This is a genomic window from Streptomyces sp. NPDC008125 (assembly GCF_042957125.1).
Classification (GTDB): domain Bacteria; phylum Actinomycetota; class Actinomycetes; order Streptomycetales; family Streptomycetaceae; genus Streptomyces.
In genome coordinates this window covers 57,672-173,014 of sequence record NZ_JBIBHR010000009.1, presented here as the reverse complement: position 1 = coordinate 173,014, position 115,343 = coordinate 57,672, and the positions used below count along the sequence as shown (strand labels likewise).

The 115,343-nt window shown below is 71.7% G+C and carries 100 protein-coding genes, 5 tRNA genes, 2 pseudogenes and 1 riboswitch (2 of these 108 cut by a window edge); of the genes and pseudogenes, 80 read left to right on the top strand and 27 right to left on the bottom strand.

The genetic code is table 11. The features are described 5' to 3' along the window. Window positions 1-59: the final stretch of an acyl-CoA carboxylase epsilon subunit gene (locus ACFZAX_RS17550; protein ID WP_390962453.1), read on the top strand. 145 nt of this gene lie to the left of the window's left edge; only the last 59 of its 204 coding nucleotides appear in the window; the start codon falls outside the window, past its left edge; its stop codon occupies window positions 57-59. Window positions 60-380: 321 nt separating this feature from the next. Here ACFZAX_RS17550 and ACFZAX_RS17545 read toward each other — a convergent pair whose 3' ends face one another. The 8 genes from ACFZAX_RS17545 to ACFZAX_RS17510 all read right to left on the bottom strand — a co-directional run bounded on the left by ACFZAX_RS17545 (window position 381) and on the right by ACFZAX_RS17510 (window position 11,204). Further along, entirely contained in the window at window positions 381-962 is a 582-nt protein-coding gene (locus tag ACFZAX_RS17545; RefSeq protein ID WP_148021028.1) for an ATP/GTP-binding protein, read from the bottom strand. Further along, entirely contained in the window at window positions 943-1,614 is a 672-nt protein-coding gene (locus tag ACFZAX_RS17540) for a DUF742 domain-containing protein (protein ID WP_390962452.1), read from the bottom strand. The genes ACFZAX_RS17545 and ACFZAX_RS17540 overlap by 20 nt, the downstream gene beginning before the upstream one ends. A 91-nt stretch (window positions 1,615-1,705) precedes the next feature. Beyond that, complete coding sequence (locus tag ACFZAX_RS17535) at window positions 1,706-2,119, bottom strand: roadblock/LC7 domain-containing protein (RefSeq protein WP_266709517.1); 414 nt, start codon at window positions 2,117-2,119, stop codon at window positions 1,706-1,708. A gap of 10 nt (window positions 2,120-2,129) precedes the next feature. Beyond that, the gene (locus ACFZAX_RS17530) at window positions 2,130-5,438 is read right to left on the bottom strand and encodes a nitrate- and nitrite sensing domain-containing protein (protein WP_390962451.1); all 3,309 of its coding nucleotides are present in this window, start codon (window positions 5,436-5,438) and stop codon (window positions 2,130-2,132) included. 351 nt (window positions 5,439-5,789) lie between these two features. Then, window positions 5,790-6,371, bottom strand: coding sequence for an ATP/GTP-binding protein (locus ACFZAX_RS17525; protein ID WP_266709547.1), 582 nt, complete (start codon window positions 6,369-6,371; stop codon window positions 5,790-5,792). Continuing rightward, a complete protein-coding gene (locus ACFZAX_RS17520; RefSeq protein ID WP_266709549.1) occupies window positions 6,352-6,759 on the bottom strand; it encodes a DUF742 domain-containing protein in 408 nt (135 codons plus the stop codon). Before ACFZAX_RS17520 ends, ACFZAX_RS17525 begins: the two co-directional genes overlap by 20 nt. A 134-nt stretch (window positions 6,760-6,893) precedes the next feature. After that, window positions 6,894-7,307, bottom strand: coding sequence for a roadblock/LC7 domain-containing protein (locus tag ACFZAX_RS17515; RefSeq protein WP_323180487.1), 414 nt, complete (start codon window positions 7,305-7,307; stop codon window positions 6,894-6,896). A gap of 9 nt (window positions 7,308-7,316) precedes the next feature. Further along, window positions 7,317-11,204: a nitrate- and nitrite sensing domain-containing protein gene (locus ACFZAX_RS17510; RefSeq protein WP_390962450.1), complete on the bottom strand. Its 3,888-nt coding sequence runs from the start codon at window positions 11,202-11,204 to the stop codon at window positions 7,317-7,319. A gap of 581 nt (window positions 11,205-11,785) precedes the next feature. Here ACFZAX_RS17510 and ACFZAX_RS17505 point away from each other — a divergent pair. From ACFZAX_RS17505 to ACFZAX_RS17465, 9 genes are all read left to right on the top strand, one after another. Beyond that, window positions 11,786-11,950: a hypothetical protein gene (locus ACFZAX_RS17505; protein ID WP_390962448.1), complete on the top strand. Its 165-nt coding sequence runs from the start codon at window positions 11,786-11,788 to the stop codon at window positions 11,948-11,950. A 161-nt stretch (window positions 11,951-12,111) separates the two neighbouring features. Continuing rightward, window positions 12,112-12,897 (top strand): fumarylacetoacetate hydrolase family protein, encoded by a 786-nt coding sequence (locus ACFZAX_RS17500; RefSeq protein WP_390962447.1) that lies wholly within the window; start codon window positions 12,112-12,114, stop codon window positions 12,895-12,897. After that, window positions 12,890-14,365, top strand: a complete 1,476-nt coding sequence (gene gltX, locus ACFZAX_RS17495; protein WP_390962446.1) for a glutamate--tRNA ligase — start codon at window positions 12,890-12,892, stop codon at window positions 14,363-14,365. Before ACFZAX_RS17500 ends, gltX begins: the two co-directional genes overlap by 8 nt. Window positions 14,366-14,529: 164 nt before the next feature. Further along, window positions 14,530-15,246, top strand: coding sequence for an HAD-IA family hydrolase (locus tag ACFZAX_RS17490; protein WP_390962445.1), 717 nt, complete (start codon window positions 14,530-14,532; stop codon window positions 15,244-15,246). An 85-nt stretch (window positions 15,247-15,331) separates the two neighbouring features. After that, a tRNA-Gln gene (locus ACFZAX_RS17485) sits at window positions 15,332-15,403 on the top strand. A gap of 35 nt (window positions 15,404-15,438) precedes the next feature. Further along, a tRNA-Glu gene (locus ACFZAX_RS17480) sits at window positions 15,439-15,511 on the top strand. Window positions 15,512-15,573: 62 nt separating this feature from the next. Further along, a tRNA-Glu gene (locus ACFZAX_RS17475) sits at window positions 15,574-15,646 on the top strand. 12 nt (window positions 15,647-15,658) lie between these two features. Then, a tRNA-Gln gene (locus tag ACFZAX_RS17470) sits at window positions 15,659-15,730 on the top strand. 35 nt (window positions 15,731-15,765) lie between these two features. After that, window positions 15,766-15,838: transfer RNA gene (locus ACFZAX_RS17465), tRNA-Glu, on the top strand. Between the two features lie 248 nt (window positions 15,839-16,086). On the opposite strand, the gene ndgR is transcribed toward ACFZAX_RS17465, so the two are convergent. Continuing rightward, a complete protein-coding gene (ndgR, locus tag ACFZAX_RS17460) occupies window positions 16,087-16,800 on the bottom strand; it encodes an IclR family transcriptional regulator NdgR (RefSeq protein WP_275491887.1) in 714 nt (237 codons plus the stop codon). A 191-nt stretch (window positions 16,801-16,991) separates the two neighbouring features. On the opposite strand from ndgR, the gene leuC reads away from it, so the two are divergent. The 4 genes from leuC (at window position 16,992) to ACFZAX_RS17440 (ending at window position 20,140) form a co-directional block, all read left to right on the top strand. Further along, window positions 16,992-18,416 (top strand): 3-isopropylmalate dehydratase large subunit, encoded by a 1,425-nt coding sequence (gene leuC / locus ACFZAX_RS17455; protein ID WP_390962443.1) that lies wholly within the window; start codon window positions 16,992-16,994, stop codon window positions 18,414-18,416. A gap of 5 nt (window positions 18,417-18,421) precedes the next feature. Further along, the gene (gene leuD / locus ACFZAX_RS17450; protein ID WP_390962442.1) at window positions 18,422-19,015 is read left to right on the top strand and encodes a 3-isopropylmalate dehydratase small subunit; all 594 of its coding nucleotides are present in this window, start codon (window positions 18,422-18,424) and stop codon (window positions 19,013-19,015) included. Between the two features lie 103 nt (window positions 19,016-19,118). Next, entirely contained in the window at window positions 19,119-19,346 is a 228-nt protein-coding gene (locus ACFZAX_RS17445) for a hypothetical protein (protein WP_327178200.1), read from the top strand. 143 nt (window positions 19,347-19,489) lie between these two features. Beyond that, entirely contained in the window at window positions 19,490-20,140 is a 651-nt protein-coding gene (locus ACFZAX_RS17440) for an HU family DNA-binding protein (protein WP_390962441.1), read from the top strand. A gap of 130 nt (window positions 20,141-20,270) precedes the next feature. Here the strand turns inward: ACFZAX_RS17440 and ACFZAX_RS17435 are convergent, their stop codons facing one another. Next, window positions 20,271-20,474: a hypothetical protein gene (locus ACFZAX_RS17435; RefSeq protein ID WP_327178202.1), complete on the bottom strand. Its 204-nt coding sequence runs from the start codon at window positions 20,472-20,474 to the stop codon at window positions 20,271-20,273. A gap of 10 nt (window positions 20,475-20,484) precedes the next feature. Next, the gene (cofC, locus tag ACFZAX_RS17430; protein ID WP_390962602.1) at window positions 20,485-21,192 is read right to left on the bottom strand and encodes a 2-phospho-L-lactate guanylyltransferase; all 708 of its coding nucleotides are present in this window, start codon (window positions 21,190-21,192) and stop codon (window positions 20,485-20,487) included. Window positions 21,193-21,370: 178 nt separating this feature from the next. Here cofC and ACFZAX_RS17425 point away from each other — a divergent pair, with 178 nt between their 5' ends. From ACFZAX_RS17425 to ACFZAX_RS17415, 3 genes are read left to right on the top strand one after another with little or no spacing between them, the layout of a single operon-like run. After that, on the top strand, window positions 21,371-22,123 hold the full coding sequence (locus ACFZAX_RS17425; protein WP_390962439.1) for a 1-acyl-sn-glycerol-3-phosphate acyltransferase: 753 nt from the start codon (window positions 21,371-21,373) through the stop codon (window positions 22,121-22,123). After that, a complete protein-coding gene (locus ACFZAX_RS17420; protein WP_390962438.1) occupies window positions 22,120-23,130 on the top strand; it encodes an NAD(P)H-dependent glycerol-3-phosphate dehydrogenase in 1,011 nt (336 codons plus the stop codon). The genes ACFZAX_RS17425 and ACFZAX_RS17420 overlap by 4 nt, the downstream gene beginning before the upstream one ends. A gap of 35 nt (window positions 23,131-23,165) precedes the next feature. Then, window positions 23,166-24,341: a D-alanine--D-alanine ligase gene (locus ACFZAX_RS17415; RefSeq protein WP_390962436.1), complete on the top strand. Its 1,176-nt coding sequence runs from the start codon at window positions 23,166-23,168 to the stop codon at window positions 24,339-24,341. A 52-nt stretch (window positions 24,342-24,393) separates the two neighbouring features. On the opposite strand, the gene ACFZAX_RS17410 is transcribed toward ACFZAX_RS17415, so the two are convergent. Continuing rightward, window positions 24,394-24,876 carry a DUF3515 family protein gene (locus ACFZAX_RS17410; protein WP_390962435.1) on the bottom strand — a complete coding sequence of 161 codons (483 nt, stop codon included), beginning with the start codon at window positions 24,874-24,876 and terminating at the stop codon, window positions 24,394-24,396. A gap of 20 nt (window positions 24,877-24,896) precedes the next feature. After that, a complete protein-coding gene (locus ACFZAX_RS17405; RefSeq protein WP_327178207.1) occupies window positions 24,897-25,130 on the bottom strand; it encodes an Lrp/AsnC ligand binding domain-containing protein in 234 nt (77 codons plus the stop codon). Between the two features lie 272 nt (window positions 25,131-25,402). Here ACFZAX_RS17405 and ACFZAX_RS17400 point away from each other — a divergent pair, with 272 nt between their 5' ends. Beyond that, window positions 25,403-26,374, top strand: a complete 972-nt coding sequence (locus tag ACFZAX_RS17400) for a thiamine-phosphate kinase (RefSeq protein ID WP_390962434.1) — start codon at window positions 25,403-25,405, stop codon at window positions 26,372-26,374. A 117-nt stretch (window positions 26,375-26,491) separates the two neighbouring features. Further along, on the top strand, window positions 26,492-27,298 hold the full coding sequence (gene thiD / locus ACFZAX_RS17395; protein WP_390962433.1) for a bifunctional hydroxymethylpyrimidine kinase/phosphomethylpyrimidine kinase: 807 nt from the start codon (window positions 26,492-26,494) through the stop codon (window positions 27,296-27,298). 179 nt (window positions 27,299-27,477) lie between these two features. Here the strand turns inward: thiD and rpmB are convergent, their stop codons facing one another. Then, window positions 27,478-27,663 carry a 50S ribosomal protein L28 gene (gene rpmB / locus ACFZAX_RS17390; protein WP_030928661.1) on the bottom strand — a complete coding sequence of 62 codons (186 nt, stop codon included), beginning with the start codon at window positions 27,661-27,663 and terminating at the stop codon, window positions 27,478-27,480. A 259-nt stretch (window positions 27,664-27,922) separates the two neighbouring features. Between rpmB and ACFZAX_RS17385 the strand changes: the two genes are divergently transcribed. The 9 genes from ACFZAX_RS17385 to mutM all read left to right on the top strand — a co-directional run bounded on the left by ACFZAX_RS17385 (window position 27,923) and on the right by mutM (window position 37,311). After that, entirely contained in the window at window positions 27,923-29,641 is a 1,719-nt protein-coding gene (locus ACFZAX_RS17385) for a DAK2 domain-containing protein (RefSeq protein WP_390962431.1), read from the top strand. Window positions 29,642-29,721: 80 nt separating this feature from the next. Further along, entirely contained in the window at window positions 29,722-32,013 is a 2,292-nt protein-coding gene (gene recG, locus ACFZAX_RS17380) for an ATP-dependent DNA helicase RecG (protein ID WP_390962430.1), read from the top strand. A gap of 153 nt (window positions 32,014-32,166) precedes the next feature. Then, complete coding sequence (rsmD, locus tag ACFZAX_RS17375; RefSeq protein WP_390962429.1) at window positions 32,167-32,751, top strand: 16S rRNA (guanine(966)-N(2))-methyltransferase RsmD; 585 nt, start codon at window positions 32,167-32,169, stop codon at window positions 32,749-32,751. A gap of 26 nt (window positions 32,752-32,777) precedes the next feature. Beyond that, window positions 32,778-33,257 (top strand): pantetheine-phosphate adenylyltransferase, encoded by a 480-nt coding sequence (coaD, locus tag ACFZAX_RS17370; protein WP_390962601.1) that lies wholly within the window; start codon window positions 32,778-32,780, stop codon window positions 33,255-33,257. 97 nt (window positions 33,258-33,354) lie between these two features. Further along, the gene (locus ACFZAX_RS17365) at window positions 33,355-34,467 is read left to right on the top strand and encodes a cell division initiation protein (RefSeq protein WP_390962428.1); all 1,113 of its coding nucleotides are present in this window, start codon (window positions 33,355-33,357) and stop codon (window positions 34,465-34,467) included. Between the two features lie 227 nt (window positions 34,468-34,694). After that, complete coding sequence (locus ACFZAX_RS17360; RefSeq protein WP_390962427.1) at window positions 34,695-35,303, top strand: YceD family protein; 609 nt, start codon at window positions 34,695-34,697, stop codon at window positions 35,301-35,303. A 2-nt stretch (window positions 35,304-35,305) separates the two neighbouring features. Then, window positions 35,306-35,479 (top strand): 50S ribosomal protein L32, encoded by a 174-nt coding sequence (rpmF, locus tag ACFZAX_RS17355; RefSeq protein WP_003965982.1) that lies wholly within the window; start codon window positions 35,306-35,308, stop codon window positions 35,477-35,479. 19 nt (window positions 35,480-35,498) lie between these two features. After that, complete coding sequence (gene rnc / locus ACFZAX_RS17350) at window positions 35,499-36,323, top strand: ribonuclease III (RefSeq protein ID WP_390962426.1); 825 nt, start codon at window positions 35,499-35,501, stop codon at window positions 36,321-36,323. A gap of 130 nt (window positions 36,324-36,453) precedes the next feature. Next, window positions 36,454-37,311, top strand: coding sequence for a bifunctional DNA-formamidopyrimidine glycosylase/DNA-(apurinic or apyrimidinic site) lyase (gene mutM, locus ACFZAX_RS17345; RefSeq protein WP_390962425.1), 858 nt, complete (start codon window positions 36,454-36,456; stop codon window positions 37,309-37,311). A gap of 75 nt (window positions 37,312-37,386) precedes the next feature. On the opposite strand, the gene ACFZAX_RS17340 is transcribed toward mutM, so the two are convergent. Together ACFZAX_RS17340 and ACFZAX_RS17335 are read right to left on the bottom strand one after the other, a co-directional pair. Beyond that, window positions 37,387-39,384, bottom strand: coding sequence for a lamin tail domain-containing protein (locus ACFZAX_RS17340; RefSeq protein ID WP_390962424.1), 1,998 nt, complete (start codon window positions 39,382-39,384; stop codon window positions 37,387-37,389). A 162-nt stretch (window positions 39,385-39,546) separates the two neighbouring features. Further along, window positions 39,547-40,464 carry a CAP domain-containing protein gene (locus tag ACFZAX_RS17335; protein WP_390962423.1) on the bottom strand — a complete coding sequence of 306 codons (918 nt, stop codon included), beginning with the start codon at window positions 40,462-40,464 and terminating at the stop codon, window positions 39,547-39,549. Between the two features lie 166 nt (window positions 40,465-40,630). Between ACFZAX_RS17335 and ACFZAX_RS17330 the strand changes: the two genes are divergently transcribed. The 5 genes from ACFZAX_RS17330 (at window position 40,631) to ftsY (ending at window position 48,759) form a co-directional block, all read left to right on the top strand. Continuing rightward, complete coding sequence (locus ACFZAX_RS17330) at window positions 40,631-40,912, top strand: acylphosphatase (RefSeq protein WP_390962422.1); 282 nt, start codon at window positions 40,631-40,633, stop codon at window positions 40,910-40,912. Window positions 40,913-41,349: 437 nt separating this feature from the next. Next, window positions 41,350-41,559, top strand: coding sequence for a hypothetical protein (locus ACFZAX_RS17325; RefSeq protein WP_275491857.1), 210 nt, complete (start codon window positions 41,350-41,352; stop codon window positions 41,557-41,559). Between the two features lie 423 nt (window positions 41,560-41,982). After that, complete coding sequence (locus ACFZAX_RS17320; RefSeq protein ID WP_390962421.1) at window positions 41,983-45,717, top strand: AAA family ATPase; 3,735 nt, start codon at window positions 41,983-41,985, stop codon at window positions 45,715-45,717. A gap of 208 nt (window positions 45,718-45,925) precedes the next feature. Then, window positions 45,926-47,344 carry a sugar porter family MFS transporter gene (locus ACFZAX_RS17315; RefSeq protein WP_390962420.1) on the top strand — a complete coding sequence of 473 codons (1,419 nt, stop codon included), beginning with the start codon at window positions 45,926-45,928 and terminating at the stop codon, window positions 47,342-47,344. A 212-nt stretch (window positions 47,345-47,556) separates the two neighbouring features. Continuing rightward, window positions 47,557-48,759, top strand: coding sequence for a signal recognition particle-docking protein FtsY (gene ftsY, locus ACFZAX_RS17310; RefSeq protein WP_390962419.1), 1,203 nt, complete (start codon window positions 47,557-47,559; stop codon window positions 48,757-48,759). Window positions 48,760-48,841: 82 nt separating this feature from the next. Here ftsY and ACFZAX_RS17305 read toward each other — a convergent pair whose 3' ends face one another. Next, window positions 48,842-49,489, bottom strand: coding sequence for a bifunctional DNA primase/polymerase (locus tag ACFZAX_RS17305; protein ID WP_390962417.1), 648 nt, complete (start codon window positions 49,487-49,489; stop codon window positions 48,842-48,844). 451 nt (window positions 49,490-49,940) lie between these two features. Here ACFZAX_RS17305 and ACFZAX_RS17300 point away from each other — a divergent pair, with 451 nt between their 5' ends. The 6 genes from ACFZAX_RS17300 (at window position 49,941) to ftsH (ending at window position 59,889) form a co-directional block, all read left to right on the top strand. Beyond that, window positions 49,941-51,416 (top strand): hypothetical protein, encoded by a 1,476-nt coding sequence (locus tag ACFZAX_RS17300; RefSeq protein WP_390962415.1) that lies wholly within the window; start codon window positions 49,941-49,943, stop codon window positions 51,414-51,416. A gap of 407 nt (window positions 51,417-51,823) precedes the next feature. Then, entirely contained in the window at window positions 51,824-53,173 is a 1,350-nt protein-coding gene (locus ACFZAX_RS17295; protein ID WP_390962414.1) for an ammonium transporter, read from the top strand. Beyond that, window positions 53,170-53,508: a P-II family nitrogen regulator gene (locus ACFZAX_RS17290; protein ID WP_299533529.1), complete on the top strand. Its 339-nt coding sequence runs from the start codon at window positions 53,170-53,172 to the stop codon at window positions 53,506-53,508. Before ACFZAX_RS17295 ends, ACFZAX_RS17290 begins: the two co-directional genes overlap by 4 nt. A 31-nt stretch (window positions 53,509-53,539) precedes the next feature. After that, window positions 53,540-55,990, top strand: a complete 2,451-nt coding sequence (locus ACFZAX_RS17285) for a [protein-PII] uridylyltransferase (protein ID WP_390962412.1) — start codon at window positions 53,540-53,542, stop codon at window positions 55,988-55,990. 162 nt (window positions 55,991-56,152) lie between these two features. Beyond that, a complete protein-coding gene (ffh, locus tag ACFZAX_RS17280) occupies window positions 56,153-57,709 on the top strand; it encodes a signal recognition particle protein (RefSeq protein ID WP_390962410.1) in 1,557 nt (518 codons plus the stop codon). Between the two features lie 254 nt (window positions 57,710-57,963). Beyond that, window positions 57,964-59,889 (top strand): ATP-dependent zinc metalloprotease FtsH, encoded by a 1,926-nt coding sequence (gene ftsH, locus ACFZAX_RS17275; protein ID WP_390962409.1) that lies wholly within the window; start codon window positions 57,964-57,966, stop codon window positions 59,887-59,889. Window positions 59,890-60,111: 222 nt separating this feature from the next. On the opposite strand, the gene ACFZAX_RS17270 is transcribed toward ftsH, so the two are convergent. Beyond that, window positions 60,112-60,993, bottom strand: coding sequence for a methyltransferase domain-containing protein (locus ACFZAX_RS17270; RefSeq protein WP_390962408.1), 882 nt, complete (start codon window positions 60,991-60,993; stop codon window positions 60,112-60,114). 783 nt (window positions 60,994-61,776) lie between these two features. Here ACFZAX_RS17270 and ACFZAX_RS17265 point away from each other — a divergent pair. The 17 genes from ACFZAX_RS17265 to ACFZAX_RS17185 all read left to right on the top strand — a co-directional run bounded on the left by ACFZAX_RS17265 (window position 61,777) and on the right by ACFZAX_RS17185 (window position 75,414). Then, entirely contained in the window at window positions 61,777-62,370 is a 594-nt protein-coding gene (locus ACFZAX_RS17265; protein ID WP_390962407.1) for a hypothetical protein, read from the top strand. A gap of 156 nt (window positions 62,371-62,526) precedes the next feature. Further along, entirely contained in the window at window positions 62,527-62,958 is a 432-nt protein-coding gene (gene rpsP, locus ACFZAX_RS17260) for a 30S ribosomal protein S16 (RefSeq protein ID WP_390962406.1), read from the top strand. Between the two features lie 2 nt (window positions 62,959-62,960). Continuing rightward, window positions 62,961-63,200, top strand: coding sequence for an RNA-binding protein (locus tag ACFZAX_RS17255; RefSeq protein WP_014153811.1), 240 nt, complete (start codon window positions 62,961-62,963; stop codon window positions 63,198-63,200). A gap of 165 nt (window positions 63,201-63,365) precedes the next feature. Beyond that, entirely contained in the window at window positions 63,366-63,965 is a 600-nt protein-coding gene (gene rimM, locus ACFZAX_RS17250; protein WP_390962405.1) for a ribosome maturation factor RimM, read from the top strand. After that, on the top strand, window positions 63,965-64,786 hold the full coding sequence (trmD, locus tag ACFZAX_RS17245) for a tRNA (guanosine(37)-N1)-methyltransferase TrmD (RefSeq protein WP_390962403.1): 822 nt from the start codon (window positions 63,965-63,967) through the stop codon (window positions 64,784-64,786). The genes rimM and trmD overlap by 1 nt, the downstream gene beginning before the upstream one ends. 130 nt (window positions 64,787-64,916) lie before the next feature. Continuing rightward, a complete protein-coding gene (gene rplS / locus ACFZAX_RS17240) occupies window positions 64,917-65,267 on the top strand; it encodes a 50S ribosomal protein L19 (protein ID WP_266709644.1) in 351 nt (116 codons plus the stop codon). A gap of 45 nt (window positions 65,268-65,312) precedes the next feature. Then, the gene (gene lepB / locus ACFZAX_RS17235) at window positions 65,313-66,152 is read left to right on the top strand and encodes a signal peptidase I (protein WP_390962402.1); all 840 of its coding nucleotides are present in this window, start codon (window positions 65,313-65,315) and stop codon (window positions 66,150-66,152) included. A gap of 28 nt (window positions 66,153-66,180) precedes the next feature. After that, window positions 66,181-67,302: a signal peptidase I gene (lepB, locus tag ACFZAX_RS17230; RefSeq protein ID WP_390962401.1), complete on the top strand. Its 1,122-nt coding sequence runs from the start codon at window positions 66,181-66,183 to the stop codon at window positions 67,300-67,302. Continuing rightward, window positions 67,208-68,092, top strand: a complete 885-nt coding sequence (gene lepB, locus ACFZAX_RS17225) for a signal peptidase I (RefSeq protein ID WP_390962600.1) — start codon at window positions 67,208-67,210, stop codon at window positions 68,090-68,092. Before lepB (ACFZAX_RS17230) ends, lepB (ACFZAX_RS17225) begins: the two co-directional genes overlap by 95 nt. 49 nt (window positions 68,093-68,141) lie before the next feature. After that, entirely contained in the window at window positions 68,142-68,999 is an 858-nt protein-coding gene (lepB, locus tag ACFZAX_RS17220) for a signal peptidase I (RefSeq protein ID WP_390962399.1), read from the top strand. Continuing rightward, complete coding sequence (locus ACFZAX_RS17215) at window positions 68,989-69,477, top strand: NUDIX domain-containing protein (protein WP_390962397.1); 489 nt, start codon at window positions 68,989-68,991, stop codon at window positions 69,475-69,477. Before lepB (ACFZAX_RS17220) ends, ACFZAX_RS17215 begins: the two co-directional genes overlap by 11 nt. A 64-nt stretch (window positions 69,478-69,541) precedes the next feature. Continuing rightward, complete coding sequence (locus ACFZAX_RS17210) at window positions 69,542-69,850, top strand: DUF2469 domain-containing protein (protein ID WP_043444228.1); 309 nt, start codon at window positions 69,542-69,544, stop codon at window positions 69,848-69,850. A 266-nt stretch (window positions 69,851-70,116) separates the two neighbouring features. After that, window positions 70,117-70,479, top strand: coding sequence for a YraN family protein (locus ACFZAX_RS17205; protein ID WP_390962395.1), 363 nt, complete (start codon window positions 70,117-70,119; stop codon window positions 70,477-70,479). A gap of 1 nt (window position 70,480) precedes the next feature. After that, window positions 70,481-72,103 (top strand): ATP-binding protein, encoded by a 1,623-nt coding sequence (locus ACFZAX_RS17200; protein WP_390962393.1) that lies wholly within the window; start codon window positions 70,481-70,483, stop codon window positions 72,101-72,103. 446 nt (window positions 72,104-72,549) lie between these two features. Continuing rightward, entirely contained in the window at window positions 72,550-73,662 is a 1,113-nt protein-coding gene (gene dprA, locus ACFZAX_RS17195) for a DNA-processing protein DprA (RefSeq protein WP_390962598.1), read from the top strand. A gap of 250 nt (window positions 73,663-73,912) precedes the next feature. Next, window positions 73,913-74,749, top strand: coding sequence for an RNA polymerase sigma factor WhiG (gene whiG, locus ACFZAX_RS17190; protein ID WP_327178240.1), 837 nt, complete (start codon window positions 73,913-73,915; stop codon window positions 74,747-74,749). A 107-nt stretch (window positions 74,750-74,856) separates the two neighbouring features. Beyond that, window positions 74,857-75,414 (top strand): helix-turn-helix domain-containing protein, encoded by a 558-nt coding sequence (locus ACFZAX_RS17185; RefSeq protein WP_327180181.1) that lies wholly within the window; start codon window positions 74,857-74,859, stop codon window positions 75,412-75,414. 185 nt (window positions 75,415-75,599) lie between these two features. On the opposite strand, the gene ACFZAX_RS17180 is transcribed toward ACFZAX_RS17185, so the two are convergent. Further along, the gene (locus ACFZAX_RS17180) at window positions 75,600-76,229 is read right to left on the bottom strand and encodes a peptidoglycan DD-metalloendopeptidase family protein (protein ID WP_390962391.1); all 630 of its coding nucleotides are present in this window, start codon (window positions 76,227-76,229) and stop codon (window positions 75,600-75,602) included. Between the two features lie 509 nt (window positions 76,230-76,738). Here ACFZAX_RS17180 and rpsB point away from each other — a divergent pair. The 11 genes from rpsB to ACFZAX_RS17125 all read left to right on the top strand — a co-directional run bounded on the left by rpsB (window position 76,739) and on the right by ACFZAX_RS17125 (window position 88,264). Further along, the gene (gene rpsB / locus ACFZAX_RS17175; RefSeq protein WP_390962389.1) at window positions 76,739-77,659 is read left to right on the top strand and encodes a 30S ribosomal protein S2; all 921 of its coding nucleotides are present in this window, start codon (window positions 76,739-76,741) and stop codon (window positions 77,657-77,659) included. 102 nt (window positions 77,660-77,761) lie between these two features. Continuing rightward, window positions 77,762-78,598, top strand: a complete 837-nt coding sequence (tsf, locus tag ACFZAX_RS17170) for a translation elongation factor Ts (RefSeq protein ID WP_386894062.1) — start codon at window positions 77,762-77,764, stop codon at window positions 78,596-78,598. A gap of 160 nt (window positions 78,599-78,758) precedes the next feature. Beyond that, on the top strand, window positions 78,759-79,532 hold the full coding sequence (pyrH, locus tag ACFZAX_RS17165) for a UMP kinase (protein WP_327178243.1): 774 nt from the start codon (window positions 78,759-78,761) through the stop codon (window positions 79,530-79,532). Between the two features lie 120 nt (window positions 79,533-79,652). Further along, window positions 79,653-80,210 carry a ribosome recycling factor gene (gene frr, locus ACFZAX_RS17160; RefSeq protein ID WP_390962387.1) on the top strand — a complete coding sequence of 186 codons (558 nt, stop codon included), beginning with the start codon at window positions 79,653-79,655 and terminating at the stop codon, window positions 80,208-80,210. After that, window positions 80,210-81,316: a phosphatidate cytidylyltransferase gene (locus tag ACFZAX_RS17155; protein ID WP_390962385.1), complete on the top strand. Its 1,107-nt coding sequence runs from the start codon at window positions 80,210-80,212 to the stop codon at window positions 81,314-81,316. Before frr ends, ACFZAX_RS17155 begins: the two co-directional genes overlap by 1 nt. 158 nt (window positions 81,317-81,474) lie before the next feature. After that, window positions 81,475-82,581, top strand: a complete 1,107-nt coding sequence (rlmN, locus tag ACFZAX_RS17150; protein WP_327178246.1) for a 23S rRNA (adenine(2503)-C(2))-methyltransferase RlmN — start codon at window positions 81,475-81,477, stop codon at window positions 82,579-82,581. Between the two features lie 102 nt (window positions 82,582-82,683). Beyond that, window positions 82,684-82,800: riboswitch (TPP riboswitch) on the top strand. A gap of 81 nt (window positions 82,801-82,881) precedes the next feature. Continuing rightward, on the top strand, window positions 82,882-83,976 hold the full coding sequence (locus ACFZAX_RS17145) for a thiamine ABC transporter substrate-binding protein (RefSeq protein WP_390962383.1): 1,095 nt from the start codon (window positions 82,882-82,884) through the stop codon (window positions 83,974-83,976). Between the two features lie 95 nt (window positions 83,977-84,071). After that, window positions 84,072-85,685: an ABC transporter permease subunit gene (locus tag ACFZAX_RS17140; RefSeq protein WP_390962596.1), complete on the top strand. Its 1,614-nt coding sequence runs from the start codon at window positions 84,072-84,074 to the stop codon at window positions 85,683-85,685. Between the two features lie 2 nt (window positions 85,686-85,687). Further along, window positions 85,688-86,719: an ATP-binding cassette domain-containing protein gene (locus ACFZAX_RS17135; protein WP_390962380.1), complete on the top strand. Its 1,032-nt coding sequence runs from the start codon at window positions 85,688-85,690 to the stop codon at window positions 86,717-86,719. An 83-nt stretch (window positions 86,720-86,802) separates the two neighbouring features. Further along, window positions 86,803-87,714 (top strand): serine aminopeptidase domain-containing protein, encoded by a 912-nt coding sequence (locus tag ACFZAX_RS17130; RefSeq protein ID WP_390962379.1) that lies wholly within the window; start codon window positions 86,803-86,805, stop codon window positions 87,712-87,714. 97 nt (window positions 87,715-87,811) lie between these two features. Then, window positions 87,812-88,264 carry an SRPBCC domain-containing protein gene (locus ACFZAX_RS17125; RefSeq protein WP_390962377.1) on the top strand — a complete coding sequence of 151 codons (453 nt, stop codon included), beginning with the start codon at window positions 87,812-87,814 and terminating at the stop codon, window positions 88,262-88,264. 92 nt (window positions 88,265-88,356) lie between these two features. Here ACFZAX_RS17125 and ACFZAX_RS17120 read toward each other — a convergent pair whose 3' ends face one another. Continuing rightward, entirely contained in the window at window positions 88,357-89,526 is a 1,170-nt protein-coding gene (locus ACFZAX_RS17120) for a hypothetical protein (RefSeq protein WP_390962376.1), read from the bottom strand. Continuing rightward, window positions 89,508-90,245: an ATP-binding cassette domain-containing protein gene (locus ACFZAX_RS17115; RefSeq protein WP_390962375.1), complete on the bottom strand. Its 738-nt coding sequence runs from the start codon at window positions 90,243-90,245 to the stop codon at window positions 89,508-89,510. The genes ACFZAX_RS17120 and ACFZAX_RS17115 overlap by 19 nt, the downstream gene beginning before the upstream one ends. 311 nt (window positions 90,246-90,556) lie before the next feature. Between ACFZAX_RS17115 and ACFZAX_RS17110 the strand changes: the two genes are divergently transcribed. Together ACFZAX_RS17110 and ACFZAX_RS17105 are read left to right on the top strand one after the other, a co-directional pair. Further along, on the top strand, window positions 90,557-91,996 hold the full coding sequence (locus tag ACFZAX_RS17110) for an aminobutyraldehyde dehydrogenase (RefSeq protein WP_390962374.1): 1,440 nt from the start codon (window positions 90,557-90,559) through the stop codon (window positions 91,994-91,996). Between the two features lie 161 nt (window positions 91,997-92,157). Beyond that, window positions 92,158-92,703, top strand: coding sequence for a hypothetical protein (locus ACFZAX_RS17105; protein ID WP_390962373.1), 546 nt, complete (start codon window positions 92,158-92,160; stop codon window positions 92,701-92,703). A 72-nt stretch (window positions 92,704-92,775) separates the two neighbouring features. Here the strand turns inward: ACFZAX_RS17105 and ACFZAX_RS17100 are convergent. From ACFZAX_RS17100 to ACFZAX_RS17090, 3 genes and pseudogenes are all read right to left on the bottom strand, one after another. Beyond that, window positions 92,776-93,001 (bottom strand): annotated as a pseudogene (locus ACFZAX_RS17100) (histidine kinase); the annotation flags it as partial. Continuing rightward, window positions 92,983-93,675, bottom strand: coding sequence for a glycerophosphodiester phosphodiesterase family protein (locus ACFZAX_RS17095; RefSeq protein WP_390962372.1), 693 nt, complete (start codon window positions 93,673-93,675; stop codon window positions 92,983-92,985). The pseudogene ACFZAX_RS17100 and the gene ACFZAX_RS17095, both read right to left, overlap by 19 nt. Before the next feature lie 21 nt (window positions 93,676-93,696). Beyond that, window positions 93,697-94,731, bottom strand: coding sequence for an adenosine deaminase (locus ACFZAX_RS17090; RefSeq protein ID WP_390962371.1), 1,035 nt, complete (start codon window positions 94,729-94,731; stop codon window positions 93,697-93,699). Window positions 94,732-94,886: 155 nt separating this feature from the next. Between ACFZAX_RS17090 and ACFZAX_RS17085 the strand changes: the two genes are divergently transcribed. Then, window positions 94,887-95,597: a DUF4190 domain-containing protein gene (locus ACFZAX_RS17085; RefSeq protein ID WP_390962369.1), complete on the top strand. Its 711-nt coding sequence runs from the start codon at window positions 94,887-94,889 to the stop codon at window positions 95,595-95,597. Window positions 95,598-95,748: 151 nt separating this feature from the next. Here the strand turns inward: ACFZAX_RS17085 and ACFZAX_RS17080 are convergent, their stop codons facing one another. After that, on the bottom strand, window positions 95,749-96,294 hold the full coding sequence (locus ACFZAX_RS17080; protein WP_390962368.1) for an NADAR domain-containing protein: 546 nt from the start codon (window positions 96,292-96,294) through the stop codon (window positions 95,749-95,751). 171 nt (window positions 96,295-96,465) lie between these two features. Here ACFZAX_RS17080 and ACFZAX_RS17075 point away from each other — a divergent pair, with 171 nt between their 5' ends. From ACFZAX_RS17075 to ACFZAX_RS17065, 3 genes are all read left to right on the top strand, one after another. Further along, window positions 96,466-98,754, top strand: coding sequence for a hypothetical protein (locus ACFZAX_RS17075; protein WP_390962367.1), 2,289 nt, complete (start codon window positions 96,466-96,468; stop codon window positions 98,752-98,754). Window positions 98,755-98,930: 176 nt separating this feature from the next. Continuing rightward, the gene (locus tag ACFZAX_RS17070) at window positions 98,931-99,413 is read left to right on the top strand and encodes a hypothetical protein (protein ID WP_390962366.1); all 483 of its coding nucleotides are present in this window, start codon (window positions 98,931-98,933) and stop codon (window positions 99,411-99,413) included. 134 nt (window positions 99,414-99,547) lie between these two features. Next, window positions 99,548-101,377 carry a carbohydrate binding domain-containing protein gene (locus tag ACFZAX_RS17065; protein ID WP_390962364.1) on the top strand — a complete coding sequence of 610 codons (1,830 nt, stop codon included), beginning with the start codon at window positions 99,548-99,550 and terminating at the stop codon, window positions 101,375-101,377. Between the two features lie 140 nt (window positions 101,378-101,517). Here ACFZAX_RS17065 and ACFZAX_RS17060 read toward each other — a convergent pair. Both ACFZAX_RS17060 and gabT read right to left on the bottom strand, forming a co-directional pair. Further along, window positions 101,518-102,294 (bottom strand): annotated as a pseudogene (locus tag ACFZAX_RS17060) (phosphatase PAP2 family protein); the annotation flags it as partial. Window positions 102,295-102,442: 148 nt separating this feature from the next. Then, the gene (gene gabT / locus ACFZAX_RS17055) at window positions 102,443-103,783 is read right to left on the bottom strand and encodes a 4-aminobutyrate--2-oxoglutarate transaminase (RefSeq protein WP_390962362.1); all 1,341 of its coding nucleotides are present in this window, start codon (window positions 103,781-103,783) and stop codon (window positions 102,443-102,445) included. 373 nt (window positions 103,784-104,156) lie between these two features. Between gabT and ACFZAX_RS17050 the strand changes: the two genes are divergently transcribed. From ACFZAX_RS17050 to ACFZAX_RS17020, 7 genes are all read left to right on the top strand, one after another. Next, window positions 104,157-106,526, top strand: a complete 2,370-nt coding sequence (locus ACFZAX_RS17050) for an ATP/GTP-binding protein (protein WP_390962361.1) — start codon at window positions 104,157-104,159, stop codon at window positions 106,524-106,526. 221 nt (window positions 106,527-106,747) lie between these two features. Further along, the gene (locus ACFZAX_RS17045) at window positions 106,748-108,337 is read left to right on the top strand and encodes a PucR family transcriptional regulator ligand-binding domain-containing protein (RefSeq protein WP_390962360.1); all 1,590 of its coding nucleotides are present in this window, start codon (window positions 106,748-106,750) and stop codon (window positions 108,335-108,337) included. A 241-nt stretch (window positions 108,338-108,578) separates the two neighbouring features. Then, window positions 108,579-110,024 (top strand): aldehyde dehydrogenase family protein, encoded by a 1,446-nt coding sequence (locus ACFZAX_RS17040; RefSeq protein WP_390962359.1) that lies wholly within the window; start codon window positions 108,579-108,581, stop codon window positions 110,022-110,024. A gap of 307 nt (window positions 110,025-110,331) precedes the next feature. Beyond that, entirely contained in the window at window positions 110,332-112,344 is a 2,013-nt protein-coding gene (locus tag ACFZAX_RS17035; protein WP_390962358.1) for an acyl-CoA dehydrogenase family protein, read from the top strand. Between the two features lie 111 nt (window positions 112,345-112,455). Next, a complete protein-coding gene (aroA, locus tag ACFZAX_RS17030) occupies window positions 112,456-113,703 on the top strand; it encodes a 3-phosphoshikimate 1-carboxyvinyltransferase (RefSeq protein ID WP_390962357.1) in 1,248 nt (415 codons plus the stop codon). A gap of 98 nt (window positions 113,704-113,801) precedes the next feature. Further along, window positions 113,802-115,055, top strand: a complete 1,254-nt coding sequence (gene dxr, locus ACFZAX_RS17025; RefSeq protein WP_390962356.1) for a 1-deoxy-D-xylulose-5-phosphate reductoisomerase — start codon at window positions 113,802-113,804, stop codon at window positions 115,053-115,055. Continuing rightward, a protein-coding gene (locus tag ACFZAX_RS17020; protein ID WP_390962355.1) for a site-2 protease family protein crosses the window boundary here: on the top strand, window positions 115,052-115,343 show its 5' portion. Its footprint extends 1,019 nt past the window's final position; 292 of the gene's 1,311 nt are visible here — the first part of the coding sequence; it begins with the start codon at window positions 115,052-115,054; its stop codon lies off the right edge, out of view. The genes dxr and ACFZAX_RS17020 overlap by 4 nt, the downstream gene beginning before the upstream one ends.

Here is a 115,343-nt window from a genome sequence, read left to right as displayed (position 1 = left end):
GATGGCGTCGCCTGGAGCGCACCCCCGGTTTCCGCGCCCCGCACAGCTGGCAGGGCTGACACCTCTCCGGGGTCTCCCGCCCCGGGACGGTCGGACATTCCCGCTCACACCACCCCGGAAGGCCCTGGAGGGTCTTCCGGGGGCCGCACGAGGCCCCGGCCCGGAAGTTCTCCGGCCGGGGCCATTGCATGGCCGGAAACCGCCGTCACGGCCTCCCCGGGTGAGCGGGTGCCGAAGGCCTCTCCGCGCGCGCGGAGGGACGCGCAGAGCCGTACGGCGACGAGAGCGGCCCCGAGCCCCGCAGGGAAGAACGGAAAAGCCCCGCCGTCCGGTGGACAACCGGGGGCGGGGCTTCTCTTCGTACGGGGCGTACCCGGTCGTCAGCGCAGCCGGGCCATGAGGGCGTGCTCGACGAGGGTGATGAGGGCGCTCTTGGCGTCCGAGCGGTGGCGGGCGTCGGTGGTGAGGATCGGGGTGTCGGGTCCGATCTGGAGTGCTTCTCGTACTTCGTCGGGGGTGTAGGGCTGGTGTCCGTCGAAGCCGTTGAGGGCGATGACGAAGGGGAGGCCGCTGTTCTCGAAGTAGTCGACGGCGGGGAAGCAGTCGGCGAGGCGGCGGGTGTCGACCAGGACGACGGCGCCGATGGCGCCGCGTACGAGGTCGTCCCACATGAACCAGAAACGGTCCTGCCCGGGGGTGCCGAACAGGTACAGGATCAGGTCCTGGTCCAGGGTGATGCGTCCGAAGTCCATGGCCACCGTGGTGGTGGTCTTGTCCCCGGTGTGGGTCAGGTCGTCGATGCCCGCCGAGGCGGACGTCATCACGGCTTCGGTGCGCAGCGGGTTGATCTCCGAAACGGCACCGACGAACGTGGTCTTACCCACGCCGAAGCCCCCTGCCACCACGATCTTCGCCGAGGTGGTGGAGCGGGCCGCTCCGCCGCTAGAGCTTGCGAAGTCCACTGAGCACCCTTTCGAGCAGTGTCACATCTGGCTGACCGCCGGCGGTCTCGTCGCCGCCGGGCTGATGGATAGCGACGAGTCCGGCCTCGGCCAGGTCGGCGACGAGGATCCGGGCAACGCCGAGCGGGATCGAGAGAAGGGCCGAGATCTCGGCCACCGACTTGATCTCGAAGCAGAGCCGGCAGATCCGCTGGTGCTCGGGCAACTGCCCTTGCAGCCTCGACGGATCGGCCGTCGTACTGACCAGCGCCTCGATGGCGAGCTGGTAACGCGGTCGTGTCCGACCACCGGTCATGGCGTACGGACGGACCAACGGATTGTGAGCGGCGGGCGCCGGCCGTGCGGGCCGCGGAGCCGGCTGTGCCACCGGCTGGATCCGGGGCGCCGGGGCGTCGAACCGCTGCGGCGGCTCCTGCCGGGGCTGCCACTCGGACTGCTGCCGCTGGGACCACTCCGGCCCCGGCTGCTGAGGCCAGTCGGCACCGCGCGGGTGCTGCTGCTGCACGGGCTGCTGGGGCGCCGCATACGGGTCGTAACCCTGTACGCCGCCCGCGCCGCTCGGCGTGGAGGGGAAGTCGAAGCGGTTTTCCCCGTGCTCGTCCGGAACCCGCTGACTGCCGTCATACGGGTGTCCGCCTGTGGGTGCTGCCACGTCTCCTCCTCCTGCTGCCATTCGCCGATCCCAGTGGGGCCGCGCCACCGCACCCTATGGCGCGGTGACGAGAAACGCACTGTCCGTCTCCTTAGTTGAGAAGACTTCCCTGGAGTTCGGCGCGCAGATCCGGCGTCAGGACACCGCCCGCGCGGTCCACCAAAAGTGCCATTTCGTACCCAACCAGACCGATATCGGCGTCCGGGTGGGCCAGAACAGCAAGTGAAGATCCGTCAGAAATCGACATGATGAAGAGAAATCCTCGCTCCATCTCCACAACGGTCTGGTTGACGGCGCCGCCCTCGAAGATCCGGGAGGCACCTGCGGTCAGCGACGTCAGACCGGAGGCGACGGCCGCCAACTGGTCGGCGCGGTCGCGCGGGAACCCCTCGGACATGGCCAGCAGGAGTCCGTCGGCGGAGACCACCACCGTGTGCGACACCCCGGGGGTGCTGTCCACGAAGCTGGTGATCAACCAGTTGAGATTCTGCGCCGCCTGGCTCATCGGGCTCACACTAACGCTCCTGGTTGTAGGTATTACTGGTGTCCGACCCCTGCTTGCGCCCCTGCTGGATGCCGCGCCGCAGGTTGCTCAACCTGCCGCGGATGTCCTCGGGCGCACGGGAGACCTGTGGGCCGCCCTGCTGGGTCTGCTCCGCGGTGCCCTCGACCAAGTTGGCCTTGGGCACGCGCCGGGGAAGCCCCGAGAGGGTTATTCCGCCGGCCTTCGGGTCCCGGAGCCTCTCGGCCCGCTCCCAGCGCTCGTCGTTGGTCGAACGCCAGTCGTCCGTGCCGTTGCCGTCCTGCGGTTCGGCGGCCGACGGGGACTCCTGCCGCTGGGGTCGGTCGGCCGCCGCGGGCCGGTCGCCGACCGGTCCGTTGGGCTGCCAGTGCTGCTGCCCGCCCCGGCGCGGGAGCCCCGCGTCGGTCATGTCGTGACCCGCGTTCGCGGTGGGACCCGAATGATCGAAGCCTACGCGCTCGGGCGTCTCCTCGGGAGCGCTGGGAGCGGATTCCGTTTGTTCCTGGCCGGAGGTGTCGTAACCTCCCTGGAAACCGCCCTGTTCAAGCCACCCGTCCTGCTGGGACTGATCACCGAGTGGCGCGAACTGGTCACCGTACGAAGGCTGTTGCGTGTCCGGAGTCGCGTACGCCTGTTCCGCATAGCCGCTTTGGGGAAGCTGCTCGGCGTCCGGCCGGTAGCCCGCGTCCGGGGCGTACGGCTCGTACGCCGCCGAGTGGGCGGTCTGCTCGAAGCCCTGCTGCGGCTGCTCGAAGGAGCCCTGCCCGAAGGAACCCTGCTCCGCCGGGCCCTGCCCGAAGGAACCCTGCTCGAACGTGCCCTGCGGGTAGCCGTTCTGGTCGTACGAGGCCTGCTGCTCGTAGCCGGACGGCGCGTAGCCGTTCTGCTCGAAGCCCTGCTGGGTGTCCGGGCCATCGGCCTCGCCACCCGCGCCGCCCTGGAGGGACTGCTCGCCACCGGTGTGGGCGGCCTCCAGCGCGGCCCGGCGCTCCTCGCGCATCAGCGAGCGTCCCACCGGGTCGAGCGCGGGCGACTCCCCGTCGTAGCGCGAGTCGTCGAAGCCGAGTTCGGCCGCCGTGCGCATGCCCGAGAGCTGCGGGGCGGGAGTGAAGGGCTGCTCCTGCTCCGGGATGATCGACGAGACCGTGAAGCTGTCCGGCTCGGCGGCCGGTTCGCCGCCGCCACCGTGGGTGATCGCGTCCGGCAGCATCACCAGGGAGGTCGTACCGGCCTGCTCGCCCGAGGGACGCAGCTGGACCCGGACGCCATGGCGGTCGGAGAGCCGGCCGACCACGAAGAGACCCATCCGCTGGGAGACCGCCGCGTCCACGGTCGGCGGGTTGGCCAGCTTGTGGTTGATGTCGGCGAAGTCCTCGGCGGTGAGGCCGATCCCCTTGTCGTGGATCTCGATCATCACGCGGCCGTCCGGCAGCCGGGTCGCGGTGACGCGGACCTTGGTCTGCGGCGACGAGAACACCGTGGCGTTCTCCAGCAGCTCCGCCAGCAGGTGCACGAGGTCGGTCACGGCCTGGCCGTGGATCTCGGTGTCCGGAACCCCGGTGAGCTCGATGCGCTCGTACGACTCCACCTCGGAGGAGGCGGCGCGGAGCACGTCCACCAGCGGCACCGGCTGGTTCCACCGGCGGCCCGGCTCCTCGCCGGCGAGGACCAGGAGGTTCTCGCCGTTGCGGCGCATACGGGTGGCCAGGTGGTCCAGCTTGAAGAGGCTCTCCAGCTGGTCCGGGTCGGCCTCGTTGTTCTCCAGGCCGGTGATGAGGGTCAGCTGGCCCTCGATGAGCGACTGGTTGCGGCGCGAGAGGTTGGTGAAGATCGCGTTGACGTTCCCCCGCAGCATCGCCTGCTCGGAGGCGAGCCGGACGGCCTCGCGGTGCACCTGGTCGAAGGCGCGGGCGACCTCGCCGATCTCGTCACTGGTGTTGATCGGGATGGGCGTGACGCGGGTGTCGACCCGGCCCGGCTCGGTCCGCGACAGCTGGTCGACCAGCGACGGCAGACGCTGCTCGGCGACCTCGAAGGCGGCGGTGCGCAGCCGGCGCATCGCCCGGCTCATCTGGCGGGCCATGAATCCGGCCACGACGAACGCGGCGAGCAGGGCGACGACGACGATCGAGGCGTTGACGATGGCGTCGGCCTTGGCGTCGGAGGAGATCTGTGCGGCCTCTTCCACCGCCTTGTCGACGAGCTCGTCGGTGACGGTGGCGTACCCCTCGAACTTCGCGGTGGCGGCGGCCGTCCAGGTCTCCGGGGTGATCCCCTTCGCCTTCAGCTCGGACGGCGACAGCCCCCGGCCGATCTGCGCGGCCATTCCGTCGAAGACGGAGCCGTCGACGCTGGGCGGGGTCACGAACGGCGCCCCTGCCGCGTCGGCCTGCTCCTTCGCTGCCTTCAGCTGCGCGGCGCCTTCGGCGGCCTTGCCGGCCATGACCTCCTTGAGGCGGTCGACGTCCGTCTGGGTACCACCGGAGTTGAACTCGCCGAGGGCGATCTGCTCCAGGTAGTTGTACGAGCCGAAGGCCTTGACCTGGGCGTTGAAGGTGTCCTCGTCCTCGCTCGGGCGCACCAGCAGGTGAAGCCCGATCGAGCGCTGGAGGGACTCCGCCGCCTGCGAGAGTTCGAGGGCGTAGACCGTACGTCCGTAGCTGGTGACGTTGCCGGTTCCCAGGCCGAGCTCGTTGGCGAACTCCATCAGCGAGTGCTGGACCTGGGTGTAGCCCTCCTCGGTCTTCACCGGGTCCAGGCTCTTGGTGTACGCGGCCTTCCGCAGCGCGGCGAGCTTCGGCTCCTCGCTCCTGAAGAGCTTCAGCCGGCGCTGGAGACCGGGCGTCCGCGGCATGTTCGCCACCGCTGCGGTGAACCCCGAGGCCGCGGTGTCGGTGGCGGCGCGGGTCTGCGTCACGACCGAGGCGCTGGACTCCTTGGCCAGGAGCGGCTGCGCGGTGAGGTCGCGCTCGTTCAGCAGCGCCTGCCCGTACACGGAGGCCGAGCGCACGACGAGAGCGGTCTTCTCGGCGTCCTGAGCCTCGTTCCAGGTGTCGATCGACCCCTTCACCTGGAAGCCGCCCATGGTGAGGCCCACCAGCGCGGGGATCAGGAGGATCGCGTTCAGCCGCGTCGCCACACGCCAGTTGCGCGGGGACAGCTTGCTCGTGCTGCCGACGGGCGATCCGTTGCCGGCCGCGTCCGCGCGGCCGGCGCGCTCCCCGGGGGATACAGCGGTCCGCGGCGGCGTGAAGTTGCCCCGCTCCGGCTGCGTCGGGGAGCCCTCGTTGCTTCGCCTCACTCGACCAACAACCTCTCGGCGTCGGCACCTACGTTGTGCCGGTAAATTCGTTCAGGGCCGTACTACTCGGGAGTTCGCCGCATTCCAGCATGGGGACCTGCCGCGTTCCAAACACTCGGGCCCGATCGGCCGGAGTGGCGCAGGCCTCAGATAAAACGGGCATAAAGAACGAGCCCCGCCAAAAGGCGAGGCTCACATGAGCGGAGCGGCACCGCGCGGATGCGTCGGGTGTCGGACCACGGGAAATTCTCTGTCGAAACGTTATGAACGCGGGGGCGGATCGTGTCGAAGGACACAGGGGCCACCCCCGCGTGACTACGGCAACTTGCCTATGTCAATACCGACTTATGCCTACTTCAGCCGGGCCATGAGGGCGTGCTCGACGAGGGTGATGAGGGCGCTCTTGGCGTCCGAGCGGTGGCGGGCGTCGGTGGTGAGGATCGGGGTGTCGGGTCCGATCTGGAGTGCTTCTCGTACTTCGTCGGGGGTGTAGGGCTGGTGTCCGTCGAAGCCGTTGAGGGCGATGACGAAGGGGAGGCCGCTGTTCTCGAAGTAGTCGACGGCGGGGAAGCAGTCGGCGAGGCGGCGGGTGTCGACCAGGACGACGGCGCCGATGGCGCCGCGTACGAGGTCGTCCCACATGAACCAGAAACGGTCCTGCCCGGGGGTGCCGAACAGGTACAGGATCAGGTCCTGGTCCAGGGTGATGCGTCCGAAGTCCATGGCCACCGTGGTGGTGGTCTTGTCCCCGGTGTGGGTCAGGTCGTCGATGCCCGCCGAGGCCGACGTCATCACGGCCTCGGTGCGCAGCGGACTGATCTCCGAAACGGCACCGACGAACGTGGTCTTACCCACGCCGAAGCCCCCTGCCACCACGATCTTCGCCGAGGTGGTGGAGCGGGCCGTACCGCCGCTAGAGCTTGCGAAGTCCACTGAGCACCCTTTCGAGCAGTGTCACATCCGGCGTTCCGCCGGCCTCTCCGTTGCCCGGCTGGTGGATGGCCACCATGCCGGCTTCCGCCAGGTCCGCGACCAGGATCCGGGCCACACCGAGCGGCATGGACAGCAGAGCCGAAACCTCGGCCACCGACTTGACCTCGCGGCAGAGGTGGCAGATCCGCTGGTGCTCGGGCAGCAGCGTTCCCAGGTGCGCGGGGTCGGCCGTCGTACTGACCAACGCCTCGATGGCGAGCTGGTAACGCGGTCGTGTCCGACCACCGGTCATGGCGTACGGACGAACCAGCGGCTGGTCGCCCTCCCCGTCGTACGACGCGTGGTGCAGAGCGCCGTACGGATCGGGTGAGGCGGGTGGCGGGGTCATGAATCCTCCGGGCGTGACAGCGAAGTGTCTACTCGCCGTCTGCAAGGGGCCGGTGGGGGCGGTGAGCGGCCGGACGAGTGAGGGTGGTGGGCAGTACCTGAGGAGATCCCGAGAGATCCCCGCTGCGTGGCCGCCTAGTGGAGCAGACTTCCTTGGAGCTCGGCGCGCAGGTCGGGCGTGAGGACGGTGCCGGCACGGTCGACCAGCAGAGCCATTTCGTAACCGACGAGACCGATGTCGGCCTCGGGGTGGGCGAGAACAGCCAGCGACGAGCCGTCCGAGACCGACATCAGGAACAGGAAGCCGCGCTCCATCTCCACCACCGTCTGGCTGACGGCGCCGCCCTCGAAGATCCGGGAGGCGCCGGCGGTCAGCGAGGTGAGCCCGGAGGCGACCGCGGCCAGCTGGTCGGCGCGGTCGCGCGGGAATCCTTCGGACATGGCCAGCAGGAGTCCGTCCGCCGACACCACCACCGTGTGCGACACCCCGGGGGTGTTGTCCACGAAGTTGGTGATCAGCCAGTTCAGATTCTGCGCGGCCTGACTCATGGGGCTCAACTAACGCTCCTGCTGGTGAGTGGGGCCGAGTTGGAAGCTTCCGGACGACTGGCTGTTCGCCTGCCGACCCTGCTGGATGCCCCGGCGGAGATTGGTCAGACGCCCGCGCACGTCATCGGGCGCACGCGAAACCTGAGGTCCGGACTGGTGATTCTGCTGCTGAGCGGTACCCGGAACCAAATTGGCACGCGGAACCCGCCGGGGAAGCCCCGAAGTGGTGACACCGCCCGCGGCGGGCTTCTTGACCCGCTCGGCCTGACGTACGAGTTCGTCGTTGGGCGAAGGCCGCCACGGACCGGTCGGGCCCGCCTCACCGGAGGAGCGCCGGGGTGCCGCCGGAGCCGGGGTCCCGCCGGGCTGTGAGGGAGCCGCGTCCTCCTGCGGCCGGCCGCCCTGCTGCGGACCGTGGAACCAGTTGGTCTCCAGCGTGTCGTACAGCGGGGTGCGGCCGTCGCCCGGACCGGCCGGCGGCAGCGCCTCCGGCGTGGACCGGCGCGGCGGCAGCGAGCGCTGGGACGGCTCGTCGGCCGGAGCCGGACGCGGCACGCCCTGCTCGCCGCCGTTGCCGTACTGGCGCGGAGCGGGCAGCCCCTGGTCCGGAGCCCCGAAGTCGGGACGGGCGAACTGAGCGGTGCTCGCGGGGTCATGCGGCTGCGGGACCCGCGGCGCGGAGAAGTCCGGGCGGGCGAACTCCGAGGTGGCGCCGGGCCCCTGGCGGTCGTCGCCCGGAGTGCGCCGGTTCAGCGGGGAGTTGAAGTTCCGGTTGGGTACGGGACCCGTCGGAGCGGCGAACTGGCCCGTGCCCTCGGCCTCTTCGTGCCCGCGCGGCGCGTCGGCGGGCCCGCGGCGCTGCGCGCCCCGGTCCTCCACGCCCCAGGTGGTGGTCTGCGGCTGCGGATGCTGCGGCTGCGGGTTGCCCCCGGGCAGCTCGGCCCGCGGACCGCCGGGCGGCGGCAGCTGACGGCCGGGCCCGGTGGGCTGCTGGAACCCGCCCTGCCCCGGACCGCCCTGGCCGCGCTGGGGCCGCATGCCCTGCTGGTTGCCCAGGCCCTGGTTCTGGCCGCCCATGCCCTGGCCGCCCATGCCCTGGCCGCCCATGTTCTGGCCGCCCATGCCCTGGCCGAACGCAGGCCGGCCGCCCTGGTCCGTGCCCTGGCCGAACTGACCGGCGGGCGCGCCCTGGTTCCCCTGGACGGACTGGTCGTTCTGGTAGTTCTGGCCCTGCCACTGCTGCTGCGGTCCGGTGGAGCCGAACACGTCCTGCCGCACGGGCCGGCCGCCCTGCTCCGGCTGGGTCATCGGGGCCTGCTGGGCCGGGGCGCCGTGCCCGAAGAGGTTCGTCCCGTCCTGCTCCGCACCGCCCTGCGCACCGCGTGCGCCCAGCCGGGCGCCGCCGCCGAGGGCGCCGCCGCCCTGCCGCTGCGGCTCGGGCCGCCCGAAGTCCTGCGGGCCCTGCGGGCGACCGGCCTGCGGTACGGACGGTCCGCCGGGCTGCCGCTGGGGTCCACCGGCCTGCGGGCCGGACTGCTGGGAGCCGCGTGCCGTGGTGTCGCGCGAAGGCAGTGCCGCACGCGGACCGGAACCCGCGCCGACCTGGCCCCGGACGGGCGCCGAACCTGCGAGCCCCTTGGCACCGGCCTGCGGACCGCCGAGACCGGCGCGCGGAGCACCGGCGCCGCCGAGCAGACCGCCGGGCGCGGCGTTCTGGCCCCCGCCCTGCTTGGGCGGCGGCTGCTTGCCACCGTGCGCGACGTCCACGGGCAGCATGACGAGCGCCGTGGTGCCACCGGAGTCCGAGGGCCGCAGCTGGATGCGGATGCCGTGACGGAGGGAGAGCCGGCCGACCACGAACAGACCCATGCGCCGGGAGACCGACACGTCCACGGTGGGCGGCGAGGCGAGCCGCTCGTTGATCGCCGCGAGGTCCTCGGGCGAGAGGCCGATACCGGTGTCGTGGATCTCGACGAGCACCCGTCCGTCCGGCAGCGCGTGACCGGTGACCCGGACCTTCGTCTGCGGCGAGGAGAACGACGTGGCGTTCTCCAGCAGCTCGGCGAGGAGGTGCACGAGGTCGTTGACGACCCGGCCGGCCACTTCGGTGGCCGGCACCGCGGCCAGTTCGATGCGCTCGTACTGCTCCACCTCGGAGGCGGCGGCGCGGAGCACGTCGACCAGCGGGACGGGGCGGGTCCAGCGGCGGCCCGGTTCCTCACCGGCGAGGACGAGGAGGTTCTCGCCGTTCCGGCGCATACGGGTCGCGAGGTGGTCGAGCTTGAAGAGCGAGGAGAGCTGGTCCGGGTCGGCCTCGCGGGATTCCAGCTCGGAGATGAGCGAGAGCTGGCGCTGGATGAGGCCCTGGCTGCGGCGCGAGAGGTTGGTGAACATCGCGTTGACGTTGCCCCGGAGGAGGGCCTGCTCGGCGGCGAGGCGGACGGCCTCGCGGTGCACGTCGTCGAAGGCCGCGGCCACCTGGCCGATCTCGTCACGGGAGTGGACACCGACGGACTCGACGGAGGTGTCGACGTCCTGCGGGTCGGTCTCGGAGAGCTGGCGGACGAGCTCGGGCAGCCGGTCCTGGGCGACCCGGGTCGCGGTGTCCTGGAGGCGTCGCAGCGAACGGATCATGGACCGGGCCACGACGAAGGCGCCGACGAGCGAGACGCCGAGCACCAGCAGGATGATGGCGCCGTTGAGGATCGCCTCGCGCTGGGAGGCCTCGCGCAGCTCGCGGGCCTTGCCCTCCATGTCGCTGAGGAGGGTGGCCTCGATGGTCTCCATCGCCTGGATCTTGGTGGAGCTCTGGTCGTACCAGTCGAGGTAGGAACGCGGCTTGCGCCCGCTCAGGCCGACCGTGGTGTCGAGCACCTGCTTGGCGTAGGTGTTGGCCGCCTGGATCTCGGGGTTGCCGCTGGTCAGCGGCGCCGTGAGGTCGGACGCGCTGTTCCCCGTGGCCGCGTAGATGGTCTCGAAGGAGTTCATCGCCAGGCTCTCCTTGCGGAGCGCGTTGCGACCGAACTGCTTGTCGTTGTCACTGAGGTTGGTCTTCGAGCTGTTTCCGCCCGGCAGCGCGGCGGCGATGATCGCCCGCTGCACCGAGGCGTACTCCTTGGCGGAGGAGAAGGCCGCCAGCGCACGGGTGCGCTTGATCATCTCGGGGCTGGAGGTCGCCTGCGCCATGTCCTGGGAGAGGCTCAGCAGCGAGGTGATCAACTGGCTGTACTGGTCGATCGTGTTGACGCTCGGGGAGCCCTTGGCGTACGCGGTCTTGCGGATGTCGCGGATCTGCCCGAGCTGCGTCGCGATCATGTTGACGCTGGCGTGGATGCCTTCGAGGGCCTCGTCGCCCTGGGTGTCCCCGATGGCCATGGTGGCGTCGAGGAAGGCGTCCTTCGCCCGGTCCGTCTTCTTCCGGGGTTCGGTGACCTTGTAGTTGGTCGCCTTCACGCCGTTGGAGAGCGGCCCCGCCGACTCGTCGCGCTCGACCTGCAGGGCCTGCGCGAGCGCGGTGGCCTGCTTGGTCATCTGCGTCAGCAGCTGCATGTGCTCCAGCTGCTGGATGTCGTTCATCGACTCGTTGATGCGGAGTCCGCCCAGCGAGGTCGCCGCGACCACGGGGAGTGCCAGGAGGGAGACCAGGCGGGTGCTGATGCGCCAGTTACGCAGGGCTACGCGTGAACCCGTGCTCACCGGGTCCCGGGGTTTCGCCGCCGCTGCCGGTTCGGGGCTGTCGGTCGTCGTGGAACCCGGGCGCGCGGTCTGCTCCGCGCCGTCGCCGGCGCCCGCCGACCCGGGGTTCTGGGCGTGCTGGGGGGAGGAGCCGCGGTCGGTCCCGCCGCGCGGCTCCTGTTCCGCCGGAGCACTGCCATCCCTCTTGAAACGTCCCTGCACTAGCGTCGCAACCTCTGGACCAGGCGTCCCCCCGCATGCGCGGCGGTGACGGTGTCGGCGTCGTGGGGCGCTGGACGCGCCCCATGGTGGTCGTTGAACGACCGGCGTTCTTGAACCCCCTCCGCCGCACTCGGCGCTGCGTTGCGCCCCTGCGCGCCGGTCTCTACCCGCGGCGGTGCGTGGAATTCCAGCACAGTGCCGGACCTCCAACAAGGCCCGTGGGTTCCCCGTGGGCAGGTGTCACAGGGCGTGATGGCGGCGTGACCTGCCGTGCAGCGTGTTCGTGCGGAAAGTGGATCATTACGGACAGGTCAGTCGGACGAGTGTGGTGTCCCAGTCCTGATGATCAGGAGCGGAATGGTGCATTCAGTGATGCAATGTCCGTTTTCATTCGCGTGATCATCATTCCGATATGCGCTATTTGTGGTGCTGGTCGTGAGCAAACTCACATGATGATCGCCGTCTCATCCGGGGTAAGGCCGGGAATCCGATGTTTAGCCTGACGCTTTACTGGGATGGCGAACCCGACCAACTGGGCGCACCCCGGGGTGCGCCCCCCGGCGACAAGGTCCTCACGGCAGATGAACACGACGCAGTCCCGCAAGCTCGCCAACCCCCGGCGCACCACGCTGGCGCACCTCACGGACGCCTCCACGCCGAGTTCTCCCGAGCTCTCCGAGCGGCCCGAGTACACCACCGCGCTGCCCACGCGGACGGCCAACCCGCGCCGCACCGTCCTCAGGTAGGCACCCCCCGCCGGGAGTCCGGCCGACTCGCTCGTCCCGCCGTCCGCACCTTGCGGAGGGGCGGCGACGATCCGCCGGACACTCCCCGGTCCCCGCACGGCGAGGCGATAGCCTGGAGCGTCAGTCTTCAGCCAGCCAGCAAGTGAGGGGCGACAGCACCCGTGCGCATCGCCAGGTTCTCCATCGACGGCAATGTCGCCTTCGGCGCCGTCGAGGGTGAGGGCACCGTGGAATCCGGTGGCCTCGTCCTCGACATCATCAAGGGCATTCCGTACGCCGACTTCGAGCTCTCCGGCACCAAGGTCCCGCTGAACAAGGTCAGGCTCCTGCCCCCCGTGCTCCCCAACAAGGTCGTGGCCATCGGCCGCAACTACGCGGAGCACGCCGCCGAACTGGGCAACGAGGTCCCGGACGTCCCGGTCGCCTTCTTCAAGCCCACCACCTCGGTGATCGGCTCCGGCGACGCCATCGAGTACCCCTCCTTCTCCGACGAGGTCCACTACGAGGCCGAACTGGCCGTGGTGATCGGCCGGATGTGCCGCGAGGTCCCCCGCGAGCGCGTCAAGGACGTCGTCTTCGGTTACACCTGCGCCAACGACGTCACCGCCCGTGACGCGCAGAAGCGCGAGAAGCAGTGGGCCCGGGCCAAGGGCTTCGACACCTCCTGCCCGCTCGGCCCCTGGGTGGAGACCGACCTGGACCCGTCCGACCTGACGATCCAGGCGACGGTCAACGGCGAACAGCGCCAGCTCGGCCGTACGAGCGAGATGATCCGCTCCATCGAGGACCTGGTCGTCCACATCACCGAGGCGATGACGCTCCTCCCCGGCGACGTCATCCTCACCGGAACCCCCGCGGGGGTCGGCCCCCTGCACGTCGGCGACGAGGTCGCCGTCACCATCGAAGGCATCGGCACTCTCACCAACAAGGTGATCAAGCGTGGTTAACGGATCTTCCCCCCGTGTCCGGTTCTGCCCCTCCCCGACCGGCAACCCCCACGTGGGCCTGGTCCGGACGGCTCTCTTCAACTGGGCCTTCGCCCGGCACAACGAGGGCTCGCTGGTCTTCCGCATCGAGGACACCGACGCGGCGCGCGACTCGGAGGAGTCGTACCAGCAGCTGCTCGACTCGATGCGCTGGCTCGGCTTCGACTGGGACGAGGGCCCCGAGGTCGGCGGCCCGCACGCCCCGTACCGCCAGTCGCAGCGGATGGACGTCTACCGCGACGTCGCCGAGAAGCTGAAGGCCGGCGGGTACGCGTACGACTGCTACTGCACCACCGAGGAGCTCGACGCCCGCCGCGACGCCGCCCGCGCCGCCGGCAAGCCGTCCGGGTACGACGGCCACTGCCGCGAGCTCACCGCCGGGCAGGTCGCGGCGTACGAGGCCGAGGGCCGCGCGCACATCGTGCGTTTCCGGATGCCCGACGTGCCGCAGACCTTCACCGACCTGGTGCGCGGCGAGCTGACCTTCCAGCCGGAGAACGTGCCGGACTACGGCATCGTCCGCGCCAACGGCGCCCCGCTCTACACGCTGGTCAACCCGGTCGACGACGCGCTGATGGAGATCACCCACGTCCTGCGCGGCGAGGACCTGCTCTCCTCCACCCCCCGCCAGCTCGCCCTGTACGCGGCCCTCACCGAGCTGGGCATCGCCAAGGCCACACCGGTCTTCGGCCACCTCCCCTACGTCATGGGCGAGGGCAACAAGAAGCTGTCCAAGCGTGACCCGCAGGCCTCCCTCAACCTCTACCGCGAGCGCGGCTTCCTCCCCGAGGGGCTGCTCAACTACCTCTCGCTGCTGGGCTGGTCGATCGCCGAGGACCGCGACATCTTCTCGATCGAGGAGATGGTGGCGGCCTTCGACATCGCGGACGTCAACGCCAACCCGGCCCGCTTCGACCTCAAGAAGGCCGAGCACATCAACGCCGAGCACATCCGCCGGCTCGATGTGAAGGACTTCACCGACGCGTGCGGTCCCTGGCTGGCGGCGCCGTACGCGAACTGGGCCCCCGAGTCGTTCGACGCGGAGAAGTTCGCCGAGATCGCGCCGCACGCCCAGACCCGGGTGACCGTCCTCTCCGACATCACCGCCAACGTCGACTTCCTCTTCCTCGACGAGCCGGTCGAGGACGAGGCGTCCTGGACCAAGGCGATGAAGGAGGGCTCCGACGCCCTGCTGACCACCGCCCGCGCCAACCTGGCCGACGCCGAGTGGAACGCCGAGGCGCTGAAGAGCGCCGTCCTGGCGGCGGGCGAGGCCCACGGCCTCAAGCTCGGCAAGGCCCAGGCCCCGGTGCGCGTCGCCGTCACCGGCCGCACGGTCGGCCTGCCGCTCTTCGAGTCCATGGAGATCCTGGGCCGCGAGAAGACCCTGTCCCGGGTGGACGCGGCTCTCGCGAAGCTCACCGCGTAGCGCGGCGCCGTACGCACGTCCCGAGGGGCGGACCACCGGAAGTTCCCCGGCGGTCCGCCCCTCGGGTGTTCCCGGGCCTCCCAGGCCCCTTCGCGCGGTCTCGCGCGGCCCTTTGGCCGGTTCTCGCCGAGTCGGGCCCGAGAAGGGCCGGTAGCGTGGCGTACATGCCGATCCGCGCGGTGCTCTGGGACGTCGACGACACGCTCTTCGACTATTCCGGCGCCGACCGTGTCGCCATGGCGGCGCTGCTGGAGCTGGAGGGGCTGCCCGGCGGCTGGGCCACCCCCGACGAGGCGCTGGACGGATGGCGGGCGCTCACCGCCCGCCACTGGGCGCGGTTCGCCGCGGGGGAGACGGACTTCGAGGGGCAGCGCAGGGACCGGGTGCGGGAGTTCCTGGGGCGGGACCTGGAGGACGCGGAGGCCGACGCGTGGTTCCGGCGGCACGCGGCCCACTACGAGGCCGCCTGGAGCCTCTTCCCCGACGTGCTCCCGGTCCTCGACCTGCTGGACGGCTACCGCCACGGAGTCCTGTCCAACGCCGGTGCCGTACAGCAGGACCGCAAACTGAGCGCGCTGGGCGTACGCCACCGGTTCGAGGCGCTGCTCTGCGCCGTGGAGCTCGGTGTCTCCAAACCCGATGCGGGCGCCTTCCACGCCGCCTGCGAGGCGCTCGCCCTGGAACCGCACGAGGTGGCGTACGTGGGGGACGAGCCCGACATCGATGCCGCCGGCGCGGTCGCGGCCGGGCTGACGGGGATCTGGCTGGACCGGGCGGAGCGGGGCGGCAGGGCCGATCTCGTACGGATCACGGGCCTCCACCAGCTGCCCGGGGTGCTGTCGCGGGATACCCGTTTTGGAGCGTCGGACACCTTCGGGTAATGTTCTTTCTGCGCCGCCCGAGCGGGCCGAAAGATCCGGCCGGGAAGCGCAGACAGAGACAAAGCCTCCAGAGGTTGCGTTTCAGTGGGCTATGGTGTAATTGGCAACACTACGGTTTCTGGTACCGTCATTCTAGGTTCGAGTCCTGGTAGCCCAGCGCAAGACCGAAGTCCGCAGGACTTCAAGGAACAAGCCCCCGTTGTGTAGCGGCCTAGCACGCTGCCCTCTCACGGCAGTAGCGCCGGTTCGAATCCGGTCGGGGGTACAGATCCTTCCCGCGGGAACATTCCGGGTCGCACCCGATGTTCTTGATGCAGGATCGCTAGGGCCCCCGTTGTGTAGCGGCCTAGCACGCTGCCCTCTCACGGCAGTAGCGCCGGTTCGAATCCGGTCGGGGGTACGTACCACACCATGGGCTATGGTGTAATTGGCAACACTACGGTTTCTGGTACCGTCATTCTAGGTTCGAGTCCTGGTAGCCCAGCGCAAGACCGAAGTCCGCAGGACTTCAAGGAACAAGCCCCCGTTGTGTAGCGGCCTAGCACGCTGCCCTCTCACGGCAGTAGCGCCGGTTCGAATCCGGTCGGGGGTACAACTCAGCAGCAGGGATAGGCCCTTCACTTCGGTGAGGGGCCTTTTTCGTGTACCCGCACGACCTCGGCGAACCGGACGCCCCGGACGCAGGATGCCCAACACCCTGGGCCGGCCCGGCCGTTCACCCGGACATGAAGAAGGCCGCCACGACGCTGGGGCGGCCAGTGCGAACAAGAGCGGAGGCAGAAGCAGAAGCAGAAGAGATGACGCGGTGACAGCGGGCCGGGGGACGGTCGGTGGAGGGGTTCAGCCGCGACGCAAAGCCTCGCTGAGACGGGCGGCCGAGTCGATGACCGCCTGCGCGTGCATCCGGCCCGGGTGGCGCGTCAGTCGCTCGATCGGGCCGGAGATGGAGACGGCGGCCACCACCCGGTTCGACGGTCCGCGCACCGGTGCGGAGACCGAAGCCACGCCCGGCTCGCGCTCACCGATCGACTGGGCCCACCCCCTGCGGCGCACCCCGGAGAGGGCCGTCGCGGTGAACCGCGCGCCCTGAAGACCCCGGTGAAGGCGCTCGGGCTCCTCCCAGGCCATCAGGATCTGTGCGGAGGAGCCCGCCTTCATGGTGAGCGTGGAGCCGACCGGCACGGTGTCCCTGAGCCCGGAGAGCCGCTCGGCAGCGGCCACACAGATACGCATGTCGCCCTGACGACGGTAGAGCTGGGCGCTCTCGCCGGTGATGTCGCGCAGGTGGGTGAGCACGGGTCCGGCCGTCGCCAGGAGACGGTCCTCGCCGGCCGCCGCCGCGAGCTCGGCGAGCCGCGGGCCGAGGATGAACCGGCCCTGCATGTCCCGGGCCACCAGGCGGTGGTGTTCGAGTGCCACGGCCAGTCGGTGGGCCGTGGGGCGAGCGAGACCGGTGGCCGCGACCAGCCCGGCGAGGGTGGCCGGACCGGACTCCAGTGCGCTCAGTACGAGTGCAGCCTTGTCGAGTACGCCGACGCCGCTAGAGTTGTCCATACGACGATATTCGCGTCTCACTCTGTGAAACGCAAGTTCAATTTTCTCCAGAAGTTGCGAACCTGTACCGGCGGCCGTACGACGGCCCGCAGCCGCCGCCCCGCTCGGGGGAGGCGTCCCGCACGGGACCGGGACGGTGGCGCACCGAATCTCTAGTTGGGCCGGCGAGGACGCCGGTCGGAGGGAAAGCGATGGGTAGGACACTCGCGGAGAAGGTCTGGGACGACCACGTCGTCCGGCGCGCAGAGGGCGAGCCCGACCTCCTCTACATCGATCTGCACCTGCTGCACGAGGTGACCAGCCCGCAGGCCTTCGACGGGCTGCGGCAGGCCGGACGCCCGGTGCGGCGCCTCGACCTCACCATCGCCACCGAGGATCACAACACCCCGACCCTCGACATCGACAAGCCGATCGCCGACCCGGTCTCGCGCGCCCAGCTGGAGACCCTGCGCAAGAACTGCGCGGATTTCGGCGTCCGTCTGCACCCGCTCGGTGACGTCGAGCAGGGCGTCGTGCACGTGGTCGGCCCCCAGCTGGGTCTGACCCAGCCCGGCACCACCGTCGTCTGCGGCGACTCGCACACCTCCACCCACGGAGCCTTCGGCGCCCTGGCGTTCGGCATCGGCACCAGCCAGGTGGAGCACGTGCTGGCCACCCAGACGCTGCCGATGGCCCGCCCGAAGACGATGGCCATCACCATCGACGGCGAACTCCCCGAGGACGTCACGGCCAAGGACCTCATCCTGGCGATCATCGCCCGGATCGGCACCGGCGGCGGCCAGGGCTACATCCTCGAATACCGCGGCTCCGCCATCGAGAAGCTCTCGATGGAAGCCCGGATGACCATCTGCAACATGTCGATCGAGGCCGGCGCCCGCGCGGGCATGATCGCCCCGGACGAGACGACCTTCGCCTACCTCGGCGGCCGTGCCCACGCCCCCCAGGGCGAGGACTGGGACGCCGCCGTCGCGTACTGGAAGACCCTGCGCAGCGACGACGACGCCGTCTTCGACGCCGAGGTGGTCATCGACGCCACCGGGCTCGCGCCGTTCGTCACCTGGGGCACCAACCCCGGCCAGGGCGCTCCGCTCTCCGCGCACGTCCCCGATCCGGCTTCGTACGAAGACGCTTCGGAGCGGTTCGCCGCCGAAAAGGCCCTGGAATACATGGGGTTGACCGCGGGGCAGCCGCTCCGCGAGATCGGTGTGGACACCGTCTTCGTCGGCTCCTGCACCAACGGCCGTATCGAGGACCTGCGCAACGCGGCAGCCGTCCTGGAGGGCCGCAAAGTCGCCGACGGCGTACGGATGCTGGTCGTCCCCGGCTCGGTCCGGGTCGCCCTGCAGGCGGTCTCCGAGGGCCTGGACAAGGTCTTCACCGAGGCCGGAGCCGAATGGCGCCACGCGGGCTGCTCGATGTGCCTCGGCATGAACCCGGACCAGCTGGCGCCCGGTGAGCGTTCCGCCTCCACCTCGAACCGCAACTTCGAGGGCCGGCAGGGCAAGGGCGGCCGGACCCACCTGGTCTCCCCGCAGGTCGCCGCCGCCACCGCGGTGCTCGGCCACCTGGCCTCGCCCGCCGACCTGTCCGACGACCGCACGCCTGCCGGAGTCTGAGAACCATGGAAGCTTTCACCACGCACACCGGCCGGGCCGTCCCGCTGCGCCGGAGCAACGTCGACACCGACCAGATCATCCCGGCGCACTGGCTGAAGAAGGTCACCCGCGACGGGTTCGAGGACGGCCTCTTCGAAGCCTGGCGCAAGGACGAGAACTTCGTCCTCAACCGCCCCGAGCGGCAGGGCGCGTCGGTTCTGGTGGCCGGCCCCGACTTCGGTACCGGCTCCTCCCGTGAGCACGCCGTCTGGGCCCTCCAGAACTACGGTTTCAAGACCGTGATCTCGGCCCGGTTCGCGGACATCTTCCGCGGCAACTCGCTGAAGAACGGCCTGTTGACCGTCGTTCTCGACCAGGCCGTCGTGGACGCGCTGTGGGAGCTGACCGAGGCCGACCCCACCGCCGAGGTCACCGTCGATCTGGAGGCCCGCCAGGTCCGGGCCGAGGGCATCGAGGCCGCCTTCGAGCTCGACGAGAACGCCCGCTGGCGTCTGCTCAACGGGCTGGACGACATCAGCCTCACCCTTCAGAACGAAGCGGACATCGCGGCATATGAGGTGGCAAGGCCGACCTTCAAGCCGCGTACAATTGAGGTCTGAGCAGCGCTTTTCCAGACTGCGCCCCCTGCCTTCGGGTAGGGGGCGCAGTGGCTTGTTGAGACCCTGTCGGGCGACAACTCGCCCCAGATGGCACAATCGGTGCATGGAAGGCGACAACCAACTCAAGCTCTATGGCCAAGTCGCCGACCAATTGAAGGAAGCGCACGGAAGGGTGCGCGCACTGCAAGTCCCGGAGGGCGTAAGGATGGCGCTGTCCCGGAAGCTGTTGGCCGTCACGGCCACGGCGAAGCACGATCTCTCAGGCGCGGCAAGGCGCCTGGACCGGTTGATGAAGGACCTCGATGAGGGCCGATTCCCCGAAGGTGACTGACTCCGCGGAAGTCCGCGCCAGTCGACTTCGTTGCGGCACTAGGGTGATTAGCCCGTTTCGTGTTTGATTTGCGGTATATATCTGCCTAACGTGCGAAAACGCTTGAACACTTTCGTTCTGGCAATGTCTCCGAAGGGGAAGACGTGAACAAGGCACAGCTCGTAGAAGCGATTGCCGAGAAGGTCGGCGGTCGTCAGCAGGCCGCGGACGCGGTGGACGCGGTACTGGACGCGATCGTCCGCGCCGTCGTGGCCGGAGACCGTGTCTCGGTCACCGGTTTCGGCTCGTTCGAGAAGGTCGACCGCCCGGCGCGGTACGCCCGCAACCCGCAGACCGGCGAGCGCGTCCGGGTCAAGAAGACCTCGGTGCCCCGCTTCCGCGCGGGTCAGGGCTTCAAGGACCTGGTGAGCGGCTCCAAGAAGCTCCCGAAGAACGACGTGGCCGTCAAGAAGGCCCCCAAGGGCAGCCTCTCGGGCGGTGCTTCCACCCGTACGACCACCAAGGCCGCGGCCAAGAAGGCCACCGCCCGCAAGGCCGCGACGGCGAAGAAGACCACCGCCGCCGCGACCACGGCGAAGAAGGCCACCGCCACGCCCGCCAAGAAGGCGACCACCCCCGCAGCGGCGAAGAAGACCACGGCGGCCGCGAAGAAGGCGGCCACGCCGGCGAAGAAGACCGCCGCCGTCGCGAAGAAGACGGCCCCGGCCAAGAAGGCCACGGCCAAGAAGGCGCCCGCCAAGAAGACCACGGCGCGCACCACCACGGCCAAGAAGGCCACCGCTCGCAAGAAGTGAGACCGAGCACCCGCTCGCTCTCGCACGACGCGCCGGGCCGGGTTCCCCTCGGGGAGCCCGGCCCGCGGGCTGTCCGGGAGCCGGGCGGAGTCCCGGCGGGTGCCCGCCCGTTCGGCCGAACGGGCCCTGTTCAGAAGGTCTGCAGGGTCACCAGGTCGATCCGGAGCGAGGCACCCTCGCCCGAACCCTCGATCCGCACCCGCTGACCGGGGCGGAGCAGCCGCAGGCCGCCCGCGTCGAACGCGGCCGCCGGGAAGTCCACCGGGGTGCCGTCGTCGAGCAGCACACTGCCGCTGCGGGTCTCGGGGTCGTACGTGTACGCGGTCGCCTGCATGGGCCGCAGCCTATCGCCCGGGGGGCCCGCACCGCGTGGGCCCGGCGGCCGGGCGGGGAACGCCCCTCAGCCGTACCGCGTCCCGCAGTTCCCCCGTACGCGGCCCCACGCCCAGGGCCAGCGCCACCAGCAGGTCGTCCCCGGTGTCCACGTCCCGGCGGACCGAATCCAGCCCCTCGGGCGGCACCTCCCGCGCACCCGACGCGAGATGCCGGGTGCGCGAAGGACCGCCGAAAGCGGGACGCAATTCCACTCCGGGGGCGGCCGAGAGAAATGTCGTCCCGATTCCCGCGGCATCCGAAAGGAATGTCCGGGGAAATCCGGAAGAGAATTCGAGGACCCGCGACAATTCCGAGGGGCGCAGTGCGGGGAGGTCGGCGTTGAGCGCCGCGACCGGAGCCGACGGCCTGACGGCACGCGCCAGCCCCGCGCCGTACGCGAGCGCCGCGTTGAGTCCGGCGGCCGGGAAGTCGGGTACGACACGGGCTCCCAGCGCGGCGAGACGGTCGGCCGCCACCGCGTCGTCCGTGACGACCACCACATCGCGCACGTCCGAGCAGGAGAGCGCCGCCGCGACCGTGTCCTCGGCGAAGGCCAGGGCGAGTCGGGGCCGCAGCGCGTCGCCCAGCGCGTCCCGCAGCCTGCTCTTGGCGTACGCCAAGGGCTTCAGCGGGACGACCAGGGACCAGCGGCCGGCCGGGTCGGTGTTCGTGGCGATCTCCCCCTCCGTGAACGTCGGCCCCCATTCTCGCCCGCGGGTGCGACAGCCTGCCGGTCCGGTCCGGGGAGCGGGGCGTACGGTGTTCTCGACAGAGCAGGGGCATGGGGCGGGACATGACCGTCCGTGGCCGCGCAGCAGGTCAGGTCCGAGCGAAACCCGAGTGAAAGGTGTCCGAGTGTCCCGCCGCAGAATCGGCTTCTGGTACCGCCTGGCGGCGGTCATCGCCAAGCCGCCACTGGTGGTTCTCTTCAAGCGTGACTGGCGGGGAATGGAACACATTCCGGCCGACGGCGGATTCATCACGGCCGTCAACCACAACTCCTACCTGGACCCGCTGTCGTACGGGCACTTCCAGTACAACACCGGCCGGGTGCCGAGGTTCCTGGCGAAGGCCGCCCTCTTCCGTGCCCCGTTCGTCGGCATGATGCTGCGCGGCACCGGGCAGATCCCCGTCTACCGCGAGACCACCGACGCGCTGAACGCCTTCCGCGCCGCCGTGGCCGCGATCGAGGACGGCGAGTGCGTCGCCTTCTACCCCGAGGGCACCCTCACCCGCGACCCCGGCATGTGGCCGATGAACGGCAAGACCGGCGCCGCCCGCGTCGCGCTGATGACCCGCGCGCCCGTCGTCCCGGTCGCCCAGTGGGGCGCGAACCTCGCGATGCCGCCGTACGCCAAGGAGAACAAGTACCGGTTCTTCCCCCGGAAGACCCTCCGGGTGCAGGCCGGACCTCCCGTCGACCTCAGCCGCTTCTACGGCTCCGAGCCGACGCCCGACGTGCTGCGCGAGGTCACCGAGGTGATCATGGCCGCGATCACCGAGCAACTGGAGACCGTGCGCGGCGAGAAGGCTCCCGCCGAGCCCTACGACCACCGCAAGGCCCGCGCGAAGAAGCGGCGCGAGGCAGAAGAGAAGGGCTCCCAGTGACCGACCCGCGCAAAGTGGCCGTCTTCGGGGCGGGTTCCTGGGGCACGGCCTTCGCCGTGATCCTGGGTGACGCCGGCTGCGACGTCACCGTCTGGGCCCGCCGCGCCGAGGTAGCCGAGGCCATCAACACCACCCGGACCAACCCCGGCTACCTCCCCGGCGCCGAACTCCCCACGTCCGTCCGCGCCACCACCGATCCCGCCGAGGCGCTGCGCGGCGCCGAGTTCGCGGTGCTGGTGGTGCCCTCCCAGACGCTGCGCGCCAACCTGGCGGAGTGGGCCCCGCACCTGGAACCGGACACCGTCCTAGTCTCCCTGATGAAGGGCGTCGAGCTCGGTACCGCCAAGCTGATGAGCGAGGTGATCGCGGACGTGACGAAGGTCTCCGCCGACCGCATCGCCGTCGTCACCGGCCCCAACCTCGCCGGTGAGATCGCCGAACGGCGTCCCGCGGCGGCCGTCGTGGCCTGCAGGGACGAATCGGTGGCCCAGCGGCTCCAGGCCGCCTGCCACACCCCGTACTTCCGCCCCTACACCAACGCCGATGTCGTCGGCTGCGAACTCGGCGGCGCCGTCAAGAACGTCATCGGCCTGGCCGTCGGCATCGCCGACGGCATGGGACTCGGCGACAACGCCAAGGGTTCGCTCATCACCCGCGGACTCGCCGAGACCACCCGACTGGGCCTCGCCATGGGCGCGGACCCGCTGACGTTCTCCGGACTCGCGGGCCTCGGCGACCTGGTGGCGACCTGCTCCTCGCCGCTCTCGCGCAACCACACCTTCGGCACCAACCTCGGCCGGGGCATGACGCTCCAGGAGGCGATCGCCGCCACCAGCCAGACCGCGGAAGGCGTCAAGTCCTGCGAGTCGGTGCTCGATCTGGCCCGCCGGCACGGGGTCGACATGCCGATCACGGAGACCGTCGTCGGGATCGTCCACGAGGGCAAGCCGCCCGCCGTCGCGGTCAAGGAGCTGATGTCACGGAGCGCCAAGCCCGAGCGGCGCTGACTCCTTTCGGTACCAGCAGGTACGCTCATCGCGATATGAGCAGCGAGAACCTCCCCCAGAGCCCTGAGCGTCCGAAGAGCCCTGAGCAGCAGCGCCGCAAGCCGCGCGTGGCTGTCGTGTTCGGCGGACGCAGCTCCGAACACGGCATCTCGGTCGTCACGGCCGGCGCCGTCCTGAACGCCATCGACCGGACCGTCTACGACGTCCTGCCGATCGGCATCACCAGGGACGGCCGCTGGGCACTCACCGGCGACGACCCGGCCCGCATGGCCATCACCGACCGGCAGGTGCCCGACGTGGACGCGCTCGCCGAGTCGGAGAAGGGCGGCGTGGTTCTCTCCGTGGACCCGGGCAGCCGCGAAGTCGTCCTCAGCGAGCCCGGATCGGTGCCCCGGGCGCTGGGCGAGGTCGACGTCGTCTTCCCCGTGCTGCACGGCCCGTACGGCGAGGACGGCACCCTCCAGGGCCTCCTGGAACTCTCCGGCGTCCCCTACGTCGGCGCGGGCGTCCTCGCCTCCGCCGTCGGCCAGGACAAGGAGTACATGAAGCGGGTCTTCATCTCCTTCGGCCTCGCCGTCGGCCCCTACCTGGTGGTGCGGCCCCGCGAGTGGCGGAACGACCCCGCCGGCGCCCGCGAGCGGATCGTCGACTTCGCCGGCGAGCACGGCTGGCCGCTCTTCGTGAAGCCCGCCCGCGGTGGCTCGTCGGTGGGCATCACCAAGGTCGACGGGCCCGGCGGCCTGGACGAGGCGATCGAGGAGGCCCGCAGGCACGACCCGAAGTTCCTCGTCGAGTCGCTGCTGAGCGGACGCGAGATCGAGTGCGGGGTGCTGGAGTTCGAGGACGGACCGCGCGCCAGCGTACCGGCCGAGATCCCGCCGGTCACCGCGCACGACTTCTACGACTTCGAGGCCAAGTACATCGACGCGGCCGCCGGACTCGTGCCCGCCCCGCTCACTCCGGAGCAGACCGCCGAGGTCCAGCGCCTCGCGGTCGCCGCCTTCGAGTCCGTCTCCTGCGAGGGCCTGGTGCGCGCCGACTTCTTCCTCACGGACGAGGGCGAGTTCGTCATCAACGAGATCAACACCATGCCCGGGTTCACGCCCATCTCGATGTTCCCGAGGATGTGGCAGGAGACCGGCGTCGACTACCCGGAGCTGGTCGACCGGCTCCTCCAGGCGGCGCTGACCCGGTCCACCGGCCTGCGCTGACCGCGTGAGCCCCGCTGGGCCGGTGACGACCGGCCGGCGGGGCGGCGGCGGTTCAGAGGCTGTCGGGAACCGTCTCGCGCACCGGCTTCGCGAACTCGGCGAGCGGGCTGGCGTCGTGGGCGAACCGCGTCCCCATGGAGACCTCGACGTACGCCTTGCGGTACGTCGTGGTGAACCGGGGCCCCTCGTCCGGGCGTTGTTCCAGCAGCCAGTTGACACCGTCCGCGTCGATCCCCTTGGAAGCCGCGTCCGCCATGGCGGCGGGCCGGGGAACTCCGCAGCGAAGTACGATCGCCCCGTCCCCCCAGCCGGCGGTCAGCTCCGACTCCGGTGCGGGATCACTGCGTTCCAGCCCGGCCACGGTCTTCGGCAGCGCCTTGTGCAGCGCCGAACAGTACGCGGCCGCGTCCTCGGACGGAGTGGGTACCGCGACCGACGGCTGCGAGCCGCCGGAGCAGCCCGCCGCCAGCAGGAACGCGGCGGCGGACGGCACGAGGAACGACGGGCGGAGCGACCGGCGGCGGGAAGACGTCACCGGACCAGCGTAGACGGGGGTCAGAGGTGGACTACGGGGCAGGTCAGGGTTCGCGTGATGCCTTCCACCTGCTGGACCCGGGCGACCACCATGCGGCCGAGTTCGTCCACCGTGTCGGACTGGGCGCGCACGATCACGTCGTAGGGGCCGGTGACGTCCTCTGCCTGAATCACTCCCGGAAGTTTCGCGATGGTCTCGGCGACGATCGACGCCTTGCCCACCTCGGTCTGAATAAGGATGTACGCCTGTACCACGGAACCTCCAGGGCGGCCACGAGGATCATGTGGGGGAGAGGAACGCCACGTTATCGCGTCACCGACGGGAGCGGGGAGACCCGGGGACCGCGAGCGGTCCGTAGCGTGGCGTACCGGCGACACGGAACGACGTGTCTCCCGACACTACAGACAGCGGTGACCGCCCGCCACCGCGGACCGGCCCGGCCCGGGGGAGGGCCGCGTCCGGTGCGCGGACACGTCGGAGCAGCCCGCACCGGACGCCCGGTGCGACGAACGAGAGGTGACACCCGGTGAAGGGAACCGTGGGTGAGTTGGGGGAGTTCGGGCTCATCAGAGAGCTCACCGCCCGCCTCACCACCACTCCGGCGGTACGGCTGGGGCCCGGCGACGACGCCGCGGTCGTGGCGGCTCCGGACCGCAGGGTCGTGGCCAGTACCGACGTACTGATCGAAGGACGCCACTTCCGCCGCGACTGGTCCACGGCGTACGACGTCGGGCGCAAGGCGGCGGCGCAGAACCTCGCCGACATCGCGGCGATGGGAGCCGTGCCCACCGCCCTCCTCCTCGGCCTCGTCGTCCCGGCGACCCTCCCGGTCACGTGGGCGACCGAACTCATGGACGGGCTCCGCGACGAATGCCAGGTCGCCGGGGCGGCCGTGGTCGGCGGTGACGTGGTCGGCGGTGACACCATCACCGTCGCGATCACCGCGCTCGGCGACCTCCGCAACCACGAACCGGTCACCCGGGGCGGCGCCCGGCCGGGGGACGTCGTCGCCGTCACCGGCTGGCTCGGCTGGTCCGCCGCCGGATTCGCCGTGCTCTCCCGGGGGTTCCGCTCGCCCCGCGCCTTCGTCGAAGCCCACCGGCGCCCCGAACCGCCGTACCACGCGGGCCCCGCGGCGGCCGGTCTCGGAGCCACCGCGATGACCGACGTCAGCGACGGCCTCGTCGCCGACCTCGGACACATCGCCGAGGCCAGCAAGGTCCGCATCGACCTGCGTTCCGGACTCATCGACATCCCGTCCCAGATGTCGGACATCGGACAGGCGGTCGGCGTCGACCCTCTCCAGTGGGTGCTCACCGGGGGAGAGGACCACGCGATCGTGGCGACCTTCCCGCCCGACGTGAAACTCCCCGCCCGCTGGAAGGTGATCGGCGAGGTCCTCAACCCGTCCGCCCTGCCCCAGGTCACCGTCGACGGCGCGCCCTGGACCAGCAGGGGAGGCTGGGACCACTTCGGCGACGTCGAGGACGCCCCGTAGGCGGACGTCCGGGCGGAGACCGCCGGCCCGTCCGCCCGTCGGACCGTCCGCCCGTCGGCCCGTCCGCCCGTCGGACCGTTCGCACGGGTGTCCGCTGCTCGAAGTAGATTGCGGCCCATGCCGACAACCGCCGCCGTACCGCCCCGTGTCCTCACCGTCGCCGGATCGGATTCCGGCGGCGGTGCCGGCATCCAGGCCGACCTCAAGACGATGCTCGCCCTCGGCGTGCACGGCATGAGTGTGCTCACCGCGGTGACCGCCCAGAACTCCCTCGGCGTGCAGGGCGCCTGGGAGCTGCCGCCCGAAGCGGTGCGCGCCCAGTACCGGAGCGTCGTCGACGACATCGGCGTCCAGGCCGTGAAGACCGGCATGCTCGCGTCCGCCGCCCTGGTCGGGACCGTCGCCCAACTCCTCGCGGACACCGTCGTCCCGGTCGTCGTCGACCCGGTGGGGATCTCCAAGCACGGGGACGCCCTGCTGGCCGCCGAGGCCCTGGAATCCGTACGCACGAAGCTGCTGCCGCTGGCCACCGTCGCCACCCCGAACCTGGACGAAGTGGCACAGCTCACGGGGGTGGAGGTCGCCGAGGAGCAGGACATGCGGCGGGCCGCCGCGGCCGTACTCGCCTTCGGCCCGCGCTGGGTGGTGATCAAGGGTGGTCATCTGCCCGGCGAGGCCGTCGACCTGCTCACCGACGGCGACAAGGAGCACTGGCTGCGTTCCCCGCGCCACGACAACCGGCACACCCACGGCACGGGCTGCACCCTCGCCTCGGCCATCGCCTGCGGCCTGGCCCGGGGCCAGAACGTACCCACGGCGGTACGGAACGCGAAGACCTACGTCACCGGGGCGATCGAGGCCGGATTCCCGCTCGGCGCCGGGATCGGCCCGGTCGACCACGGCTGGCGGAGCCGTCGTCCCTGAAGCCGCCCGACGCCGCTGCCCCCGACGCCGCCGTCCCCTGGGCCGCCGCCGCCCCCCGAGCAGGGGGCGGCTCCGGGCTTCCGGCCCGGGGCAAAACCCGTCCGGGCACAGCAAAAAGCCGGTCCACCGAGGTGGACCGGCTTTTTGGGCAACCGGAAGGCTGCGCTACGACGGGTACGTCAGCGCGCGACCTTGCCGGCCTTGATGCACGAGGTGCAGACGTTGAGCCGCTTCGGCGTCCGACCGACCACGGCACGCACGCGCTGGATGTTGGGATTCCAGCGACGAGACGTACGGCGGTGCGAGTGCGAAATGTTGTTGCCGAAGCCCGGCCCCTTGCCGCAGACGTCGCAGTTGGCAGCCACGGGTCACTCCAAAGACTTCAGGTGCACTTACAGTGAATTCCGGCGCGCCGGAATCAGCGAACTGAAGTGACGGCACCGGAGGAATGGCCCGACTTTCGTCGGGCAACCGAAACACCATACAACGGCTGCCTCGGTACAACGAAACTACCACGGTTCCGCAGGCCGCCCTCCCGCCCCCCTGTCCGGGTCCACCCACCGGCGGCCCGGGGTTAACCTGCGGTGCAGCCCGCCGTACACGGCCGCTTCAAGGAGGACCCAGGTGCCGCAACTCCCCGACGATTTCGACGCCGTCGCGGTACGCACCTGGTGCTCCCTGGCCCTCGAAGCCCTGGGCCGGGAGCGGGCCGCCATCGACGCGATCAACGTCTACCCGGTCCCCGACGGTGACACCGGCACCAACCTCTTCCTCACCGTGGAATCGGCGCGGGCCGCCGTCGAGGCCGTCTTCGCGGCCCACCGCACGGAACCCCCGGCGCCGGACTCCACCGGCCCGGCCGCCGCCGAGGCCGTACGCGCCATGGCGCACGGGGCGCTCATCGGGGCGCGGGGCAACTCCGGCACCATCCTGGCCCAGCTGCTGCGCGGGATGGCGGCCGTGCTCGCCGACGGCGGGGACGCGGACCACCTGGCCCGGTCGCTGGCACACGCCGCCACCGCCGCCCGCCGGGCCGTCGCCCATCCCGTGGAGGGCACCATCCTCACCGTCGCCGCCGCGGCCGCGCGGGCCGCCGGGGCGGTCGCGGACGGGAGCGGCCCGGACGGGAGCGGTCTGGCGGCCGTCGCCCGGGCGGCGCACGCGGGTGCCGCCGAGGCGCTGGCAGAGACCCCCGGGCGGCTGCCGGTGCTCGGCCGCGCCGGAGTCGTGGACGCGGGCGGCCAGGGCCTGGTGACCGTGCTGGGGGCGCTGCTGGAGACGGTGACCGGGCGGGCGCCCGTACACGTCCCCCGGCAGGCGCCCGGCCCGCTCCCCGTACCGGCCGAGAGCCCCGCCGCGCCCGCCGGGGAGCACGGCGCAGGGTGCGCGACCCTCGCCGGCCCCGCGGACCACGGGGACGGGGCGGTGCCCGGCGACGGGCCCGCGTTCGAGGTCATCTACCTGCTGGAGGCCGAGGACGAGGCGGTGGACCGGCTCCGCGACCGGCTCGACGCCCTCGGCGACTCCCTCGTCGTGGTCGGCGGCGACGGGCTGTGGAACGTCCACGTGCACGTCGACGACGCCGGGGCCGCCGTGGAGGCGGGCGTGGAGGCGGGACGCCCGCACCGCATCCGGATCACCCACTTCGGCGCCGCACGGGTCCGCCCGCAGACCGAACCCGCCCCGCGCTCCGTGGTCGTGGTCGTCCCCGGCGAGGAACTCCGCGGTCTCTGCGAGGAGGCCGACGCCGTCACCGTGCTCGTGCGCCCCGGGAAGCCGCCGGCCAGCGGCGAACTCGTCGAGGCGATCCGCCGCGCCCACGCCCGCGAGGTCGTCCTGCTCCCCAACGACGCGAACCTGCGCCACGTCGCGGCCGTCGCCGCCGAGCAGGTCAGGGCCGACGGCATCCGGGTCGCCGTCATCCCGACCCGCGCCGTCGTCCAGGGCATCGCCGCCCTCGCGGTCCACGAGCCCGGCCGCAGCTTCGACGAGGACGTCGTCGCCATGACCGCCGCCGCCGGAGCCACCCGCCACGCCGAACTCGCCGTCGCCGAACGGCAGTCGTGGACCACCGCGGGCATCTGCCAGGCCGGCGACATCCTCGGCCTGATCGACGGGGACGTGGCCGTCATCGGCGCGGACCTCCCCGGCACCGCGCGCACCGTCCTCGACCGGATGCTCGCCGCCGGCGGGGAACTGGTCACCCTCGTCCTCGGCGAACACGTACCGGACACCCTCGGCGACGCACTGGAGGCGTACGTACGCGAAGGGCACCTGGCCGTCGACACCACGGTCTACCGGGGCGGGCACCCGGGAACTCCGCTGCTGATCGGCGTCGAATAGCCGCAGCCACCGCCCGGGAGCCCGGCGCCGGACACGCCCCGGGCACTCCCGCCGGACGACTGTCGGTGGCGTGGTGTGCAATGGAACCCGTGTCCGCGCTCGATGAACCCCTCAAGAAGCTGCTCGGCGGAGCCACCGCGAAGGTGATGGCCGAACACCTCGGTCTGCACACCGTCGGCGACCTCCTGCACCACTACCCGCGCCGGTACGAAGAACGGGGCCGGCTCACCCCGCTCTCCGACCTCCCGCTGGACGAACACGTCACCGTGGTCGCCCAGGTCGCCGACGCCCGGGTGCTGGGCTTCAACAACGGGCGCGGCAAGCGCCTGGAGGTCACGCTCACCGACGGCAGCGGCCGGCTCCAGCTCGTCTTCTTCGGCCACGGGGTGCACAAGCCGCACCAGGAACTCCTCCCCGGCCGCCGGGCGATGTTCGCGGGCAAGGTCGGCGTCTTCAACCGCAAGACGCAGCTCGCCCACCCCACGTACCAACTGCTCGACGCCGAGGCGCCCGAGGGCGAGGCCGGGGTGCGTGAGGCCGTGGACGCCTTCGCGGGCCGTCTGCTGCCCCTCTACCCCGCCTGCAAGCAGCTCGACTCCTGGCGCATCGCGAAGGCCGTGGACACCGTGCTGCCCAGCGCCCAGGAGGCCGCCGACCCGCTGCCCGCCGCACTGCGGGACGGACGTGGCTTCGTCTCCCTCCCCGAGGCCCTGGTCAAGGTGCACCGGCCGCAGACCAAGGCGGACATCGAGGACGCCAGGGAGCGGCTGAAGTGGGACGAGGCGTTCGTCCTACAGACCGCACTGGCCCGCCGCCGGTACGCCGACACCCAGCTCCCCGCCGTCGCCCGCCGCCCCACCCCCGACGGGCTCCTCGACGCCTTCGACGCCCGGCTGCCGTTCACCCTCACCGAGGGCCAGCGGAACGTGTCCCGCGAGATCTTCGACGACCTCGCCACCGAACACCCCATGCACCGGCTGCTCCAGGGCGAGGTCGGCTCCGGCAAGACCATGGTCGCCCTGCGCGCCATGCTCGCCGTCGTGGACAGCGGCGGGCAGGCCGCGATGCTCGCCCCCACCGAGGTGCTCGCCCAGCAGCACCACCGCTCGATCACCGAGATGATGGGCGACCTCGCCGAGGGCGGGATGCTCGGCGGTTCCGCGCTCGGCACGAAGGTGGTCCTGCTCACCGGTTCCATGGGGACGGCGGCCCGCCGCCGGGCGCTGCTGGACCTGACCACCGGCGAGGCCGGACTCGTCATCGGCACCCACGCGCTGATCGAGGACAAGGTCTCCTTCCACGACCTCGGTCTCGTCGTCGTCGACGAGCAGCACCGTTTCGGAGTGGAGCAGCGCGACGCCCTGCGCTCCAAGGGAAAGCAGCCTCCGCACCTGCTGGTGATGACCGCCACACCCATCCCGCGTACGGTCGCGATGACGGTCTTCGGCGACCTGGAGACGTCGGTCCTCGACCAGCTCCCCGCCGGGCGCTCCCCGATCGCCACCCACGTCGTGCCCGCCGCCGACAAACCGCACTTCCTCGCCCGCGCCTGGGAACGGGTCCGCGAGGAGGTGGAGGGCGGCCACCAGGCGTACGTGGTCTGCCCCCGGATCGGTGACGACCCGGAGGAGGCGGCCGGAGCCGGGGGCGGCGCGAAGGCAGGGACGAAGGCCACAGCGAAGACGGGGACGAAGGCCGCCGAGGAACCGGACGCGCCGGACGGCCAGGGCGCTCCGAGCGGCTCCGACGGTGACAAGAGGCCGCCGCTCGCCGTGCTCGACGTCGCTGCCCGGCTGTCCGCCGGACCGCTCGCCGGGCTCCGGATCGAGGTGCTGCACGGGCGGATGCACCCGGACGACAAGGACGACGTGATGCGCCGGTTCGCCGCCGGCCAGGTGGACGTGCTGGTGGCCACCACCGTGATCGAGGTCGGGGTGAACGTCCCCAATGCCACCGCGATGGTGATCATGGACGCGGACCGGTTCGGCGTCTCCCAGCTCCACCAGCTCCGCGGCCGGGTCGGCCGGGGCTCCGCCGCCGGGCTCTGCCTGCTGGTCAGCGAGGCCCACGAGGCGAGTCCGGCCCGCGCCCGGCTCGGCGCGGTCGCCGCCACCCTGGACGGCTTCGAGCTCTCCCGGATCGACCTCGAACAGCGCCGGGAGGGCGATGTGCTCGGCCAGGCCCAGTCCGGGGTCCGCTCCTCGCTGCGGATGCTCACCGTCATCGACGACGAGGAGATCATCGCCGCCGCGCGCGCCGAGGCCACCCGGATCGTCGCCGCCGACCCCGAGCTGACCGGCCACCCGGAGCTGCGGACCGCCCTGGACGCGCTGCTGGACAAGGACCGTGAGGAGTTCCTCGACAAGGGGTGACCCGGCGGCCGGGGAGGTGCCCGGGTCCGTGGCGCCCGCACGCCATATCGTGGAACCAGGGTCTTCCGTACGGACCGGGCCGCCGGCCGGTACGAGAGCCCCCGAGGCACGCGACCCCCCGCGTGCCGTCCCACGACCCGAGGACCGACTCCCATGACCCGCGTGATCGCCGGCTCGGCCGGCGGACGCCGCCTGGCCGTACCGCCCGGCAACGGCACCCGCCCCACCTCCGACCGTGCGCGCGAGGGCCTCTTCTCGTCCTGGGAGGCGCTGCTCGGCACCCTCGACGGCGTCCGGATCGCCGACCTGTACGCGGGCTCCGGCGCGGTCGGGCTCGAAGCGCTCTCCCGGGGCGCGGTCCACGCACTGCTCGTGGAGGCCGACCCGAAGGCCGTCCGCACCGTCCGCGAGAACGTCCGTGCCGTGGGCCTGCCCGGCGCAGAGGTCCGTACCGGCAAGGCCGAACAGACGGTTGCCGGACCGGCGCCCGACGACCCGTACGACGTGGTCTTCCTGGACCCGCCCTACGCCGTCACCGACGACGATCTTCGGGAGATCCTCCTCACACTCGACTCGCGGGGCTGGCTTGCCGAGGACGCACTCGTCACCGTGGAACGAGCCACCAGAGGCGGGGAATTCGGCTGGCCCGAGGGTTTCGAGCCGTTGAGGTCCCGCCGCTACGGCGAAGCGACCCTTTGGTACGGTCGCGCCGCCTCCACGTGCGAAGACGCACGATGACCGGACCCGGGAGCGAGGGAATCACGTTGCGCCGCGCCGTCTGTCCGGGGTCGTTCGACCCCATCACCAACGGACATCTCGACATCATTGGCCGAGCCTCGAAGCTGTACGACGTCGTACACGTCGCGGTGATGATCAACCAGTCCAAGAAAGGGCTGTTCACGGTCGACGAGCGGATCGGGCTGATCCGCGAAGTCACCTCCGGCTTCGGCAACGTCGAGGTCGAGTCCTTCCACGGCCTGCTGGTCGATTTCTGCAGGCAGCGGGAGATCCCCGCCATCGTGAAGGGGCTCCGGGCGGTCAGCGACTTCGACTACGAACTGCAGATGGCCCAGATGAACAACGGCCTCTCCGGTGTCGAGACGCTCTTCGTCCCCACCAACCCCACCTACAGCTTCCTGTCGTCCTCCCTGGTCAAGGAGGTCGCGACCTGGGGCGGAGACGTCTCCCACCTGCTGCCGCCGACCGTCCACGCGGCGCTCCAGGAGCGGCTGGAGCGGAAGTGACCGCCTGAGGGGCCGTCACCCGGTGTCGGACGGGAGCCGACTGGCCTTACAGTCGTCCCGTCCGTCTCCAACAGCGGCAGAGAGTGGCGAGCACACGGTGGACGTGCAGAAGAAGCTCGACGAGATCGTCGAGGCGGTCGGGAACGCCCGGTCCATGCCCATGTCGGCCTCGTGCGTGATCAACCGCGCCGATCTGCTCGGGATGCTCGAAGAGCTCCGTGAAGCGCTGCCCGGCTCACTGGCCCACGCCGAGGAGGTCATCGGCGGCAGCGAGCAGCTCGTCGACCGGGCGCGCCAGGAAGCGGAGCGGATCATCGAGTCCGCCCACGCCGAGCGCGGCTCGCTGATCTCCGGCACCGAGGTCGTCGTACGGTCCCAGGACGAGGCCGACCGCATCCTGGCCGACGCCCGCCGCGAGGCCGCAGAGGTCAAGGCGGAGGCCGACGAGTACGTCGACAGCAAGCTCGCCAACTTCGAGGTCGTCCTCACCAAGACCATCGGCTCCGTCGACCGCGGCCGCGAGAAGCTGCTCGGCCGGAGCGAGGGGATCGACGAGCAGGGCTACGAGGACCCCGACTTCGCCGAGGCACCCGAGCGCAGCGCCGACCCGGAGACGCTCCGGCGCCGCGCCGACGAGTACGTCGACACCAAGCTCGGTGCCTTCGAGGCCGTCCTCGGCAAGACCCTGGAGGCGGTCGGCCGCGGCCGGCAGAAGCTGCATGGCCGGGTGGCCACCGACGACCTGGGCGCGCACATGGCCGCCCAGGACGCCGCGGGCGCCCAGGGCCACACCAGCGACGCCGACTACCTGGCCGGCCTCGCCGAGCTGGCCGACCCCGAGCCGCCGCAGGCCTCCCCGAACTACCCGGCACGGCCCCAGTACGCCCAGGCCGCCCAGAGCTACGACTACCCGCAGCCGGGCCGGCAGGACCCGTACGGCTACGAGCAGCCTCAGCAGGACGGTTACGAGCGGCCTCAGCGCGACGTGTACGCCTATCAGCAGCAGCCGTACGATCCGAACGCGTACCAGCCGCAGCAGGGCCAGATCGCGCAGAGCGGCCAGACCGGCCAACCCGAGTACGGCTGGGCCGACCAGCAGCCCCAGGCCCAGCTGCCCCAGCAGTCGCAGCCGGCGCTCGACGAGACCAGCTTCTTCGACACCGGCATGATCGACCTGGAGCAGCTGCGCCGGTACGAGCAGGGCCACTGACCGGCCACTGATCCCGGCGCCGCACGGCTTTCGCCGGCCCGAACGGTCCGGATTGGGTGCTGAGCGGTACGTCAAGTATCCTGGCTCCTCGGTCGCGCGTATCTCCGCGATCCCGGCTGCCCGTTTCGACTGCGGAACGGCCGGCCCCTCCCGACGCAGTGCGATGCACACGAATCCCGAAAGCAGGAGAAGCCCTGAACGGCCACCTCGACCACCGCAATCCTCTCGTGTTCGATACGCACGAGCTGGGTCGGCGTCCCGGTGCCCTGAAGCGGCTGACCCGCTCGGTGGAGGCGCCGAGGGATCTGGGTATCGACGGAGTCATCGGAGTGCCGGAAGGCGCGCCGCTGACGCTGGACCTCCGCCTCGAATCGGTCATGGAAGGGGTGCTCGTCACAGGCACCGCCCGTGCGACCGCCGAGGGGGAGTGCGTAAGGTGTCTGGAGCCGCTGACCTTCGAGGTCGAAGCGGACTTCCAGGAATTGTTCTCGTACCCTGACGCCGACGACCGGGGCCGCAGCAAGACGGCGGACCCGGCCGACGACGCCGAGGACGACGAGGACGAGTTTTTCCTTGAGGACGGCTTGTTCGACCTCGAAACGGTGCTGCGTGACGCGGTAGTGCTCGCACTGCCGATGCAGCCGGTGTGCACGGAGACCTGTGCCGGTCTGTGTTCCGAATGCGGAATCAGGCTGGACGAGAATCCTGGCCACCACCACGATGCCGCCGACCCCCGGTGGGCGGCACTGCAAGGACTCGCCGAGACCGTTCAGGACGGCGAGAAGGACAACATGGGCGGCGCCGAACCTGGCGTCGACGAGAAGCAGGAGAAGTAGCCGTGGCTGTTCCGAAGCGGAAGATGTCGCGCAGCAACACGCGCCACCGCCGGTCGCAGTGGAAGGCTGCGGTCCCCACCCTGGTTTCGTGCGAGCGTTGCCAGGAGCCGAAGCTCCAGCACATTGCGTGCCCGAGCTGCGGTACGTACAACAAGCGCCAGGTCCTCGAAGTCTGAGTGGCTGGTGAGAGGCCCGATGTCTGAGTTGTCCCACGCCAAGAAGCAGGCAGACAACGTCAACACAGCCTCGTCCCACACGCTTCTGGAAGGGCGGCTCGGGTATCACCTTGAGTCCGCCCTTCTGGTGCGTGCGCTGACCCACCGCTCGTACGCGTACGAGAACGGCGGTCTGCCCACCAACGAGCGGCTCGAATTCCTCGGGGATTCGGTGCTCGGCCTGGTGGTCACGGACACGCTGTACCGCACCCACCCCGACCTGCCCGAAGGCCAGCTGGCCAAGTTGCGGGCCGCGGTGGTCAACTCACGTGCACTCGCGGAAGTGGGCCGCGGCCTAGAACTCGGTTCCTTCATCCGGCTCGGCCGCGGTGAAGAGGGCACGGGTGGCCGGGACAAGGCTTCCATCCTCGCCGACACCCTTGAAGCGGTGATCGGCGCGGTCTATCTCGATCAGGGCCTCGACGCGGCCTCGGAGCTGGTTCACCGGCTCTTCGACCCGCTCATCGACAGGTCCTCGAACCTCGGCGCCGGCCTGGACTGGAAGACCAGTCTCCAGGAGCTCACCGCGAGCGAGGGGCTCGGAGTCCCCGAGTACCTCGTCACGGAGACCGGCCCGGACCACGAGAAGATCTTTACTGCTGCAGCTCGCGTCGGTGGTGTCTCGTACGGCACCGGCACCGGCCGTAGCAAGAAGGAAGCGGAGCAGCAGGCGGCCGAGTCCGCCTGGCGTGAAATCAGCGCCGCCGCCGAAGCGAGGGCGACCGCGGAGAAGTCCGCGGCCGACGCAGGGGTCGCCGACATCCCTGCCGACCCCCCGCAGAACACGGACGTCGCTCCAGCCTGACCCCGTTCGCGACCCCCCGGTGCCCTTGCGCCGGGGGGTCGCGGCATTTCCCGTGCGGTTCCGTGCGTTCCCGTACGGTCCGTGCGTTCTGTACCCCTGGTCCCCTGGTGTCCCCTGGAGGAGCGTCACCGTGCCCGAGCTGCCCGAGGTCGAAGTCGTACGCCGGGGTCTGGAGCGCTGGGTCACCGGCCGGACCGTCTCCGAGGTGGAGGTCCTCCACCCGCGCGCGGTGCGCCGGCACCTCGCGGGCGGGGTGGACTTCGCGGCCCGGCTGCGCGGCATGCGCTTCGGTGCGGCGATGCGGCGCGGCAAGTACCTGTGGATCCCGCTGGAGGACGCGCCCCTCTCGCTCCTCGGCCACCTCGGCATGAGCGGTCAGCTGCTGGTCCGGCCCGACGACGCCCCGACCGAGAAGCACCTGCGGATCAGGATGCGGTTCGCCGACACCCTCGGCACCGATCTGCGCTTCGTCGACCAGCGCACCTTCGGCGGGCTCTCGCTGCACCCCACCACCCCGGACGGGCTCCCCGACGTGATCGCGCACATCGCCCGCGACCCCCTCGACCCCGCCTTCGACGACGCGGCCTTCCACACCGCGCTGCGCCTGCGGCGTACGACCGTCAAGCGCGCGCTGCTCGACCAGTCGCTGATCAGCGGCGTCGGCAACATCTACGCGGACGAGGCGCTCTGGCGCGCGAAGCTGCACTACGACCGTCCCACCGCGACCCTCACCCGCCCGAAGTCCGCCGAGCTGCTGGGGCACGTCCGGGACGTGATGAACGCGGCGCTCGCCCAGGGCGGCACCAGCTTCGACAGCCTGTACGTCAACGTGAACGGCGAATCCGGCTACTTCGACCGGTCCCTGGACGCCTACGGCCGCGAGGGCGAGCCCTGCCACCGCTGCGGCACCCCGATGCGCCGCCGCCCCTGGATGAACCGCTCCAGTTACTTCTGCCCGAACTGCCAGCGGGTGCCGCGGGGACGGTGAGCCGGGATCCGCCCCGACGACGGCCGCCCGGGACCGATGGGGTCCCGGGCGGCCGTCTGCCGTGGTCGGCGGGGTTCAGCAGGGGAAGGTGCCGCTGTAGAGGGCGTGGCCGTAGGAGGAGCTGCCCGAGCCGAAGCCGTAGACACCGTCGTCGCTCCAGACCGCCTCGCGCACGCCGTTGACGCACGTCGAGGCCGGCGCGATGGCGAAGCCCTCCAGATTGTCGGTCGGCATGACGGCAGGGTTCGTGTAGGTCACGTCCGGCACGATCGAGCCGGAGGCGTTGACCTTCATGAAGGTGTGCGTCTCACCGCAGGTGTTGTCGCAGGTCGCGACGAGGCGCTGGGTGCCGGCGTCGAAGGTCACGTCCATCACGGAGGCCCTGCCGGTCGTGATCGTCGCGAAGGTGATGAAGGTTCCGTCGGAGTTCAGACCGTAGACGTGCAGCGAACCGTCGTACTCCAGTCCGGCGAAGAACAGGCCCGACCCGTGCAGCGGGTAGTCCGCAGGGTCGTAGGTGGTGCCGGTGAGCGGGTCGACCCAGCCGTTCGAGGTCAGCCAGGTGTCCGGCACGTATCCGACGCCCTCGAAGCCCAGGTTGGCGTCGTCCTTGTCGCCGGTGTCCAGCTGAGGGAACTGCTTGGTCATGTCCCACTGGTGGACCGGCGTCAGGGTCGAGCCGGACACCGTCGGGTCGAACTCCAGGATCGTGTCCTTGGGCGCTGTGTTCTTGGTGTTGTCGCGCTCGGAGGTCACGTAGACGTGGCCGTTGCCGCCGACCGTCAGACCCTCGGAGTCGGGCTCGCCGGAGCCGCCCGCGAAGCGGATCTGCTTGCCCGTCGAGCTCCAGGTCGTGTCCGGTATCCACTTGCCGTTGCTCTTGACCAGCTTGTACAGCCAGTTCTTGTTCTTGGCCGCCCACAGCACCGAGGGGTTCGCCGGGTCGAACGCCAGGCCGCTCACGTCCCGGCCCTCCGGGCCGGTGGACGTGGTGAACGCGCAGACGTTGTCGGCGATCGTGACGTTCGGGCCGCCCGGCCACGCCAGGGTGCCCGACGGCGTGGCACCTGTGCCGGAAGCCGCTTCGGGGGTGCAGCCGCTGGTGAGCGAACCGCCGCCGCCCAGCAGTTCGCCGGCCGGGGTACCACCGCCCGTGTCGCCGCCACCGGTACCACCGCCGGTGGCGCCCGAGCAGGAGTTCGCGGTGCCGGGCGTCGCGGTCGTGGCGGTCCGGAACCAACCGCTGCCGTTGGCGCAGCGCTCGGCCGACGGCTTGGCGCCGTCGGTCGCCCAGGTCACCGAGTCGATGGTGTTGCCGCTGCTGTCGAGGAGGAGGACGGAGTCGTTGTCGCCCAGTCCGGTGGAGGAGCCGAACGTGAGGTAGCCGCCCGCGGGGATACTGCTCGCGCTCGGCGAGGAGGACGAGACCGACACCGGGGAGTGGGAGGTGTCGTTGTCGGAGTACTTCCACGACCCGACGTCGACCGCGCTCGTTCCGCCGTTGAACAGCTCCACGGTGTCGGAGCCGTTCGAGCTGACCTCATTGATCCGCACCCGGCTCGCCGCCGGGATCGACGCGGGGCAGCCGGCGGCGTTGGAGGCGCCGAACGTGGACGACGGGACCGCGGGCACCCACGCGCCGGTGCCGTCACCGCCGCAACGCGCCATGGCCGGCTTCGCCTTGCCGGTCGCCCATTCGACGCGGTCGACCACCGTGCCGCCGGCCGTGTAGATCACCAGCTTGTCGGAGTCGCCGAGCCCCTTCGGCGCATCGAAGGTGACGAAGCCGCCGGCGGGGATCGTGGTGGAGGAGGGGCTGAACGACTGCGGCGAGAAGCTGTCGTCGGACATCTTCCAGCCGCTGATGCTCACGGCGGCCGAGCCGGTGTTGTACAGCTCCACCGTGTCGTCGTTCGACGAGGTGACTTCGTTGATCCGGACGTTCGGGTAGCCGGTCGGATCCGCGGCGGCTGCGGGCTGGGCGGCCAGCACTCCCGTGATGAGGAGTCCGGAAAGCGTCAGAGCCGCGGCGCGTGCGGTGGCGGCGCGGGTACGCGTGGGTGAGGTAGGCACGAGTCCGCATTCTGGTGACACGTTCTTGCATCGACGTGGACTCCGGCTGAACTCCACGCGCTTGTCGGCGGAACGTGCCCGTGCCGTCGCCCCGGACCGCGCCGCACCCCGGCAGCGGCGGACCGACGGGGTGCGGGGGTCAGGACTCGCTGGGCCGGCTTCTCAGAAGCCGAAGTCCTGCGTCCACCACGGGCCGCCGTCGGCGATGTAGACGCCGAGACCCATGGTCGTGTAATCGCAGTTGAGAATGTTTGCCCGGTGGCCTTCGCTGTTCATCCAGCTGTCCATCACGGCCTGGGCGTCCGCCTGGCCGCGGGCGATGTTCTCCCCGCCGAGGCCGGTGATCCCGGCCGTTGCCGCGCGGTCCCAGGGGGTGTCGCCGTCGGGGTCCGTGTGGTCGAAGAAGTCACGGGCCGCCATGTCCTGGCTGAAGCTCTGGGCCAGCGAGGTCAGCGGGGAGCTGAGGGTCAGCGGGCTGCAGCCGACCTTCGCCCGCTCCTGGTTGACCAGGGTCAGCACCTGCGTCTGGACGGAGGTGCCGGCGGCCGGCTTCGGGTCCTCGGTCGCGCGGGACGCCGGGGTGGTGGGCGCCGGTGCCGCGGGGGCGGCGGACTTCGTCGGGGCCGGGGCGGCGGTCGTCCTCGTCACGGAGGGCGTGGGCGAAGGCGTCGGGCTCACGGTCTTCTCCGTGGGTGACGCCGAGGCGGAGGGCGAGGCCGGCTTCGCGGGGGCACCGGGGCGCTCGCTGCCCCGGCTCGCCGGGGTGGCCGCCGCGGTACGGCCCGTCGGTTCGGCGCTCGCGGTGCCCTGCGTGAGCAGGTCCGGGGCGCCTGCGGAGTCGGCGCGGTCGGCGTGCGGGCTGTCGCTCAGGCCGTACGTCGCTCCGCCCGGGAGCATGCCCGAGGCGGCCGCGACCGCGCCCACCGCCACCGCCGCGGAGACCCCGAGCAGCCCGGCGCGTATCGGCAGGGGCACCCGGCGCTTCGTCCGGCGGGCACCGCCGCCATGCCGTCCTCCGGAGGGCACAGGGGCGGTTTCGTCAGCGGCGGGGCCTGCGGCGGATCGTCGGTGGCGTCCCATGCGCTGTGCCTTCCTCATGCCGTTCGGGCCGCCCGCGAGGTCTCCGGGGGCGGCGCCGAGTCCGTGGTGCTCACCCGATGGGGTGAGGTCATTGCGACCGGACTGTACGCCATGACGGATCGGCCGCGAGAGGCTTCGGGCGGCCCGGTCCGGTTAGCGTTCCCGTATGAGCGAAGATGCACGACTCGTGGTGTGGGTACGCGGCCGAGTACAGCAAGTAGGGTTCCGCTGGTTCACCAGGGCAAACGCTTTGGAGATCGGCGGGCTGGTCGGCTTCGCCCTCAATCTGGACGACGGCAGGGTCCAGGTCGTCGCCGAGGGAGCACGTGAGAATTGCCACCGTCTGCTGGGGTGGCTGCGCTCCGACGACACGCCCGGGCGCGTGGACGGAGTCACTGAGATCTGGGACACGCCGCGCGGCGGCTACGACGGGTTCGCCATCCGGTGACCGGCGTGCGGGGTGCCGGGTTCGGGGCGCCCTCCGAACGGTGCCGACGACGCTCCGCCGTGGTGCGTGCCGGGGTGGTGGCACCCGGAGTGACCTGCGGCGGAGTCCAGGGGTGCCCCGCTGTTGCCAAAGGCTTCCGGGCATGCGAAGCTACCCGGTTGGCCAAGATCGCCGGGGCTCGGCGATCGCCCGGCGGTGGCGGTCCGCGTGATCGCCGGACGGTCCACCCGGGGGATGGCGACGCCCACGGGGTGTGATCGTGTTGACCGTCAAACTTTTTGGTGAGACTCTGAAATCCCCGCGCACCTCAGCTGTTCGACAGGGCTGTTTCCGCAGCAACCGCAGTGATGACAAGAGCACTGCCGGGCACCGCGGGTGCGATTCCCTCACGACCCACACCGCTTCGGTCGGTCACTCAGTGTGGAGGACCATCCATCATGGCAAAGGCGCTTCTCGGTTACGTCGGCGGTTCCGACCCGCGACTCCTCGCCGAGATGCGACGGCTCCAGAAGCGCGTCCAGGACCTGGAATCCGAGCTCGTACGGATCCAGGACGAGAACGACGCGCTCAACGCCGCCGCCCAGCACCAGTCGCTGCTCGACAGCATCGACATCGATGTACCCCAGGCAGAGCCCGCTCTGACCTGACCGGTCGCCCGCAGGGGGCCGGCCGGGCCCGCGTTCTCCATCGGCGGCCCGGGAGCATGTCTGGATCTCTCCACCGCGGATCGGCGGTACCGGACTTCGTGATCGTCCGTGATCACGGCTGTCCGGCCACTGGTCCGCAGTGCGGACGATCCGTGGACCCGCACCACGGAATCTCGCCCGAGGGCGGGTTCGCAGACGCTCCACGCTTCACCAAGGGACGCTTCGGCGTCCCTTCTTTCTTCCCCCTCGCGTCGACGTGTGTCGGCGTGTGTCAACCGGCGTCACCTCGTGCACCCGGCCCGCCCCCGTCACGTTCCCCTGCCGCGCATCCCTTCTCCCGGGGTGATCAGGGGTGCGGTTAACGTCAGATGTGCCCTGCACCCTCAGCGGTGAAACCGGGTGCGAAAGGTAGAGTCCGGCGGCGTGCACCTCAAGGCCCTGACCCTGCGCGGTTTCAAGTCGTTCGCTTCCGCCACCACGCTGCGCTTCGAGCCGGGGATCACCTGTGTCGTCGGCCCCAACGGGTCGGGCAAGTCCAATGTGGTGGATGCGCTCTCCTGGGTCATGGGCGAACAAGGGGCCAAATCGCTGCGCGGCGGGAAGATGGAGGACGTGATCTTCGCCGGGACGACCGGCCGTCCGCCGCTCGGCCGCGCCGAAGTCTCGCTGACCATCGACAACTCGGACGGCGCGCTGCCCATCGAGTACGCCGAGGTGACGATCACGCGGATCATGTTCCGCAACGGCGGCAGCGAGTACCAGATCAACGGCGACACCTGCCGGCTGCTCGACATCCAGGAACTCCTCTCCGACTCGGGCATCGGCCGCGAGATGCATGTCATCGTCGGCCAGGGTCAGTTGGACTCCGTCCTGCACGCCGACCCGATGGGCCGCAGGGCGTTCATCGAGGAAGCGGCCGGGGTCCTCAAGCACCGCAGGCGCAAGGAGAAGGCGCTGCGGAAACTCGACGCGATGGGCGCCAACCTCGCCCGCGTCCAGGACCTCACCGAGGAACTCCGCAGACAGCTCAAGCCACTCGGCCGGCAGGCCGCCGTCGCCCGGCGGGCCGCGGTCATCCAGGCCGACCTGCGCGACGCACGGCTGCGGCTGCTCGCGGACGACCTGGTGACCCTGCGGAACGCGCTGCGCGAGGAGATCGCGGACGAGGCCGAGCTGAAACGCCGCAAGGAGTCCGCCGAGGCGCGCCTCAAGGAGGCGCTGGCCCGCGAGACCGGGCTGGAGGACGAGGTCCGCCGCCTCGCCCCGCGCCTCCAACGCGCCCAGCAGAGCTGGTACGAGCTGTCGCAACTGGCCGAACGGGTCAGAGGCACGGTCTCGCTCGCCGACGCCCGGGTGAAGAGCGCCGCCACCGCACCGGAGGAGGAGCGGCGCGGACGGGACCCCGAGGAGATGGAGCGCGAGGCCGCCCGGATCCGCGAGCAGGAAGCGGAGCTGACCGCCGCCCTGGAGGCCGCGGAACACGCGCTGGAGGACACCGCCGCCCACCGGTCCGAGCTGGAACGCGAACTGGCGTCCGAAGAGCGTCGGCTCAAGGACGCCGCGCGGGCCCTGGCGGACCGCAGGGAAGGCCTCGCCCGCCTCGGCGGCCAGGTCAACGCCGCCCGCGGCCGGGCCGCCGCCGCCCAGGCCGAGATCGACCGGCTCGCCGACTCCCGTGACGGAGCGCGGGAACGGGCCGCCGCGGCTCAGGAGGAGTACGAGCAGCTCAAGGCCGAGGTCGACGGACTCGACGCGGACGACGACCGGTTGGCCGACGAGCACGCGAACGTGCGGCGGGACCTCGCGGCGGCGCAGACCGCGCACGGCGTGGCGCGCGACGCCGCGACCGAGGCGGAACGGGGCCGGGCCGCCACCGCGGCCCGCCGCGACGCCCTCGCGCTCGGGCTGCGCCGCAAGGACGGCACCGGAGTGCTGCTCGGTGCGGGAGACCGGCTGGCCGGACTGCTCGGACCGGCGTCCCGCCTCCTCGACGTGGAGCCCGGGTACGAGGTGGCGGTGGCCGCCGCACTCGGAGCGGCGGCCGACGCGGTCGCGGTGACCGGGACCGCGACGGCCGCCGAGGCGATCCGGCTGCTGCGCGCGCGGGACGCGGGCCGCGCCGCACTGCTGCTCGGGGGTACGGAGCCGCTGGCGGACCCGGAGCCGTCCGGTGGCGCGGACGGGGAAGCCGGGCGGGTTCCGGCCCAGGGCGGCGACCATGCGCCGGGGCGGCCGGCCGGAGTTCCCCCGCAGGCCGCCGCCGTCGCGTCGGCCGCCGCAGTGTCCGCGTCCCCCGGTGAGTCCGACGGCGCGGGGACGGGGACGTACGACCCCGGCACGGGTGTCCGTACCGGCACCGCCCGGCCGGTCGCCGTGCTCGTGCGCGCGCGGGGCGGGCTCATGGAGGCCGTACGGACGCTGACCCGGGACATGGTCGTGGTGGAGACGCTGGAGGACGCCGAGCGGCTCGTCGCCGCCGAACCGGGACTCACCGCCGTCACCGGCGAGGGCGATGTGCTCTCCGCCCATTTCGCGCACGGCGGCTCCGCCGGGGCGCCCAGCCTGCTGGAGGTGCAGGCCTCCGTGGACGAGGCCGCCGCCGAGTTGGACGCGCTCGTCGTGCGCTGCGGGGAACTCGCCGAGGCCCAGCGCCTGGCGGGCGAGCGGCGCAAGGAAGCCGCCGCCCGCGTCGAGGCGCTGGAGGAGCGACGCAGGACGGCGGACCGGGAGAAGTCCCAGGTGGCCCAGCAACTCGGCCGGCTCGCCGGACAGGCCCGGGGCGCGGCGGGCGAGGCCGAACGGACCGCCTCCTCCGCCGCCCGCGCCCAGGAGGCGCTGGAGCGCGCCACCGAGGAGGCCGAGGTGCTGGCCGAACGGCTGCTGGTCGCCGAGGAGGCACCCCTGGAGGAGGAGCCGGACACCGCGCGGCGCGACCGGCTCGCGGCGGACGGTGCCAACGCCCGCCAGACCGAGATGGAGGCCCGCCTCCAGGTCCGGACCCACGAGGAGCGGGTGAAGGGCCTCGCGGGCCGGGCCGACTCCCTCGACCGGGGAGCCAGGGCCGAACGCGAGGCCCGCGCCCGCGCCGAGCAGCGCCGCGCCCGGCTCCGCCACGAGGCATCGGTGGCCGCGGCCGTGGCCTCGGGCGCCCGCCAGCTGCTCGCGCACGTCGAGGTGTCCGTCGTACGGGCGCAGGAGGAGCGCACGGCGGCCGAGGCGGCGAAGGCCGAGGGGGAGAACGCGCTCTTCGCCGCCCGCGCCGAGGGCCGGGACCTCAAGGGGGAGCTGGACAAGCTCACCGACTCGGTCCACCGGGGCGAGGTGCTGGGCGCCGAGAAGCGGATGCGTGTGGAACAGCTGGAGGCGAAGGCGCTGGAGGAGCTGGGGGTGGAGCCGACGGTGCTGGAGACCGAGTACGGCCCCGACCAGCCGGTGCCCCCGTCGCCCCCGGCCGAGGGCGAGGAGCTGCCCGAGGACCCGGAGCACCCGCGCAACCAGCCCCGTCCCTTCGTCCGGGCCGAGCAGGAGAAGCGGCTGAAGTCGGCCGAACGGGCCTACCAGCAACTCGGAAAGGTGAATCCGCTCGCACTGGAGGAGTTCTCCGCCCTGGAGGAGCGGCACCAGTTCCTCGCCGAGCAGCTCGACGACCTGAGGAAGACCCGGGCCGACCTCCTCCAGGTGGTCAAGGAGGTCGACGAGCGGGTCGAGCGGGTCTTCACCGAGGCGTACCGGGACACCGCCCGGGAGTTCGAGGGCGTCTTCTCCCGGCTCTTCCCGGGGGGTGACGGACGGCTGATCCTCACCGATCCCGAGCACATGCTCACCACCGGCGTCGACGTGGAGGCACGCCCGCCGGGCAAGAAGGTGAAGCGGCTGTCGCTGCTCTCCGGCGGTGAGCGGTCCCTGACGGCGGTGGCCCTGCTGGTCGCCATCTTCAAGGCCAGGCCGAGCCCGTTCTACGTGATGGACGAGGTGGAAGCGGCTCTCGACGACACCAATCTCCAGCGGCTCATCCGCATCATGGAAGAACTCCAGGAGAGTTCCCAGCTGATCGTGATCACGCATCAGAAGCGGACGATGGAGGTCGCCGACGCGCTGTACGGGGTTTCCATGCAGGGTGACGGTGTATCGAAAGTCATCAGTCAGCGTCTTCGCTGAATCTTCACTCAATTCCCCGGGCTGCTTCACGCGAATGGAGGATCTCCGGGTAGGTGTCGACTTCCGTACGCGCCCGAATTCGACGAGCGAACGGATGATCACCGGCGCATCCGCTGCGTATTCAAGTGGTGGCGAACTGTTTCGTATGCGCCACTTAAAGGGCTCATCCATCCACGTCTGACATTGCGGGCAGGCACCAGGAGTTCATGTGACCAGCAGAGTGCAAGGACCGGAGTCCGGAGCCAGGGGGGCTCACCCGGACCACATCGGGCACGTCATCTTCATCACGGCCGCCGCCGCGATGGGCGGCTTCCTGTTCGGCTACGACAGCTCGGTGATCAACGGCGCCGTCGAAGCCATCCGCGACCGGTACGACATCGGGTCGGGAACCCTCGCCCAGGTCATCGCCATCGCCCTGATCGGCTGCGCCATCGGCGCAGCGACCGCGGGACGCATCGCCGACCGCATCGGCCGTATCCGGTGCATGCAGATCGCCGCGGTGCTCTTCACGATCAGCGCGGTGGGTTCGGCGCTCCCCTTCGCGCTCTGGGACCTGGCGATGTGGCGCATCATCGGCGGCTTCGGCATCGGCATGGCCTCCGTCATCGGCCCCGCCTACATCGCCGAGGTCTCGCCGCCCGCCTACCGCGGCCGGCTCGGCTCCTTCCAGCAGGCCGCGATCGTCATCGGCATCGCCATCTCGCAGCTGGTCAACTACGGCATCCTCCAGATCGCCGACGGCGACCAGCGCGGCAAGATCGGCGGGCTGGAGGCCTGGCAGTGGATGCTCGGCGTGATGGTGGTGCCCGCGGTCCTGTACGGGCTGCTCTCCTTCGCCATCCCGGAGTCGCCCCGCTATCTGATCTCGGTCGGCAAGAAGGACCGGGCCCGCAAGATCCTCTCCGAGGTGGAGGGGAAGAACGTCGACCTGGACGCCCGCGTCACCGAGATCCAGACGGCGATGCACCGCGAGCACAAGTCCTCCTTCAAGGACCTGCTGGGCAGCCGCTTCGGCTTCCTGCCGATCGTCTGGGTCGGTATCGGGCTGTCGATCTTCCAGCAGCTCGTCGGCATCAACGTCGCCTTCTACTACTCGGCGACGCTGTGGCAGTCGGTCGGCATCGATCCGACGGACTCGTTCTTCTACTCGTTCACGACCTCGATCGTGAACATCATCGGTACGGTCATCGCGATGGTCCTGGTCGACCGGGTGGGCCGCAAGCCGCTCGCCCTCACCGGCTCCGTCGGCATGGCCATCGCCCTGGCCTTCGAGGCGTGGGCCTTCTCCGCCAAGCTGGTCGACGGGAAGCTGCCCAACACCGAGGGCACCGTGGCGCTGATCGCCGCCCACGTCTTCGTGCTCTTCTTCGCCCTCTCCTGGGGTGTCATCGTCTGGGTCTTCCTCGGCGAGATGTTCCCCAACCGCATCCGTGCGGCGGCCCTGGGTGTCGCGGCGTCCGCGCAGTGGATCGCGAACTGGGCGATCACCGCGAGCTTCCCGAGCCTGGCGGACTGGAACCTCTCCGCGACGTACATCATCTACACCTGCTTCGCCGCCCTCTCGATCCCCTTCGTGGTGCTGTTCGTGAAGGAGACCAAGGGCAAGGCCCTGGAGGAGATGGGCTGACCGCCCCTCGACGGGCCACCCGCCCGCACCGCCCGCCCGCGCTCTCCCCGCTGCCCCGGCTCCGGCCGGGGCAGCGGCGTTCCCGGCGCGGTCCGGGCGCCGTGTCCCCGCTCACCCCATGACGGCCAAAAGGTGCAAAGTGGCACATCGGATGCGAAGGGGTCGTCCGAGGCAGCTCCCGTGCCCCGCTCGTGGCCGATACTGGACGGGTTATGGAAATCCTCATCCTTGCTGTAGTCATCGCCCTGGTCGCTGTCGGCCTGATCAGCGGGCTCGTGGTCAGCAGCCGCAAGAAGAAGCAGCTGCCGCCCTCGGCGCCGTCGAGCACGCCGACCATCACTCCTCCCGCCGAACCCCGTGTCGGTGAGGAGTCCGAGGCGCCGCGCGACGAAGCGCGGCGCACCATCGAGGAGGCCGGGACCCCGGGCACCGAGGCCCCCGTCGGCGAGGCTCCGTCCGCCGCCGAGGAGGCCCCCGCCCTCGACGTCCCCGAGCCCACCGCGGGCCGTCTCGTACGGCTCCGGGCCCGGCTCGCCCGCTCGCAGAACTCCCTCGGCAAGGGGCTGCTCACGCTCCTGTCCCGGGACAACCTCGACGAGGACACCTGGGAGGAGATCGAGGACACCCTCCTCACCGCCGACGTCGGCGTCGCCCCCACCCAGGAGCTCGTCGAGCGGCTGCGCGAACGCGTCCGGGTGCTCGGTACCCGTACGTCCGAGGAGCTCCGCGCGCTGCTGCGTGAAGAGCTGATCGCCCTGCTGGGCCCCGACTTCGACCGCGAGGTCAAGACCGAGGGCGGCGCCGAGACCCCGGGCGTCGTCATGGTCGTCGGCGTCAACGGCACCGGCAAGACCACCACCACCGGCAAGCTCGCCCGCGTGCTCGTGGCGGACGGCCGCAGCGTGGTCCTCGGCGCGGCCGACACCTTCCGCGCCGCCGCCGCCGACCAGCTCCAGACCTGGGGCGAGCGCGTCGGAGCGCGTACGGTACGCGGCCCCGAGGGCGGCGACCCCGCGTCGATCGCCTTCGACGCCGTGAAGGAAGGCATCGCCGAGGGCGCGGACGTCGTGCTCATCGACACGGCCGGGCGGCTGCATACCAAGACCGGCCTGATGGACGAGCTCGGCAAGGTCAAGCGCGTCGTGGAGAAGCACGGCCCGCTCGACGAGGTCCTGCTGGTGCTCGACGCCACCACCGGCCAGAACGGTCTGGTCCAGGCCCGGGTCTTCGCCGAGGTCGTGGACATCACCGGCATCGTCCTGACCAAGCTCGACGGCACGGCCAAGGGCGGCATCGTCATCGCCGTCCAGCGCGAGCTCGGCGTCCCGGTGAAGCTCATCGGGCTCGGCGAGGGGCCGGACGACCTGGCCCCGTTCGAGCCGGGCGCCTTCGTGGACGCGCTGATCGGCGACTGACCGTTCTCCGTGTCCCGCACGCACGCCGATGGGCGGCGGTCCCCGACCGGGGGCCGCCGCCCATCGGCGTTCTCCCGTGGCCTCAGGTGCGGTGGCAGCTGTACGCCAGGGTGCCCAGCAGCAGCCGGGCCGGCGGGGGAGCGGCCGCCGTGCCCAGGGCCGGGGGGCGCAGCCAGCGGACCGGGCCGAGGCCGCCGAGGTCGCAGGGCGGCGCCGTGATGTGGGTGCCCGGCCCGAGGGCGCGCAGGTCCAGCGGGGCGTCGTCCCAGCCCATCCGGTACAGCAGCTCCGGAAGCTGGGCGGCGGCTCCGGGGGCGACGAAGAACTGGGCCCGGCCGTCCGGGGTCACCGCCACCGGGCCGAGCGGCAGCCCCATCCGCTCCAGCCGGACCAGCGCCCGCCGGCCGGCCGCCTCCGCCACTTCCAGGATGTCGAAGGCCCGGCCCACCGGCAGCATCATCGAGGCTCCCGGGACCTCGGCCCAGGCGCACGCCGCGTCGTCCAGGGAGGCTCCGGCGGGAACTTCGCGGGCGGACTCCAGCGGATGGGCGCCGGGTGCGGCGCAGCGGCGGTCGCCGCAGGAACAGGAGCCGGTCCGTGCGCGGGCCCCGGGGCGTACGGCCCAACCCCACAGCCCCGTGTACTCCGCCACGGCCGTACTCCCGGCCGTGCGCTCGCGTCGCCGCGACCCGGATCGCCGCTCGCGGATGCCGCCGATCGTGAAGCCCATGCCCCCTCCAACGGGTCCGACGCGCCGATGGTTACGTGACGGCGGGCCCCGCGGTCCCGCGGCCCGCCCGTGGTCGCCCCGAATGGGCGGCGCACTGGAGCGCTGGGAGGTGGTGCGAGCCGATCCGCACCACCCTGAACACTCCTTCGCGCCCCTGTTGTTCGGCGCCTGTCAAGTCAAGCGCGCCTCGCCGCGGACGGGTTCGAGCGAGGGGGTGGCGAATGGTGGCGTTTCTGAATTCGCCCTCGCGGCAAGGGTGATCGTAGGATTACCGTCGGTACACGGACTCTGGAAGTATGAGCACCCACGGGTATGCCGGTGGCAACCCGATTTCTTGTTCGACGACGGGCAACTTCCGTACGGGCGGTACCTGGTTACGGCATTCTGGGACAGCCCTTTGCTGGGCAGAGGTTCGCGCGAAGAGGTTTCGGCGAGAGTGGGGGGCGTACCGGTGAGTGGCAGTGGCGCAGGCGATACGAATGCCGGAAAGCGCCCCAACGCGCAATTGGGATCATGGTTCGTGCGCAGCGGCTGGTCCAAGGGCGAGCTCGCGCGCCAGGTCAACCGGCGGGCCGGCCAGATGGGCGCCCACCACATCAGCACCGACACCTCGCGCGTGCGGCGCTGGCTCGACGGCGAACAGCCCCGCGAGCCGATCCCCCGCATCCTGTCCGAGCTCTTCTCGGAGCGCTTCGGCAGCGTCGTCGCCGTGGAGGACCTCGGACTGAGGACCGCCCACCAGTCGCCCTCCGTGTCCGGGGTGGACCTGCCCTGGGCCGGCCCGCAGACCGTCGCCCTGCTCAGCGAGTTCTCCCGCAGCGACCTGATGCTCGCCCGCCGCGGCTTCCTCGGCTCCTCGCTCCAGCTCGCGGCGGGACCCGCGCTGATCGAGCCCATGCAGCGCTGGCTGGTGCCCGTGACGCCCGTCGGGCCGGCCGAACCCGAGTCGCCCTCGGCCGCCCGCCGCCCGTCCCGCCTCTCCAAACCCGAACTCGACCTGCTGGAGTCCACCACGGCGATGTTCCGCCAGTGGGACGCGCAGTGCGGCGGGGGACTTCGCCGCAAGGCCGTCGTCGGCCAACTCCACGAGGTCACCGACCTGTTGCAGGAGCCCCAGCCGACCGCCACCGCGGTCCGGCTCTTCAGATGCGCCGCCGAACTCGCCGAGCTGGCGGGGTGGATGAGCTACGACGTCGGTCTCCAGCCCACCGCGCAGAAGTACTTCGTCCTCGGCCTGCACGCGGCGAAGGAGGCCGGCGACAAGTCGCTCGGCTCGTACATCCTCTCCAGCATGAGCCGCCAGATGATCCACCTCGGCCGCCCGGACGACGCCCTGGAACTCATCCACCTCGCCCAGTACGGCAGCCGTGAATGCGCGACGGCCCGCACCCAGGCGATGCTGTATGCGATGGAGGCCCGCGCCTACGCCAACATGGGCCAGCCCGGAAAGTGCAAGCGCGCGGTCCGCATGGCCGAGGACACCTTCCTCGACGCGGGTCTGGACGGCGGGCCCGAGCCCGACTGGATCAAGTTCTTCTCCGATGCCGAGCTCCACGGCGAGAACGCCCACTCCTACCGTGACCTGGCCTATGTCGCCGGCCGCAGCCCCACGTACGCCTCGCTCGCCGAACCCGTCATGGCCAAGGCCGTCAAGCTCTTCGCCGAGGACGACGAGCACTACCGCAGTTACGCGCTCAATCTCATCGGCATGGCCACCGTCCACCTGCTCCAGCGCGAGCCCGAGCAGGCCACGGTGCTGGCCGGCCAGGCGCTGGAAGTCGCCAAGAAGGTCCGCTCCGAACGCGTCAACACCCGTCTGCGCAAGACCGTCGACGCCGCTGCCAGGGACTTCGGTGACGTGGCCGACGTCGCGCACCTCACCGAGGTGCTCAGCGAGCAGCTGCCGGAGACCGCCGAAGCGGTCTGACCAGGGGGCGAGTCGGAAGGAGTGCCGCCCGCCCGCCGGACGGGCGGGACTTTCGACGCACGCCCCGGACCCCGCGCCCACCGGCCGCGGCGACCACCCCGCACCACCGGCCGGGCTCTCCGGTGCCAGGTCGCAGAGGGTCGCCGTGGCCGGTTCGCGTGTCGCGGGACTTCAACCGCACCGTATGCGGCATGGACCGCATGGTAGGCGGGACACCGGTTACGTCGCTCCGGGTTCATGCCGACGTAACACTCCCGGCGGCTTCGTCACTGCGGCGAAACACCGAGCGGCATCCGTGGAAACGGTGCTCCGCCAATCTCATGGCGCATAAGGAACCGCACCTTTTCCCAGTGGTCCCGCAGCCTTCCCCCGCACGCCGCGGCCGCTCCGACGACGAGGAGACGCCGATGCCCCCAGGCATCACGACGCTTGCCGCAGACACCCCTCAGCTGTCTGCCGCCAACACCGGGTTCATGCTCATCTGCTCGGCCCTGGTGATGCTCATGACCCCGGCCCTGGCCTTCTTCTACGGAGGCATGGTCCGCGTCAAGAGCAGCCTGAACATGCTGATGATGAGCTTCATCAGCCTCGGGATCGTGACGATCCTGTGGGTGCTCTACGGATTCAGCCTCGCGTTCGGCACCGACTCCGGCTCCCTCATCGGCTGGTCCTCCGACTACGTCGGACTCAGCGGCATCGGTCTGACCGAGCTCTGGGACGGCTACACCATCCCGGTGTACGTCTTCGCCGTCTTCCAGCTGATGTTCGCCATCATCACCCCCGCACTGATCAGCGGCGCCCTCGCCGACCGCGTGAAGTTCACCGCCTGGGCGCTCTTCATCACCCTCTGGGTCACCGTGGTCTACTTCCCGGTCGCCCACTGGGTCTGGGGCGCCGGCGGCTGGCTCTTCGAGCTGGGCGTCATCGACTTCGCCGGCGGTACGGCCGTCCACATCAACGCCGGTGCCGCGGCCCTCGGCGTGATCCTCGTGATCGGCAAGCGCGTCGGCTTCAAGCGTGACCCGATGCGCCCGCACAGCCTGCCGCTCGTCATGCTCGGCGCCGGTCTCCTGTGGTTCGGCTGGTTCGGCTTCAACGCCGGCTCCTGGCTCGGCAACGACGACGGCGTGGGCGCCGTGATGTTCGTCAACACGCAGGTCGCCACCGCCGCCGCGATGCTCGCCTGGCTCGGTTACGAGAAGCTGCGCCACGGCTCCTTCACCACCCTCGGTGCCGCCTCCGGCGCCGTCGCCGGACTCGTCGCCATCACCCCCTCGGGCGGCGCGGTCAGCCCGCTCGGTGCCATCGCCGTCGGCGCCATCGCCGGTGTCCTGTGCGCCATGGCGGTCGGCCTGAAGTACAAGTTCGGCTACGACGACTCGCTCGACGTCGTCGGCGTCCACCTCGTCGGCGGTGTCGTCGGCTCGCTGCTCATCGGCTTCTTCGCCACCGGCGGCGTCCAGTCCGACGCCAAGGGCCTCTTCTACGGCGGCGGGCTCGACCAGCTCGGCAAGCAGGCCGTAGGAGTCTTCTCGGTCCTGGCCTACTCTCTGGTGGTGTCCGCGGTCCTCGCCTTCCTCGTCGACAAGACGATCGGAATGCGGGTCACCGAGGACGACGAGATCTCCGGCATCGACCAGGTCGAGCACGCCGAGACCGCCTACGACTTCAGCGGAGCCGGCGGGGGTGCGGCCTCCCGTACCGCGGCACCGGTCCTGGACACCCCGGCAGCTCCGAACAAGAAGGTGGACGCATGAAGCTCATCACGGCGGTCGTGAAGCCCCACCGGCTGGACGAGATCAAGGAGGCCCTCCAGGCCTTCGGCGTCCAGGGGCTGACGGTGACCGAGGCCAGTGGCTACGGACGCCAGCGCGGCCACACCGAGGTCTACCGCGGTGCCGAGTACACCGTCGACCTCGTACCGAAGATCCGCATCGAGGTCCTGGTCGAGGACGAGGACTCCGAACAGCTCATCGACGTCGTCGTGAAGGCCGCCCGGACCGGCAAGATCGGTGACGGCAAGGTCTGGAGCGTGCCGGTCGACACGGCGGTCCGGGTACGGACCGGCGAACGCGGCCCGGACGCTCTCTGACACCGACGCCCGTGCAACGAAAGGCAACTGGGTGACGAGTACCGAAGTGACCACCGAATCCGAAGACTCGGGACCCAGCGGCTACGCGGCGGCCCGGCTGCGCCTCCTCCAGCAGGAGACGCGGTCCGGGCCGCCGCGCCGTTCGGCCCTGGCCGGCCTCACCGACGACTGGCTGAACGCCCTCTTCACGGCCGCCGCCGAGCACGCGGGGGTACGCGGCGCCGCCCTCGTCGCGGTCGGCGGCTACGGCCGGGGCGAACTCTCCCCGCGCAGCGACCTCGACCTCCTCCTGCTGCACGACGGTTCGGCCGACGCCGCGGCCCTCTCCGTCCTGGCGGACCGCATCTGGTACCCCGTCTGGGACCTGGGCCTCGCACTCGACCACTCCGTCCGCACCCCGGCGGAGGCCCGCAAGGCCGCCGCCGACGACCTCAAGGTCCACCTCGGCCTGCTGGACGCCCGAGCGGTCGCCGGCGACGTGGGCCTCGTCACCGCCCTGCGCACCCACGTCCTCGCCGACTGGCGCAACCAGGCCCCCAAGCGGCTGCCCGCCCTCCACGAGCTCTGCCAGGAACGGGCCGAACGCATGGGCGAGCTCCAGTTCCTCCTCGAACCCGACCTCAAGGAGGCCCGCGGCGGCCTCCGCGACGCCACCGCCCTGCGCGCCGTCGCCGCCTCCTGGGTGGCCGACGCCCCCCGCGAAGGGCTCGTCGAAGCCCGCCGCGTCCTCCTCGACACCCGCGACGCCCTGCACCTCGTGACCGGACGGGCCACCGACCGGCTCGCCCTCCAGGAACAGGACCAGGTCGCCGCCGCGCTCGGCCTGCTCGACGCCGACGCCCTGCTCCGCCAGGTGTACGAGGCCGCCCGCACCGTCTCGTACGCCTCCGACGTCACCTGGCGCGAGGTCGACCGCGTGCTGCGCGCCCGCTCGATGCGCCCCCGGCTCCGCGCCATGCTCGGCGGCGCCAAACCCGCCCCCGAACGCACCCCGCTCGCCGAAGGGGTCGTCGAGGCGGACGGCGAGGTCGTCCTCGCCCGTTCCGCGCGCCCCGAGCGCGATCCCGTGCTGACCCTGCGGGCGGCGGCTGCCGCCGCCGAGTCCGGGCTCCCGCTCTCCCGCCACCTCGTACGCCACCTCGCCGGAGCGGCGGCGCCCCTCTCCGTACCCTGGCCCCCCGAGGCCCGTGAGGAGCTGGTCACCCTGCTCGGCGCGGGCGAGGCGACCGTCGCGGTGTGGGAGGCACTCGAAGCCGAGGGCATCGTCACCCGGCTGCTGCCCGACTGGGAACGGGTCCACTGCCGGCCCCAGCGCAACGCCGTCCACACCTGGACCGTCGACCGCCACCTCGTCGAGACGGCCGTCCGCGCCGCCTCCCTGACCCGCCGGGTCGGGCGCCCCGACCTGCTGCTGGTCGCCGCCCTGCTGCACGACATCGGCAAGGGCTGGCCCGGGGACCACTCCGTCGCGGGCGAGGTCATCGCCCGCGACATGGCCACCCGCATCGGCTTCGACAAGGCCGACGTCGCCGTCATCGCCACCCTCGTACGGCAGCACCTGCTGCTCATCGAGACCGCGACCCGCCGCGACCTGGACGACCCCGACACCGTCACCGCGGTCGCCGAGGCGGTCGGCTCCCTCTCCACCCTGGAACTGCTGCACGCGCTCACCGAGGCCGACGCGCTGGCCACCGGACCCGCCGCCTGGAGCACCTGGCGCGCCTCCCTCGTCGACGACCTCGTCCGGCGGGTGGCCGCCGTACTGGCCGGAGAGGCGCCCGCCGACCCCGGACCCGCCGTCCCCGACGCCGAGCAGGAACGCCTCGCCGTCGAGGCGCTGCGCACCCGCGAGCCCGTCCTCGCCCTGCACACCCGGCCCGAACCGCCCTCCGAGTCGGGCGAACCGGGCCCGGTCGGCGTCGAACTCCTCATCGCGCTGCCGGACCGGCCCGGCGTCCTGCCCGCCGTCGCGGGGGTGCTCGCCCTGCACCGCCTCACCGTCCGCGCCGCCGATCTGCGCGCCGTCGAGCTCCCCACCGAGCTGGGCGAATCGGCAGACCTGCTGCTGCTGAGCTGGCGGGTGGCCGCCGAGTACGGCTCGCTGCCCCAGGTTTCCCGTCTCCGCGCCGACCTGCTGCGGGTGCTCGACGGGGCGCTCGACATCCAGGCCCGCCTCGCCGAACGGGAGGCCGCCTATCCCCGGCGGCGCGGCATCAAGGCCCCGCCGCCCCGGGTCACGGTCGCGTCCGCCGCCTCCCGGCAGGCCACGGTCATCGAGGTCCGGGCGCAGGACGCCCCCGGGCTGCTGCACCGGATCGGCCGGGCGCTGGAAGACAGCGCGGTACGGGTGCGCTCGGCCCACGTCGCGACGCTCGGCGCCAACGCGGTGGACACCGTCTACGTCACGCGTACCGACGGGACGGTCCTCTCCGACGAGGAGGCCGCCACGGTGGCGAAGTCGCTGGAGGCCGCCCTGCGCTGAGCGACGGGCGGGCGGGGAGGCACGCGTCTCCCCGCCCGCCGCTCCTCGCCCGCCGGCCCCTGCTCCGTACCGATCGCCACCGGTGAGGACGGCCGCTCGTCCGGGCCGGATACTCTAGTAGGCGACCTGCCACGCCCCCGACCCTGAGGACCGACGAGCGCCGTGTTCGATACTCTCTCCGACCGCCTTGCCGCGACTTTCAAGAACCTCCGGGGCAAGGGCCGCTTGTCCGAGGCGGACATCGACGCCACGGCTCGCGAGATCCGTATCGCCCTGCTCGAAGCGGACGTCGCGCTTCCGGTAGTCCGTGCCTTCATCGCCAACGTCAAGGAGCGGGCGCGCGGCGCCGAGGTCTCCGGCGCGCTGAACCCGGCCCAGCAGGTCGTCAAGATCGTCAACGAGGAGCTCGTCTCCATCCTCGGCGGGGAGACCCGGCGCCTGCGGTTCGCGAAGAACCCGCCCACCGTGATCATGCTCGCGGGCCTCCAGGGCGCCGGTAAGACCACCCTCGCCGGAAAGCTCGGCCTCTGGCTGAAGGGGCAGGGACACTCCCCGCTCCTCGTGGCCTGTGACCTCCAGCGCCCCAACGCCGTCAACCAGCTGAGCGTCGTCGCCGAGCGCGCGGGCGTCGCTGTGTACGCGCCGGAGCCGGGCAACGGAGTCGGCGACCCGGTGCGGGTGGCGAAGGACTCCATCGAGTTCGCCAAGAACAAGGTCCACGACATCGTCATCGTCGACACCGCGGGCCGCCTCGGTATCGACCAGGAACTGATGCGCCAGGCCGCGGACATCCGCGACGCCGTCAGCCCGGACGAGATCCTCTTCGTCGTCGACGCGATGATCGGTCAGGACGCGGTCAACACCGCCGAGGCCTTCCGCGACGGCGTCGGCTTCGACGGCGTGGTGCTCTCCAAGCTCGACGGTGACGCCCGTGGTGGTGCCGCCCTGTCGATCGCCCACGTCACGGGCAAGCAGATCATGTTCGCGTCCAACGGCGAGAAGCTCGACGAGTTCGACGCCTTCCACCCGGACCGCATGGCCTCCCGCATCCTCGACATGGGTGACCTGCTCACCCTCATCGAGCAGGCGGAGAAGACGTTCAGCCAGGAAGAGGCCGCCAAGATGGCCTCCAAGCTGGCGTCGAGCAAGGGCAAGGACTTCACGCTCGACGACTTCCTGGCGCAGATGGAGCAGGTCCGCAAGATGGGCTCCATCTCCAAGCTGCTCGGCATGCTGCCCGGCATGGGGCAGATCAAGGACCAGATCGCCAACATCGACGAGCGCGACGTCGACCGCACCGCCGCGATCATCAAGTCGATGACGCCCAAGGAGCGCGCCGAGCCGACCATCATCAACGGCTCGCGCCGGGCCCGTATCGCCAAGGGGTCGGGCGTCGAGGTCTCCGCGGTGAAGAACCTCGTGGAGCGCTTCTTCGAGGCCCGGAAGATGATGTCGCGGATGGCCCAGGGCGGCGGCATGCCCGGCATGCCGGGGATGCCCGGCATGGGTGGCGGCCCCGGCCGGCAGAAGAAGCAGATCAAGCAGGCCAAGGGCAAGCGCAAGAGCGGCAACCCGATGAAGCGCAAGGCCGAGGAGCAGGCCGCCGCGGAGCGCCGCGAGCAGGCCGCCGCCCAGGGCAACGCCTTCGGCGTGCCGGACCAGGGTGCGCCGGGCAAGGACTTCGAGCTGCCGGACGAGTTCAAGAAGTTCATGGGCTGACCGCCGCGGGACGCCCGTCTCCCGGGCGCCGTTCGTACGTGAGAAGGGGCGCGCACCACGACGTTGCGCGCCCCTTCGGCGTGCCGCGCACCACGACGTCGCGTGCTGCTCCGGCGTCCCGCGCACCACGGCGTGGTGCGCCGCTCCGGCGTGCCGCGTACGGCCCAGGGAGTGGACTCTCCGGGAGCTTCGGCGCGTGTTCTCCCCTAATGTCGCGAATACCGCCACCCACGGTCGTCGGCAGAGGAGAGCGAGTGACCACCCCCGTACCTCCCCGCGATCGACCCGACCAGCCCTGGCGCTCCGAGGGAGCACCCCCGCCCCCGCCGCAGCGGCGGAAGATGCCGGGCGGCTGGGGACGGCTGCTGCTCACCGCGCTGGTCGTCTACCTCCTCGCCAACCTGGTGCTCTCCTTCTTCAACGGAGACGACGAGCCGACCATCGCCTACACCGAGTTCACCAAGCAGGTCGGCGCCGGGAACGTCTCCACGATCTACTCCAAGGGCGACGCCATCCAGGGCGAGCTGAAGAAGAAGGCGAAGGTCCCCGGCGAGGACACCGAGTACACCAAGTTCACCACCCAGCGGCCGGCCTTCGCCGACGACGACCTCTGGGACGAACTGGTCGACGACGACGTCACCGTCACCGCCGAGCCGGTCGTCCAGCAGCGCAGCTTCCTCGCCAACCTGCTGATCTCGCTCGCGCCGATGCTGCTCCTCGTCCTGCTCTGGGTGTTCATCGCCCGGCGGATGTCGCGCGGCGGTCCTGGCGGCATGGGCGGGTTCGGACGCAAGGCGCCGCCCAAACCGGTCGCCCTGGAGAGCGGCACCCGCACCACCTTCGCCGACGTGGCCGGCATCGACGAGGTGGAGGGCGAGCTCAACGACGTCGTCGACTTCCTGAAGAACCCGGACGCCTACCGGAAGATGGGCGCCCGCATGCCCGGCGGCGTCCTCCTCGCCGGGCCGCCCGGCACGGGCAAGACGCTCCTGGCGCGCGCCGTCGCGGGGGAGGCCGGAGTGCCGTTCTTCTCCGCGTCCGCCTCCGAGTTCATCGAGATGATCGTCGGCGTGGGCGCCGGCCGGGTGCGCGAGCTCTTCGCCGAGGCCCGCAAGGTCGCGCCCGCCATCGTTTTCATCGACGAGATCGACACCATCGGCCGTGTCCGCGGCGGCGGCGCGGGTATGGGCGGCCACGACGAACGCGAGCAGACCCTCAACCAGATCCTCACCGAGATGGACGGCTTCTCCGGCTCGGAGGGCGTGATCGTGCTGGCCGCGACCAACCGGGCCGACGTCCTCGACCCCGCGCTCACCCGCCCCGGCAGGTTCGACCGTGTCGTGCAGGTCAGCCCGCCGGACCGGGGAGGGCGCGAGGCGATCCTGAAGATCCACACCCGGCGGATCCCGCTCGCCGACGACGTGGATCTGTCCCGGGTGGCCCGTTCCACCCCGGGCATGACCGGCGCCGACCTCGCCAACCTCGCCAACGAGGCGGCGCTGCTCGCGGTCAAACGCAAGGGCTCCGAAGTGGAGCAGACGGACCTCTCCCAGGCTTTGGAGAAGGTCCAGCTCGGCGCCGAACGCCCCCTCGTCATGCCGGAGGAGGAGCGCCGCAGGACCGCGTACCACGAGAGCGGCCACGCCCTGCTCGGCATGCTCCAGCCGGGCGCCGATCCGGTGCGCAAGGTCACCATCGTGCCGCGCGGCCGGGCCCTGGGCGTGACGCTCTCCACCCCGGACGCCGACAAGTACGCGTACACCGAGGACTACCTGCGCGGCCGGATCATCGGCGCCCTCGGCGGCATGGCCGCGGAGCACGTGGTCTACGACGTGATCACCACGGGCGCCGAGAGCGACCTGGAACAGGTCACCGGCCTGGCGCGCGGCATGGTCGGACGCTGGGGGATGAGCCACCGGGTCGGCCGCCTCACGGCCATCCCGGCCGACGCCCAGCAGGCCTACGGGCTGTCGGCGGCGCCCGCCACGCTGGACGCGATCGACGAGGAGATGCGGCGCATCGTCGACGAGTGCTACGAGGACGCCTGCCGGCTCCTGCGTGAGAACCGCGACCGGCTCGACTCGCTCGCCGAGGCCCTGCTGGCGAACGAGACGCTGGAGGAGGCGGAGGCGTACCGCGCGGCGGGGATCACCCGGCTGGAGAAGCCGTATCCGGCGTGAGCGGGCGCCCCGCGCGGGAGCGTGCGAGGAGGGACGGTCTCGTCCCGGCCCGCGCCCAGCGGCGTGCGAGGGGCGGACCGTCGCCTCCGTGCCGCACACGTCGCGTCCGTGCCGCACGCGTCGCGTCCGTGCCGCACGCGTCGCGTCCGTGCCGCACACAGGAGCGTGCGAGGGGTGGACCATCGCGTCCGCCCCTCGCACGCCCGGTGCCGGAAGCGGATCTCAGCGGACGCAGACCAGGTAGCGGAAGACGTTCGGCATCCACACCGTGCCGTCGGACCGCCGGTGCGGGTGGAGCGCCTCGGCGACCTCTTTGGCGACCTGCCCGCGGTCCGTCGCCGCCACCGCGGCGTCGAAGAGCCCCGTCGAGAGCAGCCCGCGGACCGCGCTGTCCAGGTCCGCGTAGCCGAACGGGCAGGACACCCGGCCCGAGCCGTCCGGTTTCAGCCCCGCCCGGGACGCGACCTCCTCCAGATCGTCCCGCCGTGCCGGGCGACCGGCGCCCGGGCGCGCACCGCCGGACGGGTTCGTGAGCCGGTCCGCCACCTCCAGCACCGCCGCCGTGGCGCACCGCTCGGGCGGCCCCCAGCCGGTCAGCACCACGGTCGCGCCCCGGGCCGCCAGCGGTACGGCGGACTCCAGCGCGGGGGTGAGCTCCTCCCCGTCGCCCGCCGTGCGGCCGATCGGGTCGAAGGCGGTGACCAGGTTGTACGGTGCCCCGTCCGCGGGTACCGCCGCCGGGAGGCCGTCGACCAGGCGCGCGGGTGCGCCGGTACCCGGGCCGTGGGATCCGGCTCTACCGCCCCGCCCCTCCGTGCCCGGGGGCAGCAGCCGTTCCCGGGCCAGGGCGAGCCGGTCGTGGTCGGCGTCCACCCCGGTGACCCTGGCTCCGCGGGCCGCCGCGATCAGCAGGGCGAGCCCGGAGCCGCAGCCGAGGGAGAGCATGCGCGTGCCCGACCCGACTTCGAGCCGTTCGTAGACCGCTTCGTACAGCGGTGACAGCATCCGCTCCTGGATCTCTGCCCAGTCGCGGGCACGGGTACCGGTGTCCACCGGAGCGGGGGTGTCCGCGTACCTGTGGTTCCGGACGAGCGTTGGTGTCATGGATGTACCCCAATCGCCAAGAGGGTTCGGTCGTGCCCGAATGGGCGCCCCGCGTGCGGGCGTCGGCGTCCCCGTATGTCAGGGAACTGCGCATCAGCCGCCGCGTCCAGGGGGCGCAGGGTCATTCATTGCGCGCCCCGGTCGTGCGCCCGGTGGGGGCGGGGGTGCGCCGCACCGCCGACTCTCGCCGTCGGGAAGGCGGTACCGACTCGCTTCGCGGACCCCGTGGTCCGCCGGGTGGCACCCGGGTCCGGTTGGTCCGCGGTGGGTGGCGGCCATCCGGAACGCGAGCCTCCCGTTCCTTCCGCCCAGTCTCACCCGACAGCCGGGGCGCAGCACGTCGAACGCCCCGGCGCCCGCGTACGCCGTGGTCACGGGGGTGGTCGCGGAGCACGGCGGACCCCTCGCGGGTGTGCCCGGCCGCGTACGCGAACGGTCGGCGGGGCCGGTGGTCCGTTCGGGCGGCGGGGGCGGTAGCCTCGCCCCGACCGCCCGCGGGCCGCCCGGGGCCTCGACCCCGGGCCCCGCCGCAGGCCTCCGTGGCGGCCCGGGTACCCGGCCCGGCCATCGCGAAAGCGTAGGAAAGCGGTACGCACCTGCGCACTCCGACCAGAGCGTCTACGCGTTATTACGTACAACCTTGGTGGGAGCTGTGAGGCTTCTCCGCAGATCGGCGTACCCGCCCGTGTACACGGGGCATCGCCGTCAACCGGCTGGTACGTGCAAATTATTTGGGATGCCCCGGAATAGGAACACCGAGGCCCTCAGGCTCGTTATCACGACGTGAGCACGACACCACCTGTACTTGCCGCAGAGCTGGCGCAGGCGTGGGCCGACATTCAGCGGTACCACCCCGAGCTGCCCGATCTCGCCGCACCCGAGTCCCTGATCGGAGAGTCCTCGTCCGCCTGTGGCGCCGAACTCTCCTTCGAGCGACTGCTCCACGAGGCAGTCCACGGCATCGCCGCCGCCCGAGGTGTCCGCGACACCTCCCGCGCCGGCCGTTACCACAACCGACGTTTCCTCGCGATCGCCGAAGAGCTGGGCCTCGACCACACCGAGGAGCCGCACCCCAGCAGCGGCTTCTCGTTGGTCACCCTCAACCTGGAGGCGAAGAGGCGGTACCGGCCCACGGCCGAGCGCCTCCAGCGCGCCCTGAAGGCGCACACCGTGGCGACGGCGGCCGACACCAAGCGGTCCTTCCGGGGCCCGGCGGCCCGGCACGGCTCGTCCGGCGGCGGCGTCCGCGTCAAGGCCGTCTGCGACTGCGGACGCAACGTCCGGGTCGTCCCCTCGGTCCTCGCCCAGGCGCCGATCGTCTGCGGGGGCTGCGGGAAGCCGTTCCGTATTCCGGAAGCCACCGTCGCGGTGGGGTGAGCCGATGGTGTGTGGCACAATGGACAGCTGCACTCGACAGTCGCACAGGACCCCTCTCTCCTCCGGCTGACGCGTCCATCGGACACTTCGAGTGCCACAACCCCACGTGGCATTTTGTTGTGCCCAATCCCGTCAAGACCAGGAGACACCACTCCCGTGGCAGTCAAGATCAAGCTGAAGCGTCTGGGCAAGATCCGTTCGCCTCACTACCGCATCGTCGTCGCCGACTCCCGTACCCGCCGTGACGGCCGGGCCATCGAGGAGATCGGTCTGTACCACCCGGTGCAGAACCCGTCCCGCATCGAGGTCAACGCGGAGCGCGCGCAGTACTGGCTGTCCGTCGGCGCCCAGCCGACCGAGCCCGTCCTCGCGATCCTCAAGCTCACCGGTGACTGGCAGGCCCACAAGGGCCTCCCGGCCCCCGCGCCGCTGCTGCAGCCGGAGCCCAAGGCTGACAAGCGCGCCCTGTTCGAGGCCCTGGCCTCCGACGGTGACGAGGCCAAGGGTGAAGCCATCACCCCGAAGGCCAAGAAGTCCGAGAAGAAGGCTGACGAGGCGGCCGACGCTGCCGAGTCGACCGAGGCCTGAGCATGCTCGAGGAGGCTCTCGAGCACCTCGTGAAGGGCATCGTCGACAACCCCGACGATGTGCAGGTCGCCTCGCGTGACCTGCGCCGCGGGCGCGTGCTGGAGGTCCGGGTACACCCCGACGACCTCGGCAAGGTGATCGGCCGCAACGGCCGCACCGCGCGTGCTCTGCGCACGGTCGTGGGCGCCATCGGCGGCCGTGGCATCCGTGTCGACCTCGTCGACGTGGACCAGGTGCGCTGAAAGAGTTGAACACCGGCAAGGGCCGGGGAGGGCTTCACAGCCGTCCCCGGCCCTTGTCGTCGCTCCGGCCCCGAGGGGTGCCCGGGGCGGCCCTCCCGTACCCCCGGCGCTGTCGCCCGGCTCCCGCCGGCCGCCCGCGTCCGCCCCATCAATCGGAGAATCAGCGTGCAGTTGGTAGTTGCGCGGATCGGCCGCGCCCACGGCATCAAGGGCGAAGTCACCGTCGAGGTCCGCACGGACGAGCCCGAGCTGCGACTCGGCCCCGGTGCCGTGCTCGCCACCGACCCGGCGGAAACGGGACCGCTCACGATCGAGACCGGCCGGGTGCACAGTGGCCGGCTGCTGCTCCGCTTCGCGGGCGTGCACGACCGGACCGGCGCCGAGGCACTGCGCAACACCCTGCTGATCGCCGAGGTCGACCCGGACGAGCTCCCGGAGGACCCGGAGGAGTTCTACGACCACCAGTTGATGGACCTCGACGTGGTGCTCGCGGACGGCACCGAGATCGGCCGGATCACCGAGATCACCCACCTGCCCTCGCAGGACCTGTTCATCGTGGAACGCCCGGACGGCAGCGAGGTGATGATCCCCTTCGTCGAGGAGATCGTCACCGAGATCGACCTGGAGGAGCAGCGGGCCGTCATCACCCCGCCGCCCGGCCTGCTCAACGAGAGCGAGGCGGTCGTCGCCTCCTCGCGCGACGAGGAGACCGACGGCGAGGGCCCCGGCGAAGGCTCCGGGACCGACGCGGGGAGCAAGGCGTAATGCGGCTCGACGTCGTCACGATCTTCCCCGAGTACCTCGACCCGCTGAACGTCTCGCTCGTGGGCAAGGCCCGCGCCCGGGGCAGCCTCGGAGTGCACGTCCACGACCTGCGGGAGTGGACTTACGACCGCCACAACACGGTCGACGACACCCCGTACGGCGGCGGACCCGGCATGGTCATGAAGACCGAACCCTGGGGCGACGCCCTCGACCAGGTGCTCGCCGACGGCTACGAGGGCGGCGCGCACAGCCCCGTCATGGTCGTGCCCACCCCCAGCGGGCGCCCCTTCACCCAGGAACTCGCGGTCGAACTCTCCGAGCGGCCGTGGCTGGTCTTCACCCCGGCGCGGTACGAGGGCATCGACCGCCGCGTGATGGAGGAGTACGCCACCCGCATGGAGGTCGTCGAGGTCTCCATCGGCGACTACGTCCTCGCCGGCGGGGAAGCGGCCGTCCTCGTGATCACCGAGGCGGTGGCCCGCCTGCTGCCCGGCGTCCTCGGCAACGCCGAGTCGCACCGCGACGACTCCTTCGCCCCCGGCGCCATGGCCAACCTGCTGGAGGGCCCCGTCTACACCAAGCCGCCCGAGTGGCGCGGCCGGGCCATCCCCGACGTGCTGCTCACCGGCCACCACGGGAGGATCGCGCGGTGGCGCCGCGACCAGGCGTTCGCCCGTACCGCGCTGAACAGGCCCGATCTGATCGAACGTTGCGCCGCGAGCGACTTCGACAAGAAGGACCGGGAGATCCTCTCGATCCTCGGCTGGGCACCGGAGCCCGGTGGCCGATTTTGGCGCAGGCCTTCCGACGTGGAAGAATGAGCAGCTGCTGTCCGTCCGGCGTGCGCCCCTGCCACAGGGGGAACGACGTCCGCCCGGCGTGATCAGCACTTCGATCTTCCAGACGATCTCCCGTCGATGACCTGTGGCATCGGCGAAGAAAGCAGACACAATGGCTTCCCTGCTCGATGGCGTCAACGCCGCCTCCCTGCGTTCGGACCTCCCGGCGTTCCGCGCCGGTGACACCGTCAACGTCCACGTGCGCGTGATCGAGGGCAACCGCTCCCGTATCCAGCAGTTCAAGGGCATCGTCATCCGCCGCCAGGGCGCGGGCGTCAGCGAGACCTTCACGGTCCGCAAGGTCTCCTTCAGCGTCGGCGTCGAGCGCACCTTCCCGGTGCACAGCCCGATCTTCGAGAAGATCGAGCTCGTCACCCGCGGTGATGTCCGTCGCGCCAAGCTGTACTTCCTCCGTGAGCTGCGCGGCAAGGCCGCGAAGATCAAGGAGAAGCGCGACCGCTGAGCTGACACCGACGTCCACAGCGCGGCCGGATAAGCTTCGGCCCCGATGGACACGGAAGAACAGCACACGAAGCGCGATCGCTCCGCCGGGCCTGCGAAAGGTCCGGGGACGCGGTCGCGCTTTTCGCGTTCCGGGACGCCGGGGCCTTCCGGTGGTACGTCCCCCGATCCCGGCGAGTCCGGCGCGCCGGGACAGGCCGGCGGCGACCGGGCCGGGCGCGGCCCCACGCTGCGGCGGGTGGCCGTGGTCTGCGCCGCCCTGCCGGCCGCCGTGCTCCTGCTCAGCGCCTTCGTCGTACAGCCCTTCCTCATCCCGAGCGGCTCCATGGAGTCGACGCTGCGGGTCGGGGACCGGGTGCTCGTGAACAAGCTGGCGTACCGTTTCGGCTCCGTGCCGGAGAGGGGGGACGTCGTGGTCTTCGACGGCACCGGCTCCTTCCTCCCGGAGACCGCCGGCGGGAACCCCGTCGCCGGGCTGCTGCGCGGGGCCGCCGCGGTCCTGGGGCTCGCCGACCCTCCGGACACCGACTTCGTGAAACGCGTCGTCGGGGTGGGCGGCGACCACGTGGTCTGCTGCGACACGGAGGGCCGGCTGGAAGTGAACGGCGCCCCCCTGGACGAGGAGTACCTGCACCTGGGGGACGCCCCTTCCCGTGTGCCGTTCGACATCGTCGTCCCCGACGGAACCCTGTGGATGATGGGCGACCACCGTGACCGGTCCAGCGACTCCCGCAGTCACCTCGGAGAGCCCGGGGGAGGCATGGTGCCCGTCGGCGAGGTGATCGGACGGGTGGACTGGATCGGCTGGCCCTGGAGCCGGGCGGGGTCACTGGCCGGCTCCAGGGCGTTCGACGGCGTACCGGAGCCGGGCGGCCCGCATGGGTAGCCGCGGCCGCGGGAGCCGCTCCGGTCCCGTGGAGGGGTCCTCGTTCGGACCTGCTTCCGAGGGGTCCTCGTACGGCTCCGGTCCCGAGGAGGAGTCCTCGTACGACACCGGGGACGCGGGCCGGTCCGCCTCCCCGGCCGGGGCCGGGGGCACGCGGTCGGCACCGACCCGGGCCGAGCGCCGGAGGCTGGCGCGGCGGGTCGCGCGGCGGCGTCGCAGGTCCAAGGTGGTCGAGATTCCCCTCCTGCTCGTGTTCGCGCTGCTCATAGCACTGTTCCTCAAGTCCTTCGTGGTCCAGGCCTTCGTGATCCCCTCCGGCTCCATGGAACGGACCATCCAGATCGGTGACCGCGTATTGGTCGACAAGATGACGCCGTGGTTCGACGCCGAGCCGCAGCGGGGCGACGTGGTGGTCTTCAAGGACCCCGGCGGCTGGCTGGGGGAGGGCGGGACGGTGGGCACCGGCACGGCGCCGGTCGGGATCCGGCAGGCGAAGGAGTTCCTCACCTTCATCGGACTGCTGCCCTCCGCCGACGAACAGGACCTGATCAAGCGGGTGGTCGCGGTCGGCGGGGACACCGTGAAGTGCTGCGGGAAGGACGGCCGGCTCACCGTCAACGGGGTGGCCGTCGACGAGCCCTACCTGAACCTTGGGGATGTGCCATCGGCCATCCAATTCGAGGTAAAGGTTCCCGAGGGCCGGATCTTCGTGATGGGCGACCACCGGTCCAATTCCGCCGACTCCCGCTACCACCTCGGCAACGGTTTCCACGGCACTGTGCCGCTCTCGGACGTCGTCGGGCGCGCCGTGGTCATCGCCTGGCCTGCGGGGAACTGGGCCACGCTGGGACAGCGCGACGCGTTCGCGGGGGTGCCGGACGCGGCGTCGGGAGCGTCGGCCGCGCCCCGTCTCTCGCATAGTGTGTCCCACCAGGATCCCTACGGAATGATCCCGCTCCCGACCCCTGCGGAACTCCCGCTCGTTATGGGAGTGACGGGCCTGCGTCGCATCCGGCGCGGGCGGTGGCACGGATTGAGGAGTGGATGTGGGGGATTTGGCGGTCGGCGCACGATCCGGACACGACGAACCCGAGGACCGGCCCGGACGGACCGGGGACCCCTCGGCGGCGACGGACCGGACGGGGGATGACGACGCCCCGGACGGCGCCGCCTCGGCCCCCAAGCAGCGTTCCTTCTGGAAGGAGCTGCCGCTCCTCATCGGGATCGCGCTCGTTCTGGCTCTGCTGATCAAGACCTTCCTGGTCCAGGCGTTCTCGATTCCCTCGGACTCCATGCAGGACACGCTCCAGCGAGGCGACCGGGTGCTGGTGGACAAGCTGACCCCGTGGTTCGGCTCCGAGCCGGAACGCGGCGAGGTCGTCGTCTTCCACGACCCCGGCGGCTGGCTGGAGGGCACCACCACGCCCGACCCGAACATCGCGCAGAAGTTCCTCAGCTTCATCGGGCTCATGCCCTCCGCCGAGGAGAAGGACCTGATCAAGCGGGTCATCGCGGTGGGTGGCGACACGGTGGAGTGCAAGCTGAACGGCCCCGTCACGGTCAACGGGAAGGCGCTGGAAGACAAGTCGTTCATCTACCCGGGCAACACCCCCTGCGACGACAAGCCGTTCGGCCCGATCAAGGTTCCGAAGGGCCGGATCTGGGTCATGGGAGACCACCGCCAGAACTCCCTGGACTCGCGCTACCACCAGAGCCTCCCGGGCCAGGGCACCGTCTCCGTGGACGACGTCGTGGGCCGTGCCGTACTGGTCGCCTGGCCCGTCAACCGCTGGGCGACGCTGCCCGTTCCCAGCACCTTCGACCAGCCCGGCCTGAACGCCGCGGCGGCGGCAGCGCCGGCCGCGCTCGGTGTGGCGGGGGCGCTGCCCCTGGTCTTCTGGCGTCGCAGGAGGCTGACCCGGGACCGTACCGACGGGTAGTGTGCCGACTCGGATCAGCGATTGTCGATCTCCGATGGGGGACGCTGGGATGAGTGGTGCAGGACGTACGGGAGACGGCCGCGGCCGGCTCGGCAATGTGCTGTCGGGCCTGGTCGTGGCCGTCGGCTGTGTGCTCTTCCTCGGCGGTTTCGCCTGGGCGGCGCTGGTGTACCGGCCGTACACCGTGCCGACCGGGTCGATGTCCCCGACCGTGGAGACCGGGGCCAAGGTGCTCGCGCAGCGGATCACCGGCGACGAGGTGCGGCGTGGCGACGTCGTGGTCTTCACCGACAAGGCCTGGAGCAACTCCCCGATGGTCAAGCGGGTCGTGGGGATCGGCGGCGACACGGTGGTCTGCTGCGACGCGAAGGGCCGTCTCACCGTCAACGACGAGCCGGTCGAGGAACCGTATCTGCGGACGCCGGCGGGTGCCGGGGGTGCCGTCGGCAGCCTCGGCGGTTCCAGTGACTCCACGTCGTCCGGCACCCCCTCGGCCTCCAGCGGCTCCACGTCGTCCGGCGACTCCAACGGCTCCGGACAGCTCGCTTCCACGGAGTTCAGCGCGGAGGTTCCCGAGGGCGAGCTCTTCCTGCTCGGCGACGACCGCGGGATCTCCCTGGACTCCCGCGTCCATCTGACGGACGAGGGACAGGGCTCGGTGCCCCGCGCCGCGGTCGAGGCACGGGTCGACGCGGTGGCCTGGCCGTCCGGGCACATGCTCGACCGGCCCGAGGGATTCGCCGGACTCCCCGGCGGCATCTCGTCCCAGGGGCCGCTGCCGCTCCAGCTCGGTGCCGTGGTGGCGGGTGTGGTGCTGATCCTGGCCGGCTGCGCCTACGGGCCGGTCGCCGCGTGGACGCGGCGCGGGAAGACCGCGAAGGCGAAGGCGGTGGCGGGTGTCCGCTGAGATCCGGACGGTCGCGCGAGTGGTGCTCCTCGACCCGCAGGACCGGATTCTGCTGATGCACGGTTTCGAGCCCGAGGACCCCGGCACCAGGTGGTGGTTCACGCCCGGCGGCGGGCTGGAGGGAGACGAGAGCCACGAGGAGGCCGCCCGCCGCGAGCTCGCGGAGGAGACCGGCATCACGGAGGTCGAACTCGGTCCGGTGCTCTGGAAGCGCAGATGTTCCTTCCCGTTCGACGGGCGCCGCTGGGAACAGGACGAGTCGTACTTTCTCGCGCGAACGGAACGGACCGCCACCGACCTGGGGGGCCTGACCGACCTGGAGCGGCGCAGTGTCACGGGTCTCAGGTGGTGGACTTCCGCCGAACTGCGGGCGACCCGTGAGACGGTGTACCCGACCAAGCTCGCCGAACTGCTGCGCAGGCTGCTCGACGAGGGTTCTCCGAGTGTTCCGCTGATTCTCGCCCCCGAAATCGCCTGAACGTCCGGGGGCGTCACCGGCTGCAGCACAATGGGGGAACGCACGGCTGAAGGGGACGCATGCCATGAGCGCCGAGGACCTCGAAAAGTACGAGACCGAGATGGAGCTGAAGCTCTACCGGGAGTACCGCGACGTCGTCGGTCTGTTCAAATTCGTGATCGAGACCGAACGTCGCTTCTACCTCACCAACGACTACGAGATGCAGGTGCACTCGGTCCAGGGGGAAGTGTTCTTCGAGGTGTCCATGGCGGATGCCTGGGTCTGGGACATGTACCGGCCGGCGAGATTCGTCAAGCAGGTGCGTGTACTGACCTTCAAGGACGTGAACATCGAGGAGCTCAACAAGAGCGACCTCGAACTGCCGGGAGGCTGACGGACCTCCTCGCGAGGGGGCCGGCCTTTTCGCAGGTGTGCGGAGCGGGCCGCAGGGTGTGCACGTCCGACGCGGGGTGCGCGCGGCGGCACTCGGAGTGTGCGACGCCGGACGCGGGCACGAGGCGGATCGTTTCCTCGGCCCGTCAACCGGGGTGACCCGGTCATCCTCAAGGATGGCCGGGTTTTCCACATCCGGGAAGTTGTCCACCAAGATCCACAAGGATCGGCCGCTCCGCGCAGAGTCGGTGCCGGAGGTGGTGCCGGATGAAGAACGCACGAGGGGCACTCGGGCGGTACGGCGAGGAGTTGGCGGCGCGGCTGCTGACCGACGCGGGGATGGCCGTGGTGGAGCGCAACTGGCGCTGCCGGGCCGGAGAGATCGACATCGTCGCGCGCGACGGAGACGCACTCGTCGTCTGCGAGGTGAAGACCCGCAGATCGACGGCGTACCAGCACCCGATGGCCGCGATCACCCCGGCCAAGGCGGAGCGGCTGCGGCAGCTCGCGGAGCTCTGGCTCGCCGCGCACGGGGGGCCGCCGAGGGGCGGCGTCCGCATCGACCTCGTCGGGGTGATCGTGCCCCGGCGGGGCGGCCCGGTCGCCGAGCACGCCCGGGGGGTGGCCTGAGATGGGCTTCGCGCGAGCCTGTTCCGTCGCCCTGGTCGGCGTGGAAGGCGTGGTGGTGGAGGTCCAGGCGGACCTGGAACCAGGGGTGGCGGCCTTCACGTTGGTCGGGCTGCCGGACAAGAGCCTGGTCGAGAGCAGGGACCGGGTCAGGGCGGCCGTCGTCAACTCCGGTGCCGAGTGGCCGCAGAAGAAGCTCACGGTCGGTCTCTCCCCGGCCTCCGTACCGAAGTCCGGCTCCGGGTTCGACCTCGCCGTCGCGTGCGCCGTACTCGGCGCCGCCGAGCGGATCGATCCGTCGGCGATCGCCGACGTCGTCATGATCGGCGAGCTGGGCCTGGACGGACGGGTGCGGCCGGTGCGCGGGGTGCTGCCCGCCGTCCTCGCCGCCGCCGAAGCGGGATACGACCACGTGGTGGTCCCGGAACAGACCGCCGGGGAGGCGGCACTGGTCCCGGGCGTCTCGGTTCTGGGCGTACGGAGCCTGCGCCAGCTGATCGCGATCCTGAGCGACGAACCCGTCCCCGACGAACCGGCGGGCCAGGTGAGCCGCCCCGACGCCCTGCTCGCCGGGCTGATGGTGCCCGGCTCCGGGTTCGGCGCGGGGCTCGCCCCGCCCGGCGGGCCGGACGGGCCGTACCGCAAGGACCTGCGGGACGTCGCCGGGCAGAACAGAGCGCGCAGGGCCCTGGAGATCGCCGCGGCGGGCGGACACCACCTGCTGCTCTCAGGCCCCCCTGGCGCGGGCAAGACGATGCTGGCCGAACGGCTGCCGGGCATCCTGCCACCGCTGACCCGGCGGGAAGCCCTGGAGGTGACGGCGGTGCACTCGGTGGCCGGAATCCTTCCGCCGGGCGAGCCGTTGGTGAGTGTCCCGCCGTACTGCGCCCCGCACCATTCGGCCACCATGCAGTCGCTCATCGGCGGCGGCAACGGGCTGCCGAGACCCGGCGCGGTCTCCCTGGCACATCGCGGGGTGCTGTTCATGGACGAGGCCCCCGAGTTCTCGGCCAGGGCTCTGGACGCCCTGCGCCAGCCCCTGGAGTCCGGACACGTCGTGGTGGCGCGGGCGGCGGGGGTGGTCAGACTGCCGGCGCGCTTCCTGATGGCGTTGGCGGCGAACCCGTGCCCCTGCGGCCGTCACAACCTGGGCGGGGCCGGATGCGAATGCCCGCCCGCGGTGGTCCGCCGCTACCAGGCCCGCCTCTCCGGACCGCTGCTCGACCGGGTGGACCTGCGGGTCGAGGTGGAGGCGGTCACCCGCGCGGACCTGGTGGAGGGAGGCGGCCGGGGCGAGTCGACCGCGGCCGTGGCCGCCCGCGTGCGGGAGGCCCGTGCGCGCGCCGCCGAGCGGCTGGCCGGCACGCCCTGGACCACCAACAGCGAGGTGCCGGGCCACGAGCTGCGGACCCGGCTGCTCGCCGCGCCCGGAGCGCTGACGGCCGCTGAACGCGACATGGAGCGGGGTGCCCTGACGGCGCGTGGGCTGGACCGCGTCCTGCGGGTCGCCTGGACCGTCGCGGACCTGCGCGGCGTGGACCGCCCGGACGCTTCGGACGTGGCCGTCGCCCTCGAGTTGCGCACCGGTGTCCAGCGCGGTGTGCCGATGAAGGCGCGTGCCTCGTGACCGGGGCGCCGTGGGTGCCCCGGCCGCAGGACCCGGAGGAGACGGAGCAGACGGGACCGGCATGGGGGCCCCGGCAACAGGACCGGCAGGAGACGGAGCAGCCGGGGAAAGCGGAGCAGTCGGGGAGGACGGAGGAGCCGGGGAGGACGGAGGAGCCGGGGAGGACGGAGGAGCCGGGGAGGACGGAGGAGCCGGGGAAGACGGAGAAGCCGGGGAAAGCGGAGGAGCCGGGGAAGCCGGGCAAGACGGAGCAGCCGGGGAAAGCGGAGCAGTCGGGGAGGACGGAGGAGCTGGGGAAGACGGAGGAGCCGGGGAAGCCGGGCAAGACGGAGGAGCCGGGGGAGGACGGCGCGGACGCGAGGACGCCCACGCCCCCGGAGCGCCCGGAACCTCCCGGGGGTCGCGGGCCGGACACCGAACGGCTGGCGCGGGCCGCGCTCACCAGGATCGTCGAACCCGGGGACGAGCGGGCCGGCCGGTGGCTGCGCGTGCACGGGGCCGTCGAGGTACTGCGCCGCCTGACCTCGTACGACGGGTCGCCCCAGACCCTGCCCGGGATGACGGCGGCCCGGCTCGCCGGATACCGCATGCGGGCCGCCGCGGCGGACCCCGAGCGGGACCTGGAGGCCATGATCCGGGCCGGAGGGCGGTTCGTCGTGCCGGGCGATCCGGAGTGGCCCGGGCAGCTGGACGACCTCGGCGACAGCCGCCCGGTGGGGCTGTGGATCCGGGGCGGCCCGGATCTGCGGCTCTGGGCGCTGCGCTCGGTCGCGGTGGTCGGCGCGCGGGCCTGTACTCCGTACGGCGCCCACATGGCGGCGACGCTGGGCGCGGGGCTGGCGGAGCGGGGCTGGGTGGTGGTCTCCGGAGCCGCCTTCGGCGTGGACGGCGCGGCGCACCGGGGAGCGCTGGCCGCCCAAGGTGCGACGGTGGCGGTCCTGGCGTGCGGGGTGGACGTTTCCTACCCGCGGGGCCACGCGGAGCTGATCGGCCGGATCGCACGGGAGGGACTGCTGGTGGGGGAGCTGCCACCGGGCACCCACCCGACCCGCAGCAGGTTCGTCCTCCGCAACAGGGTGATCGCCGCGCTGACCAGGGGCACGGTCGTGGTCGAGGCCGAATACCGCAGCGGCTCCCTGGTGACCGCCCGGGGCGCCCAGCGGCTCGGCCGCTTCACCATGGGCGTACCGGGGCCCGCGACCAGCGGACTGTCGGCCGGTGTCCACGAACTGCTGCGCGGCGAGGGGGTACTGGTCACCGACGCGGCCGAAGTGGCGGAACTGGTCGGCGACATCGGCGACCTCGCCCCGCTCCGCCGCGGGCCCGTGCTCCCACGCGACCTGCTGGGCCCGGTCGCCTCCGCGGTCCTGGAAGCGCTGCCCCGTGAAGGGACCACGCGGGTGCGCGACGTCGCCCGGTCCGCAGGGACGTCGGCCGACGAGACGCTCGCGCGACTGTACGAACTGCACTCTCTGGGGTTCGTCGAACGGGAGGGCGACACCTGGCGCCCGACGTCCGGGCCGAGACTCAACGACGATGCCCGGCGAGGCGGTACTTGACCTGGAGCATTCGGGTGAAAAGGTAAGCGGGGTGACCTACGGAGTACGTGCGGCGCCACTCCCGGGGCCGATGCGTACGGCTTCGGCCCCGGCCGTCCGGTACGCCCGGCGGCGGGAGCGCGCGCGGCACCCGTGCGCTCCACCCGCCCTTCTCCGACGCGCACCGCGAGGCCTCAGTCACGCTACGCTCACAGGTCTTCACTCCCCACAAGTCCCCAGTACTTCACGGCAGAACGGCTCAAGGCACCACATGCCCCAGCACACCTCCGGGTCTGACCGCGCGGCAGTACCACCCGCTGCGCGTGGCACTGTGCGGCCCTCCGCCCCTTCCTCCCTCGAAGAGTTGTGGCGTACGTACAAGTCCACGGGAGACGAGCGGCTGCGGGAGCAACTGATCCTGCACTACTCGCCGCTCGTCAAGTACGTCGCGGGCCGGGTCAGCGTGGGGCTCCCGTCCAACGTCGAGCAGGCGGACTTCGTGTCCTCGGGAGTCTTCGGACTGATCGACGCCATCGAGAAGTTCGACATCGAGCGGGCCATCAAGTTCGAGACGTACGCGATCACACGCATCCGGGGCGCGATGATCGACGAACTCCGGGCGCTGGACTGGATTCCGCGATCCGTCCGGCAGAAGGCGCGGAACGTCGAGCGCGCGTACGCCACGCTCGAAGCGCAACTGCGGCGCACTCCGTCGGAGTCCGAGGTCGCCGCCGAGATGGGGATCGCGCTGGAGGAACTGCACGCTGTTTTCAGCCAGTTGTCGCTGGCGAACGTGGTGGCCCTGGAGGAGCTGCTCCACGTGGGCGGGGAAGGCGGCAACCGGCTCAGCCTGATGGACACGCTGGAGGACACGGCTGCCGACGACCCGGTGGAGGTCGCCGAGGGCCGCGAGCTCAGACGCCTGCTCGCCCGCGCCATCAACACGCTCCCGGACCGCGAGAAGACCGTGGTCACGCTCTACTACTACGAGGGCCTCACCCTCGCCGAGATCGGCAACGTCCTCGGAGTCACCGAGAGCCGGGTCAGCCAGATCCACACCAAGTCGGTCCTCCAGCTGCGCGCGAAACTGGCCGACGCCGGCCGCTGACCGAATCCCCGGCCGCCTTTCCTCCCCGCCGGACGTCGAGGTCGGGCACTTCACGGGCGCACCCCCCGCCGTACAGTGGAGCCGTGCCCAGGATTCGAGCGGCCTCCGTGGCCGAGCACCGGACCATGCAGCGCGGCGCCCTCCTGGACGCCGCGCGCTCCCTGCTTTCCGAGGGCGGGACGGAGGCCTTGACCTTCCCCGCGCTCGCCGAACGCACGGGTCTCGCCAGGTCGTCGGTGTACGAGTACTTCCGTTCCCGCGCCGCCGTCGTCGAGGAACTCTGCGCGGTCGACTTCCCCGTGTGGGCGGCCGAGGTGGAGAACGCCATGGCCCGGGCCACCACGCCCGAGGAGAAGATCGAGGCGTACGTCCGCAAGCAGCTCGAACTGGTCGGGGACCGCCGCCACCGCGCCGTGGTCGCCATCTCCGCCAGCGAGCTCGACGCCGGCGCGCGCGAGAAGATCAGGGCCGCGCACGGCGGACTGATCACCATGATCGTCGAGGCCCTGGGCGACCTCGGGCACACCCAGCCGAGGCTGGCGGCGATGCTGCTCCAGGGCTCCGTCGACGCGGCGGTGCGCCGGATCGAGCTGGTCGTGGCCGAAGAGCCGGGTGTGATCGCCGAGACCGCCGTCGCCATGATCCTGCGCGGTGTACGGGGCTGAACCCGCCACTAGGGCGTGTATCGAAAGTCCCGCCTGTCCGGCGACGTCCGGCACGCACGCTCGCCGCGTTGTCGGGATCACCCCGATACATCCAGTATCGGGGCGACCCTCCGCCTTGCGATCGCACGCACCGGACGTCGCCGGACCCGCCCTCCGGGCGAACGGCGCCACTTTCGACACACGCCCTAGGCCTCTTCGGGCAGAGGGACGCCCGACACCGGCAGCAGCCGCGACGGGCCCCGCCCCAGCAGGGCGGACGGCAGCAGCGAGAGCGGGTCGAGGTAGGTGTCCCCGCGCCGCACACCCCAGTGGAGACACCCCCGCGTGCAGTGCGAAGGGCCCGCTTCCGTCACCGCCACCGGTGTGCCCGCCCGGACCTCGTCGCCGACGCGCACCGACGAGCGCACGGGTTCGTACGTGGTGCGCAGCGGCGGACCGCCGCTCCCCGCCACCTCCACGGTGAGGACCCCGCGCCCCGCCACCCGGCCCGCGAACGCGACGCGTCCGGCCGCGACCGCCAGGACCCGGGTGCCGGGCGGCGCGGCGAGGTCGACGCCCCGGTGACCGGGCGCGTACGGGCCGGCGGGCGGCTCCCAGCCCCGTACGACCACCGGCCGCCCCGCCAGGGGCCAGGACCGGGCGTCGGAGGCGTTGCCCGCCGGGGCGGGCACCTCGGCCGGCGGATCGCCCGGCGTGCGCGCCGACGCTCCGGCCGGAGCCTGGGCGCCCGGCACCAGAAAGCCGAGCGCCAGAAGACCGAGCACCAGAAGACCGAGTACCAGGAGCAGGGGAACGAGGCGGACCGCCCCCGGCACCCGCACGCGTCCCCGTGCCCGTGGCAGCCCCGGCACCCGCACGCGTCCCCGTCCCCGCGCCGCCCCCGGCACCCGCACGCGTCCCCGTGTCCGATCCCATGCTCGTGCCGGCCACGGCCACGGCCACGGCCCCGGCACCTGTGCCCGTGCCCTTGTCCGCACCCGCCTCCGCACCCGTGTCCGTACCGGCTTCCGTACCCCAGGGGGGAACGCGGTCGTCCGTGTCCGCTGCATGCCGGAACCCTCCCCCCGGAGGGCCGCTGCCGGGGGATCTTGGACCCCGGCTGTGGAGTACTCGCCGGTTGTGGACAACGCCGTCACCCGACACGCGAAGGGTCCCGTACACTTCTTGTGGCGACCCGGGTGACCGGGTCGACTTCGCACGCCCCGCCACCTCCCTCTCAGCGGACGGTGGCCGCGCCTCTCGGTCCTTCGTGGCACGGCGCGTGGGGCGTCAGGCGCGACAGCAATCCTGCGGTCGCGGAACCGAGTACCTCAAGGAGATGGCCATGGCCGTCGTCACGATGCGGGAGCTGCTGGAAAGCGGCGTCCACTTCGGTCACCAGACCCGTCGCTGGAACCCGAAGATGAAGCGCTTCATCTTCACCGAGCGCAACGGCATCTACATCATCGACCTGCTCCAGTCGCTGTCGTACATCGACCGCGCCTACGAGTTCGTCAAGGAGACCGTCGCGCACGGCGGCTCCATCATGTTCGTGGGTACGAAGAAGCAGGCCCAGGAGGCCATCGCCGAGCAGGCGACGCGCGTCGGCATGCCGTACGTCAACCAGCGTTGGCTCGGTGGCATGCTCACCAACTTCTCCACCGTCTACAAGCGCCTTCAGCGTCTGAAGGAGCTCGAGCTCATCGACTTCGAGGACGTGGCCGCCTCCGGCCTCACCAAGAAGGAGCTCCTGGTCCTCTCCCGCGAGAAGGCCAAGCTGGAGAAGACCCTCGGCGGCATCCGCGAGATGCAGAAGGTCCCCAGCGCCGTCTGGATCGTCGACACCAAGAAGGAGCACATCGCCGTCGGTGAGGCGCGCAAGCTCCACATCCCGGTCGTCGCGATCCTCGACACCAACTGCGACCCCGACGAGGTCGACTACAAGATCCCGGGCAACGACGACGCGATCCGCTCCGTCACCCTGCTCACCCGCGTGATCGCCGACGCCGTCGCCGAGGGCCTCATCGCCCGTTCCGGTGCCGCCACCGGTGACTCGAAGCCGGGCGAGAAGGCCGCCGGCGAGCCCCTCGCCGAGTGGGAGCGCGACCTGCTCGAGGGCGACAAGAAGGACGACGCCGAGGTCCAGGCCTCCGCCGAGACCGAGAAGGCCGCGGACGCCGAGCCGGCCGAGGCCGCCGCCGAGACTGCCGAGGCCTCCGCCGAGACCGCCGAGGTCGAGGCTGCCGCCGAGACCGAGCAGGCCTGACACCTCCGTCACGGCTGACTGACGGCGGGGGCCGGTGCCATGCGCACCGCCCCCGCCGTTGACCCGTAGATCTTTCAGACTTCGAGAGAGAAACACAGACTCATGGCGAACTACACCGCCGCTGACGTCAAGAAGCTCCGCGAGCTCACCGGCGCCGGCATGATGGACTGCAAGAAGGCGCTCGACGAGGCCGACGGCAGTGTCGACAAGGCCGTCGAGGCGCTCCGTATCAAGGGCCAGAAGGGCGTCGCCAAGCGCGAGGGCCGCTCTGCCGAGAACGGTGCGGTCGTCTCGCTCATCTCCGACGACAAGACCTCCGGCGTTCTGCTCGAGCTGAAGTGCGAGACCGACTTCGTCGCCAAGGGCGAGAAGTTCCAGGCCGTCGCCAACACGCTCGCCGCGCACGTCGCCGCGACCTCCCCGGCCGACCTGGCCGCGCTGCTCGCCTCCGAGATCGAGGCCGGCAAGACCGTCCAGGCGTACGTGGACGAGGCCAACGCCAACCTCGGCGAGAAGATCGTCCTGGACCGCTTCGCGCAGTTCACCGGCGGTTACGTGGCTGCGTACATGCACCGCACCATGCCCGACCTCCCGCCGCAGGTCGGCGTGCTCGTCGAGCTGGACAAGCCGAACGCCGAGGTCGCCAAGGACGTCGCGCAGCACATCGCCGCCTTCGCCCCGAAGTACCTCAGCCGCGACGAGGTCCCGGCCGAGACGGTCGAGAACGAGCGTCGTGTCGCCGAGGCCACCTCGCGCGAGGAGGGCAAGCCCGAGGCCGCCCTCCCGAAGATCGTCGAGGGTCGCGTCAACGGCTTCTTCAAGGATGTCGTCGTCGTGGAGCAGTCCTTCGCCAAGGACGCCAAGAAGACGGTTCAGAAGGTTCTCGACGAGGCCGGTGTCTCCCTGAAGCGCTTCACGCGCATCAAGGTCGGCATCTGAGTCCCGTCCGCGAATGACGGTGGACCCGGATAGGGTCTGATGCAGTCGTCGGCCGCACACCTGCCGAGCGACCGCAGATCTGACGAGGAGGCCATTGCCGCAGAGGGACACCAGACCCACCGGCAATGGCCTTCTTCGTATGTGCACGAGGAGAATTTCCATGGACAAGGGCGCGGACGCCAAACAGGTTGACCACAAGCGCGACGAGAAGGTGTCCGGACGCTTCATGCTGAAGCTGTCCGGCGAGGCCTTCGCCGGTGGCGGCGGACTCGGAGTCGATCCCGACGTCGTGCACGCCATCGCCCGCGAGATCGCCGCAGTGGTGCGCGACGGTGCGGAGATCGCCGTCGTGATCGGCGGCGGCAACTTCTTCCGCGGCGCCGAGCTCCAGCAGCGCGGCATGGACCGGGCCCGGTCCGACTACATGGGCATGCTCGGCACCGTGATGAACTGCCTGGCGCTCCAGGACTTCCTGGAGAAGGAGGGCATCGACTCGCGCGTACAGACCGCCATCACCATGGGCCAGGTCGCCGAGCCGTACATTCCCCTCCGTGCCGTTCGCCACCTGGAGAAGGGGCGCGTCGTGATCTTCGGCGCCGGCATGGGCATGCCGTACTTCTCCACCGACACCACCGCTGCCCAGCGGGCCCTGGAGATCGACGCCGAGGCGCTCCTGATGGGCAAGAACGGCGTCGACGGGGTCTACGACTCCGACCCGAAGACCAACCCCGGCGCGGTGAAGTTCGACGCGCTGGAGTACAGCGAGGTGCTCGCCCGCGATCTGAAGATCGCCGACGCCACCGCGATCACGCTCTGCCGCGACAACCGGCTCCCGATCCTGGTCTTCGAACTGACCGCCGCGGGCAATATCGCCCGCGCCGTCAACGGTGAGAAGATCGGCACGCTCGTGAGTGACGAGAGCACCCGGGCCTGACGGCCCACGGATGGACAACGGCCTGCCGGTCGGACACCGTGCAGGTGAGGACGCGACGCAGGACCCGCAGGGCCCGGCGATGACGATGCCGGGCCCACTCAAGACACGCAGGAGCACGTGGTGATCGAAGAAATCCTCCTCGAAGCCGAGGAGAAGATGGAGAAGGCCGTTGTCGTGGCGAAAGAGGACTTCGCCGCGATCCGGACCGGCCGCGCGCACCCGGCGATGTTCAACAAGATCGTCGCCGACTACTACGGCGCGCTGACCCCGATCAATCAGCTGGCCTCCTTCTCGGTTCCCGAGCCGCGGATGGCCGTGGTGACGCCGTTCGACAAGACCGCGCTGCGCAACATCGAGCAGGCGATCCGCGACTCCGACCTGGGCGTCAACCCCAGCAACGACGGCAATATCATCCGGGTGGTCTTCCCCGAGCTCACCCAGGACCGCCGCAAGGAGTACATCAAGGTCGCCAAGACGAAGGCCGAGGACTCCAAGATCTCGATCCGCTCCATCCGCCGCAAGGCGAAGGAGACGCTCGACAAGCTCGTCAAGGACAAGGAGTCCGGCGAGGACGAGGTGCGCCGCGCGGAGAAGGAGCTCGACGACACCACCGCGAAGTACGTCACGCAGGTGGACGAGCTGCTGAAGCACAAGGAAGCCGAGCTGCTCGAAGTCTGATGAACGACTCCTCCTGGGGCGCCCCGCAGGGAGCCGGTTACTGGGGCACGTCCGAGATCGGGGCCGCTCCGGCGGGTCCTGCCCACGATGCGCACGGCGCCCAGCAGACTCGGCCCATGCCCATCGTGCCGGACACTCCCGACGCAGGTAGAGACGACGCAGACGACCACGACGGCCGGGACGGGGACGCCACGCACATCAGTGGCCCCCTGTTCCGCGACGAGGTGCCGCAGGCGCCCGCGCCCACCCCGCAGGCACCCGCGCCCGCCCCGCCCCCCGCTCCGCAGAAGAAGCGGGCGGGGCGTGACCTGCGGGCGGCCATAGGGGTCGGCGTGGGCCTCGGCGCCGTCGTCATCGCCTCGCTGTTCGTCGTGAAGGCCGTCTTCGTCGGCGTCATCGCCGTCGCCGTCGTCGTCGGCCTCTGGGAACTCACCTCCCGGCTGGCCGAGCGGAAGTCGATCAAGGCTCCGCTCGTCCCGCTCGCGGTGGGCGGCGCCGCCATGGTCGTGGCCGGCTACGAGTGGGGGGCGGACGGCGCCTGGATCGCGATGGCGCTCACCTCGCTCGCCGTACTCGTCGGGCGGATGACCGAGAAGCCGGAGGGATACCTGCGGGACGTCACCGCGGGTGTCTTCGCCGCGTTCTACGTACCGTTCCTGGCCACGTTCGTCGCGCTGATGCTGGCCGCGGACGACGGAGCGTGGCGGGTGCTGACCTTCCTGATACTGACCGTGGTCAGCGACACCGGCGCGTACGCGGTCGGCTGGCGGTTCGGCAAGCACAAGCTCGCCCCGCGCATCAGCCCCGGAAAGACCCGCGAAGGCCTGTTCGGGGCCATCGCCTTCGCGATGGTGGGCGGCGCGCTGTGCGTGCAGTTCCTGATCGACGACGGCACCTGGTGGCAGGGTCTGCTGCTCGGACTGGCGGTCGCCGCCAGCGCCACCCTCGGCGACCTCGGCGAGTCCATGATCAAGCGCGATCTCGGCATCAAGGACATGGGCACGCTGTTGCCCGGTCACGGCGGGATCATGGACCGGCTGGACTCGCTCCTGCCGACCGCTCCGGTGGTCTGGCTGCTCCTGGTGCTGTTCGTCGGCAGCGGCTGAGGTTTCAGGCGATACGTTCCGGCTGCGGTCCACGGGCCGTGCCCCACCGGCCGGAACGCTTCCGCCCACCGTGCTCCACCTGCGTCCTTACGCGTCGAGGGCCCGCTGTCCACAGGACGGCGGGCCCTTCCCGTCGCGTCTGCGACACTGGAAGAACCATGCCTAAGCCCGGAGAACTCACTTTCGTCGCGCCCCGCGGAGCCAAGAAGCCCCCGCGCCACCTCGCCGACCTCACGCCCGCCGAGCGCAAGGAAGCAGTCGCCGCGACCGGCGAGAAGCCGTTCCGCGCGCAGCAGCTCTCGCAGCACTACTTCGCGCGGTACGCGCACGATCCGTCGGAGTGGACGAACATCCCCGCAGGATCGCGGGACAAGCTCGCGGAAGCGCTGTTCCCGGACCTCATGTCGGTGGTCCGCCACATCAGCTGCGACGACGACACCACCCGCAAAACGCTCTGGAAGCTGCACGACGGGACGCTGGTCGAGTCCGTCCTCATGCGCTACCCCGAGCGCGTGACGATGTGCATCTCGTCACAGGCCGGCTGCGGGATGAACTGCCCGTTCTGCGCGACCGGACAGGCCGGTCTCGACCGGAACCTCTCCACCGCCGAGATCGTGCACCAGATCGTGGACGGTATGCGGGCGCTGCGCGACGGCGAGGTGCCGGGCGGGCCCGCGCGCCTCTCCAACATCGTCTTCATGGGGATGGGGGAGCCGCTGGCCAACTACAACCGCGTCGTCGGCGCCATCCGCCGGCTGACCGACCCGGAGCCGGACGGCCTGGGCCTCTCCCAGCGCGGCATCACCGTCTCCACGGTGGGCCTGGTGCCCGCCATGCTGCGCTTCGCGGACGAGGGCTTCAAGTGCCGTCTCGCCGTCTCGCTGCACGCCCCGGACGACGAGCTCCGGGACACCCTCGTGCCCGTGAACACCCGCTGGAAGGTCCGCGAGGTGCTCGACGCCGCGTGGGAGTACGCCGAGAAGTCCGGCCGCCGGATCTCCATCGAGTACGCCCTGATCCGCGACATCAACGACCAGGCGTGGCGGGGCGACCGGCTCGGCCGGCTGCTCAAGGGCAAGCGGGTGCACGTCAACCTCATCCCGCTCAACCCGACGCCCGGCTCGAAGTGGACCGCCTCCCGCCCCGAGGACGAGAAGGCGTTCGTGGAGGCCATCGCCGCCCACGGAGTGCCCGTCACGGTGCGCGACACCCGTGGCCAGGAGATCGACGGGGCCTGCGGACAGCTGGCCGCCGCCGAGCGCTGAGCAAACCCCTTCGGGATGCCCCGGTCGGTCGGCCGCTGTCGGTCCGACCGGGGCAAAGCCCCCGCACAGGGTCCGTGTAGCCTGGCCCCCGCATTCAACTTCATATTCCGACAGGGGAGCGCCACAGCGCTGAGAGTGCGGCACCGGTGAACGGATGGCCGCAGACCCTCTGAACCTCGCCCGGGTCATTCCGGGTAGGAAGTTCGGTCATTACTCAAGCTGTTGCGCCCTGCCCGCTTCCGGAATCCGCCGGAGCGCGCGGGGCCGCGTCTCTTCCTGGTCACCTCCAGGAGGAACCACATGCACACCACGACGAAGTACGCGGCGACCGCGCTCGCCGCCGCACTCGGCGTCACCGCACTCGCCGGCTGCGGAAGCTCCGACGACGACACGTCCGGCTCGGGCGCCTCCAAGGGCTCCACGACCGTCACCCTGGTCAGTCACGACTCGTTCACCGCCTCGGACGACGTGCTCAAGGAGTTCACGAAGGAGACCGGCTACACGGTCAAGGTCCTCAAGAGCGGCGACGCAGGAGCGGCCCTCAACCAGGAGATCCTCACCAAGGGCTCCCCGCGCGGCGACGTCTTCTTCGGCGTCGACAACACGCTGCTCTCCCGCGCCCTCGACCAGGGCCTCTTCACCCCCTACAAGGCGAAGGGACTGGACGACGTCTCGGCCGACACCCAGCTCGACGCCAAGCACCGGGTCACGCCAGTCGACACCGGCGACATCTGCGTCAACTACGACAAGAAGTACTTCGCCGACAAGAAGCTGGACCCGCCGCAGTCCTTCGCGGACCTGCTGAAGCCCGCGTACAAGAACCTCCTGGTCACCGAGAACGCCGCCACCTCCTCGCCCGGCCTCGGCTTCCTGCTCGGCACCGTCGCCGACTCCGGCGAGAAGGGCTACCAGGACTACTGGAAGAAGCTGAAGGCCAACGGCGTCAAGGTCGTCGACGGCTGGGAGCAGGCGTACAACGAGGAGTTCTCGGGCTCCGCGGGCGGCAAGAAGGCGAACGCGGACCGCCCGCTCGTCGTCTCCTACGCCTCCAGCCCGCCGGCCGAGGTCTACTACGCCGACCCGCAGCCGGCCGAGGCCCCCACCGGCGTCGCCACCGCGACCTGCTTCCGCCAGATCGAGTTCGCCGGTCTGCTGGACGGGGCGAAGAACGAGGCCGGCGGCAAGGCACTGCTGGACTTCCTGATCAGCAGGACGTTCCAGGAGGACATGCCGCTCCAGATGTTCGTCGACCCCGTCCTCAAGGACGCGAAGCCGCCGGAGGTCTACACCAAGTTCGGCGCCACCGTGGACAAGCCGTTCACCGTGGCCCCCGAGGAGATCGCCGCCAACCGTGAGCAGTGGGTCCGGACCTGGACCTCGCTCGTCGTGAAGTGACGAAGCCCCCCGTGCCGAAGACAGCCGGACCCGCCGCGCGCCCCCGCACCACCACCACCGGCGGCGCGCGCTCCCTCGCGACGCGGCTCGGCCTGATGGCCGTGCCCGTCGCGTTCTTCGGGCTGTTCTTCGCGTACCCGGTCGCCGCGATCGTGGCCCGGGGGCTGAAGACCGAGGACGGCTGGCAGTTCGCGCGCTTCGGCGAGGTCCTCGGCCGGGCGGACCTCGGGGGCGTCCTCTGGTTCACCACCTGGCAGGCGTTCGCCTCCACCGCGCTGACCCTGCTGATCGCGCTCCCCGGCGCCTACGTCTTCGCCCGGCTCGAATTCCCCGGCAAACAGCTGCTGCGCGCGATCGTCACCGTGCCGTTCGTGCTGCCGACCGTCGTCGTCGGCACCGCCTTCCTCGCCCTGCTCGGACGCGGTGGGCTGCTCGACGAGCTGTGGGGGATACGCCTCGACACCACCGTCTGGGCGATCCTGCTGGCCCACGTCTTCTTCAACTACGCCGTGGTCGTACGGACCGTCGGCGGGCTCTGGTCGCAGCTCGACCCGCGCCAGGAGGAGGCCGCCCGGGTGCTCGGCGCGGGGCGGTTCGCCGCCTGGCGCCGGGTGACGCTGCCCGCGCTCGCCCCCGCCGTGGGCGCCGCCGCTCTCATGGTCTTCCTGTTCACGTTCACCTCGTTCGGTGTCGTACAGATCCTCGGCGGTCCCGCCTACTCCACGCTCGAAGTGGAGATCTACCGGCAGACCGCGCAGTTGCTCGACCTGCCCACCGCCGCGGTACTGACCCTCGTCCAGTTCGTCGCCGTCGGCGCCATCCTGGCCGTACACGCGCGTACGGTACGCAGCCGGGAGAGGGCCCTGCGCCTCGTCGACCCGGCGCAGACCGCCCGCCGCCCGCGTGGCGCCGGCCAGTGGGCGCTCCTCGGGGGGCTCCTGCTGACCGTGCTGATCCTCATCCTGCTGCCCCTCGGGGTGCTGGTGGAGCGGTCCTTCGACCAGCCGGGCGGGCACGGACTGGCCTACTACCGGGCCCTGGGATCGGCCGAAGCCAGCGGTTCCACCTTCCTCGTCGCCCCGCTGGAGGCGATCTGGAACTCCCTCCAGTACGCCCTCGCCGCGACCGGCATCTCCCTCGTCGTCGGAGGGCTCGCCGCCGCCGCGCTCACCCGCCGGGCGGGGCGGCTGGTCCGGGGCTTCGACGCGCTCCTCATGCTGCCGCTCGGCGTCTCCGCGGTCACCGTCGGCTTCGGCTTCCTGATCACGCTGGACGAACCGCCGCTCGACCTGCGCACCTCCTGGATTCTGGTGCCGCTCGCCCAAGCGCTGGTGGGTGTCCCCTTCGTCGTACGGACCATGCTGCCGGTCCTGCGCGCCGTGGACGCCCGGTTGCGGGAGGCGGCGGCCGTCCTCGGCGCCTCGCCGCTGCGGGCCTGGCGCGAGGTGGACCTCCCGCTGGTGCGCCGGGCGCTGCTCGTCGCCGCCGGCTTCGCCTTCGCCGTCTCGCTCGGCGAGTTCGGAGCCACCGTCTTCATCGCCCGTCCCGACCGCCCGACCCTGCCGGTCGCCGTCGCGCGCCTGCTGGGCCGTTCGGGGGAGCTCAACTACGGCCAGGCGATGGCCCTCAGCACGATCCTGATGCTGGTGTGCGCCGTCTCCCTGCTGCTCCTCGAACGCATCCGTACCGACCGATCCGGGGAGTTCTGACCATGCTGGAGCTGGACGCGGCCACGGTCCGTTTCGGTGGACGGGCGGTGCTGGACGCGGTGGACCTCGCGGTCGCCGACCACGAGATCGTCTGCGTGCTCGGCCCGAGCGGCAGCGGGAAGTCCACCCTGCTGCGCGTCGTCGCCGGGCTCCAGCCGCTCGACGGCGGCCGGGTGTTCCTCGACGGCACGGACCAGGAGGGCGTCCCGGTGCACCGGCGCGGCCTCGGGCTGATGTTCCAGGACCACCAGCTCTTCCCGCACCGGGACGTGGCCGCCAACGTCGCCTTCGGGCTGCGGATGCGCGGGGTGGACCGGAGCGGCCGGCGCGAGCGTGTCGCCGAACTCCTCGATCTGGTGGGACTCTCCGGCGCGGGGCCCCGGGCCGTCGCCGGGCTGTCCGGCGGTGAGCAGCAGCGGGTGGCGCTCGCCCGCGCCCTCGCGCCCAGCCCGAGACTGCTGATGCTGGACGAACCGCTCGGCCAGCTCGACCGGGGACTGCGCGAACGCCTCGTCGTCGAACTCCGCTCGCTCTTCACGGACCTGGGCACGACCGTGCTCGCCGTCACCCACGACCAGGGCGAGGCCTTCGCGCTCGCCGACCGGGTCGTCGTGATGCGGGACGGCCGGATCGCCCAGGCGGGCACCCCGCTGGAGGTCTGGCAGCGCCCCGCCTCCGCCTTCGTCGCCCGCTTCCTCGGCTTCGACAACGTGGTCGGGGCGACGGTCACCGGCACCACCGCACGGACCCCGTGGGGAGAGGTGCCCGTACCGAAGGGATCACCGCAGGGCAACTGCGACCTGCTGGTACGGCCCGCGGGCGTACGGATCGGCGCCCCGGAGGACGGCCTGCGCTGCACGGCCGGAGCGCGTACGTTCCGGGGCGACCGGGTCGCCGTGCGGCTCACCCCCGAGCACGGCCCGGTCGTGGAGGCCGAGTGCGCGCTCGCCGACACCCCGGCCGAGGGCGCGGTCGTCGGGGTCACCTTCGACGCGGCGGGGACGGTGGTCCTGGCGGCGGCGTCGGTGGCCTGACGCGCGGCGCCGGACCGGGGCCCGGCCGCCGCCCGTACAGACGACCGTCCGGCAGGGCCGGGCGGGGTCCTACGCTGTCGTCCATGACGCTCCAGGAGCCGGCCGAGCCGCACATATCCGTCCTGTACGACGACTCCCGCCGTGACCTGCGTGACCCGTCTGCGCCCCGACCGGTACGGCTCTACGTGTGGGAGCCGGTCCGCCGGGTCACCGACGCCGGTCCGCTGGTCGTGGTGTCGCACGGAACGGGCGGCTCCGGCAGTGCGATGACCTGGCTGGTGCGTCCGCTGGTGGAGGCGGGCTTGCGCGTGGTCGCGCTCGACCATCACGGCAACAACTCCGTCGACGGATACGAACCCGAGGCTTTTGTCCTCGGCTGGGAGCGCCCCCGGGACGTCACCTTCGCGCTCGACGCGCTGGCGGCCCGGGAACCCCTCGGGCCGGTCGGTGCCGCCGGGTTCTCGTTCGGTGGGTACACCGCCGCGGCGCTCGCCGGGGCGCGCGTCGACCGGGACGTGGTGGCGGCCCTGCTCGGCGGAGAGCTGCCGGAGCCGGTGGTTCCGGAGTTCCCGGGCCTGATCGCGGCGGTACGGGAGAAGCGGACGCCCAAGGAACTGGCGGCGGCCGTCCAGGACTCCGGGGCGGACGTGTCCGACCCGCGGGTGCGGGCAGTCTTCCAGGTGGCGCCCGGCCTGGGATCGCTGCTGACGCCCGGCAGCCTGGCCGCGATCCGGATTCCGGTGGAGCTCCGCTGGGGCGGGGCCGACACCATCACCCCGTACGCCGAGGACACCGCACCGTACCTGGACCACATCCCCGGGATCACCGGGCACTGCGTGGGACCCGACGTCCGGCACGAGGACTTCTTCGAGCACCTGCCGGGCGACGGGGAGGCCCGGACGCGGACCGGGGCGGACGCCGCCCCCTTCTTCCTGCGGCACCTCGCCGGGCGCACTCCGGGTACCCACGGGGGCCCTGGACGCCCCGGGTCCTGACCGCCGCCGCGACAGCTCCGGGCGGTCGGCGCAAGCTGGAGACGGGCCCCGCCGGCACCGGAGACGGGCCCGACCGGGAAGGACAGTGACGCGGATCATGAGCCAGTCAGCACGCGAGGGCATCGACATCACCCGCGTACTCGACGCCTCCAGGCAGCGCGTCTTCCGGGCGTGGACCGATCCGGAGGACTTCGCGGCCTGGTACGGCGGCGACGCGGAGGTGCCGCTCGACCGGATGTTCATGGACGTACGCCCCGGAGGCACCTGGAGCCTGGTCCTGGTCGTGCCCGGCACCGAGATGCCGTTCCACGGGACGTACCTCGAAGTGGCGGACCCGGAGCGGATCGTCTTCACGCTCCAGGACGCGACGGCGCCCGAGAGCGCCGGCGAGACGGTGACCGCCACCTTCCACGAGCGCCCGGGCGGCACCACCGAACTGGTCTTCCAGCAGCGCGGAGGCCATCTCACGGCCGAGCAGTACGCCGCCGCCGAGGACGGCTGGGAGGCCTTCTTCGACGCCCTCGCCGGCCGCCTCGCCACGCACCCCTGAGGGGGCCCGCACGAGAGCGCCCGGGTTCCGCACGAGAGCGCCGGGGCCCGGCGGGCAGCGGGATCCCGGCGCTCTCAGCCCACTCGACCGTCTCAGCCCGACAGCGGCAGGGCCGCCAGCTGGGCGAGCACCCAGGTCAGCGGGGCGAACACCAGCAGCAGCGCGACCGCCCGCAGCGCGGTCGCGGACCGCAGCACGGACGAGTGGGCACCCATCCGGTGCAGGGTCCGCGCGGTCCGCTCCCGGTCCTGCCGCGCCTCGATCGCGGAGGTCAGCAGGGATGCCGTCGTGCAGCCCAGGACCAGGACGGCCCCGAGCGCGGTGAGCGGCCCGTAGGAGCGCGACCCCGGTTCGTACAGCGCCATCGCCGCGAAGGCGCCCGAGACCACCGCGCAGACGATGCCGAGCGGCCGGCCGATGCGGCGGGCCTCGTCCATCAGGACCCGGCCCGCCAGCAGCCGCACGGCCCCCGGCCGGGCCGACTGGAGCAGCCGGCCGCAGAGGTGGGTGAGGCCGGGCCCGGCGAGCGCCAGGCCGGTCGCGGTGAGGACCCAGCCGGCCAGCACACCGGCGGGGGTGGAGTCGAGCCGGCCCGGCAGCGGGAAGGGGCTGCCCCCCGAGCCCCTGCTCGCGTACGCCTCCACGGCAAGACCGGCGGCGGCCAGCGCCACACCCCAGGGCAGTCCCGCCGGAGCGGCGGCGGGGGAGGCGGGCTCCTCCGCCGCGAACGGCTCGTCCGGCGCCGGGGCCGTGGGCCGGGACCGCAGGGCCAGCGCGCTCGCCACGGACGCCGAGACGGGCACGAGTGCCAGCAGCACCAGCGCGGCGGCGAGCGGCAGCGGGGCACCGGCGCCCAGGAACTCCGCCGCGCCGCCGTCGAAGGGCATTCCGGTCAGATCGCCACGCAGGTGCAGGAAGAAGAGCAGGGCCACCATCGAGCCGAGGGTGGTGGCGACCGCGGTGGAGACGGCGGCGAGCACCGACAGCCGGACCGGCCCGAGACCGAGAGCGGAGAGCCCGGCACGCGGCCGGGTGCTCGGGTCCGTACGGGCCACCGCGACGGCGAACTGCACGGTGGCCGCCAGCGGTACCGAGCACCACAGCAGCCGCAGCACCGAGCCCGCCGCCTGGGACGGGTGCCCGGAGGCGTGCCCCAGCGTGCTCAGCAGGAGGAAGCCCACCCCGGCGGAGGCGGAGGCGACCAGCAGTCGCCTGACCAGGACGAGGGGATGGGAGCCGCGGGCTAGACGGAGAGCGAGCACGCCGAGCGGCCTTCCGTGTCGGCCACGGCGGGCAGCTTGACGGTGGCGACCCGGCGGCCGTCCAGCATCGGGACCGTGCGGTCGGCGAGCGCGGCGATCTCCGCGTCGTGGGTGGCCATCACCACCGTGATGCCGTGCGAACGCGCCGCCGCCGTCAGGGTACGCAGCAGCTGGTTGCGGTCGGCCCCGTGCAGGGTCGCGGTCGGCTCGTCCGCGAAGATCACGGAAGGGGCGGCGCTGAGGGCGCGTGCCACGGAGATCCGCTGACGCTGGATCTGGAGCAGCGCATGGGGCCGCTTCTTGGCGAGCGGCCCGATGTCCATGCGCTCCAGCCACTCCATGGCGGCCTTCTTGGCGGTGCGGTGGGAGACGCCACGCAGCAGCAGCGGCAGCGCGGCGTTCTCCCAGGCGCTGAGCTCGGGGACGAGTTGCGGATCGGAGGCGATCCAGCCGAACCGGTCGCGGCGCAGCTGTTCACGCAGGCGGGGTCCCATGGTGTGGACCGGCACGCTGTTGAACCACACCTCGCCCTGCTGCGGCACCAGTTGGCCCGAGAGGCAGTGCAGCAGCGTGGACTTTCCGCTGCCGCGCGGCCCCGTGACGGCGAGGATCTCGCCGTCACGGACACCGAGCGAGACACCGCTGAGGCCCGGAGATCCATTGTGGGAGTGATGCAGGGAGCGTGCCCAGATCACGTCGTTGTCCGGCGGGGCCACCATGGCGTACACCTCGGTTCAGGTCAGTTTCCCGTTCCCCCGTACGGGGGAACGAAGACGCGGCCGATCGGTCACTGGGCACGGTAGGGAGTGGGAACGGGGTGTGCGAACAGCACGCGGCCCGGACGAGTTCGTTCTCACTCGATCGGGTGCATTCGAACCGAGGTGGCCACGATGGGCGAGGTGGTGTGAGCAGGTCATGGGAGCGGTGATCCGCAGGACGCCCCGGCCTACCGGCTTCCGTACGTACGCTGGCCATGAAGGACCGGGCCGACCGGCGACCGACGAGAGACCGACGAGAAGGAGTGGTGGCTGTGACCACCGAGGTGCGACGTCTGCGCAACTACATCGACGGGGAGTTCCGGGACGCCGCCGACGGGCGGACCATCGACGTGGTCAACCCGGCCACGGAGGAGGTCTACGCGACCTCGCCGCTCTCCGGGCCGGCCGACGTCGACGCCGCCATGGCGGCAGCCGCCGCGGCGTTCCCCGGGTGGCGCGACACCACGCCCGCCGAGCGGCAGAAAGCACTGCTCAGGATCGCCGACGCGTTCGAGGAGCACGCGGAGGAGCTGATCGCGGCGGAGTCGGAGAACACCGGCAAGCCGCTGGCGCTCACCCGCAGCGAGGAGATCCCCCCGATGGTGGATCAGATCCGCTTCTTCGCGGGCGCGGCCCGGATGCTGGAGGGCCGCTCGGCCGGGGAGTACATGGAGGGCCTGACCTCGATCGTCCGGCGCGAGCCGGTCGGTGTCTGCGCCCAGGTCGCGCCCTGGAACTACCCGATGATGATGGCGGTCTGGAAGTTCGCCCCGGCACTCGCGGCGGGGAACACCGTCGTCCTCAAGCCGTCCGACACCACCCCCGCGTCGACCGTCCTGATCGCCGGGATCATCGGCGAGATCCTCCCCGCCGGTGTCTTCAACGTCATCTGCGGCGACCGCGAGACCGGCCGCGCGATGGTGGAGCACCCGACCCCCGCGATGGCCTCGATCACCGGTTCCGTACGGGCCGGTGCGCAGGTGGCCGCCTCGGCGGCCAAGGACGTCAAGCGCGTCCACCTGGAGCTCGGCGGCAAGGCGCCCGTCGTGGTCTTCGAGGACGTGGACATCGACAAGGCGGTGGCCGGCATCTCCGAGGCGGGCTACTTCAACGCGGGCCAGGACTGTACGGCTGCGACCCGGGTGCTGGTGCACGAGTCGGTGCACGACGCCTTCGTCGCGGCCCTGGCCGTGGCGGCCAAGGAGACGAAGACGGGCCTGCCGGACGACGAGGACGTGCTCTACGGCCCGCTCAACAACGCCGATCAGCTCGCCCGGGTCAGCGGGTTCATCGACCGCCTCCCGGCGCACGCCACCGTCGAGGCGGGCGGCCACCGCGTCGGCGACCAGGGCTACTTCTGGGCGCCGACCGTCGTCTCCGGGCTGCGCCAGGACGACGAGATCATCCAGAACGAGGTCTTCGGCCCCGTCATCACCGTGCAGTCCTTCACCGACGAGGCCCAGGCGCTGGAGTTCGCCAACGGCGTCGAGTACGCGCTCGCCTCCTCGGTGTGGACCAAGGACCACGCCCGCGCGATGCGGATGTCGAAGAACCTCGACTTCGGCTGCGTCTGGATCAACACCCACATTCCGCTGGTCGCCGAGATGCCGCACGGCGGGTACAAGAAGTCGGGTTACGGCAAGGACCTCTCGGCGTACGGCTTCGAGGACTACACGCGGATCAAGCACGTCATGACCTCCCTCGAGGGCTGACCGCACCGCCACCCACTCCTGACCGCACCACCCTTCGGGCCGCACCGTGCGGCTCCCGCGCGGCCCCCGGTTTTTTCCGGGGGCCGCGCTGCGTTCAGGGGGCTCGTCCGTTCCGCCGAGACACTTTTGAACGTGTTCATAAATGGCGTACAGTGCGGGGCATGAGCGAGCGGGCCCTGTTGCGGCACATACGCGTGTGGTTGGTCTTCTTCGTCGTCTGCCTGGCGCTGAGCGGCCTGACCGCCTTCCCGCTGGTGCACGAACTCCGCTGGACCGAGCAGTTGTTGGCGTCCTCGGCGTCGCCGGTTCCCGAGCATCTGCCCGCCCTCATGGAGTGGATCACCCGGGTGCGCACCGGGCTCGACGAGACCGACGCGCACCACCCCTTCGTGCTGTACGGGACCGACTGGCTGGCCTTCGCCCATCTCGTCATCGCCGTGGCGTTCTACGGGCCCTACCGCGATCCGGTGCGCAACATCTGGGTGGTGGAGTTCGGCGTGATCGCCTGCGCCGGCATCCTGCCGCTCGCCCTGATCTGCGGTCCGCTGAGGGGCATTCCGTTCTGGTGGACGGTCATCGACATGTCGTTCGGTGTGTTCGGAGTCGTCCCGCTGCTCGTGGTGCGACGGCTGATCAAGCGGCTCGAGGCGGCCGGACCGAGCGGTGCCGAACCGCCGCCCCGGAGGGTGCCCGCCCCGGCGGGGTGAAGGGCCGGGGCTCCGCGCCCTCCTGGCGCAGCACGCCCAGCACGCCCAGCACGCCCAGCACGCCCGGCACGCGCGCAGCTGCGTCATCGCGTCCCGCCCCGCTTCCGGGACCGCCTCGAAGGCGGCCTCCGCGCGCCCCCGGGGCCGTGCGCACCGCCACCGGTCCCGCCTCGGCCCGCACGCCCATCAGGCTCACCGCGTGCGCCAGGACGTCGTGCGTCTCCCGGGCGATCCGGGCCCGTTTCCGGGCAGCCGCCCGCTCTGCCTCCACGTGGCGCGTCAACTCCAGTTGTTCGGCAGCAGCCCGCGCAGTACGTCGATCCGGTTGGTGGTGATCGAGTCGACGCCCCGGGAGACCAGCCGGCGCATGGTGCGCCCGGTGTCGGCGGTCCAGGCGGAGACGAGCAGGCCGTCCCGGTGCACGCGGTCCGTCAGGTCCCGTGTCACCAGCCCGAACCGGTAGTTGAGCCAGCGCGGGCCGATCGCCGCGAGGAGTTCGGGGCGGGGCGGCGCGAGAGTCGTCCAGGTCAGGGCGATCTCGGCCGAGGGGTCGTTGGCGCGCACCCGGAGCATCGCGTCGGGGCCCGCGCAGTAGTAGGCGCGGTCCCCCGCCCCGCACTCGCGCACCGTACCCACGATCGTCCGCACCGAGGCGTCCGTGGAGCCGGGCAGGTCCACCATCACCCGGTGCCGGCCGGCCGCCGCCAGCGCCTCGCGCAGGGTCGGCACCCCGCCACCGGTGCGCTCGGCCAGCTCGGCGTGGTCGAGCGCGTCCAGGCGGACGTCGTGACCCCAGAGCCGTTCCAGCGTGGCGTCGTGAAGGAGGACGGGGACCCCGTCGCGGGTCACCCGGACGTCGATCTCGACCGCGTCCGCCCCCCGTTCGAGGGCGGACCTGATCGAGGACAGCGTGTTCTCACGGGCGCGGTAGGGATCTCCGCGATGCCCCACGGCGGTGACGGTGTGTGCCATGGGGCCATTGTCCCGGCCGGTTCAGCGGCCGGGGGCCGCCAGCCACTGTGTCGTGTACGTGTCGATCTCGGCGGCCAGCTTCCGCTTGTCGGCCGGCTCCATGAAGGACGCCTCCACGCCGTTCTTCGCCAGCTCCGCGATCCCGCGCTCGTCCAGCTCCAGCAGGCGGGCGGCCACGGCGTACTCGTTGTTCAGGTCGGTGCCGAACATCGGCGGGTCGTCGCTGTTGATGGTGACCAGCACGCCGGCCGCCACCATCTCCTTGATCGGGTGCGAGTCCAGGTCCGCCACCGCGCGGGTGGCGATGTTGGACGTCGGGCAGACCTCCAGCGGGATCCGCCGCTCGGCGAGGTGCCGGAGCAGAGCCGGGTCCCGCACGGAACTCGTCCCGTGCCCGATGCGCTCGGCGCGCAGCGACGTCAGGGCGTCCCACACCGTCTCCGGGCCCGTGGTCTCGCCGGCGTGCGGCACCGAGTGGAGGCCGGCGGCGATGGCACGGTCGAAGAACGGCTTGAACTGCGGGCGGTCCACGCCCACCTCGGGTCCGCCGAGGCCGAACGAGACCAGCCCCTCGGGCCGCAGGTCCACGGCCAGCCGGGCGGTCTCCTCGGCCGACACGAGCCCCGCCTCCCCGGGGATGTCGAAGCACCAGCGCAGTACGGTGCCGAACTCCGCCTCGGCCGCCTTGCGGGCGTCCTCTATCGCCTCCATGAACCCCTGCTCGGGGATGCCGCGCCGGGTCGAGCTGTACGGGGTCACGGTCAGCTCGGCGTACCGGATGTTCTGCCGGGCCATGTCGCGGGCGACCTCGTACGTGAGCAGCCGGACGTCCTCCGGGGTGCGGACCAGGTCCACCACCGAGAGGTACACCTCGATGAAGTGGCCGAAGTCCGTGAAGGTGAAGTAGTCGGCCAGCGCCTCGGGGTCTGCGGGCACCTTGGAGTCCGGGTGATGGGCGGCCAGCTCGGCCACGATGCGCGGGGACGCCGAACCGACGTGGTGCACATGGAGTTCGGCCTTGGGCAGCCCCGCGATGAAGGGGTGGAGGTCGGTCATCAGGAATCTCTCCGGTGGTTCTCGGTACGCCGGTACCGACCGCTCGCGGCGCCCGGTTCTCCGGCAGGGGCCGCCGGTGGCACCGTTCATCGTAGGCGGCGGGGGAAGGGAGCGACCCGGGCCGTAGCATGACGGCACCACGAGGGGGGAGTCACATGTCAGAGAACACCGAGCCGCCCAGCGGCGGGGAGGCACCCCGCGATCCCTGGGCCGCGCCGGAGAACAGGGTCGATCTGGGCAAGCAGGGCGGGGACGTCCGTCCGCCCGCGGTGCACGACCAGCCGACCGTCACGTCCGTACCGGGCGTTGAGGAGCCGCGGCAGGAAGCCTGGGCGGCGCCGGTCGCCGGAGGGTTCGGGCCCCCGCCCGCACAGGGCGGTCCCGGAACCGGACCTTCCACGATGCCCCCGCCGCCGGTCTCCCCGAACGGCCCGGGGCAGCAGCCGGTCGGCCAGTACGGCTACCCGGCCGCCCCGCCACAGCCGTACCCGAACTACGCCGGGTACGACGCCTACGGCGGCCAGGCGGCCTGGGCGCCCACCCCGACGAACGGGATGGGCATCGCGGCGATGGTGCTGGGCATCCTCTCCATCTGCCTGTTCTGCATGTACGGGGTCCTGAGCATCGTCCTGGGCGTGCTGGCCCTGATCTTCGGCATCCTGGGCCGCAAGCGCGCCCAGCGGGGCGAGGCCACCAACGGAGGCCAGGCGCTCGCCGGGATCATCACCGGGTCCATCGGGATCCTGATCGGCGCGGTGATCATCGGGTTCTTGATCTGGCTGTTCGCCACGCACGCGGAGGATTTCGAGGACAGCGGGTCGACGGACGATCCGTTCGCCACGTCCCTCGTCGTCGAAGGGTCCTGACGCCCCGGGGAGCACCGCACCGTCCGTCCCACGCCGTCCGTCCGACCGGGCCCATGCCCCGGCCGCGCGGACGGCGCGTGGTTTCGGGGCAAGAGCGGGCTCCGGTGCCCCGGGCCCCCGGTCCGGACCGGGCATGATCCGGACGAAAGGCCTAAGCCCGGAGCCGCTCCCGCGCCTCCATCAGGGCGAAGCCCAGCAGGTTCAGCCCGCGCCACTGCCCGGGGGCCTCGGCCCGCTCGTCGTCCTTCGCCAGCCCGATGCCCCAGACGCGGTCCACGGGGCTCGCCTCCGCCAGGACGCGGTTCCCGGTGGAGAGCAGGTACGCGCGCAGCGCCGGGTCCTGCCCGAACTTGTGGACGCTGCCCGCCACCACGAGGCCGAAGCGCTCCCGCACCCACACCTCCTCGTCGAAGCCCCGGACCAGGCGCCCCGCCTTCTTCGCGGCGGCCGGACTGCGGGCCTCCAGCGCTGTCCGCTCCGCCTCGGCATCGCCGAAGAGCCTCGCTTTCCCGGCCATCATCCAGTGCTCGGCGGAGGGGTACCTCACTCCGTCGACGGTGAACGGCGACGGCCACCACTGGCTGAGACAGGAGGCACCCAGCGAGCCGTCCGGAAGGGAGCGGTGGCCCCAGAACAGCAGGTACTTGACCCGCCTGCCGCTCCGGGTCCGGCTGAGGAGTTCGTCCATCTGTTCCATGACGGACGAGTGTGGCACCCACCGGTGACGACTGCGACGACAGCCGTGGCACGGGACCGCCGCATCGGTCCGGAGGAGTGCGGCGGGTGGTCAATTTCCTCCCAACTGTCGCTGACAGAAAGTAAGTTGAGAAGCGCCTCTGTCCGGAGTGCGGGCGTATAGCATCGCCCAATGCATCGTGACCTGGTGGGGGCCCTGGGCAGGGGGGAGTCGCAGCCGCTGCGCGACTGGCTGACCGGAATCCACGTCGATACGGGCACGCTGCACGAGCTGCCGCAGTGGGATTCCTCGCGTTTTCCCGAACTGCTGCCGTCGAGCCGTCGGCTGGCCGACCGTACGGAGTCCGTGAAGGCGGAGATCCTCGCCCAGCTGCCGAAGGCCGCAGCCCAGTCGGGCGGGGTACCGCTGTTGGTGCTGTTCGTCTTCCTGTCCGTCGAGGCGGAGTGGGAGATCTCCTACCATTACAAGCCCATGTGGGACACCCTGCAGGGTGCGCAGGACTGTCTGCGCGACCACGGGGCGGTGGTGAGCGGGGAGGACGCGATCCTGACGCGGGCCGTCCTCGCGTTGATGGGGAGCCTCACGGAGCAGATCAAGGCCGAGAACGCCATGACCACCGGGCAATTGGACGCCCACGAGACGGCCCTCGGTGCCGCGGCGGCGAAGGCGCGGGAAGCGGGCGCGCTCGCCCGGCGGGCGGCGGGCGCGCACCCGGACCTCAGCGCCTACCTCGTCGGCCGCGCCGAGGAGTGCGATGCCTACAACACCGCTGTCGGCGCGGCGGTGCGCGCGGTGGGCGAATTCCTCGCGACCGGGGCGCCGCTCGACCAGGCCGTCGCGGACCTGGAAGCGGCCGAAGAGGGCGGTGCGATCAACGGCGAAGTACACGTGAGCGAACTGCGGGCCCACCGCTTCTCCTTGATGGCGCTGAACCGCGTACGCCACGATCCCTGGCTGAGGATCGACCAGGGGAAGATCGTCTACCTGTACCCGTTCGCCACCCGCGGTGTGCCGCTCCAGGCGGTGCTGGACGGCGTCGGGGAGGGGGCCGAGGAGTGGTTCCTGGGGGGCGTGACGCCCGTATCGGTGAACGGTTCGCTCAAACTCGACGATGTCTGGGACGGTTCGGACGCGTTCGGGCGGCACTACGAGGGCTCGCTCCTGGAACTCCCCGATGTGGTCATGTTCGGTGGCGACGCGGACGCACGCGCGGACGCACGCGCGGAAACAGGCGTGGACGCAGACGCAGATCCCGACGGAACGGCGCGGTTCCACGCCGAGATCCGGTTCTCGAAACTGGGCAACCACCACGTGCGGTTCACGACGGACATCGAGAACGTCATGCCCGCCGATCTCTACGCGATGATGCTGCGTGCCGCCCCCGAACACGGCAACGTGCGCGTCGCGTTCCAGGGCGCCCCGAACAGGGAGTGGCCGCGGCTGGCGGATCTCGCGGTGCAGCTCGCGGAAGACGCGGGCCGGCGCCTCGCCGAGAACGCGGCCACCTCCGAGGCCGACGTCGTCGCACGCCAGGGCATGTTCCAGCTCGTCGTCACCGTCGCCGCGGCCTCCACCGCCCCCGGCCCCGCGCGTTCCCTCGCGCGCCGTGAGGTGCGGTCCGCGGGTGACCTGCTCGAAGCGGTGGGTGCCCAGCTGCTCACCAACCCGGTCACGTACCTGATCGGGGCACCTGCCGAGTGGATCCGCTACGAGACGGAGAACGAGCTCTCCTCGACGACGACCGGTCTGGTCGGGGAGCGGACCGTGCGCACCTCCAACACGACCGTCATCCTGGCGCCGGGAGTCGCCGCGTTCACCCAGGGCACCCGTGCGAGCGTGGCGGAGTTCGCCGCCTCGCTGGACGGGCTCTTCGCCGGCTGGTCCCTCGAACTGGCCGACCACTACAGGAAAGTCGAAGACATCCAGGAGCGGGTGGCCGAGGCGGAGAACGACCACAGTGCCGGCGCGCGGGCTCTGGGCTCGCTCGAGCGGGGACTGGACGCCGAGAAGATCCGGCTCGACACGTTCGCCACCAGGGTCAGATCGACGGTCGCGCTCATCCGCTCACCCTCGCTGCTGGCGTCACCGGTCGTGGCGGACAGTCTCCGGCTGCTTTTGGAGCGCCGTGGTTTCGAAGAGCGCGTCACCGAGCTCAACGCCATGATCGAAGAGGTGACGCAGGAGCAACTCGGCGTGACCATCGAGAAACTGGCCCGGCAGCGCGAGGAGCAGGAAGCCCGGGAGGAGGAGCGGCGCGAGAGCAAGCAGCGCGCCAAGCTGGAGGTGTTCCTCGCGGTGATCGCCGCCGCGGGTGTCTCGGGAATCATCCAGGTGCTGCAAGCGGGGTTCTTCCAGAGCGACGGGGCCGCGACATGGGCGCTCGTGGGCGTGGCCGGCGTCGTGACCCTGGCGCTCGTCCTGGGGATCGCGCTCTGGCCCCGACCCCGCAGAAACCCCTGACGGGGCCACCCGTGCGCCCCGCCCGGCCGCGGGCCCGTAGCTCCTTCCGCCGAGACACCGTCCCCCTGTGGCTCACCTCACAGGAAACTGGTGGTCCCGACCCGCGTAACGATTCCGCCCATCCGCTCTCTCTCCGTGTGAACGCACCGTCCACACGCGGAAGAGGGAGGCCAGTCGTGACTGGCACGAAGGCAGGAGCGGCAGTCCGATGGCTGGCATCGGCGGCACCCGATCCGGGCGCCTGCCGACGGGAGTGGGAGCGCGATCCGCAGGGGATCGCGCTCCTGCCCACCGGCAGGCGCTGGGACGTACTGATCCTGACCGCGCGGCTCGGGTATCCGACGCTCGACGTGCTCACCCGTCTGATCGACCGGCCGGGACCCGTCCTCGCCGACTTCGGCGACTCCCGGATGGGCTTCTTCGTGCCGCCGGGCACCGCGTCGCGGTGGCTCGGCACGGGGGTGAGGGGTCTCGGGGCCGGCACCTGGATCGTGGTCCCGCGCCCGGGGAGGGTGGCCGGCGGGGTGCGCTGGCTGGTGCCGCCCGACGGATCGGGGACGCTCACCGACCCCGTACTGCTGGAGTTCGCGATGCACGAGGCGGCGGCCGTCGTGGCGGCGGACGAACGCGACGCGGGCGGCGGTGACCTGGGCCGATGAGGCGGTGAGGGGCTCCGGAAGGGGCGGCCGCGCGCCGGGGTGAAGGAGGGTGCCGCTGCCAGTGGTCTTGACAACTCGATTGGTCTGGACCATGTTGTGCGCGCCGCCCCATTCCCCCTCGTACGGAGGCAGTTGTGGAACGCACGCGACGTCCTGCCCGATTCACCAGAGTTCTGGCCGCCTTCTCCGTGACCCTGCTGGCGGCCGGTACCCTCGCCGCCGTCGCCCCGGCGGCCTCGGCCGCCGACACCGACCTGGCGCGCAACGGCGGGTTCGAGTCGGGCCTGACCGACTGGGCGTGCTCGGCCGGGAGCGGAGCCGTCGTCAGTACGCCCGTCCACGGCGGCACGTCAGCGCTGAAGGCGACCCCGGCCGGCAGCGACTACGCCAACTGCGCCCAGACCGTCACGGTGAAGCCCGGCTCCACGTACACGCTGAGCGCCTGGGTCCAGGGCGACTACGTCTACCTCGGCGCGACCGGCACCGGCACCACCGACGTCTCCACCTGGACGCAGTCCTCCGGCGCGTGGAAGCGGCTCACCACCACCTTCACCACCGGCTCCGCCACCACGTCCGTCAACATCTGGACCCACGGCTGGTACGGCACCTCCGCCTACTACGTGGACGACCTCAGCCTGGTCGGCCCCGGCGGCGCCCCGGTCACTCTGCCCGCCGCCCCCACCGGACTGACGGCCGGGACCCCGACCGCCACCTCCGTACCGCTGTCCTGGACGGCCTCCTCCGGCGCCACCGGCTACCAGGTCTACCGGGGCGGTACGAAGGTCGCCTCGGTCACCGGAACCTCCACCACCGTGACCGGCCTCACCGCCTCCACGGCGTACAGCTTCCAGGTCACCGCCACCAATGCGGCCGGTGAGTCGGCGAAGTCCGCCGCCGTCGCCGCGACGACCGCCGCCACCGGCTCCACCGGCGGTGGGAACGGCGCCGGGCTGCCCGCGCACGCGCTCGTCGGCTACCTCCACTCCAGCTTCGCCAACGGCGCCGGCTACACCCGGATGGCCGACGTACCCGACTCCTGGGACGTCATCGACCTCGCGTTCGGCGAACCGACCTCCGTCACCTCGGGCGACATCCGCTTCTCGCTCTGCCCGGTCGCCGAGTGCCCGAACGTCGAGTCGGAGGCCGAGTTCAAAGCGGCCATCGCCGCCAAGCAGGCGGCCGGCAAGAAGGTGCTGATCTCGATCGGAGGCCAGAACGGCCAGGTCCAGCTCACCACCACGGCCGCCCGGGACGCCTTCGTCACCTCGGTGTCCAAGATCATCGACACCTACGGTCTGGACGGCCTGGACATCGACTTCGAGGGGCACTCCCTCTCGCTGAACACCGGTGACACCGACTTCCGCTCGCCCACCACGCCCGCCATCGTCAACCTGATCGCGGCGGTGAAGACCCTCAAGGCCACGTACGGTTCCGGCTTCGTGCTCACCATGGCGCCGGAGACCTTCTTCGTCCAGCTCGGCCACCAGTACTACGGATCGGGTCCCTGGGGTGGTCAGGACCCGCGCGCCGGGGCCTACCTGCCGGTGATCCACGCCCTGCGCGACGACCTCACCCTGCTGCACGTCCAGGACTACAACTCGGGCTCCATCATGGGCCTGGACAACCAGTACCACTCGATGGGCGGCGCCGACTTCCACATCGCCATGACCGACATGATGCTCACCGGCTTCCCGGTCGCCGGCGACCAGACGAAGATCTTCCCGGCGCTCCGGCCCGACCAGATCGCCGTCGGCCTCCCCGCCTCCACCCAGGCGGGCAACGGGTACACCACCCCCGCCGAGGTCACCAAGACGCTGAACTGCCTGACGAAGAAGACCGACTGCGGGACCTATCAGACCCACGGAACCTGGCCGGGGCTGCGCGGCCTGATGACCTGGTCGATCAACTGGGACCGCTTCAACAACCGTGAGTTCTCCCGGAACTTCGACGCCTACTTCGGCTGATCCCGACCCCGTACGCGATCCCCGGCCGCGGATCCGTCCCCGGCCGGGGCTTCACCGGCAACCGGGACCTCACCGGTACCGGTGGACCGCCCGGGACCGCCCCCGGCGGTGACTTCGCCGGTACCGGCCCGGCCGGGCCACCGCCGGGCGCACCACAGCGGGACGAGCAGCAGACCGCTCAGCCACAGGCTGCCGAGCACGTCGAGCGGCCAGTGGTAGCCCCGCAGCATCAGACCGGCGCCCGTCGCCGCCGTCAGCAGGGCGGCGGCGACGGGCGCCATCCAGCGGCGAGGGGTGTACGCCATCAGGAGCAGGGCCGACGCCCCGTACGCCACCGCGGCCGTCGCGGTATGGCCGGACGGGTAGTAGCCGGTGTACGGCACCAGCGGGCCCTGCCGGTCGGTCCAGAGCTTCATCGGTACGACCACGAGCGGCACCGCCACCATGGTGAGCGCCGCGACCAGCACGGTGCCCCGGGCGCCGCGCCACAGCGCGTACAGCAGCGTGAGTGCGAGGACCGGCAGGGCGACCGGCATCCCGCCGAGATCGGAGAAGACCTGGGCGACACCGGCGGGGCCGTGGCCGATGAGCTCCTTGCCGACGCGCTCGTCGAGCCGCAGCAACGGGCCGGCGGCCACCACCTGCCAGGTGGTCAGCGCGAAGAGGACCGCCATCAGGCCGACCCAGGAGAAAAGGAGGGCCGGCCGCCGGGGAACAGGGGGGGTTGTTCCGGGACGGCCGGCCGGATCGGTTCGCCGCGCGCCCCGGGGGGTGTGGGGCGGGCGGCCGTCCGATCGGTGAGGAGTTCCGGAGCCGGAGGCTCCAGTGGTGCGCGCCGAGGCGCCACCGGACCGATGCCGGGGAAGCTCCGGCCCGGTGCTGTCCGCGGTTTCCTGCGGACGGGGTGTTTCTCTCATCTGCCGAAACCGTACGGCAGAGGGCGCCCCGAGGACAGACGCCACGTGATCCCGCCATCGCCCCCGCACACCTTCTTCACAGGCCCTCACTCCCCTGCCGCGAATCCCCTGGAAGAGGCTCTCCGCAGGGGGTTCGCGTTCGCACGGATCAGAGGGTCGCGAAGGACTGTTCGATGATGTCGAGGCCCTCGTTCAGCAGCCCCTCGCCGATGACCAGCGGCGGCAGGAAGCGCAGCACGTTCCCGTAGGTGCCGCAGGTCAGCACCAGCAGGCCCTCGGCGTGGCAGGCCTTCGCCAGCTTGCCCGCGGCCTCCGCGTCCGGCTCCTTGGATCCCGCCTTCACCAGCTCGATCGCGATCATGGCGCCGCGACCGCGGATGTCGCCGATGATGGCGCCGTTCGGCAGCTTGTCCCGCATCGCGGAGAGGCGGTCCTTCATGACCTCCTCGATGCGCTTGGCCTTCCCGTTCAGGTCCAGCTCGCGCATGGTCTCGATCGCGCCGAGCGCACCGGCGCAGGCGACCGGGTTGCCGCCGTAGGTGCCGCCGAGGCCGCCCGCGTGCGCGGCGTCCATGATCTCGGCGCGGCCCGTCACGGCGGAAAGCGGCAGGCCGCCCGCGATGCCCTTGGCGGTGGTGATCAGGTCCGGGACGATGCCCTCGTCCTCACAGGCGAACCACTGGCCGGTGCGGCAGAAGCCGGACTGGATCTCGTCGGCGACGAAGACGATCCCGTTGTCCTCGGCGAACTGCGCGATGGCGGGCAGGAAGCCCTTGGCCGGCTCGATGAAGCCGCCCTCGCCGAGCACCGGCTCGATGATGATCGCCGCGACGTTCTCCGCGCCGATCTGCTTGGTGATCTCGTCGATGGCCTGGGCGGACGCCTCGGCACCGGCGTTCTCGGCGCCCGTCGGCCAGCGGTAGCCGTATGCCACCGGGACGCGGTAGACCTCGGGGGCGAACGGACCGAAGCCCTGCTTGTACGGCATGTTCTTCGCCGTCAGCGCCATCGTGAGGTTTGTCCGGCCGTGGTAGCCGTGGTCGAAGACGACGACCGCGGTGCGCTTCGTGTAGGCGCGGGCGATCTTCACCGCGTTCTCGACGGCCTCGGCGCCCGAGTTGAAGAGCGCGGACTTCTTGGCGTGGTCGCCCGGGGTGAGCTCGGCGAGCTGCTCGCAGACCTCCACGTACCCCTCGTACGGCGTCACCATGAAGCAGGTGTGGGTGAAGTCGGCGAGCTGCGCGGAGGCGCGCCGCACCACGGCCTCGGCGGAGGCGCCCACGGACGTCACGGCGATGCCGGAGCCGAAGTCGATCAGGCGGTTGCCGTCCACGTCCTCGATGATCCCGCCACCGGCGCGCGCGGTGAAGACGGGCAGCGTGGAGCCCACGCCTGCGGCGACCGCGGCGACACGGCGGGCCTGCAGCTCCACCGACTTCGGGCCGGGGATCGCGGTGACGACGCGGCGCTCCTGCGGGATTGCGGACATGGACGGCTCCTGGGGGGATGGTGGTGCGGACGGGGGGTGGTGCGCGCGGACGCGTCTCCTGTCTGCAGGCTAGGGGCGCGCAAGGGGGCCGGGCGTGCTCCGATCGGTAGTGGTGGAGGTGTGTCCTTGTCCGTGGCGGACATAACCAGGACGCGGAGGGACGGGAAGGACAGCGAGGTGCCGTCCGGCCGGGCGTGCGGGCGGGTCCCGCGCCACGCGTCCGGCCGGTCGGCCCGGCGTGCGGGCCGGTCCCGCTCCGGGAAACCCGTACCGCCGTGCCCACCATCCGGGCGCCTTTGCTGAACTCCCCGTCCCCGCCCACTAGATTGGCCGGGGCAGCGGACGGACCTGGCTGGTCAGGGGGGAACGGTTCATGGAGAACGACGGCACGTACGGCGCCCGGGACACGCGGTCGGGGCGGGTACCGCATCCCGTGGGACCGCCTCCTGCCGCGCCGCCGCCCTCCGTCCCGCCCCGCCCCCGCACCGCTCCCGCGGCGGTGCCCCCGCTCGACGCCTGGCTGAGCACCCCGCGCCCGGCCGAGGAACCGGGCGTCTGGCGGTACGGCCACCGGCCCCCACCGCCCGAGAAGTCCGAGGAGGCCGAGGGCCGGCAGCTGCTGACCGGCGCCCTGATCTCCGTACTCGCGGGCATCCTGGTCTGGTCGCTCTGGCGCAACGGCTACCTCCCGTACCGCCTGGTGCCCCTGCGGGCCTTCACCCCCAGCGACTGGTGGTACGCGGGCACCAACAGCCCCGCCACCCTTCAGGGCCGCGACGCCATCAGCGTGTACGAGGGCATCCTCTTCGGCGTCCTCCTCTACGGCTGCGGCCGGCTGGGCAACTGGTCCGAGGTCTTCCGCCGCTACGTCGCCGAGCGCGGACAGCCGTTCCGGGCGGTGACCGCGCTGGGGCTCGCCGGCTTCGCGGAGCTCCTGGTGTGGAAGGAGACGATTCCGGTCGCGGACCCGGTGTTCGCGCTCGTGGTGTCCGTCGCGGGCGGGCAGTTCCTCCAGAGCCAGGCCGCGTCCAACTGGATGTACGCGGCGATCACCCTCGCCGTGCTCGCCCCCTTCGCCGTCCTCGGCGGGTGGCGCTCCCTGCTCACCGGCCGCCGGGAGCCCGCCTCCCCGGCGGACGGTGCGGCGGCCGGACCCGGTGCGCCCGACCCCGAGCGCTCCCCGGCCCGCTGGCCCGAGCTCCGGGCGGCCGGGCAGACCGAAGCCGCCGAGACGCTCACCGCGGAGGTCCGGGCCGGGCGGATGAACGACGTGGACTGCGCCCGGCTCCGGCAGGCCTGGACCGTGGCGCGGCAACGGCCCGACGCCCTTCCCCCGTTCACCGAGTCCGTGCTGCGCCGGGGCGGCGCCGCCTTCCTGCACCCCTCCGGCCGCCGTGACCTCCCCGCCCGGACCGTCACCCACGACCTGCTCACCGGCCAGGTACGCATCGGCCGCTGCTCCGCCGACCCGCACAACCCCTACGTCCGGCGCGGCTCCGGCGTCGCGCTGGAACCGGCCCTGCTCGGCACCTCGCTGCTGGCGGTCGGGCCGCCCGGGAGCGGCAAGTCGGCCCGGCTGGTGCGCCCGGTCGTCGAATGCCTCGCCCTCCAGGCGCTCGCCGGGCGGGCCGCCGTACTCGCCGTGGGCGGCGGCGGCACCGACCTCGGGCCCGACGACCTCTACGACGTCGTCGTGCGGATCGGCGGCCAGGGGGCCACCCACGGCCTCGACCTGTACGGCGGCACCACCGACCCCGACGAGGCGGCGGCGGTGCTCGCCGAGGGGCTCGTCGGAGACGTGGAGACGGTCGACGTCCGCCGGGCCGTGACCGTGCTGGCCCAGCTGCTCGGCCCGTACCGGGCGGTGCACGGGGCCTTCCCGTCCGTGCCGGAGCTGCGGGAACTCCTCGACGGCCACCCCGCCGCGCTGGCCGGGCTGCGGGAGGCCGCGGAAGCCGGCGGCCACCGCGCGATGCTCCGGGAGCTCGACGCGCGCACCCGGCAGTCCGGCGGACCCGGCGACCCCGGCCCGGTTCTGGCCGACCGGCTCGCCCTGCTCGACCGGCCCGCGCTCGCAGCCTCCTTCGGCACCGGCCCGGAGGCCGCGCCGTTCTCCCTGCGGGCGATGGAGCAGCTTCCGCTGCGGGTCCGGATCGACCTGCCCGAACGCGCGCACGCCGAGGCGTCCCGGCTTCTCGCCCGGCTGGTCCTCGCCCAGTTCACCGCCGTCGCCGCCGCCCGCCCGGACCGCACCCTCTTCCTCGGACTCGTCCTGGACGACGCGACCCGCGCCGTGACCGACGAGACGGTGCGCGGAATCCGCCGCCTCCGTTCGGTGAACGCGGGCGTGCTGCTCACCCTGCGGACCGTCGACGACGTCCCCGAGCGGCTGCACACCGCGCTGCTGGGGGCGGTCGGGTGCAGCATGGCGTTCGCCGGGGTCACCACCTGGGACGGGAAGCGCTTCTCGGAGGCGTGGGGCAAGGAATGGATGGAGACCCGCGAGGTCGCCCAGCACGCCGTCTTCGCCGACCAGAGCGTCACCCGCGCCCTGCACGCGCTGCGCAAACTGGTGACCGGCAAGGCGGTGACCCGCGACGCGGTGACCGTGCGCCGGGTCGAGCGGGAACGGTGGTCCGCCTCCGAGCTGGCCTACGCGGTGCCGGCCGGCCACGCGGTGGTCTCGCTGACGAACGTCGCGGGCGAGCACACCCCGCCGCTCCTGGTGGAGCTCGGCGGGTGAACCGCCCGGGTGGATGAGCCGAGCACCGGTGGGTGAGCCGGGCACGCGTGGGTGAGCCGGGCACCGCGAGCGGGTCGGCCGGGCGGCGTGGCGATTGTGCCGCCCTGGCAGAATCGGAGGTGGCCGTTCGTACAGGACGGCGCAGTGCGAAGCCGGCCGACCCGAGCCGGTTCTTGACGGTCCGGCCCGACTCGACCACTCGACCCCGAGGGTTTCGTTCCATGCCCCCCACGCTCGCTTCCCTCGTCCAGCACCCGGCCCTCAAGCTCCGCGTCCGCGCGGCGGCGGACCGGCTCGATACCCCGGTGCGCTGGGCCCACGCCAGTGAGCTCGCCGATCCCGTTCCGTACATGGACGGCGGTGAACTGCTGCTCGTGACCGCCGCCAACCTCGACGCCGGGAACCCGGAGGAGATGCGCCGCTACGTGCGGCGGCTGACCGCCGCCGGGGTCGCCGGACTGGGCTTCGCCGTGGGCGTCGTGCACGAAGCGGTCCCCGCGGCCCTCGTGGACGCGGCCGAGGAGGCGGGGATGCCGCTCCTGGAAGTGCCCCGGCCGACCCCGTTCATCGCCATCAGCAAGGCGGTCTCCGCCGCCATCGCGGCCGAGCAGTACCGCTCGGTCACCGCCGGGTTCGAGGCGCAGCGGGAGCTGACCAGGGCCGCGCTCGCCTCCGAAGGCCCCGTCCCGCTGCTGACCCGGCTCGCCGCGCACGTCGACGGCTGGGCCGCCCTGTACGACACCTCCGGCGCGGTCGTCGCGGTGGCGCCCGAGTGGGCCGCCCGCCGGGCCGCGCGACTCACCCCCGACGCGGCGCGGCTGCGGGAGCGGTCCGCGCCGTCGAGTGCCGTCGTGGGCTCCGCCGAGGACCGGGTCGAGCTCCAGACCCTGGGTACCGGCCGCCGGGCCCGGGGCGTCCTCGCCGTCGGTACGGGCGCCGCCCTGGGCACCGCCGAGCGGTACGCCGTCAACTCGGCCGTCGCCCTCCTCACCCTGACCACGGCCCGCTCGCGCGCGCTGTACGGCGCCGAGCAGCGCCTGGGCGCCGCGGTGCTGCGGATGCTGCTCTCCGGGGAGCCGGACCACGCGCGGGCCGTGGCGGGGGACCTCTGGGGCGGGCTGTTCGACGCCCCGTTCCGGCTGCTGATCGCGGAACCGGCGGCTTTGTCGGGTACGACCGGTACCGCCGTGGCGGAGACCCTCGCCGAGGCCCTGGACACGGCGGCCACCCGGTCCGGCGAACCGCTCCTCGCGGTCCCGGAGGGCGAGCGCCTCGTGGTGCTGGCCGTGGACGGGGGCGCGGCGGTGGCCGCCTGCACCGCGTACGCCGAGGCGCAGGAGGGCCGGCCGGCCCGGGACACGGGCGCGGAGGGGGCGCAGATCGTGGTGGGGCTCTCCGCCCCCGCCGGGCCGATAGCGGTCTCCGCCGCGTACAAGCAGGCCGAACAGGCGCTCTCGGTCGCCCGCCGCCGGGGCAGGGCCCTCGTGGAGCACGAGGAGCTGGCAGCCGGGTCGGTGCTCCCGCTCCTCGCGGACGACGCGGTACGCGCCTTCGCGGACGGCATGCTCCGCGCCCTGCGCGAGCACGACGCCAAGGGCCGGGGCGACCTGGTGGCGTCGCTGCGCGCCTGGCTCTCCCGGCACGGCCAGTGGGACGCGGCCGCCGCCGACCTCGGGGTGCACCGGCACACCCTGCGGTACCGGATGCGGCGGGTCGAGGAGATCCTCGGGCGCTCGCTCGACGATCCGGACGCCCGGATGGAGCTCTGGCTGGCCCTGAAGGCGACGTCCTCGCCGGCGGCGGAGGACTGAGCGAGGCGGCGGGCGGACCAGCTGGGGACAACGGCACGTCCGCCCGCCCCGCCTTCGACATTTCGGCGCCCCGCCGATGCCGCCTGCTCCACCACGGACAAGCCTCACGGGCCGGGCTCCGCCCTACGGTGGGCGGGTGGTGTCCGGCGGCACCGCGACGACGGGCAGCCGCCCCCACCATCCCGCACGTCACGCGACGGGCATCACACGCACCGAACGACCTCCGAAGGGCCGGACCTCCATGACTTCCACCCACGCCTTCTGGCTGGCCGGCCGCCAGGCCACCGGCGAGGACAGTTTCGCCGTCACCAACCCGTGGGACGGCCGGCTCGTCGGTACCGTCAGTGTGCCGACCGACGCGCAGATCGAGGAGGCCGTGGCCGCCGCGCACGCCGTCCGCGAGGAGTTCGCCGCGACCCCCGCGCACGTCCGGGTCGCCGCGCTCGACCACGTCGTACGCCGCCTCGTGGAGCGCACCGAGGAGATCGCCCGGCTGATCTCCGCCGAGAACGGCAAGCCGGTCAAGTGGGCCCGCGGCGAGGTCGGCCGTGCCGTCTCCGTCTTCCGGTTCGCCGCCGAGGAGGCCCGCCGGTACAACGGCGGCGACTCCCAGCGCCTGGACACCGACGCCGGCGGCACCGGACGCCTCGGCCTCACCCGCCGCTTCCCGCGCGGAACGGTCCTCGGCATCGCACCGTTCAACTTCCCGCTCAACCTGAGCGCCCACAAGGTGGCCCCGGCCATCGCCGTCGGCGCCCCGATCATCCTCAAGCCCGCCCCGGCCACCCCGATCTCCTCGCTGGTCCTCGGCGAGCTGCTGGCCGAGACCGACCTGCCGGCCGGTAGCTGGTCCGTGCTGACGGTCCCGAACGACCGGATGCCCGCCCTGGTCCAGGACGAGCGGCTGCCGGTGATCTCCTTCACCGGCTCCGGACCGGTCGGCTACTCGATCATGGAGTCGGTGCCGCGCAAGCACTGCACGCTGGAGCTCGGCGGCAACGGCGCGGCCGTGGTCCTCGGCGACTACGCCTCCGAGGAGGACCTGGACTGGGCCGCGAGCCGCATCGCGACCTTCTCCAACTACCAGGGCGGTCAGTCCTGCATCTCGGTGCAGCGGGTCATCGTGGACGCCTCGCTCCACGACCGCCTCGTCCCGAAGATCGTCGCGGCCACGGAGGCCCTGGTCACCGGCGACCCCGCCGACGACGCCACCGACGTGGGTCCGCTCGTCAGCGAGGACGCGGCCGAGCGCGTCGAGTCCTGGGTCGACGAGGCCGTCGCCGCGGGCGCCCGGCTCCTCACCGGCGGCAAGCGCGACGGCGCCACCTACGCGCCGACCGTCCTCGCCGCGGTCCCCGACTCGGTCACCCTCGCCCACGAGGAGGTCTTCGGACCGGTCCTGTCGATCCAGAGGGTGGACGGCGAGGCGGAGGCGTTCGCGGCCGTCAACTCCTCCAAGTACGGCCTCCAGGCGGGCGTCTTCACCCACGACCTGCAGACCGCCTTCCGCGCCCACCGCGCCCTGGAGGTCGGTGGCGTGATCATCGGCGACGTCCCCTCGTACCGCGCCGACCAGATGCCGTACGGCGGCGCCAAGCAGTCCGGCGTCGGCCGCGAGGGCGTCCGCTTCGCGATGGACGACTACACCTACGAGCGCGTCCTGGTGCTGACGGGCCTCGCCCTGTAGACGGTGGCCTGACGCTTCACCACGGCCGGGACCCCTGTGCGGGGCCCCGGCCGCCGGCGTTCTGGTCCCGGGGGTGCCTGTGCCCGGGGACCCGGTCACCCCGGGGCGCGGTCCTGGCCGTGACCCGGTCGGCCCGGCCTCCGGCACGTCGGCGTACACGGCGCGCGGCGCCCGCCCCTGCGGTGGTCAAGGTAGGGCGAATAGGGTAGATACGGACGTGTGCCACCGGCCGCAACCCCGCGGGCGCGGAGCCGGTCACCCGCCGTCAGGCCGTCCCCCGATCCGCCCCGCGGAGAGGTGAGCCCCCATGTCCGCACCGCAGGTCCCGCAGGACCTTCCCGAACGCCCCGACGCGGCCGGCACGGCCAGAGCCTCCGCCGCATCCCTCCCACGTGCGCCGCAGGAGCGGGTGACCGAACGCGAGGCGCGCCGGGTCGCCGAGGACGCGCGCGAGCAGGACTGGCACCGGCCCAGCTTCGCCAAGGAGCTCTTCCTCGGACGGCTCCGCCTCGACCTGATCCACCCGCACCCGCTGCTCGCGGGCGAGGACGTCCGGCGGGGCGAGGAGTTCCTCGCCCGGCTGCGCGCGTTCTGCCTCGCCCACGTCGACGGCGCCCTCATCGAACGCGAGGCGCGCATCCCCGACGAGGTGATCGCCGGACTGAAGGAGCTCGGCGCGCTCGGCATGAAGATCGACCCGAAGTACGGCGGCCTCGGCCTCACCCAGGTCTACTACAACCGGGCCCTCGCCCTGGCCGGCTCGGCCAGCCCCGCGATCGGCGCGCTGCTCTCGGCCCATCAGTCGATCGGCGTACCGCAGCCGCTGAAGATGTTCGGCACCCAGGAGCAGAAGGACACCTTCCTGCCCCGGCTCGCCCGTACCGCCATCTCCGCCTTCCTGCTCACCGAACCCGACGTCGGCTCCGATCCCGCCCGGCTCGCCACCACCGCCGTACCGGACGGCGACGACTACGTCCTCGACGGTGTGAAGCTCTGGACCACCAACGGGGTCGTCGCCGACCTGCTGGTCGTCATGGCCCGGGTGCCCGAGGGGCCGGACCACGCGGGCGGCATCACGGCGTTCGTGGTGGAGGCCGACTCGCCGGGCATCACCGTGGAACACCGCAACGCCTTCATGGGGCTGCGCGGGATCGAGAACGGCGTCACCCGCTTCCACGGGGTGCGGGTGCCCGCCGCCCACCGCATCGGCCCCGAGGGCGCCGGGCTCAAGATCGCGCTCACCACGCTCAACACCGGCCGGCTCTCGCTGCCGGCCATGTGCGTCGGTGTCGGCAAATGGTCCCTGAAGATCGCCCGGGAATGGTCGGCCGTCCGCGAGCAGTGGGGCAGGCCCGTCGCCCGGCACGAAGCGGTCGGCGCGAAGATCTCGTTCATCGCCGCCACCACCTTCGCGCTGGAGGCGGTGGTCGACCTCGCCTCCCAGATGGCCGACGAGGACCGCAACGACATCCGGATCGAGGCCGCGCTCGCCAAGCTGTACGGCTCCGAGATGGGCTGGCGGATCGCCGACGAACTGGTGCAGATCCGCGGCGGACGCGGGTTCGAGACCGCCGACTCGCTCGCCGCCCGCGGCGAACGGGCCGTTCCGGCCGAACAGATGCTCCGCGACATGCGGATCAACCGGATCTTCGAGGGATCGACCGAGATCATGCATCTGCTGATCGCCCGTGAGGCGGTCGACGCCCACCTCAAGGTGGCCGGCGACCTCATCGACCCGGAGAAGCCGCTCGCCGACAAGGCCAGGGCGGGCGCGGCGGCGGCCGGCTTCTACGCCCGCTGGCTGCCGAAACTGGTCGCCGGACCCGGCCAGCTGCCCAGCTCGTACGCTGAGTTCCGGCCCGCCGGACACCCCGACCTCTCCCGCCACCTGCGGTACGCGGAACGCGCCGCCCGCAGGCTGGCCCGCTCCACCTTCTACGCGATGTCGCGCTGGCAGGGGCGGATGGAGACCAAACAGGGGTTCCTGGGCCGGACCGTCGACATCGGCGCCGAACTCTTCGCGATGAGCGCCGCCTGCGTCCGCGCCGAACTCCTGCGCGGCCAGGGCGAGCACGGCCGCGAGGCGTACCAGCTCGCGGACGCCTTCTGCCGACAGGCCACACTCAGGACGGAGGAACTCTTCGGACGCCTCTGGGCCAACACCGACGACCTGGACCGGCGCGTGGTCGACCGGGTCCTCGCGGGCGCGTACACCTGGCTGGAAGAGGGGGTCATCGACCCCAGTGGGGACGGCCCCTGGATCGCGGACGCCACCCCCGGCCCGGCCCGGGGCGAGAACGCCCGCCGCCCCTACCGCTGATCCCGGGGCCCGTCGCCCCTACCGCTGAGGCCTGCGGTTTCGCGGGGCGGCGCGTCCACCCGCTGGACGCGCCCCGCCCAACTCCCGGCGGACACGGCAAAATGACCCGCCGTGACCGTCATCCAGATTCCCGGCTCCAAGTCCGTCACCGCCCGCGCCCTGTTCCTCGCCGCGGCCGCGGACGGCACCACCACCCTCCTCCACCCGCTCCGGTCGGACGACACCGAGGGGTTCACCGAGGGCCTCACCCGCCTCGGCTACGCGGTGACGAAGGAGCCGGACCGCTGGCACATCGAGGGCCGCCCGTCCGGTCCCGGTGTCACCGACGCCGACGTCTTCTGCCGCGACGGCGCGACCACGGCCCGCTTCCTGCCCACCCTCGTCTCCGCCGCGCCCTCCGGCACGTACCGCTTCGACGCCTCCGCGCAGATGCGGCGCCGCCCGCTCGCCCCGCTCAGCCGGGCGCTGCGCGCCCTCGGCGTCGACCTGCGCCACGACGAGGCGGACGGCCACCACCCGCTGCGGGTGCACGCCGCCGGCATCGAGGGCGGCCGGATCACCCTGGACGCGGGGGAGTCCTCGCAGTACCTCACCGCCCTGCTGATGCTCGGCCCGCTGACGGCCGACGGCTTGACGATCGACGTGACCGAACTGGTCTCGGCGCCGTACATCGAGATCACGCTGGCGATGATGCGGGACTTCGGGGCCGACGTCGCCCGCGAGGGGAACACCTTCACCGTGCCGGCCGGCGGCTACCGCGCCACCACGTACGCCGTCGAGCCGGACGCCTCCACCGCCGGCTACTTCTTCGCCGCCGCCGCCCTCACCGGCGGCGAGGTCACCGTCCCCGGCCTCGGCACCGGCGCCCTCCAGGGCGATCTCCGCTTCGTCGACGTACTGCGGCGGATGGGTGCCGAGGTGACGATCACCGAGGACGCCACCACGGTCCGCTCGGACGGAACCCTGCGCGGCATCACCGTCAACATGCGCGACATCTCCGACACCATGCCGACGCTCGCCGCCCTCGCCCCGTACGCCGACGGGCCGGTCCGGATCGAGGACGTGGCCAACACCCGGGTCAAGGAGTGCGACCGGCTGGAGGCGTGTGCCGAGAACCTCCGCGCCATGGGCATCACCGTGCACACCGGACCCGACTGGATCGAGATCCACCCCGGGACCCCGCGCCCCGTCGACATCACCACCCACGGCGACCACCGCATCGTCATGTCCTTCGCCGTCGCCGCGCTGCGCAACCCCGGTACGACGTACGACGACCCGGGTTGCGTACGCAAGACCTTCCCGGACTTCCACCAGGTCTTCGCGGAGTTCTCCAAGGGCCTGCCGGCCCTGGAGAAGTAGGGCGGGAGGCCGTACGGCGGGCACCGTCCGGCATCCGGGGGAAGGAGCCACCGGGACGCCCTGTCCTCGCGCACAGCGGGAGCGGCAACAATGGGGGCATGACCGACAGCCCTGCCCCCCTCGCCGATCCGCATCTCGTCCACGACGCGACGGAAGGCCGCCGGGACCTCGTGATCCTCGGCTCCACCGGGTCCATCGGGACCCAGGCCATCGACCTGGTGCTGCGCAACCCCGACCGTTTCCGGGTCACCGCGCTCTCGGCGGCGGGCGGGCGGGTCGCCCTGCTCGCCGCCCAGGCACGCCGGCTCGGGGTGGACACGGTCGCCGTCGCCGCCGAGGACGCCGTACCCGCCCTGCGCGAGGCGCTGCGCGCGGAGTACGGCGCGGGGGAGCCGCTCCCCGAGATCCTGGCCGGCCCCGACGCCGCGGCCACCCTCGCCGCGAGCCCGTGCCACACCGTGCTCAACGGCATCACCGGCTCCATCGGCCTCGCGCCGACGCTGGCCGCACTGAAGGCGGGCCGCACCCTGGCCCTGGCCAACAAGGAGTCGCTCATCGTCGGCGGCCCCCTGGTCAAGGCGCTGGCCTCGCCCGGCCAGATCATCCCGGTCGACTCCGAGCACGCCGCGCTCTTCCAGGCGATCGCCGCCGGCACCCGCGCCGACGTGGCGAAGCTCGTCGTCACCGCCTCCGGCGGACCGTTCCGCGGACGTACGCGCAGCGAACTGGCCCACGTCACCCGGGAGCAGGCGCTCGACCACCCCACCTGGGCCATGGGCCCGGTCATCACGGTCAACTCCGCGACCCTCGTCAACAAGGGGCTGGAGGTCATCGAGGCGCACCTCCTCTACGACATCCCGTTCGAGCGCATCGAGGTGGTCGTCCACCCGCAGTCGTACGTGCACTCCATGGTCGAGTTCACCGACGGCTCCACGCTCGCCCAGGCCACCCCGCCCGACATGCGGGGGCCCATCGCCGTCGGGCTCGGCTGGCCGCAGCGCGTCCCGGACGCCGCCCCGGCCTTCGACTGGACCAAGGCCTCCACCTGGGAGTTCTTCCCGCTGGACACCGAGGCGTTCCCCTCCGTCGGGCTCGCCCGGCACGTGGGCGCCCTGGGTGGGACCGCGCCGGCGGTCTTCAACGCGGCGAACGAGGAGTGCGTCGACGCGTTCCTGTCCGGCGCGCTCCCCTTCAACGGCATCATGGACACCGTCACCGCGGTGGTGGCCGAGCACGGCACCCCCGCTCCGGGAACTTCACTGACGGTCGCGGACGTCCTGGAAGCGGAGACCTGGGCGCGCGCCCGGGCCCGTGAACTCTCGGCGAAGTCGACGGCGGAGGCGCACGCATGAGTCTGAGCACGATCCTGCTGACGGTCCTGGGGATCGCCGTCTTCGTCGTGGGGCTGCTGTTCTCGATCGCCTGGCACGAGCTCGGCCACCTCTCCACGGCCAAGCTCTTCGGCATCCGGGTCCCGCAGTACATGGTCGGCTTCGGCCCCACCATCTGGTCGCGCAAGAAGGGCGACACCGAGTACGGCTTCAAGGCCATCCCGGCCGGCGGCTACATCCGGATGATCGGCATGTTCCCGCCCGGGCCGGACGGCAGGATCGAGGCGCGCTCCACCTCGCCCTGGCGCA

Bases quoted from the DNA above. Each gene is read 5' to 3' on its own strand.
- ACFZAX_RS17535 (WP_266709517.1), bottom strand. From the start codon at position 2,119: ATGAGCCAGGCGGCGCAGAATCTCAACTGGTTGATCACCAGCTTCGTG.
- ACFZAX_RS17520 (WP_266709549.1), bottom strand. From the start codon at position 6,759: ATGACCCCGCCACCCGCCTCACCCGATCCGTACGGCGCTCTGCACCAC.
- ACFZAX_RS17515 (WP_323180487.1), bottom strand. From the start codon at position 7,307: ATGAGTCAGGCCGCGCAGAATCTGAACTGGCTGATCACCAACTTCGTG.
- ACFZAX_RS17505 (WP_390962448.1), top strand. From the start codon at position 11,786: ATGAACACGACGCAGTCCCGCAAGCTCGCCAACCCCCGGCGCACCACG.
- ACFZAX_RS17490 (WP_390962445.1), top strand. From the start codon at position 14,530: ATGCCGATCCGCGCGGTGCTCTGGGACGTCGACGACACGCTCTTCGAC.
- ndgR (WP_275491887.1), bottom strand. From the start codon at position 16,800: ATGGACAACTCTAGCGGCGTCGGCGTACTCGACAAGGCTGCACTCGTA.
- leuC (WP_390962443.1), top strand. From the start codon at position 16,992: ATGGGTAGGACACTCGCGGAGAAGGTCTGGGACGACCACGTCGTCCGG.
- leuD (WP_390962442.1), top strand. From the start codon at position 18,422: ATGGAAGCTTTCACCACGCACACCGGCCGGGCCGTCCCGCTGCGCCGG.
- ACFZAX_RS17445 (WP_327178200.1), top strand. From the start codon at position 19,119: ATGGAAGGCGACAACCAACTCAAGCTCTATGGCCAAGTCGCCGACCAA.
- ACFZAX_RS17435 (WP_327178202.1), bottom strand. From the start codon at position 20,474: ATGCAGGCGACCGCGTACACGTACGACCCCGAGACCCGCAGCGGCAGT.
- ACFZAX_RS17415 (WP_390962436.1), top strand. From the start codon at position 23,166: ATGAGCAGCGAGAACCTCCCCCAGAGCCCTGAGCGTCCGAAGAGCCCT.
- thiD (WP_390962433.1), top strand. From the start codon at position 26,492: ATGCCGACAACCGCCGCCGTACCGCCCCGTGTCCTCACCGTCGCCGGA.
- recG (WP_390962430.1), top strand. From the start codon at position 29,722: ATGGAACCCGTGTCCGCGCTCGATGAACCCCTCAAGAAGCTGCTCGGC.
- rsmD (WP_390962429.1), top strand. From the start codon at position 32,167: ATGACCCGCGTGATCGCCGGCTCGGCCGGCGGACGCCGCCTGGCCGTA.
- rnc (WP_390962426.1), top strand. From the start codon at position 35,499: ATGTCTGAGTTGTCCCACGCCAAGAAGCAGGCAGACAACGTCAACACA.
- ACFZAX_RS17335 (WP_390962423.1), bottom strand. From the start codon at position 40,464: ATGGGACGCCACCGACGATCCGCCGCAGGCCCCGCCGCTGACGAAACC.
- ACFZAX_RS17330 (WP_390962422.1), top strand. From the start codon at position 40,631: ATGAGCGAAGATGCACGACTCGTGGTGTGGGTACGCGGCCGAGTACAG.
- ACFZAX_RS17325 (WP_275491857.1), top strand. From the start codon at position 41,350: ATGGCAAAGGCGCTTCTCGGTTACGTCGGCGGTTCCGACCCGCGACTC.
- ftsY (WP_390962419.1), top strand. From the start codon at position 47,557: ATGGAAATCCTCATCCTTGCTGTAGTCATCGCCCTGGTCGCTGTCGGC.
- ACFZAX_RS17305 (WP_390962417.1), bottom strand. From the start codon at position 49,489: ATGGGCTTCACGATCGGCGGCATCCGCGAGCGGCGATCCGGGTCGCGG.
- ACFZAX_RS17295 (WP_390962414.1), top strand. From the start codon at position 51,824: ATGCCCCCAGGCATCACGACGCTTGCCGCAGACACCCCTCAGCTGTCT.
- ACFZAX_RS17290 (WP_299533529.1), top strand. From the start codon at position 53,170: ATGAAGCTCATCACGGCGGTCGTGAAGCCCCACCGGCTGGACGAGATC.
- ACFZAX_RS17270 (WP_390962408.1), bottom strand. From the start codon at position 60,993: ATGACACCAACGCTCGTCCGGAACCACAGGTACGCGGACACCCCCGCT.
- ACFZAX_RS17255 (WP_014153811.1), top strand. From the start codon at position 62,961: ATGCTCGAGGAGGCTCTCGAGCACCTCGTGAAGGGCATCGTCGACAAC.
- trmD (WP_390962403.1), top strand. From the start codon at position 63,965: ATGCGGCTCGACGTCGTCACGATCTTCCCCGAGTACCTCGACCCGCTG.
- rplS (WP_266709644.1), top strand. From the start codon at position 64,917: ATGGCTTCCCTGCTCGATGGCGTCAACGCCGCCTCCCTGCGTTCGGAC.
- lepB (WP_390962402.1), top strand. From the start codon at position 65,313: ATGGACACGGAAGAACAGCACACGAAGCGCGATCGCTCCGCCGGGCCT.
- lepB (WP_390962399.1), top strand. From the start codon at position 68,142: ATGAGTGGTGCAGGACGTACGGGAGACGGCCGCGGCCGGCTCGGCAAT.
- ACFZAX_RS17210 (WP_043444228.1), top strand. From the start codon at position 69,542: ATGAGCGCCGAGGACCTCGAAAAGTACGAGACCGAGATGGAGCTGAAG.
- ACFZAX_RS17205 (WP_390962395.1), top strand. From the start codon at position 70,117: ATGAAGAACGCACGAGGGGCACTCGGGCGGTACGGCGAGGAGTTGGCG.
- ACFZAX_RS17200 (WP_390962393.1), top strand. From the start codon at position 70,481: ATGGGCTTCGCGCGAGCCTGTTCCGTCGCCCTGGTCGGCGTGGAAGGC.
- whiG (WP_327178240.1), top strand. From the start codon at position 73,913: ATGCCCCAGCACACCTCCGGGTCTGACCGCGCGGCAGTACCACCCGCT.
- rpsB (WP_390962389.1), top strand. From the start codon at position 76,739: ATGGCCGTCGTCACGATGCGGGAGCTGCTGGAAAGCGGCGTCCACTTC.
- tsf (WP_386894062.1), top strand. From the start codon at position 77,762: ATGGCGAACTACACCGCCGCTGACGTCAAGAAGCTCCGCGAGCTCACC.
- pyrH (WP_327178243.1), top strand. From the start codon at position 78,759: ATGGACAAGGGCGCGGACGCCAAACAGGTTGACCACAAGCGCGACGAG.
- ACFZAX_RS17155 (WP_390962385.1), top strand. From the start codon at position 80,210: ATGAACGACTCCTCCTGGGGCGCCCCGCAGGGAGCCGGTTACTGGGGC.
- rlmN (WP_327178246.1), top strand. From the start codon at position 81,475: ATGCCTAAGCCCGGAGAACTCACTTTCGTCGCGCCCCGCGGAGCCAAG.
- ACFZAX_RS17145 (WP_390962383.1), top strand. From the start codon at position 82,882: ATGCACACCACGACGAAGTACGCGGCGACCGCGCTCGCCGCCGCACTC.
- ACFZAX_RS17140 (WP_390962596.1), top strand. From the start codon at position 84,072: ATGGCCGTGCCCGTCGCGTTCTTCGGGCTGTTCTTCGCGTACCCGGTC.
- ACFZAX_RS17135 (WP_390962380.1), top strand. From the start codon at position 85,688: ATGCTGGAGCTGGACGCGGCCACGGTCCGTTTCGGTGGACGGGCGGTG.
- ACFZAX_RS17130 (WP_390962379.1), top strand. From the start codon at position 86,803: ATGACGCTCCAGGAGCCGGCCGAGCCGCACATATCCGTCCTGTACGAC.
- ACFZAX_RS17125 (WP_390962377.1), top strand. From the start codon at position 87,812: ATGAGCCAGTCAGCACGCGAGGGCATCGACATCACCCGCGTACTCGAC.
- ACFZAX_RS17115 (WP_390962375.1), bottom strand. From the start codon at position 90,245: ATGGTGGCCCCGCCGGACAACGACGTGATCTGGGCACGCTCCCTGCAT.
- ACFZAX_RS17105 (WP_390962373.1), top strand. From the start codon at position 92,158: ATGAGCGAGCGGGCCCTGTTGCGGCACATACGCGTGTGGTTGGTCTTC.
- ACFZAX_RS17095 (WP_390962372.1), bottom strand. From the start codon at position 93,675: ATGGCACACACCGTCACCGCCGTGGGGCATCGCGGAGATCCCTACCGC.
- ACFZAX_RS17090 (WP_390962371.1), bottom strand. From the start codon at position 94,731: ATGACCGACCTCCACCCCTTCATCGCGGGGCTGCCCAAGGCCGAACTC.
- ACFZAX_RS17085 (WP_390962369.1), top strand. From the start codon at position 94,887: ATGTCAGAGAACACCGAGCCGCCCAGCGGCGGGGAGGCACCCCGCGAT.
- ACFZAX_RS17080 (WP_390962368.1), bottom strand. From the start codon at position 96,294: ATGGAACAGATGGACGAACTCCTCAGCCGGACCCGGAGCGGCAGGCGG.
- ACFZAX_RS17075 (WP_390962367.1), top strand. From the start codon at position 96,466: ATGCATCGTGACCTGGTGGGGGCCCTGGGCAGGGGGGAGTCGCAGCCG.
- gabT (WP_390962362.1), bottom strand. From the start codon at position 103,783: ATGTCCGCAATCCCGCAGGAGCGCCGCGTCGTCACCGCGATCCCCGGC.
- ACFZAX_RS17050 (WP_390962361.1), top strand. From the start codon at position 104,157: ATGGAGAACGACGGCACGTACGGCGCCCGGGACACGCGGTCGGGGCGG.
- ACFZAX_RS17045 (WP_390962360.1), top strand. From the start codon at position 106,748: ATGCCCCCCACGCTCGCTTCCCTCGTCCAGCACCCGGCCCTCAAGCTC.
- ACFZAX_RS17040 (WP_390962359.1), top strand. From the start codon at position 108,579: ATGACTTCCACCCACGCCTTCTGGCTGGCCGGCCGCCAGGCCACCGGC.
- ACFZAX_RS17035 (WP_390962358.1), top strand. From the start codon at position 110,332: ATGTCCGCACCGCAGGTCCCGCAGGACCTTCCCGAACGCCCCGACGCG.
- dxr (WP_390962356.1), top strand. From the start codon at position 113,802: ATGACCGACAGCCCTGCCCCCCTCGCCGATCCGCATCTCGTCCACGAC.